At 41.7% G+C, this 115,343-nt stretch carries 98 protein-coding genes and 10 pseudogenes; 59 read left to right on the top strand and 49 right to left on the bottom strand.

Features of this window, described 5'->3' with window-relative positions:
- Nucleotides 1–141 precede the first annotated feature (141 nt).
- Nucleotides 142–1,371: pseudogene (gene nrdJ, locus ANSO36C_RS06125) on the bottom strand (ribonucleoside-triphosphate reductase, adenosylcobalamin-dependent); the annotation flags it as partial.
- A 219-nt stretch (nt 1,372–1,590) separates the two neighbouring features.
- Between nrdJ and tilS the strand changes: the two are divergent.
- The gene (gene tilS, locus ANSO36C_RS06120) at nt 1,591–2,601 is read left to right on the top strand and encodes a tRNA lysidine(34) synthetase TilS (RefSeq protein WP_251958816.1); all 1,011 of its coding nucleotides are present in this window, start codon (nt 1,591–1,593) and stop codon (nt 2,599–2,601) included.
- A 275-nt stretch (nt 2,602–2,876) separates the two neighbouring features.
- Nucleotides 2,877–3,128 carry a hypothetical protein gene (locus ANSO36C_RS06115; protein WP_251958815.1) on the top strand — a complete coding sequence of 84 codons (252 nt, stop codon included), beginning with the start codon at nt 2,877–2,879 and terminating at the stop codon, nt 3,126–3,128.
- Between the two features lie 319 nt (nt 3,129–3,447).
- Here ANSO36C_RS06115 and ANSO36C_RS06110 read toward each other — a convergent pair whose 3' ends face one another.
- On the bottom strand, nt 3,448–3,681 hold the full coding sequence (locus tag ANSO36C_RS06110; protein ID WP_251958814.1) for a DUF4327 family protein: 234 nt from the start codon (nt 3,679–3,681) through the stop codon (nt 3,448–3,450).
- A 483-nt stretch (nt 3,682–4,164) separates the two neighbouring features.
- Here ANSO36C_RS06110 and ANSO36C_RS06105 point away from each other — a divergent pair, with 483 nt between their 5' ends.
- Nucleotides 4,165–5,397: a cysteine desulfurase-like protein gene (locus ANSO36C_RS06105; RefSeq protein ID WP_251958813.1), complete on the top strand. Its 1,233-nt coding sequence runs from the start codon at nt 4,165–4,167 to the stop codon at nt 5,395–5,397.
- Between the two features lie 63 nt (nt 5,398–5,460).
- On the opposite strand, the gene ANSO36C_RS06100 is transcribed toward ANSO36C_RS06105, so the two are convergent.
- The gene (locus ANSO36C_RS06100) at nt 5,461–6,744 is read right to left on the bottom strand and encodes a molybdopterin molybdotransferase MoeA (RefSeq protein ID WP_251958812.1); all 1,284 of its coding nucleotides are present in this window, start codon (nt 6,742–6,744) and stop codon (nt 5,461–5,463) included.
- Between the two features lie 49 nt (nt 6,745–6,793).
- Nucleotides 6,794–7,330 carry a PEP-CTERM sorting domain-containing protein gene (locus ANSO36C_RS06095; RefSeq protein WP_251958811.1) on the bottom strand — a complete coding sequence of 179 codons (537 nt, stop codon included), beginning with the start codon at nt 7,328–7,330 and terminating at the stop codon, nt 6,794–6,796.
- 374 nt (nt 7,331–7,704) lie between these two features.
- On the opposite strand from ANSO36C_RS06095, the gene ANSO36C_RS06090 reads away from it, so the two are divergent.
- The 8 genes from ANSO36C_RS06090 to ANSO36C_RS06055 all read left to right on the top strand — a co-directional run bounded on the left by ANSO36C_RS06090 (nt 7,705) and on the right by ANSO36C_RS06055 (nt 13,798).
- Nucleotides 7,705–8,262 (top strand): RDD family protein, encoded by a 558-nt coding sequence (locus ANSO36C_RS06090; protein ID WP_251958810.1) that lies wholly within the window; start codon nt 7,705–7,707, stop codon nt 8,260–8,262.
- A 43-nt stretch (nt 8,263–8,305) separates the two neighbouring features.
- The gene (gene rpmG / locus ANSO36C_RS06085; RefSeq protein WP_094351774.1) at nt 8,306–8,500 is read left to right on the top strand and encodes a 50S ribosomal protein L33; all 195 of its coding nucleotides are present in this window, start codon (nt 8,306–8,308) and stop codon (nt 8,498–8,500) included.
- A gap of 2 nt (nt 8,501–8,502) precedes the next feature.
- Entirely contained in the window at nt 8,503–8,718 is a 216-nt protein-coding gene (gene rpsR, locus ANSO36C_RS06080; RefSeq protein WP_094333177.1) for a 30S ribosomal protein S18, read from the top strand.
- Between the two features lie 246 nt (nt 8,719–8,964).
- Nucleotides 8,965–11,025, top strand: coding sequence for a ribonuclease catalytic domain-containing protein (locus ANSO36C_RS06075; RefSeq protein ID WP_251958809.1), 2,061 nt, complete (start codon nt 8,965–8,967; stop codon nt 11,023–11,025).
- A gap of 124 nt (nt 11,026–11,149) precedes the next feature.
- A complete protein-coding gene (locus tag ANSO36C_RS06070) occupies nt 11,150–11,416 on the top strand; it encodes a type II toxin-antitoxin system ParD family antitoxin (RefSeq protein ID WP_251958808.1) in 267 nt (88 codons plus the stop codon).
- Nucleotides 11,417–11,433: 17 nt separating this feature from the next.
- Nucleotides 11,434–11,739, top strand: coding sequence for a type II toxin-antitoxin system RelE/ParE family toxin (locus ANSO36C_RS06065; RefSeq protein WP_251958807.1), 306 nt, complete (start codon nt 11,434–11,436; stop codon nt 11,737–11,739).
- Nucleotides 11,740–11,778: 39 nt separating this feature from the next.
- Nucleotides 11,779–12,621, top strand: a complete 843-nt coding sequence (locus ANSO36C_RS06060; RefSeq protein ID WP_251958806.1) for a beta/alpha barrel domain-containing protein — start codon at nt 11,779–11,781, stop codon at nt 12,619–12,621.
- 88 nt (nt 12,622–12,709) lie between these two features.
- Nucleotides 12,710–13,798, top strand: coding sequence for a hypothetical protein (locus ANSO36C_RS06055; RefSeq protein WP_251958805.1), 1,089 nt, complete (start codon nt 12,710–12,712; stop codon nt 13,796–13,798).
- A gap of 171 nt (nt 13,799–13,969) precedes the next feature.
- Here ANSO36C_RS06055 and ANSO36C_RS06050 read toward each other — a convergent pair whose 3' ends face one another.
- From ANSO36C_RS06050 to ANSO36C_RS06035, 4 genes are all read right to left on the bottom strand, one after another.
- Entirely contained in the window at nt 13,970–15,568 is a 1,599-nt protein-coding gene (locus ANSO36C_RS06050) for a B12-binding domain-containing radical SAM protein (RefSeq protein ID WP_251958804.1), read from the bottom strand.
- Nucleotides 15,569–15,761: 193 nt separating this feature from the next.
- Nucleotides 15,762–16,721, bottom strand: a complete 960-nt coding sequence (locus tag ANSO36C_RS06045) for an NAD-dependent epimerase/dehydratase family protein (RefSeq protein WP_251958803.1) — start codon at nt 16,719–16,721, stop codon at nt 15,762–15,764.
- A 172-nt stretch (nt 16,722–16,893) separates the two neighbouring features.
- Nucleotides 16,894–17,955: a uroporphyrinogen decarboxylase gene (gene hemE / locus ANSO36C_RS06040; protein ID WP_251958802.1), complete on the bottom strand. Its 1,062-nt coding sequence runs from the start codon at nt 17,953–17,955 to the stop codon at nt 16,894–16,896.
- A 360-nt stretch (nt 17,956–18,315) separates the two neighbouring features.
- Complete coding sequence (locus ANSO36C_RS06035; protein ID WP_251958801.1) at nt 18,316–19,002, bottom strand: Npun_F0296 family exosortase-dependent surface protein; 687 nt, start codon at nt 19,000–19,002, stop codon at nt 18,316–18,318.
- A 669-nt stretch (nt 19,003–19,671) separates the two neighbouring features.
- Here ANSO36C_RS06035 and ANSO36C_RS06030 point away from each other — a divergent pair.
- The 3 genes from ANSO36C_RS06030 to ANSO36C_RS06020 all read left to right on the top strand — a co-directional run bounded on the left by ANSO36C_RS06030 (nt 19,672) and on the right by ANSO36C_RS06020 (nt 21,168).
- On the top strand, nt 19,672–20,409 hold the full coding sequence (locus tag ANSO36C_RS06030; protein ID WP_251958800.1) for a hypothetical protein: 738 nt from the start codon (nt 19,672–19,674) through the stop codon (nt 20,407–20,409).
- 33 nt (nt 20,410–20,442) lie between these two features.
- Nucleotides 20,443–20,589, top strand: a complete 147-nt coding sequence (locus ANSO36C_RS06025) for a hypothetical protein (protein ID WP_251960501.1) — start codon at nt 20,443–20,445, stop codon at nt 20,587–20,589.
- A 120-nt stretch (nt 20,590–20,709) separates the two neighbouring features.
- Nucleotides 20,710–21,168, top strand: coding sequence for a hypothetical protein (locus tag ANSO36C_RS06020; RefSeq protein ID WP_251958799.1), 459 nt, complete (start codon nt 20,710–20,712; stop codon nt 21,166–21,168).
- 78 nt (nt 21,169–21,246) lie between these two features.
- On the opposite strand, the gene ANSO36C_RS06015 is transcribed toward ANSO36C_RS06020, so the two are convergent.
- Entirely contained in the window at nt 21,247–22,560 is a 1,314-nt protein-coding gene (locus ANSO36C_RS06015) for an ABC transporter substrate-binding protein (RefSeq protein WP_251958798.1), read from the bottom strand.
- A 9-nt stretch (nt 22,561–22,569) separates the two neighbouring features.
- Nucleotides 22,570–23,232, bottom strand: coding sequence for a glycosyltransferase family 2 protein (locus tag ANSO36C_RS06010; protein WP_251958797.1), 663 nt, complete (start codon nt 23,230–23,232; stop codon nt 22,570–22,572).
- Nucleotides 23,233–23,599: 367 nt separating this feature from the next.
- Between ANSO36C_RS06010 and ANSO36C_RS06005 the strand changes: the two genes are divergently transcribed.
- From ANSO36C_RS06005 to ANSO36C_RS05995, 3 genes are all read left to right on the top strand, one after another.
- On the top strand, nt 23,600–24,883 hold the full coding sequence (locus ANSO36C_RS06005; RefSeq protein ID WP_251958796.1) for a glycosyltransferase: 1,284 nt from the start codon (nt 23,600–23,602) through the stop codon (nt 24,881–24,883).
- Between the two features lie 64 nt (nt 24,884–24,947).
- Nucleotides 24,948–25,847 (top strand): FkbM family methyltransferase, encoded by a 900-nt coding sequence (locus ANSO36C_RS06000; RefSeq protein WP_251958795.1) that lies wholly within the window; start codon nt 24,948–24,950, stop codon nt 25,845–25,847.
- A gap of 568 nt (nt 25,848–26,415) precedes the next feature.
- Nucleotides 26,416–27,159 carry a class I SAM-dependent methyltransferase gene (locus ANSO36C_RS05995; protein ID WP_251958794.1) on the top strand — a complete coding sequence of 248 codons (744 nt, stop codon included), beginning with the start codon at nt 26,416–26,418 and terminating at the stop codon, nt 27,157–27,159.
- Nucleotides 27,160–27,179: 20 nt separating this feature from the next.
- Here ANSO36C_RS05995 and ANSO36C_RS05990 read toward each other — a convergent pair whose 3' ends face one another.
- Both ANSO36C_RS05990 and dacB read right to left on the bottom strand, forming a co-directional pair.
- Nucleotides 27,180–28,079, bottom strand: a complete 900-nt coding sequence (locus tag ANSO36C_RS05990) for a S66 peptidase family protein (RefSeq protein ID WP_251958793.1) — start codon at nt 28,077–28,079, stop codon at nt 27,180–27,182.
- Nucleotides 28,080–28,328: 249 nt separating this feature from the next.
- Entirely contained in the window at nt 28,329–29,798 is a 1,470-nt protein-coding gene (dacB, locus tag ANSO36C_RS05985; RefSeq protein WP_251958792.1) for a D-alanyl-D-alanine carboxypeptidase/D-alanyl-D-alanine endopeptidase, read from the bottom strand.
- Nucleotides 29,799–30,032: 234 nt separating this feature from the next.
- Here dacB and ANSO36C_RS05980 point away from each other — a divergent pair, with 234 nt between their 5' ends.
- A complete protein-coding gene (locus tag ANSO36C_RS05980; RefSeq protein ID WP_251960258.1) occupies nt 30,033–30,632 on the top strand; it encodes a hypothetical protein in 600 nt (199 codons plus the stop codon).
- Between the two features lie 154 nt (nt 30,633–30,786).
- Here ANSO36C_RS05980 and ANSO36C_RS05975 read toward each other — a convergent pair whose 3' ends face one another.
- Complete coding sequence (locus ANSO36C_RS05975; RefSeq protein WP_251958791.1) at nt 30,787–31,254, bottom strand: tellurite resistance TerB family protein; 468 nt, start codon at nt 31,252–31,254, stop codon at nt 30,787–30,789.
- A gap of 1,122 nt (nt 31,255–32,376) precedes the next feature.
- Between ANSO36C_RS05975 and ANSO36C_RS05970 the strand changes: the two genes are divergently transcribed.
- The 3 genes and pseudogenes from ANSO36C_RS05970 to ANSO36C_RS05960 all read left to right on the top strand — a co-directional run bounded on the left by ANSO36C_RS05970 (nt 32,377) and on the right by ANSO36C_RS05960 (nt 36,726).
- The gene (locus tag ANSO36C_RS05970; RefSeq protein WP_251958790.1) at nt 32,377–33,603 is read left to right on the top strand and encodes a pentapeptide repeat-containing protein; all 1,227 of its coding nucleotides are present in this window, start codon (nt 32,377–32,379) and stop codon (nt 33,601–33,603) included.
- 807 nt (nt 33,604–34,410) lie between these two features.
- On the top strand, nt 34,411–35,304 hold the full coding sequence (locus tag ANSO36C_RS05965) for an N-acetylmuramoyl-L-alanine amidase (protein ID WP_251958789.1): 894 nt from the start codon (nt 34,411–34,413) through the stop codon (nt 35,302–35,304).
- 161 nt (nt 35,305–35,465) lie between these two features.
- Nucleotides 35,466–36,726 (top strand): annotated as a pseudogene (locus ANSO36C_RS05960) (FAD-dependent hydroxylase).
- Between the two features lie 30 nt (nt 36,727–36,756).
- Here ANSO36C_RS05960 and ANSO36C_RS05955 read toward each other — a convergent pair.
- Nucleotides 36,757–37,380: a class I SAM-dependent methyltransferase gene (locus ANSO36C_RS05955; RefSeq protein ID WP_251958788.1), complete on the bottom strand. Its 624-nt coding sequence runs from the start codon at nt 37,378–37,380 to the stop codon at nt 36,757–36,759.
- Nucleotides 37,381–37,473: 93 nt separating this feature from the next.
- On the opposite strand from ANSO36C_RS05955, the gene hemH (ANSO36C_RS05950) reads away from it, so the two are divergent.
- Nucleotides 37,474–37,824 carry a ferrochelatase gene (gene hemH, locus ANSO36C_RS05950; protein ID WP_251958787.1) on the top strand — a complete coding sequence of 117 codons (351 nt, stop codon included), beginning with the start codon at nt 37,474–37,476 and terminating at the stop codon, nt 37,822–37,824.
- Nucleotides 37,773–38,642 (top strand): annotated as a pseudogene (gene hemH, locus ANSO36C_RS05945) (ferrochelatase). Before hemH (ANSO36C_RS05950) ends, hemH (ANSO36C_RS05945) begins: the two are co-directional and overlap by 52 nt.
- A 197-nt stretch (nt 38,643–38,839) precedes the next feature.
- Here hemH (ANSO36C_RS05945) and ANSO36C_RS05940 read toward each other — a convergent pair.
- From ANSO36C_RS05940 to ANSO36C_RS05920, 5 genes and pseudogenes are all read right to left on the bottom strand, one after another.
- Nucleotides 38,840–38,923: pseudogene (locus ANSO36C_RS05940) on the bottom strand (DUF433 domain-containing protein); the annotation flags it as partial.
- Between the two features lie 342 nt (nt 38,924–39,265).
- Nucleotides 39,266–39,826 (bottom strand): DUF4126 domain-containing protein, encoded by a 561-nt coding sequence (locus ANSO36C_RS05935; protein ID WP_251958786.1) that lies wholly within the window; start codon nt 39,824–39,826, stop codon nt 39,266–39,268.
- Nucleotides 39,827–40,047: 221 nt separating this feature from the next.
- Nucleotides 40,048–41,343: an adenylosuccinate lyase gene (gene purB / locus ANSO36C_RS05930; protein WP_251958785.1), complete on the bottom strand. Its 1,296-nt coding sequence runs from the start codon at nt 41,341–41,343 to the stop codon at nt 40,048–40,050.
- A gap of 40 nt (nt 41,344–41,383) precedes the next feature.
- Nucleotides 41,384–41,935, bottom strand: a complete 552-nt coding sequence (locus tag ANSO36C_RS05925) for a DUF421 domain-containing protein (RefSeq protein WP_251958784.1) — start codon at nt 41,933–41,935, stop codon at nt 41,384–41,386.
- 155 nt (nt 41,936–42,090) lie between these two features.
- Nucleotides 42,091–43,109, bottom strand: a pseudogene (locus ANSO36C_RS05920) (YihY/virulence factor BrkB family protein).
- Between the two features lie 207 nt (nt 43,110–43,316).
- On the opposite strand from ANSO36C_RS05920, the pseudogene ANSO36C_RS34745 reads away from it, so the two are divergent.
- A pseudogene (locus ANSO36C_RS34745) lies at nt 43,317–44,043 on the top strand (type I restriction endonuclease subunit R).
- A 194-nt stretch (nt 44,044–44,237) separates the two neighbouring features.
- Here the strand turns inward: ANSO36C_RS34745 and ANSO36C_RS05905 are convergent.
- From ANSO36C_RS05905 to ANSO36C_RS05895, 3 genes and pseudogenes are all read right to left on the bottom strand, one after another.
- Nucleotides 44,238–45,092, bottom strand: coding sequence for a DUF4394 domain-containing protein (locus tag ANSO36C_RS05905; RefSeq protein ID WP_251958783.1), 855 nt, complete (start codon nt 45,090–45,092; stop codon nt 44,238–44,240).
- Between the two features lie 395 nt (nt 45,093–45,487).
- Nucleotides 45,488–47,016: pseudogene (locus ANSO36C_RS05900) on the bottom strand (YifB family Mg chelatase-like AAA ATPase).
- Nucleotides 47,017–47,190: 174 nt separating this feature from the next.
- Complete coding sequence (locus ANSO36C_RS05895) at nt 47,191–50,304, bottom strand: leucine-rich repeat domain-containing protein (RefSeq protein ID WP_251958782.1); 3,114 nt, start codon at nt 50,302–50,304, stop codon at nt 47,191–47,193.
- Nucleotides 50,305–50,478: 174 nt separating this feature from the next.
- On the opposite strand from ANSO36C_RS05895, the gene ANSO36C_RS34740 reads away from it, so the two are divergent.
- Together ANSO36C_RS34740 and ANSO36C_RS05885 are read left to right on the top strand one after the other, a co-directional pair.
- Nucleotides 50,479–50,748: a hypothetical protein gene (locus ANSO36C_RS34740; protein WP_410174708.1), complete on the top strand. Its 270-nt coding sequence runs from the start codon at nt 50,479–50,481 to the stop codon at nt 50,746–50,748.
- A gap of 515 nt (nt 50,749–51,263) precedes the next feature.
- Nucleotides 51,264–53,351 (top strand): di-heme oxidoredictase family protein, encoded by a 2,088-nt coding sequence (locus ANSO36C_RS05885; RefSeq protein WP_323374567.1) that lies wholly within the window; start codon nt 51,264–51,266, stop codon nt 53,349–53,351.
- 174 nt (nt 53,352–53,525) lie between these two features.
- Here the strand turns inward: ANSO36C_RS05885 and ANSO36C_RS05880 are convergent, their stop codons facing one another.
- The gene (locus ANSO36C_RS05880; RefSeq protein ID WP_251958780.1) at nt 53,526–53,711 is read right to left on the bottom strand and encodes a hypothetical protein; all 186 of its coding nucleotides are present in this window, start codon (nt 53,709–53,711) and stop codon (nt 53,526–53,528) included.
- Nucleotides 53,712–53,873: 162 nt separating this feature from the next.
- The gene (locus ANSO36C_RS05875) at nt 53,874–54,488 is read right to left on the bottom strand and encodes a Uma2 family endonuclease (RefSeq protein ID WP_251958779.1); all 615 of its coding nucleotides are present in this window, start codon (nt 54,486–54,488) and stop codon (nt 53,874–53,876) included.
- A 531-nt stretch (nt 54,489–55,019) separates the two neighbouring features.
- Between ANSO36C_RS05875 and metH the strand changes: the two genes are divergently transcribed.
- Entirely contained in the window at nt 55,020–58,547 is a 3,528-nt protein-coding gene (metH, locus tag ANSO36C_RS05870; protein WP_251958778.1) for a methionine synthase, read from the top strand.
- Nucleotides 58,548–59,045: 498 nt separating this feature from the next.
- Here the strand turns inward: metH and ANSO36C_RS05865 are convergent, their stop codons facing one another.
- The 3 genes from ANSO36C_RS05865 to fabI form a co-directional block, all read right to left on the bottom strand.
- Nucleotides 59,046–60,029, bottom strand: a complete 984-nt coding sequence (locus tag ANSO36C_RS05865) for an ABC transporter ATP-binding protein (protein WP_251958777.1) — start codon at nt 60,027–60,029, stop codon at nt 59,046–59,048.
- A 128-nt stretch (nt 60,030–60,157) separates the two neighbouring features.
- On the bottom strand, nt 60,158–60,793 hold the full coding sequence (gene hisB / locus ANSO36C_RS05860) for an imidazoleglycerol-phosphate dehydratase HisB (RefSeq protein ID WP_251958776.1): 636 nt from the start codon (nt 60,791–60,793) through the stop codon (nt 60,158–60,160).
- A gap of 102 nt (nt 60,794–60,895) precedes the next feature.
- Nucleotides 60,896–61,672, bottom strand: a complete 777-nt coding sequence (gene fabI / locus ANSO36C_RS05855; protein ID WP_251958775.1) for an enoyl-ACP reductase FabI — start codon at nt 61,670–61,672, stop codon at nt 60,896–60,898.
- A gap of 379 nt (nt 61,673–62,051) precedes the next feature.
- On the opposite strand from fabI, the gene ntcA reads away from it, so the two are divergent.
- The 3 genes from ntcA (at nt 62,052) to ANSO36C_RS05840 (ending at nt 65,004) form a co-directional block, all read left to right on the top strand.
- On the top strand, nt 62,052–62,723 hold the full coding sequence (gene ntcA, locus ANSO36C_RS05850; RefSeq protein ID WP_017652326.1) for a global nitrogen regulator NtcA: 672 nt from the start codon (nt 62,052–62,054) through the stop codon (nt 62,721–62,723).
- A 168-nt stretch (nt 62,724–62,891) separates the two neighbouring features.
- Nucleotides 62,892–64,382, top strand: a complete 1,491-nt coding sequence (locus ANSO36C_RS05845; protein ID WP_251958774.1) for a DUF3084 domain-containing protein — start codon at nt 62,892–62,894, stop codon at nt 64,380–64,382.
- A gap of 169 nt (nt 64,383–64,551) precedes the next feature.
- On the top strand, nt 64,552–65,004 hold the full coding sequence (locus ANSO36C_RS05840) for a pre-16S rRNA-processing nuclease YqgF (RefSeq protein WP_251958773.1): 453 nt from the start codon (nt 64,552–64,554) through the stop codon (nt 65,002–65,004).
- A 66-nt stretch (nt 65,005–65,070) separates the two neighbouring features.
- Here ANSO36C_RS05840 and ANSO36C_RS05835 read toward each other — a convergent pair whose 3' ends face one another.
- Both ANSO36C_RS05835 and ANSO36C_RS05830 read right to left on the bottom strand, forming a co-directional pair.
- Nucleotides 65,071–65,340: a DUF3146 family protein gene (locus tag ANSO36C_RS05835; protein WP_372726526.1), complete on the bottom strand. Its 270-nt coding sequence runs from the start codon at nt 65,338–65,340 to the stop codon at nt 65,071–65,073.
- Between the two features lie 300 nt (nt 65,341–65,640).
- The gene (locus tag ANSO36C_RS05830) at nt 65,641–66,177 is read right to left on the bottom strand and encodes a hypothetical protein (protein ID WP_251958772.1); all 537 of its coding nucleotides are present in this window, start codon (nt 66,175–66,177) and stop codon (nt 65,641–65,643) included.
- A 386-nt stretch (nt 66,178–66,563) separates the two neighbouring features.
- On the opposite strand from ANSO36C_RS05830, the gene ANSO36C_RS05825 reads away from it, so the two are divergent.
- The 6 genes and pseudogenes from ANSO36C_RS05825 to ANSO36C_RS05800 all read left to right on the top strand — a co-directional run bounded on the left by ANSO36C_RS05825 (nt 66,564) and on the right by ANSO36C_RS05800 (nt 69,889).
- A complete protein-coding gene (locus ANSO36C_RS05825; protein WP_251958771.1) occupies nt 66,564–67,430 on the top strand; it encodes an aldo/keto reductase in 867 nt (288 codons plus the stop codon).
- Nucleotides 67,431–67,537: 107 nt separating this feature from the next.
- Nucleotides 67,538–68,077 carry a GNAT family N-acetyltransferase gene (locus tag ANSO36C_RS05820; protein WP_251958770.1) on the top strand — a complete coding sequence of 180 codons (540 nt, stop codon included), beginning with the start codon at nt 67,538–67,540 and terminating at the stop codon, nt 68,075–68,077.
- Between the two features lie 82 nt (nt 68,078–68,159).
- Complete coding sequence (locus ANSO36C_RS05815) at nt 68,160–68,477, top strand: class I SAM-dependent methyltransferase (protein WP_251958769.1); 318 nt, start codon at nt 68,160–68,162, stop codon at nt 68,475–68,477.
- Entirely contained in the window at nt 68,420–68,935 is a 516-nt protein-coding gene (locus tag ANSO36C_RS05810) for a class I SAM-dependent methyltransferase (protein ID WP_251958768.1), read from the top strand. The genes ANSO36C_RS05815 and ANSO36C_RS05810 overlap by 58 nt, the downstream gene beginning before the upstream one ends.
- A 127-nt stretch (nt 68,936–69,062) precedes the next feature.
- Nucleotides 69,063–69,281 (top strand): annotated as a pseudogene (locus ANSO36C_RS34165) (cupin domain-containing protein); the annotation flags it as partial.
- Between the two features lie 117 nt (nt 69,282–69,398).
- Nucleotides 69,399–69,889: pseudogene (locus ANSO36C_RS05800) on the top strand (hypothetical protein).
- Nucleotides 69,890–69,969: 80 nt separating this feature from the next.
- Here the strand turns inward: ANSO36C_RS05800 and ANSO36C_RS05795 are convergent.
- On the bottom strand, nt 69,970–70,671 hold the full coding sequence (locus ANSO36C_RS05795; RefSeq protein ID WP_251958767.1) for a Crp/Fnr family transcriptional regulator: 702 nt from the start codon (nt 70,669–70,671) through the stop codon (nt 69,970–69,972).
- A 2-nt stretch (nt 70,672–70,673) separates the two neighbouring features.
- A complete protein-coding gene (locus tag ANSO36C_RS05790) occupies nt 70,674–72,077 on the bottom strand; it encodes an amidase (RefSeq protein WP_251958766.1) in 1,404 nt (467 codons plus the stop codon).
- Between the two features lie 427 nt (nt 72,078–72,504).
- Here ANSO36C_RS05790 and ANSO36C_RS05785 point away from each other — a divergent pair, with 427 nt between their 5' ends.
- Nucleotides 72,505–73,764 (top strand): hypothetical protein, encoded by a 1,260-nt coding sequence (locus ANSO36C_RS05785; protein WP_251958765.1) that lies wholly within the window; start codon nt 72,505–72,507, stop codon nt 73,762–73,764.
- 120 nt (nt 73,765–73,884) lie between these two features.
- On the opposite strand, the gene ANSO36C_RS05780 is transcribed toward ANSO36C_RS05785, so the two are convergent.
- The 6 genes from ANSO36C_RS05780 to ANSO36C_RS05755 form a co-directional block, all read right to left on the bottom strand.
- Complete coding sequence (locus ANSO36C_RS05780; RefSeq protein ID WP_251958764.1) at nt 73,885–74,529, bottom strand: hypothetical protein; 645 nt, start codon at nt 74,527–74,529, stop codon at nt 73,885–73,887.
- A gap of 278 nt (nt 74,530–74,807) precedes the next feature.
- A complete protein-coding gene (gene map, locus ANSO36C_RS05775) occupies nt 74,808–75,635 on the bottom strand; it encodes a type I methionyl aminopeptidase (protein ID WP_251958763.1) in 828 nt (275 codons plus the stop codon).
- A gap of 327 nt (nt 75,636–75,962) precedes the next feature.
- On the bottom strand, nt 75,963–76,487 hold the full coding sequence (locus ANSO36C_RS05770) for a cupredoxin domain-containing protein (protein ID WP_251958762.1): 525 nt from the start codon (nt 76,485–76,487) through the stop codon (nt 75,963–75,965).
- A gap of 570 nt (nt 76,488–77,057) precedes the next feature.
- The gene (locus ANSO36C_RS05765) at nt 77,058–79,877 is read right to left on the bottom strand and encodes a M16 family metallopeptidase (RefSeq protein ID WP_251958761.1); all 2,820 of its coding nucleotides are present in this window, start codon (nt 79,875–79,877) and stop codon (nt 77,058–77,060) included.
- A 145-nt stretch (nt 79,878–80,022) separates the two neighbouring features.
- The gene (locus ANSO36C_RS05760) at nt 80,023–80,466 is read right to left on the bottom strand and encodes a VOC family protein (protein WP_251958760.1); all 444 of its coding nucleotides are present in this window, start codon (nt 80,464–80,466) and stop codon (nt 80,023–80,025) included.
- An 80-nt stretch (nt 80,467–80,546) separates the two neighbouring features.
- Nucleotides 80,547–81,056 carry a TIGR02652 family protein gene (locus ANSO36C_RS05755; protein ID WP_458368249.1) on the bottom strand — a complete coding sequence of 170 codons (510 nt, stop codon included), beginning with the start codon at nt 81,054–81,056 and terminating at the stop codon, nt 80,547–80,549.
- Between the two features lie 248 nt (nt 81,057–81,304).
- On the opposite strand from ANSO36C_RS05755, the gene ANSO36C_RS05750 reads away from it, so the two are divergent.
- The 3 genes from ANSO36C_RS05750 (at nt 81,305) to ANSO36C_RS05740 (ending at nt 83,576) form a co-directional block, all read left to right on the top strand.
- Nucleotides 81,305–81,832, top strand: a complete 528-nt coding sequence (locus ANSO36C_RS05750; RefSeq protein ID WP_251958758.1) for a gamma carbonic anhydrase family protein — start codon at nt 81,305–81,307, stop codon at nt 81,830–81,832.
- Nucleotides 81,833–82,049: 217 nt separating this feature from the next.
- Nucleotides 82,050–82,175, top strand: coding sequence for a photosystem II protein Y (locus ANSO36C_RS05745; protein WP_069072075.1), 126 nt, complete (start codon nt 82,050–82,052; stop codon nt 82,173–82,175).
- A gap of 102 nt (nt 82,176–82,277) precedes the next feature.
- Nucleotides 82,278–83,576 carry a bifunctional folylpolyglutamate synthase/dihydrofolate synthase gene (locus tag ANSO36C_RS05740; RefSeq protein WP_251958757.1) on the top strand — a complete coding sequence of 433 codons (1,299 nt, stop codon included), beginning with the start codon at nt 82,278–82,280 and terminating at the stop codon, nt 83,574–83,576.
- A gap of 500 nt (nt 83,577–84,076) precedes the next feature.
- Here ANSO36C_RS05740 and ANSO36C_RS05735 read toward each other — a convergent pair whose 3' ends face one another.
- Nucleotides 84,077–85,381: an ABC transporter substrate-binding protein gene (locus tag ANSO36C_RS05735; RefSeq protein ID WP_251958756.1), complete on the bottom strand. Its 1,305-nt coding sequence runs from the start codon at nt 85,379–85,381 to the stop codon at nt 84,077–84,079.
- 152 nt (nt 85,382–85,533) lie between these two features.
- Here ANSO36C_RS05735 and pilM point away from each other — a divergent pair, with 152 nt between their 5' ends.
- The 6 genes from pilM (at nt 85,534) to ANSO36C_RS05705 (ending at nt 92,250) form a co-directional block, all read left to right on the top strand.
- A complete protein-coding gene (gene pilM / locus ANSO36C_RS05730; protein WP_251958755.1) occupies nt 85,534–86,640 on the top strand; it encodes a type IV pilus assembly protein PilM in 1,107 nt (368 codons plus the stop codon).
- A gap of 4 nt (nt 86,641–86,644) precedes the next feature.
- Complete coding sequence (locus ANSO36C_RS05725; protein ID WP_251958754.1) at nt 86,645–87,421, top strand: PilN domain-containing protein; 777 nt, start codon at nt 86,645–86,647, stop codon at nt 87,419–87,421.
- Entirely contained in the window at nt 87,418–88,188 is a 771-nt protein-coding gene (locus ANSO36C_RS05720; protein WP_251958753.1) for a pilus assembly protein PilO, read from the top strand. The genes ANSO36C_RS05725 and ANSO36C_RS05720 overlap by 4 nt, the downstream gene beginning before the upstream one ends.
- A 260-nt stretch (nt 88,189–88,448) precedes the next feature.
- The gene (locus tag ANSO36C_RS05715; RefSeq protein ID WP_251958752.1) at nt 88,449–90,995 is read left to right on the top strand and encodes an AMIN domain-containing protein; all 2,547 of its coding nucleotides are present in this window, start codon (nt 88,449–88,451) and stop codon (nt 90,993–90,995) included.
- A gap of 161 nt (nt 90,996–91,156) precedes the next feature.
- Nucleotides 91,157–91,348, top strand: a complete 192-nt coding sequence (locus tag ANSO36C_RS05710) for a hypothetical protein (protein WP_251958751.1) — start codon at nt 91,157–91,159, stop codon at nt 91,346–91,348.
- Between the two features lie 326 nt (nt 91,349–91,674).
- Complete coding sequence (locus ANSO36C_RS05705; protein WP_251958750.1) at nt 91,675–92,250, top strand: Uma2 family endonuclease; 576 nt, start codon at nt 91,675–91,677, stop codon at nt 92,248–92,250.
- Nucleotides 92,251–92,314: 64 nt separating this feature from the next.
- On the opposite strand, the gene ANSO36C_RS34160 is transcribed toward ANSO36C_RS05705, so the two are convergent.
- From ANSO36C_RS34160 to ANSO36C_RS05695, 3 genes are all read right to left on the bottom strand, one after another.
- A complete protein-coding gene (locus ANSO36C_RS34160) occupies nt 92,315–92,425 on the bottom strand; it encodes a PIN domain-containing protein (protein WP_323374597.1) in 111 nt (36 codons plus the stop codon).
- 504 nt (nt 92,426–92,929) lie between these two features.
- A complete protein-coding gene (locus tag ANSO36C_RS34155; protein WP_323374566.1) occupies nt 92,930–93,052 on the bottom strand; it encodes a hypothetical protein in 123 nt (40 codons plus the stop codon).
- Nucleotides 93,053–93,110: 58 nt separating this feature from the next.
- The gene (locus tag ANSO36C_RS05695; protein WP_251958749.1) at nt 93,111–93,731 is read right to left on the bottom strand and encodes a Uma2 family endonuclease; all 621 of its coding nucleotides are present in this window, start codon (nt 93,729–93,731) and stop codon (nt 93,111–93,113) included.
- A 111-nt stretch (nt 93,732–93,842) separates the two neighbouring features.
- Between ANSO36C_RS05695 and ANSO36C_RS05690 the strand changes: the two are divergent.
- From ANSO36C_RS05690 to ANSO36C_RS05665, 6 genes and pseudogenes are all read left to right on the top strand, one after another.
- Nucleotides 93,843–94,022: pseudogene (locus tag ANSO36C_RS05690) on the top strand (Uma2 family endonuclease); the annotation flags it as partial.
- Between the two features lie 110 nt (nt 94,023–94,132).
- Nucleotides 94,133–94,363, top strand: coding sequence for a DUF433 domain-containing protein (locus tag ANSO36C_RS05685; protein ID WP_251958748.1), 231 nt, complete (start codon nt 94,133–94,135; stop codon nt 94,361–94,363).
- Nucleotides 94,360–94,719, top strand: coding sequence for a DUF5615 family PIN-like protein (locus ANSO36C_RS05680; RefSeq protein ID WP_251958747.1), 360 nt, complete (start codon nt 94,360–94,362; stop codon nt 94,717–94,719). The genes ANSO36C_RS05685 and ANSO36C_RS05680 overlap by 4 nt, the downstream gene beginning before the upstream one ends.
- Nucleotides 94,720–95,380: 661 nt before the next feature.
- On the top strand, nt 95,381–95,665 hold the full coding sequence (locus ANSO36C_RS05675; protein ID WP_010998076.1) for an HU family DNA-binding protein: 285 nt from the start codon (nt 95,381–95,383) through the stop codon (nt 95,663–95,665).
- A 26-nt stretch (nt 95,666–95,691) separates the two neighbouring features.
- Nucleotides 95,692–96,795 (top strand): threonine-phosphate decarboxylase CobD, encoded by a 1,104-nt coding sequence (gene cobD, locus ANSO36C_RS05670; RefSeq protein WP_251958746.1) that lies wholly within the window; start codon nt 95,692–95,694, stop codon nt 96,793–96,795.
- 149 nt (nt 96,796–96,944) lie between these two features.
- Nucleotides 96,945–98,399, top strand: coding sequence for a dihydrolipoyl dehydrogenase family protein (locus tag ANSO36C_RS05665; RefSeq protein WP_251958745.1), 1,455 nt, complete (start codon nt 96,945–96,947; stop codon nt 98,397–98,399).
- Between the two features lie 463 nt (nt 98,400–98,862).
- On the opposite strand, the gene ANSO36C_RS05660 is transcribed toward ANSO36C_RS05665, so the two are convergent.
- Together ANSO36C_RS05660 and ANSO36C_RS05655 are read right to left on the bottom strand one after the other, a co-directional pair.
- Complete coding sequence (locus ANSO36C_RS05660) at nt 98,863–99,570, bottom strand: diacylglycerol/polyprenol kinase family protein (RefSeq protein WP_251958744.1); 708 nt, start codon at nt 99,568–99,570, stop codon at nt 98,863–98,865.
- Nucleotides 99,571–99,628: 58 nt separating this feature from the next.
- On the bottom strand, nt 99,629–101,392 hold the full coding sequence (locus tag ANSO36C_RS05655) for a DUF3685 domain-containing protein (RefSeq protein WP_251958743.1): 1,764 nt from the start codon (nt 101,390–101,392) through the stop codon (nt 99,629–99,631).
- Nucleotides 101,393–101,534: 142 nt separating this feature from the next.
- Here ANSO36C_RS05655 and ANSO36C_RS05650 point away from each other — a divergent pair, with 142 nt between their 5' ends.
- On the top strand, nt 101,535–104,552 hold the full coding sequence (locus ANSO36C_RS05650; RefSeq protein WP_251958742.1) for a pentapeptide repeat-containing protein: 3,018 nt from the start codon (nt 101,535–101,537) through the stop codon (nt 104,550–104,552).
- Nucleotides 104,553–104,670: 118 nt separating this feature from the next.
- Here the strand turns inward: ANSO36C_RS05650 and ANSO36C_RS05645 are convergent, their stop codons facing one another.
- The gene (locus ANSO36C_RS05645; protein WP_190941871.1) at nt 104,671–105,117 is read right to left on the bottom strand and encodes a Fur family transcriptional regulator; all 447 of its coding nucleotides are present in this window, start codon (nt 105,115–105,117) and stop codon (nt 104,671–104,673) included.
- A 461-nt stretch (nt 105,118–105,578) separates the two neighbouring features.
- On the opposite strand from ANSO36C_RS05645, the gene ANSO36C_RS05640 reads away from it, so the two are divergent.
- The gene (locus ANSO36C_RS05640; RefSeq protein ID WP_251958741.1) at nt 105,579–106,064 is read left to right on the top strand and encodes a CRR6 family NdhI maturation factor; all 486 of its coding nucleotides are present in this window, start codon (nt 105,579–105,581) and stop codon (nt 106,062–106,064) included.
- Between the two features lie 239 nt (nt 106,065–106,303).
- On the opposite strand, the gene ANSO36C_RS05635 is transcribed toward ANSO36C_RS05640, so the two are convergent.
- A complete protein-coding gene (locus ANSO36C_RS05635) occupies nt 106,304–107,263 on the bottom strand; it encodes a glycosyltransferase family 9 protein (RefSeq protein WP_251958740.1) in 960 nt (319 codons plus the stop codon).
- Between the two features lie 69 nt (nt 107,264–107,332).
- On the opposite strand from ANSO36C_RS05635, the gene ispD reads away from it, so the two are divergent.
- The 3 genes from ispD (at nt 107,333) to ANSO36C_RS05620 (ending at nt 109,276) form a co-directional block, all read left to right on the top strand.
- Nucleotides 107,333–108,016, top strand: a complete 684-nt coding sequence (gene ispD, locus ANSO36C_RS05630) for a 2-C-methyl-D-erythritol 4-phosphate cytidylyltransferase (protein ID WP_251958739.1) — start codon at nt 107,333–107,335, stop codon at nt 108,014–108,016.
- Nucleotides 108,017–108,235: 219 nt separating this feature from the next.
- Nucleotides 108,236–108,772 carry an SMC-Scp complex subunit ScpB gene (scpB, locus tag ANSO36C_RS05625; protein ID WP_251958738.1) on the top strand — a complete coding sequence of 179 codons (537 nt, stop codon included), beginning with the start codon at nt 108,236–108,238 and terminating at the stop codon, nt 108,770–108,772.
- Nucleotides 108,773–108,928: 156 nt separating this feature from the next.
- Nucleotides 108,929–109,276 (top strand): DUF760 domain-containing protein, encoded by a 348-nt coding sequence (locus ANSO36C_RS05620; protein WP_094333219.1) that lies wholly within the window; start codon nt 108,929–108,931, stop codon nt 109,274–109,276.
- Between the two features lie 221 nt (nt 109,277–109,497).
- Here ANSO36C_RS05620 and ANSO36C_RS05615 read toward each other — a convergent pair whose 3' ends face one another.
- On the bottom strand, nt 109,498–110,706 hold the full coding sequence (locus ANSO36C_RS05615; protein WP_251958737.1) for an HhoA/HhoB/HtrA family serine endopeptidase: 1,209 nt from the start codon (nt 110,704–110,706) through the stop codon (nt 109,498–109,500).
- Between the two features lie 229 nt (nt 110,707–110,935).
- Between ANSO36C_RS05615 and ANSO36C_RS05610 the strand changes: the two genes are divergently transcribed.
- Nucleotides 110,936–111,829 (top strand): M23 family metallopeptidase, encoded by an 894-nt coding sequence (locus ANSO36C_RS05610; protein WP_251958736.1) that lies wholly within the window; start codon nt 110,936–110,938, stop codon nt 111,827–111,829.
- A gap of 116 nt (nt 111,830–111,945) precedes the next feature.
- Here ANSO36C_RS05610 and ANSO36C_RS05605 read toward each other — a convergent pair whose 3' ends face one another.
- The 3 genes from ANSO36C_RS05605 to ANSO36C_RS05595 are packed head-to-tail and all read right to left on the bottom strand — an operon-like array spanning nt 111,946 to nt 113,542.
- Entirely contained in the window at nt 111,946–112,983 is a 1,038-nt protein-coding gene (locus ANSO36C_RS05605) for a cysteine hydrolase family protein (RefSeq protein ID WP_251958735.1), read from the bottom strand.
- 59 nt (nt 112,984–113,042) lie between these two features.
- Entirely contained in the window at nt 113,043–113,327 is a 285-nt protein-coding gene (locus ANSO36C_RS05600; RefSeq protein WP_251958734.1) for a type II toxin-antitoxin system RelE/ParE family toxin, read from the bottom strand.
- Nucleotides 113,324–113,542 carry a hypothetical protein gene (locus tag ANSO36C_RS05595; RefSeq protein ID WP_251958733.1) on the bottom strand — a complete coding sequence of 73 codons (219 nt, stop codon included), beginning with the start codon at nt 113,540–113,542 and terminating at the stop codon, nt 113,324–113,326. The genes ANSO36C_RS05600 and ANSO36C_RS05595 overlap by 4 nt, the downstream gene beginning before the upstream one ends.
- 458 nt (nt 113,543–114,000) lie before the next feature.
- Here ANSO36C_RS05595 and ispG point away from each other — a divergent pair, with 458 nt between their 5' ends.
- Nucleotides 114,001–115,227: a (E)-4-hydroxy-3-methylbut-2-enyl-diphosphate synthase gene (gene ispG, locus ANSO36C_RS05590; RefSeq protein ID WP_251958732.1), complete on the top strand. Its 1,227-nt coding sequence runs from the start codon at nt 114,001–114,003 to the stop codon at nt 115,225–115,227.
- Nucleotides 115,228–115,343: the final 116 nt, after the last annotated feature.

The following is a 115,343-nucleotide window of genomic DNA, read 5'->3' as shown; positions in this document are numbered from 1 at the left end:
CTAGACAACAATTTTCGATGTAATCTAGTTTCACACTCTACGCTGTACGGTGTCAAAGGCTTTTTACTTCCTTTGATTACCACGGGATTAGCATCTCAGCTTTCCCCGTTTTTGCGAGGTTTTTAACGTGAGGCAAAATCACTTACCACACGGATTTAAAGCATATCGCTGCAAACGATGTTCTAGCTCATTAGCATCAAGATTGAAATGGCGTTCTTTTAACCACTCTTTTGCTGTTCCTTGTTCATAAGCTTGTAAAAACTCAACTTTCAAAGCTTGTGTTGGCAGCAAATCAATGTTTGATCGCGCGACGGCTTCACCAGCCCATTGAATCGCTCCCTCGCCACTATAATATTGTTTGCGGACGGCATCAAGACATTCTTCTAAGGTTGGCTTACGGTGAAAAACTCTGGTATGGTTTGCCATCCTGAGTGCATCACGCTCTGGATCAATTCGCCAGTTGCCATTTTCATCTTGCTGCCATAAATTATCTTTGGCGGTGGCTGCTAGGTTATCGCCAGAATCAAACTGACGCATCCCCGCGCTTCTTCGGATATTGCCTGCAACAATTGTTACAGCAGCTTGATCGATTAACAGACAACATTCAACTGAACTTAATTGTTGTCCTACAGCTTTATTCAGGATGGAAGCACAACGCTGATAGAGTCCGGGCAATTTTACCGGATTAGCAACTCCTCCAAAGCCGTTGAGAGTTTCTCCGGCTTTTCGGACATCGCTGATATCAACTAATACTTCAACTTTTGTTGAAAATTGTTCATCAGTGGAGAGTTCTAATAGCCTTTGATATGATTCAACCCAACCTTCACGGCTATCTCCAACGTGAATAATGACGTTATTGCCTTCTATATGAGTTTGAGTATATTCACGTCGCAGTTGCACAGGAGTGCTGCCAATTTCACCTTGGACAGTGACATTCAGTTGATTACGGATAGTAGGTAATTGGTTAATAAATTGTGGTTCTAGGACGGCTCCAGTACCACACCCCATCATTGCCAAATCCATCATTAATCCGAAGGCACTCCAGTCTTCAAGATTGGTGGAGGTGCAATTATAAGCGCCGGAAAAATTCTTTGGCTTGGTTATCCAGTCTGTACCACCAACCCATAGCCAGCGTCCACTGGGCATAGCTTTCAAGTTGCGCTGCATCTTATCCAGGATGACTGCTTCTTCTTGAGTTAGCTTTCCCAACTCGACTAAGCCGAGTATAGTGCGATCGCATACCTCATCCCATGTTTCCCTTAGTCCCGCCTTTGTCCGGCGGCTATAGGTTCTAAAAAATACAGGATTAGCAGCCGGTGCCGTTTCTGGAAACCTTGCACTCTGGCGTGTTCTTTCGAGATTCTGAACCATATATTAAGTGTCTTGCGTTCTTCTTGCGTGCGGACAGATTATGACTATACGCCAAGTAGTTTTAGTATTAAAGATTGTCAAATTGTCCACTTTACGCTAGCTCTACCCTACACTAATTACAACAAAAATTTATGATGTATAATGTCTCTCGCCCTTGGGTGGAAGATATATACTCGGTTTTAACTAGCACATATTTAATCATGAGTAAATTATTTTTATATGGTATGGACGCCCCTACATGCAAAAATCCATCGCACCATCCGATCGCGCCACTTATTTGAGCGCAACCAGCGTCTATTAATCGCTGTCTCCGGCGGACAGGATTCTCTGTGTTTAATAAAATTACTTTTAGATTTACAATCTAAATGGGGATGGCATTTAGGTATCGCTCACTGCGATCATCGCTGGCGTTCTGACTCCGAAGCTAATGCTAAACACGTCGAAAATTTAGCTAAAACTTGGGGTATATTTTTTTATTTAGAAACAGCGAACAAAGCAATAAATAGTGAAGCTACTGCACGCGATTGGCGATATCAAGCTTTATGTGCGATCGCCCAAGCAAATAATTATCAATATATAGTTACAGGACACACTGCAAGCGATCGCGCCGAAACTCTCCTCTACAATTTAATTCGCGGTACTGGTGCTGATGGTTTGCAGGCACTGACTTGGCAACGTCCCCTGACTACAGGCATTATGTTAGTGCGTCCACTTTTAGAAATCACTCGCTCACAAACAGAACAATTTTGTCAAGAATTTAAATTGCCAATTTGGGAAGATTCCACCAATCAAGATTTGCAATATGCCCGTAACCGCATTCGTCAAGAATTATTACCATATTTGCGAGATAATTTCAACCCTCAAGTAGAATCAGCCTTAGCCCAAACAGCAGAACTGCTGCAAGCAGAAGTAGAATATTTAGAAAAAGCTGCCCAGCAATTGCGGGAAGAGGCATTGGGCATGGGTGAGAATGAAAAATTACCTCTTTCTCCCCTGCTCCCCTTACGCTTAAATCGTCGGGTATTACAGAAAGCACCACTGGCGTTGCAACGTCGGGTGATGCGTCAGGTATTGCAGCAAATACTGACTGATGCCCCCAGTTTTGAACATATCGAAAAATTAACGGCTCTAATTATAGCGCCCAACCGATCGCAAACCGATCCATTTCCTGGTGGTGCGATCGCTCAAGTAGAAGGTGACTGGATCTGTATAAGGGGTAATGGAGACTAGGCAATTTGTAGTAATTGTTAACTTTTTGCTTACTGGTAATTTTTCTATACCTTACTTAACTGTGCGGAAACCACTATAAATAAGTTTCAATTCGTTACTTAACTAAATATGTATAAATTATACAATATTGTTAAGTATTTTGACTTTACTCACAAGTTCCTCATATTTGAAGATTATAGTCAAAATATAGACAGCTAGTTTTAAATATTTACGGGCTTCTCAACTGGTTGCCCTGATTGGCGATCACACTTTTATTAACAGGATTTGAGAAAAATATGAATTACTGTCCTTGCTGTTCAAGTTTGCTTTTAGAACATATACGTGGTGCAGAGACTTACTGGTTTTGTCGCCACTGCTGGCAAGAAATGCCTGTTTATAAGTGGAACGAATCTAATTCATTCGCCGATGTTGTTTTGGGTAAACCACCTAGAAAAGCTCAAAAAGAAAAACGTAGGAGTACTACTGTTTATGTAAGTCAATGGCAATCTATTACCGAATGGATTGGGCTAGAAGAGTTGTCTACTTAATACCAATTGACTTGGCATAGGTTAATATAATTATTTTTTCTTAATTTTCAGTAATAAATAGAATTCAGAAGTCAGAATCTAAAATAGATTCTGTACGATTGGCGGATAGCGCAGTGGTAGCAAGTCCCTCTACTCCAGCAAAAAAGCAAGCTACGCAAACCGTCTCCGGCTCCGCCCCAAGTTCTGATTTCTGAATTCTTCAATGCTTACTTTGAATAATCTCTTGTTTATAACCCCCGAATTAATTCGAGGGTTTTAATGGTTAAAGATTAATTTGTAATTTTGATTTTATTGGCATACTGCTAACGAGATTCAGGATCTAAATGCAGCCTAGATCATCTTCCCACGATTCGTGATTCAGTAGATCGATAATTCTATCTCTGAGTAGAAATTCGTTTTTTTCTAACTCAAGCTCAAAATGAACCCAGTCACGAGGAGGAATATATTTACAGAGGGTATAAATTTGCTGTTGACGGTTAACAAGTCGTTTTTTAACCAGTTGAAGTGCTTCTTTCTTGATAACCTCAATCTCGTATTTAACTGTAGTGTTCATAGGTTGTTCCTTCTTTGCAATCAAGGAATTCAGAATCAAAACAATAATTGCTTTGACTCTACCTTAAACTTATCAAAAAAAATGGCGGAAATTGTGAAGAATCAAGACATTAACCCTTGCTGGAAGTTAGAGATGTCAGTAAGATACTCTTCAGCCCCCGATTATACCACATCTAAATAGATTCATGCACAACAAGAAAGCTGCCATGACGAGGTTTCAGGAGGCAGGAGCAGGAAGACAGTTCTTGTAGGAGGAACTTGCGCTTGGCTGTGGACGCTTTGTATCGCACGGTACTTTCTGCTCGATACAATTCTTTTTATACTAATGGACAAGAAATAACTCACAACTAAAGTTGCTGCTAATACTTCTTTCCTTCGGCAATCACTGCTTTTTTGTAACCAGTAAAAGAGGATATAGATGCTCTCTGGGCGCGTTGCCAAAAGGTAAGTTAGGGTAAATAACATTTTTTAAAGGACTGAAGCTATGTTTCTTAATCTTGAAAAAGTTCGTCAATATTTTCCCGCTTTAGCTGGTGAATGGACTTTTTTTGATAATGCTGGCGGGTCACAAACTTTACAAAAAGTAGTAGATAGAATTAGCGAATTTCTCCTGAGTTCTAATGTTCAGTTAGGAGCTTCTTATGGGGTTTCTCAGCTTGCAGGAGAACGAGTAGCTCTAGCAACTAGGGGAATGGCTACTTTCATTAACGCTAATTCTTATAAAGAAGTAGTCATGGGCCCATCTACTACAATGATGTTGAAAGTTCTCTCAATTTGTCTGGGTCAAACTTTTACACCTGGCGATGAGATTATTGTTACTAATTGTGACCATGAGGCTAATATTGGTGCTTGGGTCGCTCTTGAAAAGCAAGGAATGAAGGTTAAAGTATGGCAAGTTCGCTCAGACACCTTGGAACTTCATTTAGAAGATTTAGAAGCATTGATGAGTAAGCGTACCAAACTAGTAGCCTTGACTCATGCTTCTAATGTTCTGGGAACCATCAACCCGATTAAAGAAATTGCTGCATTTGTCCACGATCGCAACGCAATGATTTGTGTAGATGGTGTAGCTTATGCACCCCACAGATTAGTTGATGTGCAAGATTTAAATGTTGATTTCTATGCTTTGAGTTGTTATAAAGTCTATGGGCCACACCATGCCTTACTTTATGGTAAAGAAGAACATTTATTCAGATTGCCTGGTCTTAACCATTATTTTATTGAACAGACAGATATACCTTATAAATTTCAGTTAGGAAATGTCAATTTTGAATTAAGTTATGGAATGTTAGGTTTATGTGATTATTTAAGTGAATTAGCACAATTGCACTACGGAAATGAAACTGCACCTGATTTGCGAAGTCAAATGGTACAGACATTTGATTTAATTAGCAGACATGAAGAACATATTAGCGATCGCCTCCTAAATTATCTCAATAGCAAGTCTAATGTCCGAATAATTGGTCAATCAAAGGCTGACCGTCAATCCCGTGTGCCAACTATATCTTTTGTCGTAGATGGAGTAAATAGCTCAACTATTCCGGCGAAAGTTGACCAACATTATATAGGAATTCGCTACGGTGACTTTTATGCTAAACGGCTGATCGATTACCTGGGGTTAGCCTCCCAAGGTGGAATAGTTCGGGTGAGTATGGTGCATTACAATACCCTTGAGGAAGTTAACAGTTTGATTGAGGCTTTTGAACAAATATTTTAAGATTGGGGATTGAAGATTGGGAAAATTCTTACCTAATCCTCAGTTCTTAGTCCCCATTCCCTATTACCCGTTACTAAGCTGCAAAACTTGCACATCTTCTAGTGGCGAAATTAATGTTTTACCCATCGGTAGAACAGCTAAGGCATTGGTTTGAGCTAAATTAATTAAATTGCCGGAACTGTTACTGCCACTAGCTTTGTGAAATTCATAAACACCATCAATTAAATGTAGCTTACCCCAAAGGTAAGTTTCCCGCTTGCCATCCGATCGCAATTCATCATGCGATCGCACTTTCAAAAATACTGTTTCCCAACCTTCAGCAATTCCCGAAAGTTTCTTGATTGCTGGTAGCACAAATCGCCAAAATGTCACCAATACAGCAGCAGGGTTCCCTGGTAAACCAAAATAAAGTGGGGAGTTTGTAGAGACGCGATTCATCGCCTCTGTAGGATAAATCGCGTCTGTGCTGGGGAAGGTGGCGACGGTGAGGGGTTTTCCTGGCCTCATCTCCACAGCCTGAATGTGAATTTTTGCCTTTAGTGACTCTAGAATTTTGTCAACATAATCATAATCTCCCACTGAGACACCACCCGAAGAGAGAACTATATCAGCGATCGCAATGGCGTGGGCAATGGCTTTCTCCAGAGCAACTGGATCATCTTTCACAATACCTAAAATTAATGGTTCTGCGCCACTTTGTCTCACTAAAGCTGCCAGCGCATACAGATTAGAGTCCACAATTTGCCCTGGTTGCAATGGTTGATCAATTGTCATCAACTCATCACCAGTGGAAAAAATTGCCACCCGTGGACGGCGGTAAACACTTAATTGCGGACACTGTGCTGCTGCTAATACAGCAATTTCTGAGGCATTTAACTTAATTCCTGCTGGTAGTAATTGTGTTCCAGCCTGATAAAAAGATGCTTTGTATCTGACAAATCCTTGCGGTTTTGGCGTATCCAAGATAAATACGCGGTTTTCCTGGCGACTTGTCTTCTCTTGCATGACTACAGTATCCGCACCTGCTGGGATCACCGCACCTGTGAAAATCCGCGCTGCTTGCCCTGGTTGAATCGTAGACTTGGGCTGATACCCAGCCGGAATATCTTCAACGATTTCTAAAACGGTTGGTTTTTCAGTGCTAGAGTGCTGTACATCTTCGTACCGAACTGCGTAACCATCCATTGCCGAATTATCCCAATGGGGAAAATCTAGGGGACTAGTTACAGGCGTTGCCAAAATCCGACTATCTGCTGTGAATAAATCGACAATTTCTGTATCCCGTTGATGATCCAACGGTTGTACTAAATTTAAAATAATTGCTTCTGCATCGCTGACTGATAACATAGCGATCGCTCCCGACTTTTCTTTTATCCCTCTGAACCAATTTTAGATTTTAGATTTTAGATTTTGGATTGAATTTCTCTTTGAGAGTAAATCCCAAACTAGACAATGCTAATAAACCGATAATGATGCTTCCTTCGGGGACTTTGGATACTTGAACCGAATTGTTGCTTAAATCTAGTATTTGCTTTGTGCCTGCGGCATTTCTACTGTTAAAACCAAATTCTTTAGTTAGAGTCTCATCACTAAAACCTTCATCGATGAGTGCGAGATTATTATTAAGCCATGTGTCGCCAGGAAGCTCATCATCCTTGCCAACATCAAAGGGGCCAAAGATTTGCTCTTTAGCGCTATCAAAGTTGAATCTTAAATAGCTGTAGTTAGATATACCACTAAGTACTGGAGTGAAACTATTTATGAGATTACTCAAGGGATCAAAGAAAGAAATTGAGAGAGATTGCAAGTTATTCGTAGCTCCCAAACCTGCTTCAGAAATGACATTTGCAGCAGTTGTTGTATCGTAGTTAAATGAACCTTGAGCTGAATAACCTGTATCTCCCTTTCCAGTTAAAGTTAAACTCAGCAGCATGAGCTATACCGTTAGTGTTAGCGATCGCTAACACTACGCCAGTAGTCGCCACCAGACTAATAGCTGTTTTAGTAAACAGATGTGTCATAGGTACAACTTCCAAATTAATTAAAATTAAGTTTCTACAACAATACAATACATCTGTAAGTAAGTAGGCGAGAATAAATCAAACTAAGTTAAGTAATGTAAAAAATCTGGAGATAAATTATTTAGTGAGCGGCTCCAGCCGTTTATTGCTTAATCCTATTCTTTAGTCGTACAGTTGGCTGGTTCTTGTTCGTTTACAGCGCAGCAACTAGCTAAGTTATCACCTTAATATTAAAAACAGGAGCGATCGTTATTTCCCAACCCCTAAATAAAAATACCTGTTTTGTATGACTATCGAACGACTTCCTCAAAAACACTATCCCAAGGCTGAAATTGGGCGGCGGGGCATGGCATTGGGGCTTGATTTCCTTGGTGTCTGGTTAGTCAGTTCCTTACTGGGAGGCAGCGATATCGGGATTCAATTTGTTGAAATCTTAGTTTTTGTAATACTTTGGCTGATTTTGCGGGTGCTGGTGGTATACAACAATCAAGGGCAAAGTTTGGGGCGTTGGGCATTCGATTTAAAGGTGTTAGAAGTCGAAGACGGGGAAGTAATGGGCAGAATTCCAGATTTGCTCTCACTGGTGAAGCGAGAGGCGATTATTGGCTTAGGTGCGCTTTTAGTGTCAATTGCCCTGAGCAATATTCGAGCCAATCCCACTGCTATACTGCTAGTATTTCCCCTAGCGATTGATTGTGGGACTGCTTTCTCTGATACCCAGATGCGGCAGGCTTTACACGATCGCTATTGTGGAACTTTTATCGTTTCGTCGCGTCGTGGCTACTCGCTCGACATAAAAATCAAAAGATTAGTTGATAATATGCGGCGGAATGTGAGAAGATAGTCATTTGTGTTAATTCTCTTCAGGCTTCACTTTTTGTAAGATTATGGCTAAGAGTAAAGGTGCCCGCATTATTATCACACTAGAGTGTACTGAGTGCCGGACAAATTCAGACAAGCGTTCTGCTGGTGTTAACCGTTATACCAGTACTAAGAATCGCCGCAACACCACTAACAGGCTAGAACTGAAAAAGTTCTGCACCCACTGCAACAAACATACTGTTCACAAGGAAATTAAGTAGAGATGAGTTATTTCCGTCGTCGCCTTTCTCCAATTAAGCCAGGAGACCCAATCGATTATAAAGATGTTGATTTATTACGCAAGTTTGTCACCGAACGGGGTAAAATACTGCCACGTCGGATTACAGGGTTGACATCTCAGCAACAGCGAGAGTTGACATTAGCAATTAAGCGATCGCGGATTGTGGCTTTGTTGCCATTTATCAATGCGGAAGGCTAAAACAATTTTGGATTTGGGATTTTAGATTTTGGATTATATAAGAGAAGCTGTATCTAAAAAAATATTTAGCTTTGTCTGTGTGAGTCCAAAATCTCAAATCTGAATCAGAAAGTGTAAAATAGACTGTTGAATGAAAAACGCTTGGATTTGGGATTTAACACCAGTTATAAAATCCAAAATCCAAATTGCGCTTCCAGCGCACCAAAAGGTGCGACTAAAATCTAAAATTATTAGAGTGCGAGAGTTGTGGAGAAGGGGACGCTAGTTGAATTTAGGGTTCAAGGCGATCGCCGTCTGGGCATCGTAGAACGTCCAGACGGTAAAACCCGCTGGTTTGTGGTAGACGAACGTGGTCAATCCCACAGCCTCGCGCCTAAACAAATAACTTATACAGTTACTGGACAGAGTTATAAGAACTCCGAAATTGCCAGCTTTTTGGAGCAGATAAAGCCTTATTTAGACCCATCTAGCTTGGAAGTAGCTTGGGAATTACTGGTTGAAGATGGGGAAACAGTTACCCCAGACCTTATGGCAAATCTGCTATTTTCGGAGTCAACCGCGCCTCCTTGTTATGCCGCCTATTGCTTGTTATCAGACGATAAACTCTATTTCAAGCAAAAAGGAGACGCTTACGAGCCGAGAACTGCTGCTCAAGTGGCAGAACGCAAGCACCAACTAGAAGTAGAGGCACTAAAAGCTAAGGGACAGCAGGAATTTTTAACTCGTGTAGAGCAGGCACTCAAAGGTGAAGCAGTAGAGTGGGGGCGTCACGATCGCCAACGCCTAGAAGGACTGGAAAAATATGCAGCGCTGCTTGCTGATACCGTGCGGACAGGAGTTAATTATGACTCTTTGGCTCGCGCTTATCCGCCAAGCGCTCCCGTATTAGAAACAATGACCATGCTGGGGCGGCCTACAACACCCCAAGGAGCCTTTCAACTGTTGGTGGATTTGGGTTACTGGAGTCCTTATGAAAACCTGTTCCTACGGCGTTCTTCAATTCCGATTCAATTTCCTCATAAGGTATTAGAAGTGTCGCAACAGCGTTTGGATTTCCCGCCGATTGACTCAGATACAAACCGCCTGGATCTGACTCACCTGAAGGTTTACACCATTGATGATGAAACTACCACAGAAATCGACGATGGTCTGAGTTGGGAAGTACTTCCCGATGGGCGGGAACGAGTGTGGGCGCATATCGCCGATCCCACTCGATGGTTAGTGCCAGAAGATGAATTAGATTTGGAAGCCAGAAAGCGAGGTAGTACAGTCTATTTACCTACAGGGATGATTCCCATGTTTCCAGAAGTATTGGCAACTGGGCCAATGAGTCTGATACAGGGAAAAGTTTGTTGCGCCCTCAGTTTCGGGGTTATTTTAGGTACAAGTGGAGTAGTAGAAGATTACAGTATTCATACCAGCTTGATTAAGCCGACTTATCGCCTCACCTACGAAGATGTAGATGAGATGTTGCAATTACGGGTACAAGCAGAACCAGAAATTGCCGCGATCGCCAGTTGGTCACAACGGCGGAAAGCTTGGCGTTACGCTCAAGGGGCAATTAGCATCACTATGCCGGAAGCGATGATCAAAGTCAAAGGTGATGAGATCAACATTGACATTTTGGACGATTCCCCATCGCGGCAAGTGGTGGCAGAAATGATGATTCTTGCCGGTGAAGTTGCGGCTCGTTATGGTAAAGTTCATAACATACCTTTGCCATTTCGCGGTCAGCCACAACCGGAATTACCCCCAGAAGAGGAATTACTTCAACTTCCGGCTGGATTTGTTCGCGCCTGCGCTATGCGTCGTTGTATGCCCAAAAGTGAGATGAGCATTACGCCTTTGCGTCATGCTGGTTTGGGTTTGGATACTTACACTCAAGCAACCTCTCCCATCCGCCGCTACAGTGACTTGCTTACCCACTTTCAACTTAAAGCTCATTTGCGGGGTGAAGTTCTGCCATTTTCCGCAGAACAACTTAAAGAAGTGATGATGAATGTCACTAGCATCACCCAAGAGTTGACGATGGTGGAACGGCAAACTAATAGATATTACGCTCTAGAGTATTTACGCCGTCATCCAGAGGAAATCTGGGATGTGACAGTGTTGATGTGGCTGCGGGAAGACAGCAACTTGGCGCTAATTTTGTTAGAAGATTTAGGTTTGCAATTACCAATGGTTTTCAAACGTTCCGTGAACCTGGGCGAACAGATAGTAGTGAAAGTTAGCCACGCCGATCCACAAAAAGATATGATTCAGTTTCAAGAAATAATTTATCAAGAAGCACAAACAGCCGCGAATTAACTAATTTGTCATTTGTCATTTGTCATTAGTAATAATCGTCTAGTATTATCAATTACGAATTATTTTAGCCTTGCTCCAATTGCTTTCGGTTACTATATAGAGTAAATGGAATGAGGTAATAGTTGTGAATATATCTTTGACCCCAGAATTGGAGCAGTTGGTTCAGGATAAGGTTAATAGTGGTCGATACCACTCAGTGAGTGAGGTAATGGGTGAAGCATTGAGATTGCTATATGAACGCGATTGCGTTCAAGAACAACGTCTAGCAGAATTGAAAGCTAAAATCCAAGTTGGTATCGAAGAACTCGAACGTGGTGAAGGAATTGATGGTGAAGAGGTATTTGCAGAAATAGAAGAAGACATTCGACGCGCCCAAGCCCAAATGCAATAAGCTGAGGCTGCTAAATAATGAGTAGGTGTATTTTAGCGCCTTCAGCTAGATTAGATTTGAAAGAAATTAGCAGCTATATTGTCCGCTATAATCCTGATGCAGCTCTAAGACTCAACAAAAAAATTATACAGCAGTGTAAACTGTTGGCTGATTTTCCTAATATGGGGCAAAGTTCTGATAATTTTGCCAGTGGTTTACGGAGTTTTCCGGTAGAAGAATATTTAATATTTTATCGTCCCATTAATGATGGTGTCGAAATTGTACGTATTGTCAGTGGTTATCGGGATTTAGAGACAGTTTTCTTAAGTGAAGATATTCCTTAATATTATATTTGATGTAAGCGATCGCTATCTCTAGCCAGTATGTCAAAAAATCATCATAAAGTAATTATTTTTGATACTACCATGCGGGATGGAGAATTAACGCCTGGTGTAAAAATGAATTTGCAGCAAAAAATTACTATTTCCCAATTACTCGAAGAAATGGGAGTAGATATTATTGAAGTTGGTTATCCAGCAAGTTCTCAAAAAGATTTTGATGAAGTCTTTCATATTTCTAAAATAATTAAAAATTCTACTATTTGTGGACTAGCTAGTTCTAATTCCAATGAAATAATCACTCTGGCTGAAGCAATTAAACCAGCGATAAGAGGTAGAATTCACACTTATACTCCAGTAAATCTTAAAAATCAATCTAAATTAAGTAAACAAGAAGTATTAGCAACAATCAAAGATAGTGTTTCTCTAGCACGCAACTACTGTGATGACGTAGAATGGAGTGCTTTTGATGCTCCCAGAAGTGAGCCAGATTTTTTGTGTAAATCTATTGAAACTGCAATCAATAGTGGTGCTACTACTGTTAGCACTCCTGATAGTTTAGGTTTGGCTTCACCAGAAGAGTTTTCGCAACTTCTGCAAATGATTTTTAATCGAGTACCAAATATTGATCAAGCTGTCGTTTCAGTCCACTGTCATGATGATTTAGGTATGGCGGTAGATAATTCACTCATTGCTTTAAGTTGTGGCGTGAGGCAAATTGAATGTGCAATTAATGGTTTGGGTGCGAGGAAAGGTAATGCAGATTTTAGTAAAGTGGTGATGGAGGTTTTAAAACAAGAGAATTATCAACTTGGGATTAACACTTCGTTAATGAGTAAAGCGGCAGAGTTAATTTTTCAAATAACTGGGATTGGAAAAGCAAAATAGCTCATATAAGTAGACATAAAGAAACATAAGTATAATTTTGAAGAAAAATTAGAAAAAAGAGGATAGCATATTAGTTTTCATAAACAGTATGCAAGAGCAAGATTTTTATCGCGCTGATCCTATAGCCCGTTGGTTAATTGACAAATGCAAATTAGCACCTGTCAGTTTAGGAATACTATCAATCGTCATTACATCTGGTCTTTATTTGATTGCTGCTACAGTAACTAAGACGTTGATATTGCATGAAAAACACTTAGGATTGCTACAAGATTGGTTTGCCTGGGTGTGGATCTGCCTACTCAATCCAGTGATATTTGGCTACTACCTGTGGTCATTTAAAGCAATTTATCGGCTAATTGAGTACCTGGAAAAATCAGATATTGTTGAGACTTCCGAAGTAGAAATTAATTTGGTATTACTGCCCTATCAAAAGTCGTGGCGACAGTTTTTAGCGTTAGGAACAGCGATCGCTTTTGGAATCTGGTATTTCTCCGTACAGCAAGATGTTTACAATTGGACAGGATCTGATGGAGGAATTCCTGCCCTGACGGGTGCAATTAACGCTGTTGCAATATTTTACGCAGCAACTATATTGGTGTTGAACCTAACAACTAATGTTTGGTTACTGCATGAACTTTTGGGTAAGGATAATAAGCAACTTAAAATTAATCCACTCCATCCCGATCGCTGTGGCGGGTTGAGTCCGTTGAGCCGATATTCACTGAATACAGCTTACCTAGCGGCTATATTTGGTACGATGATAACGCTGAGTAAGTATCAATTTATTAGTCAAGGAATAGCGCAGGAGTACTGGTATTTTAATTTCGTAATTGTACTTTATATTCCCATATCATTAGTAGGCTTTTTTGGCCCTCTCCTTGCCGCCCGCAAAGGCATGAAAAAAGCTAAAGAAGAATTACTAAGCGAAATTGCAAAGCAGTTTCAAATAGATTATAAGCGTATTCACACAAGCTTGAGTAGCGATGGAAGAACTTTGAAGAAAGAAGCTGTTAAACTTCAAGAGTTACGTTCTATTTACACATTGACTAATGAATTTCCTGTGTGGCCCTTTGATGTTACAACTTTCCGTCAATACTTGCTTTCTGTAGTTACACCACTTCTCCCCCTGCTAATAAAGTTAGGAGAATATTATTTTAAGCGCATGGTTGTAAAGTAATTTAAACTCACATATTAGACATCTCCAAAAAAGTAAAGACGTAGCATTGCTACGTCTCTACAAGGGTTATGGGTAAAGCATATTTAATTTCTGGAGATGTCTATTCCATTCATACAATTTTAATTGAGAACGGGTAATAAGTAATTTATTTACTATTACCCATTACCAGTCTTAACTAACTACCGCTTCAGCTTTTTCTTCAGCTTTTTCTTTCACTAACACATAAGGCGTTTCTGCACCTTGTGCCAAATATTCAGCTAGCTGACTTTCAATTTGATCGCGCACAATTTGGCGATATTCTAGAAAATGCTCGTTGTGGGCGCAAGCAGCAATGTAATGTTCAATAACTCCAGGGTTCCGCTTGAGAATGCTGAACAAATGATGCCAGAATTTCCAGCGAGTTTCGCGTTTGATTCCTTGTCGCCAAATTACAATTAGCAACGCTTTTATAACTAACCACTCTGGCATTTTCGCTGGCGCTTTCCAACTCGGCAAACCCATCATCAAGAAACAGCGATAGGTACGATCCAAATATTGTACTGGGTCGTATAAAGTACAAAAAGCTTCAATATATTCTCTGGCAAGTTCTTCCAGAGGACGAGTGGGGAGGAAGTTCATCAATGTTGTCTGGTTGATGTTCCCATCTTGATTTTCCCGTAAGCGTCCTTCCTTTTTCAGGCGATGCCAAAGCGCTGTATTAGGTAACGCTTGTAACATGGCAAAGGTAGTTGAGGGAATAGCTGCTTGTTCAGCAAAGCGGACAATGCGATCGCCAGCACCTGCTTTTTCGCCATCAAACCCAATAATAAACCCAGCCATTGGGCGCAATCCCGCTTTGATGATGGTTTCCACTGCTTCAGTTAGGGAACTGCGAGTATTTTGAAACTTCTTGGTCATTTGCAAACTATCCTCATCCGGCGTTTCGATTCCCAAAAACACCGCCGAGAAACCAGACTCAACCATCAACTCCAACATTTCTGCATCTTGTGCCAAGTCAATTGAAGCCTCAGTGTCAAATCGGAAAGGATACTTGTGTTCTGCCATCCAGACTTTTAACTCTTTCAGCAACAACTTCACATTGCGTTTGTTGCCAATAAAGTTGTCATCCACCATGAACACGCCCCGCCGCCAACCCAATTCATAAAGGCAATCTAACTCTGCTAACAGTTGTGCTGGAGTTTTGGTGCGCGGTTTGCGCCCGTAGAGAACAATAATGTCGCAAAATTCGCACTGGAAGGGACACCCGCGCGAAAACTGCACCGACATCATATCATAAGCATCTAATTCTAATAAATCAAAGCGGGGTATTGGTGTACCTGTGACATCAGGTTTTTCTGTGGCGCGGAAAGTGCCAGATGTATCTCCCCGTTGAACTGCCTCAATAAACATGGGCAAAGTGATTTCCCCTTCATCCAGAATTAGAAAATCTGCGCCAACATTTTCAACTTCGTGAGGTACAGAGGTTGGGTAAGGGCCGCCAACTGCGACTAACTTGCCACGTTTTTTTGCTTCCTGGATTTGTTCAAGTAAATCTTGTTTCTGGACAATCATTGCGGAGAGGATTACTATGTCTGCCCATGCCCACTCTTCCTCTGTTGCTGGGCGGATGTTGCGATCGACCAGCTTAAATTCCCATTCTTGGGGCAGAATCGCCGCTACTGTTACTAAACCTAGAGGTGGTAATAAAACCTTGCGATTGACTAACTCTAAGATTTTTTCATAAGACCAAAAGGTTTTTGGAAATATCGGATACACTAACAAGATTCGCATGTAGTATCAATCCTCACACTTTGATTGTTATCCCACTCTAACGAAAATAAAGAGTTATTGACTTTTTATTAAAACCTCGTTTCCAGTTTCTACCTAGAAATGCACCTGATTGGGCTGCTGTGGCAAGTCAAAAGTTAGCGACCTTTGATTTGACATTCCCAGTATGACTGAGAACGAGACAAAGAGTTATTGGCTATTTCTCGGCACGTTTAACGCCACTAATTTTTAAAACATCACTCATGGTTGCACAATAATTTGGCAAGCCGAAACTATCAGGATTGATGAATTTTTCATAAGTGAAATGCCGATAGTTCATACAAAATCGATCCCAAGCGGCCATCTGAATACGGAACAAAATAATAATCAAATTAGCCAATGCTATAGATATGGGAATGCGAAAGTAAATCTTTTTGACCAGATAAGCACAAACTTCTTTCACTGCTTGATTAGCAGTTAAAGGTTCTTGACCTAAAACCAGCCGACGTTGTGGATCGTTTTTGGTAGGATGGTCAATTAAATATTGCACTACAGTGGCAATATCTCGTGCGTGGATAAAGTGAAAGCTGCCATCTGCTTTTAAAAAGCGAATTATATTAATATATTTTGTCACTTCTGTAATGCCAGATGTGACAGCAGAATAAGGTTTATTCGCATCACCGCCCAATACTACAGTCGGAAAAACTGTGGTAATTTTGGGTGCGATCGCTAATTGTTCTTTTTTATGTAAACACTCATATTTAGAACGGATATAATCTGTCCCAATTTCCCCAGCTTCTTTTAATGGGTGATTGTTGCGATCCAAAACGCTAGCTGTTGAAAAATAAATTACCTGCTGGCAACGTTCTGGATCAAGCAGTTCCAGCAATTCTATAGTTTTGACGACATTAATATCAAATGTCTCCTCACCGCCCCACGCTGTGGCTGTGAGTACTGCTGTATCAATTGTGGATAGCAAATCGGCAAATTGGCGAATATTTTGCATATCACCTTGCAAAACGTTGATACCCGAACGAGCCTTAATATCAACTTGCAGTTTATTTGGGTTCCTGACTAGCAGATACAGTTCGTGATTTGTTTCCTTAATTAAAGCTTCTGTTAAATAATGACCTACACAACCACTTGCACCAGTCACTAAAATCCGTTTCTGGCTCATAGAGAATTTTTCAAAATTTAGGAGTTAAAAATGAAGAGTTAAAAATGAAGTTAAAAGTTCCGAATCGCAACTGATAGCTTATTACTCTGGAAATTTTAGATTTTGAATTTTGGATTTTGGATTGAAAGAAAAATCTAAAATCTAAAATCTAAAATCTAAAATTGTATGATTCTTAACCCTTAACTCCTGCAAGATTCAATTCCTTTGCGGTTTCAAAGAAGAAAGCGACATTTTCTTCGGGAGTTTCTGGTAAGACACCATGACCGAGATTAAGAATGTGACCCCAATTACCAGCTTTGCGAACGGTATCAAGAATGCGATCGCGGATAAACTGTTTAGAGCCGAATAACACGCCAGGATCAAGATTTCCTTGAACTTTCATTTGTTTGCCTAATCTGGCTCGTGCATCTGCCATATCCACAGCCCAGTCTACACTGACAATATCAGCGCCAGATTGTCCCATTCTTTCCAACACACCCGCACTACCGCTAACTAGCAAAATTAAAGGTGTATCGGGGTGGGTTTCCTTGACTTGCTGGAAAACTCTTTGCTGATAAGGTAGAGCAAAGGTGTCATAATCTTGAGGACTCAATTGACCCGCCCAAGAATCGAACATTTGCACAACTTGAGCGCCAGAGTCAATTTGGTAGCGGGCATAGATGGCGATCGCATCTGCTAATTTAGATAACAATTGATGCAATATCGTCGGGTCTGAGAATGCCATGTTTTTGATGATGGAATAGGTTTTAGAACCTTTTCCTTCCACCGCGTAAGCTGCTAATGTCCACGGCGCGCCCACAAAGCCTAACACCGTTGATTTATCGCCTACTTCAGAGCGCAACGCCTGCAAAATTGTCTTGATAAATGGTAGAGCAGCTTCTGGTTCTAAAGGATGCAGAGCATCGATTTGCTCTTGAGTGCGGAGGGGCGAGTGAATGATTGGCCCTTTACCTTCAGCGATATCCATGTCAATACCCAAACCAGGTAATGGGGTGACAATATCAGAAAATAAAATTACTCCATCTGGTTGGAAGGCTTTCCACGGTTGCAAGGAAACTTCAATTGCTACATCTGGAATTTCCGAGCGATCGCGAAACGAAGGATACTTCTCTCTTAAGTCACGATATGCTTTCATATATCGTCCCGCTTGTCGCATCATCCATACAGGGGGACGATCTACTACTTCACCACGAGCAGCCCGTAAGAGATGAGGAGTCGTTGAATAAACACCCATTTATTACTTCATCCTATTTATGCCACTGTTTAGCTTATCATTCTGGGATTACGCTTTTCCAGCAGGTTTTCAGGAAAAGGTGAATAACAGGGCATAAAGTAATATTTTATAATATTTTGATTAACTTGGATATGAGCGCTCGGTTGCTTTGACTACAGTATTAATACCAGCAAGCGCTACAAGTTATAGTTTTTTTTGGTTTATCTCATGAAATTATTGCTTTGAGTCCGACGTAGAAATGCACCTCTCACTTCTGCGTCAAGGGAACGTATGAGGAAAACTGCATAACAAAATGTGTCACTATGTCATGCATAGAGACACATACATCCTTAAGAATTTTTAACAGGGATCGGGATAAATTTATCCTTTCACTGCCACTTTATATTGTGAGCGTTTGAAGAGTGACATCATACCACAAGCACCTATTGCTAACACACCTAACATCGCATTAGGTTCGGGAACGCTCTGGGCTAGTCTATAGGCGTGGTTATCTGTTTCAAAGGCAACACCATTTGAGCGCATCACAACTCGATCAAATGTTTCTCCTGTATCAGCTACAAGATTGATAAACATATTAGCTTGAGAGCTAGTCCAACTACCATTAGCTATAGCAGTTGGCACATCTGCACCACTAAAAGTCTTTAACAACTGATTACCTTTGTAAATATCAACAAAGTTGTAACTATCCAATGAACCTGCATAAAAACCGAAGTAATTAACAGCTTCTTTGAAGTTAAGATTAACAAAACCACTGTCGCCTGCAACATTACTACCTACTGGAGCAATTGTTAGAAATTTGGTGTTATCCCCATAAGGTGAGGCGTATTCATTAGCTTTACTACCTTGAACAATGTTAGTAGTAATATTAGAGTAAGTAACAAATCCATTAGGATCATTTGCTGTGCCATCGTCAAAGGTGACAGTTTTAGCATCAGCGTAGCTAGAAAATGGGCCAGTGTTTACTTGCAGAGTTATGGCACTAGCTGGATTCGCACTCATTATCACAGCAGTTGTTCCGAGTAAAGCCAAGGAGATTTTTTGAAGCATTCTAATAATAAACCTTGAAGAACACAAAAAGAATTAAGACTGAACTTTTCTTAAAACCTAGCTATGAATAACTGGTTTCATTACTCCAACAACTTAAAAGAAAATCACAAATATGATTAGGTCTTTATATATTGCTGGTGTTGGGTAAAACAAGCTCAAAGATGTAAGTTTATCTTGATGCTTTATAATCATATTTTGCTTTTTATAACTCGCAAAAGATACAGTGTATGTACTAAAATATCTTTAAAGATTAAGTGAAGGTTCTTGTGTAATTGTAGTGGGCAGGACAAAGGCATCAAAATTACTCTTGATCGCAACCAAGGTTAAGAATCAACAAAAAAATCAGCATTTCTTGTTTGGTTTAGTTTCTAAGACTCAAAGCAATGTCTATGATGGACTACCCCTTAACCTTTGGTAATAAGGATAGATTAATGAGATTAGTTGAGATTTTATTGCGAATAGACTGCTATTATTGACATAGTATTCTTGCCTTGGGGAAGTAGCGAGTGGCAAGTGGCGAGTAGGGAATGGAAAATAGGGACTGGCGATTGAGAAATAGGGTAAAACAAGAATCAATATTTAATTGAGGATTGGGCATTGGGCATTAATTATTCTCCACTGCTCCCCTATCTCCCTAATCTCCCTATACCCTCACTCCCCTAACTTCTTATGCAAACTGACTCTAACAGTCCAGAACATCTTGCATCTGCTAATAATGAGCCTAATCCAGGAAAGTTTTTGATTCCGCGATCGCAGCGACAAAGGTTCTTTATTCAGTTTACCTTAATGACACTCATCGGATGGGTTGTGGGTGGCGTTGCCAGTATCGCCTTAGAGAAAATTATTCTCCAAAGTCTTTTACCTAGCGTTGCTATCCAATCACAAACATTAAGCATTTTGGTCAGAAGTCTCAGTAATGTTATATTTGCTGTAATTTTTGCTGCTGACCAAAGCCTTGTCCTTTATCGATATTTACCGGCTTTGCAATGGCTATTCGCAACTAGCGTTGGTTGGTTGATTGCTAACGGCGTTTCTACAGCCTGGATTAACTACATTTCAACCATTGCCTTATCAGCGCCTGAAGAAACTTTTATTTTTGGGTTTCTGTCTGCGATCGCATATATAATTTCTGGTATTTGGCTAGGTATTTGCCAATGGCTGGTATTGAGGCGATATACAGTAGATATTTGGTGGTGGAATTTCTTACCCTCAATCTCTTTCTTCTTAATCACTATTTTGGTTTGGTTGCTTTTTATTTTGCAAAATTTGATTCCAGAAACCTACCGGACTCCCATATTATATTGGAGTGGACAAGGACTAACAGCAATTATTTTAGGAGCTATACCAGCAATTGGTTTATGTACGTTAAAAAGAAATTTACATCACAAAACTGGAATTTCTCCCTGAATTTTATCGATATATTCCCTAATTTTAATATTTATGACTCGCCCGCGCATTCTCCAACCCGGTCAAAGTTATAAATTTAGTAAGTATTTTGAATTACCTTATGCCCCAGCAGACATCTTAGCGGAACTGGGATGTAGTTACAGCACTTCCGGCAGCTATGAGGTACATCCTCAAAGCTAAAAGCTATGTTAGGAGAGAGGCAATAAGAAAAACTGTATTGCATAATAGCGGGAAGCGCTGTATGAACGCACATCGCTACAACTACCACAATATTCAGGCGTAATTGACTATTTAGAGTTTTTGCAGCGTTACTTACGACGCAATATCATGCGCGTCAATCCTATCAGTGAAGCTGCAAAACGTGAAGTTTTAATTGCTCCTATTTTATTAGAAATTTGCGATCAAACAGAAACTCAACTGAACATTGAGTACCCCATTAATGTTAGCGAACAACTGAAAGGGAGTTTTGATTACTATATTTCCTCCTCAAATTCACTATTAGTAGTTGAAGCCAAGCAATCAGATTTAAGCCGTGGGTTTACTCAACTTGCAATTGAGTTGATAGCGCTCGACCAATGGATAGATTCTCAAACTCCAACTTTATATGGTGCTGTGACAAATGGAGAAGATTGGCGATTTGGGATATTTTATCGCCAAGATAAACGGGTTATGCAAGATATCAAACTTTATCGTGTTCCAGAAGGTTTGGAAGAATTAATACGAGTACTTGTAGGAATTCTTACTAATGCTAATAGTTAATTATCGCGTTGCATTGCGGCATGATTTAGCAACTTCTAAATTCCTCCCTACTTGCCCTAATTCATCCCACAGTCCCATTTAATTGCTATCCCAAATAGTTTCTAAATGCTCTTGTGCCATCTTGAGCGCTTTTTCAGCAGACTCTCCTAGCAATGTCGCCTCAATAGCTCGACCAAGACTGTCAGAAAGATGGCTATATCCAGCAATAATTGGTCGAGGATGTGCTAGATAAACCTGTTCCATGAATACTTTTAATACAGGTTTTTCACTGATGAATTGCTGAAAATCTTTACTTTGAGCAGCTTTGATATTAATTGGCAAAAAACCCGTCCCGATACTCCATTCTTTTTGGAATTCTTCACTCAAAACATACTCCAAAAACTTGAGTGCTGCTTGCTCTCTTGCTGGCGTTGTTTTCATCACATACAAAATTCCCGTACCTGTCACCGTAGCACGCCCAACACTTGCAGGGATAGGAAACACGTCATAATCAACGTTAGACTTCATGATGTAAGTCCAAGGCCCTGTAATTTGCATAGCAACCCGGCCTGAAAGAAAAGCGTCTTCTTCATAACCACGTTCTGGAGATGAAAGGGTTGCTGAACCATCTTTTATTAAATCTTGCCAGAATTTTAAAGCACTAATAGCTCCCTGATTCGTCAAGTTCGGACGGTTATTTGTCACTACCTCACCCCCAGCACTTAATAAAAAGGGGAACCAACTAAAAACAGTCCATTCTCCCTTTCCTAAAGGTAGTAATATTCCATACTGTTCGGGTCGGTGGTCGCCATTGCGGTCAATTGTCAACTTTTTAGCAACTAACCTTAATTCTTCCCAAGTCTTAGGTGTTTCTGTGATTCCCGCAGCTTGGAAAAGCTTCGGCCGATAAAAAATGCCGATATTGCTGGTGTACAGGGGAACTGACCAAATGTGACCATCTAATCTAGATTCTTCAAGTAGATTGGGGATAATTTCTGACTTCAAGGGCAATTTTTCTAACCAATCTTCTAAAGGTCGAATTGCCCCTAATTCTACAAACTGACCTGTACTTTGCGGGCTGAATGACAGGATATCTGGAGGCGCATTACCCACAACTGCCGTTAACACTTTCGGCAGTCCTTCGGCGTAAATAGATTCTACTTGGATATCAGCATGAGTGTGATTAAATCTATCTACCAGTTTCTGAAAAACATCTCGATTGGCAGGGGGATTAATTGATTGCCATAATGTCAAATGAATGACTTTATCGTTATTTTGTATTTGACCCTGACAACTAGATAAAAATATGAGACATGCACTCAGCAGAATTCTCAGAAGTAAAAACTGCCAAGCAGAACTGAGGAAATAGCAAAAGAAATTTCTGATTTGGGATGGGCGAAAATTAATGTTCATACCAAAGAGTTAGCTAGGCGAAGTAACATTTTCTGAAAAAGCTTTACTGACACTAGTTTCGGCTCTGGTATAAAGATAGGTTTGTGGTTCTGTTATTTGTTGAGTATTGAAGATTTTTTCTGCCCGTTCCCACAGGTCTGTATCCTCTCCATAAGCCATGTGATTAAATCCCTGCAATTCAAAAAATACGTGTCTCTTCCCCAAAAAAGTTGGGCCTAAAACGCATTCTCGAAGATTAATTTTTTTATCAGGTTGATAATAATCAGCTACCCAAATTTCTTCTTCAGTGGCAAACCCGCCTTGAATCAAATCAACTTCTGGATGGAGTTTCATATATTCAATGCGTGACTCCAGATGATTTGGTTGGTAAGCATCATCGCTGTCGAGAAATGTGATGTATTTACCAAATGATGCCTGAATTCCGGCATTTTTAGCGTAACATTGTTTTTTATTTTGATGTTTCAAGTACCTAATATTATTGAATTTTTTTACATAATTATTGACAACTTCAAAAGTATCGTCTTGGCTACCATCATCAACAATGATGAGTTCCCAATCTTTGAAAGTTTGATTTATAACACTATTAATTCCATTATCTAAATATTTTTCTCTATTGTAAGTACATATAACAATTGATATTTCTGGAATTAAGTCAAAAATTACACTAAACATAATTAAATTTAATTATTTTACGTAAAAAATTATACTTTGGCTTTTTGGTTTTTAAGCATGAAAAACTACCCATAAATAGTAAATACAAGCTGAAAATAATTTTCCAAAGTCATAGCTGCAAAGGTAAAGCTCTATTTTAGTAGAATAACATCGTTTGCATAGTATCATAATGAAGTTTGATCTAGTTTAGACAAAAGTGCTTGTGGTAACATTAGTTACCTTGTCTTTTTTAGGCAGTTGTATGCAGAATTCATTGAGCTTTAAGCAACATCTACAAGAATTTTTCCATTTCAGAGTCAGAAGTGCTGGTGGCGTGGTTAGCCCAGAAATATACCAGAAATATAATTTATGGAGCTTGTAGATTATAATGACTCATTTCGGTACTATCTGCCCTACCGCAACTGGACACCTCAATACAATGACAGCTTTAGGGCGTGAACTATTGAACCGTGGTCATCGCGTCACAGTTTTGGGGATGCCTGATGCTGAATCTAATGCCAAGGCTGCTGGCTTAGAATTTCGCTCTATATCTGCTTTTGAATATCCTACAGGATCAATGGCAAAATTACATGAGCGCTTAGGAGAACTCAATGGGTTAGCAGCATTGCATTACACTATCAATTTATCTCTAAAAACAACAGCTTTATTTCTGCAAGATGCGCCACTAGTTATTAAAGAAGCTGGTATTGAAGCGCTAATATTCGATGAATGTATATTTGGAGGAAGCACTTTAGCAGACTTTCTTCACATTCCATTTGTTACAGTTTGCTCTGCATTAGTAAACGGTTTTGAAGATTCTATTCCTCCATTCTTTACAACCTGGAAATATAACCCACACTCTTGGGCGCAGCTACGTAACCGTGCTGGTTATGCTGTTCTAATGGCGTTCTCGAAATCCATCCGAGATATAATCTCGCAATATCGCCGTCAGTGGAATTTGCCTCCTTGCTCTAATATCAATGACTATTACTCTCTTTCCAAGTTAGCGATTATTAGTCAACAACCCGCAGAGTTTGAGTACCCAAGACGCGAATTGTCTAATTTACTTCACTTTACAGGCCCTCACTCAGACTCGTCAGGCAGGAAACCAGTGGATTTTCCTTTTGATAAGTTGAATGGTCAACCCCTAATTTATGCTTCATTGGGGACGTTACAAAATCGACTACGGCATATTTTCTATCACATTGCTGAGGCTTGTGTTGGTTTAGATGCCCAATTGGTTATTTCTCTTGGTGGTGGACTTGAACCCGATGCACTACCCAACTTGCGAGGAGAACCCTTGGTTGTCAAATATGCGCCACAACTAGAATTGCTGCAAAAAGCTAGCCTGACTATTAGCCATGCTGGAGTAAATACTGTGTTGGAATCACTATCTAATGGTGTACCTTCAGTTGCTATTCCCATAGCCAATGACCATCCCGGAGTAGCAACACGTATTGCTTGGACTGGTGTGGGTGAATTTATTCCATTATCACGTTTGAGTACTACTAAGTTACGTAAAATGATTCAAAAAGTACTGACGGAAGAATCTTACAAACAAAATGCCCTAAAGTTAAAAACTGCAATTGACCAAGCAGGAGGAGTTCCCCGTGCCGTTGATATTATTGAGCAGGCAATATCGACAAATAAGCCGGTGATTAATCAGCTTTAGCATGAGTCAAAAATGCGATTAATCTTCTTACTTAGCCACACACCCCAGAAACAGAGGAATGTCAATGAACAAACTTTACGATACGCCAAAGTGCAAAGACCTGATCTATGACATTGGGATGCACAAGGGAGAAGACAGCATATTTTACCTGCAAAAAGGATTCCGCGTGACAGCATTTGAGGCAGACCCTGACCTAGCAAGGCTTTGTCGAAACCGACTTAAGGAATATATCGATCGCGGAGAAGTAACGATCGTAGAAGGTGCTATAACGAACCTAGATTCGATAGAGACAGGGCAAAAAGTCCAATTCTATAAAAATCTCGATGACTCTGTTTGGGGAACTATTTGTGTTGATTGGGCTGAACGCAATACCCGACTTTGTACTTCAAGCAAGCTGCTCGAAGTCAACGTAATTGATTTTGTGAGCATACTGCAACAGCATGGCATCCCATACTATATGAAGATTGACATTGAAGGTGTTGATATGGTTTGTGTGAATGTGCTGAAGCTATTTCGAGAGAGGCCAGACTATATCTCTATCGAATCAAGTAAGACTCGCTTCACGAATATTAAGCGTGAAATCGATGCACTTGTTGAACTGGGCTACGACTCTTTTCAGGCTGTAGAACAGTCATCTATACCTTATTCTCAATCTCCGCCTTATCCAGCAAAAGAAGGCAGCTACGTAGATCAGGCTTTTGAGTTCGGATCGTCAGGATTATTTGGCTCAGAAATTGGCGGTAGATGGAAGTCGAAACGTGAAATTCTCCGCCAATACCGTGTTATTTTCCTCGCATACTATCTGATAGGTGATGACGGAATAATGAATCAATGGAAGTTTCGAGGATCTTCTACGATACGAGCGTTAACTAATAGTTTCTTGAAGCTGTTAACAAAGACGACCGTTCCCGGCTGGTATGACACTCACGCACGTCATTCAAGTGTCGATGCTGGAAAGGTCTAGTAGCTTTCAAATTTATCAATATAGTCAATATCCTGATTGGATATTTGGTACAACATGGAAGAGTGCTTTGAATAATATATTTTTTACTGTTTGATTCAACCTTAGAGGATGTTTGAAAAGTCCTGCTGTTGGTAGCAAAAAGTTTTAGATCCCCCTAAATCCACGCCAGTTGCTCATGGGGAAAACCCCCAAGACCGCACTGGCTCCCCTTAAAAAGGGGGACTTTGACTCCGGTTCCCCCTCTTTTTAAGAGGGGCTAGGGGGGATCAAGAGGTGCTGAAAATCACAGCTAACCACTTTTCAAACAACCTCTTAGCGTACAGTGCTTAGTATTATTGGTATGAAACGTTGGGTTTTGAAATTAATCGACTTTATGAATTATTTTCGTGCTTCTCTTACTACTAGTCGAATAACTTATTGCTTCTTTTATTCTTAAAGTAACAAGAATTAATTACTCATGCATAGTTATGAAAGAAAACAGTTGTCTTAATTATTAATTGATTGCAAATTTCAAGTAAATTTGGTATTTTTTATAATATCGACTTATGAATGAAAATAGAGCAATTTTATGACTAAAATATCAGTACCGTCTTTTTTAAGTGGTTATTGGGCAGATTCATTTAATTTAAAGCAGCATCTACAAGGATTTTTAAATATAGATGCAGAAACGCTAGATTTAAAGCTAGAAGCGGGTGGGCAACAGATGGCCAAGTTGGGTCATAAAGATTTTGATTGGGAACAAGCAACAGCTTTTTATCGTGAGAAGGTAGGAGAGTTTTACTTATTTGATTTAGGAGCGTGGCATTTAGCAAGTTATGACTATATTGAAAACACGTTGTTGTTGATTGTGGATCATGCTCAAGGTCGGGTTTTAGATTTTGGTGGTGGGATTGGAACTCATACAATTGCTGCTGCTCTTTGCCCTAAAGTTGAGCAAGTGTTCTACTGTGATATTAATCCTATTAGTCGTGATTTTGTTCGTTATAGAACTGAACAGTTAGGACTGAAGAATAAAATTACTTTTTCTGATGAAATACCTGCTGAAGAAACTCTTGATACAATCATTTGTTTTGATGTTTTAGAACATTTGCCAGACCCCAGTCAGCAAATTCTACAGTTCCATAAATTAATGGAACCTGAAGGTAAAGTGATTCTTAACTGGTGTTTCTTTAAAGGTGTTAATCAAGAGCATCCCTTTCACATAGATGATCCTCAAGTAGTAGACACCTTCTTTAAAACAATTCAAAGCAACTTTTTAGAAATTTTTCATCCTTACAATATGACAGCTCGTTGCTACCGTAAATGGAGTTAGATGAATTTGTGTCTCTGTGTTTATTGGTTAATAGCTAATATTCCCGCATCTCCATCTAAAGTTACCTCTACACCCACTGGTAATGCTGCATTGGGATTATCATGGCCAAAAGGTAAGCCAGAGACAATGGGAATACCCAAATCACCCAAGCGATCGCGCAATACTTCTTCTACACTAAAACTAGATATAGTTGGCGGCGCTTCACAGCGAGTAAAACCGCCTAAAGCAATACCGCAAACTTGAGACAAAGCACCGCTCAAACGCCACTGTGTCAGCATCCTATCGATGCGGTAAGGTGCTTCTGTGACATCCTCAAAGGCCAGAATTACACCATCCAGATGTGGCAGGATTGGTGTACCTAAAAGGTGAGTTGCAACTGTAAGATTACCTGGTAGTAAAGTGCCAGTTACCACGCCGCCACCCCACCCGCAACCTTTGAGAGGCGCGAGAGGACGACCTTCTACTGAATCGAATAATCGCTCAACTGACCAATCTGGCTCATCTGCCAAAGTCGTCAGCACGGGAGCGTGAATGCCGGAAATTCCTGCTATGTAAAGGCTCCACAATAAAGCTGTGATATCAGAAAAGCCTATAAGCCACTTGGGAAGGGTTGAGTTTTGTTGCCAATTCCAATTTTCTAAAATGCGGGTGCTGCCAAAACCGCCTCTGGTACAAAGAATACCACGACAATCAGGATCTTGCCATGCTGCCGCTAATTGGTGACGACGGGCTTCATCTGTTCCAGCTAGATAGCCCCATTTATCATCTATCTGAGGACTGATTTCTACTTGGTAGCCGCGCGATCGCCAAATTTCTATACTCCGTTCAAATGCCTCAAATTCACGCAAAGCACCACTAGGGGCAATTACTCGTATTAAGTCTCCAGGTTTCAGGGGCGGTGGTAAGATTTTGGCTGGCATGAAAAAACTTAAAAGTGAAAAGTCAGAAGTTAAGCATAAAGACTATAACTCATAACCCCCATGAAATTTTGTTGAATACTTTTTTCAAGTTTTAAACATATTGGGCGAATAGAATTCGCTACTACACAAGCAAAGTCCACGGAGGTGGACTAATACAAAATAAAAGGTTTGCTAACCCACGGAGGTGGGTTTTGTCTGTATAGCCGCGACTTATAGTCGCCAGGATACTCTAATTTGCTGGCAATAATATTAACAACGCTGCAACTGTGTTAACAACACAACAACTTCATCAATTGCCTGCCGCACAACTGTTGCAGGTTGTTCCGATTGATTCACGATAATACTAAAAACTAACGGTTCATACTTAGGTGCATTCATATATCCAGATAGAGAAATTGCACCCGTTAACGTACCTGTTTTTGCTTGCACAATGCCCTCAGCAGATGTACCTTGAAAGCGACCTTTTAGAGTTCCACTTTTACCAGCCACGGGTAAAGATGCGCGATATATATATGCTGCTGGTGTTTTTGCTATTGATCGCAAAGTTTGTACAAAAGCTTCTGGTGTCACTAAGTTACGCCGTGACAAACCTGAGCCATCCACTAAAATGTAATTTGCTGGATCAACTCCCAATTGAGTTAAACTCGCCTTGACAACTTCTAAACCGACATCAGCGCTAGTTTGAGTTTTCAGTCTAGGTTTTTTCACAGCTAATGCTCTCAGTAGTGCCTCAGCATAAAGATTATTACTATTTAGATTTGTCTCTGCTAATAACTCAGCTAAAGGTGGTGACTCTACATAAGCTATTTCTTCTTGATTAACGCTACCGTTTACTACTAATGTTTGTCCCAAGGTAATTTTTTCTGTTGCCAAAGCAGAACGGAAGCGCCGTAAGAAGTAATAATTAGGATCAACTACAGGCAAATCTATTAAAGACGGTTCAGAATTTGTTGTTAGTTGTCCTTGAATTCGTAATACTGTTCCTGATAATTCGCGGGTAACGTTAATGTAGCTTGGTTGATTTTGGGCAACGGTTACTGACTGATTAATTGTCCGCCACTGTTTCGCCTCGCCAGGATCAATCCACACTACTTGTAAAGATTTACCTACAGCCTGGGGTACAAGTTTTAAGCTAAAAATATTTTGATTCAGAATAAAGCTGTTGACTGGTGCGCCATAGTCTGATTGCACATCTTCCCATTGCCAGGTTGGGTTAACAATATCTCCTTGAATATAACTATCATCAGCTATCAATTGCTGAATTTGAGTAATACCTTTCTGTTTTAGCTGCTGTGCCAATGTTTGCAGTTGAGTTTCACTTAAGCTGGGATCTCCCCTACCGACAACCCGTAAAACACCATTGCCATTCTGATAAATAGAAGTGCGAATCCGAAAATTAGCGCCCAATTGCTGCAATGCAGCTGCTGTTGTCAGCAATTTGAGGTTAGACGCGGGAGTAAAATATTTTTGAGCATCTCGACTGTAAAGAATTGGCCCCGTTGACAGAGGTTGCACTAAAATTCCCCAGCGTACCCGACTAAATAAGGGACGATTGATTACAGCATCTATAGCTGTTCCCAGTTGGGTAGAGCAAATTGATTTTGTAGTGGTTGTTGGCGGGACTTGGGTTTGTGCTTTCGCAATAGAACTAAATCCTATCTGGCTAGTCAAAAATATTAACAAAACACCCACTGGTTGATTGAAAGTCTTAAGTCTCACCGATTTTCCTTATTCCAAAGATAGATATTTTGACCTTGCCAAAAATTTCTTTCCGGAGAGAGAAGAATTGGCTCAGTAAAGTTACTTAATCAGTATAGGGAAGATGTTCATACGTTTCATACATGGGTGATGTCTACGACGGGCTACGCCTACGCACAAACATAATTTATGGGACTACAAAATAGAAACATAAGTCAACCTGCACATACAGAAATACGAAATCGAGGCAATGGTGTGAGTACATTTTTATCTGGTGTAGCTGTATTACTCTCTACTTTGGCTTTGGGCTGTAGTGGCTATGTAGCTTATGAAGTTTTCACGTTACGGCAGACACTAAATGTTAGTAATACAGTTAGCAGCACCATTCCCACTCAAGTGCCAAGTCCTACAGCTACAACTTCTCCACAAGCAACAGTCTCACCATCTCCAGCTAGTGCTACAACTTCAGCAATCAGCGCTGGTCAATTTGTGCAGCCTGCTTTTGGCAAAAAGGCAGAAGTTGAGTTGCTTTCAGCAAAACGAATTAAAGATCCAGAAACTGGAAACCGTGATGTGGTGAATCTGCAAATGCGTATTCGTCGCCTTGCCACAGATGGAGTTGTTGATGGTGATATTATATCGGTTGCTAGTACAACAGCCCGTAATCCTGAGACTAGCGTAACTTACAAAGGAGTTGCTATTAATCGCTCAACAGGAAGCGTTTCTTTGTTTCAAGTACGTCCACAAGCCTCCGCAGATGCTTATATCTGGCTAAGAGTTCCCGATGGTGTTAATAACTTGGACATTTTTGTGCCAGATACAGCCGCATTTAAAAATGTACCAATTTCTAACTAGCCCTCTATCGGATTAATTCTGATCATGTGTAATGATTCCCAACTTCTTCATGAAGTCGGGAATCTCCACAACTTAACTCAAACAAAATTATTTCATCCTCTAAATTAGCAACCCCTAATGATGGTAGATGATTGAGGTTGCAATTTAAAAAAGATTACTCCTCCTCTTCCTCTTCTTCTTCTTCCTCTCCGAACACTGCGTCTATAAGTTCTTGTGCGCGTTCGTCTGAAATATTTAAGGCTTCTTGAAGTTCAGAGATATAATCTTGTTCAACTTCGGGTACTTCTTCATCAATCCCCACGACTAAGATAGCTGTGATGTATGCAGCTTCACGATAACTTCTATTGGGTAAGGATTCGATGGACTGGGCGATTAAATCTTCTGGTTCTTCTTCTTCAATCAAGCTGACGACTTTTTCGGTCAATTCTTCAAAGTCTTCTTCAGAGTAATCTTCAAATAAGTCAACCCGACCGAGAAATTCACTCAAAGCATATTCTTCTGTGGAAGAAATACCTTCACCATCAGCCGCAGCAGAAAATAACCCAAGAATGGCGATCGCTACTTCTGGTTCTAGAGCAACTGAACTAACACTACGGCCTTTGGGCAACTTGCGTTTAGACATAATTATCCTCTAAAAGTTACGTGATATTTCAGGAAGTCATATTTTGCGGTTTATCATGCTTCCTCGATTTATGATTCCCAAAATAATGCAGAAATATACATTGGGATGAATCTTTTTTTCCTAAAAAATACGTAGAGAATATATTTAGACATCTCCATAAATTAAATATGCGTTACCCAGAACCCTTGTAGAGACGTAGCACTGCTACGTCTCTACATTCTTTTTCGGAGATGTCTATTCATCTGCATATAAAAACGGTTAAGTTGCCTGTGCGGTTTTCTCCCTACAGCCCTTCGGGCATCCTACGGCAGGCGCTAGCCTCTCCCTTTGAAGCTACGGTGTACACACAAGTCGGAAAAACTTCATCTACCAAATATTTGCAGTTCGTTACGCTGGCGTGACAAAGCTAAATTCTTGCAATCGTGGCGTTCGCATTTGCTATTTCGGGGTACGCATTTGCTATTTCGGGGTACGCATTTGCTATTTCGGGGTACTCATTTGTTATTTCGGGGTACTCATTTGTTATTTCGAGGTACTCATTTGTTATTTCGGGGTACTCATTTGTTATTTCGGGGTACTCATTTGTTATTTCGGCATACGCATTTGTTATTTCGGGGTACTCATTTGTTATTTCGGCATACGCATTTGTTATTTGGGCGTGTCCATAACGCATCCTACGAAACTACTAGAAGAGTTGAAACCTATGCGGGTCATACTTGTGTGTACACCGTAACCCTTTGAAGGGGGGACGCTAAAAGCGTTAACGAGCCTGTGAGCGTCTGGGGATTTCTCCCATGAGCAACTGGCGTAGATTTAGGGACATCTAAACTTTGGTCGAAATGGTTATACTTCGATCACAATTGCCCAAAGATTTATCTCTCATGAGATTGACAAACTTCTTTACCTTGTGAAATGAAACAGCCCTGCTTTTTAAGGGGGATCAATAAGTACCTAAAATCACAGCCAACCACTTTTTAAACAATCTCTTAGATTACTTAATATGTATTAGATTTAAGTACTAGTCAGTTTTATCCGTGTTTATACTCTATCATAACTTTACGGATGCTCTTAGAATCAACCTAAATTTATTTCCGTAAGGAGTTGGATATGAAGACTTATAATATGTCTTTCATAAAGACCAATGGACTCACGAGTTTGTTGATATTTATCTCAATTCTATTTATTGTATCATTTATTCTAATTTTTTCATTTTTTGCAACAATTCAAGGGTTTTCTACTCAAGATAAAATCGAATACATCACCCAAGCATTAACAACTATTGCCATAATAATTGGGGGATTGGCATTAATTATTAATGCTTACTATACTTCAAAAGTCTCTCTGGATGAGAGTCAGAGCCTGTTAACGCAACTCTTAGCTGGAACACTAGCTTGGGATAAGAATATTGAAAATGGAATCAATTGCACACAAATAAATCCACAAGAAATTGTTCCAGAACGCTTTTCTCAAGCAATTGAACAACTGGGAAGTGAAAAGATTGAAACGCGATTTGCCGCAATTTATGCTTTAGAAAGAATTGCTAAGGATTCTTCAAAAGACCATTGGACAATTATGGAAATTCTCGCTGCTTTTATCCGCGAAAATGCCTCAGTGAATCAGGAATATGAGGGCGAGCCACGGGAATCATCAAAACTTCCTACAGATATTCAAACAGCTTTAACTGTAATTGGACGACGCGATTCATATAAAGATCCTGTTAATCAAAAACTTGATTTACGCAATACAGACCTGAGTAATGCAGACTTAACGGAAGCTAACCTCTCTAGAGCAATCCTTGGAGGAGCTAACTTGCAATGGGTCAATTTTACACGAGCAAATCTTTCTGAGGCAGATTTATCAGTAACTTATCTTTGTGGATCAATCCTTTATCAAGCCAACCTCTCGAAAGCAATCCTCGCAGAAGCGAATCTCCAAGGCGTAGTCCTGAGAAAAGCGAACCTCTCTGAGGCAATCCTTTATGATGCCAACTTAGAAGGGGCAGTTCTTTGTGATGCTAACTTGCAAGGGGCAGTTCTTTGTGATGCCAACTTGGAAGGGGCAGTTCTCTGTGATGCTAACTTGGAAGAAGCCAACTTCGAGGGTAGCAATCTCCAAGATGCAAACCTGATTGGCAGTAATTTGCAAAGGGCAAAACTCACTGTCGCTAATCTAGAAAATGCATTACTTAGTACAGCTAATCTGCAACAAGCTAACCTCCAAGAAGCTAACCTGTGTGGAGCAAACTTAAGCGGCTCAGAAAATCTAGAATCACAGCAGATTGAGCAAGCAATTGGCGATCGCACCACAATCCTACCGGAAAATCTGAAAATACCCCAACATTGGCGGTAATAACAGGCTAAAGTTTCAGCATCTAAAACTTGATCTTACAGTAGGGGCGCATACTTATACGCCCCTACTGCGTTTAACAAACTTTGGGGGTTTAAGTCCCCTGCCTCTATAGGCAGCGCGTTTTGTGTCGGGGTCTAAATCTCCGTCACAAAACGTAATTGCGAATTGCGAGTTGCGAATTGCGAATTGGTTTAATTTAGTACCCAAAACTAAAAAATTGCCAAAAACCTGATAAATATTCTCTATCAGGCTAAATTTTCTGCAATTTAAATCACGAACAATTATGAAACGCCGAGAGATTTTTAACACAGCTGCGATCGCTACTGCAACTGCTGCTACTCCAAGGTATAAACGCTAACTATCTTAAATTTAAGATTGCAATCTTGAATTGTAGAGACACAATTCACTAAACCAGCAGCAATGGTTTTGAGAGCATTTAAATAGCTCCCTAGATAGAGTGAGCATCTAAAACAATTACTTAGGATTTCAACATATACTAGTAACGTATATTTAACTAGAATTAAGGTATTATAGCGATTTTCGTTGGAATACCATCGACGGTAGGGCAGCACATCTATCATTGGTGTCAACTTAACGTGAAAGCAATCCTAGAACCAGCTTTTAGATTGTCTCGTTCCCAGTCTCCTATTGGGAATGCCTCCCTTGCTAGCGGCAGAGCCGCCAAGAGCAGCATTTCCAGCCCAGAGGCTGGAAACGAGGTTTTAAAGGGATTTAAGCTTAAGTTAATACCAATGCACATCTATGCGCCCCTACGAAGGATATTACCGTTTTACGCGTATTAGAAAAATGAGATTTAAAGACTGGGCGACTAGGGTGCTACTAATCTCGCTAATGTTCATGGCTTTAATTGTAGTGCTGCTAATTGGACGAGCGACAAAATTACAAAATAATCTGACAACATCCCGTATATCCAATCCACAGGTTACAGCCTGGAGTCAATATCCCCAGGCGCAATTCCAATCAGCGAAAGAGCCAGAGAAGAAATCTCAAAATGTTATCAAGTCGCCGGTCAAGACTAACAGTCCTGTAGCTAACAAATCTTTAGCAAAGTACGTAACCACTCAAGCTTTTGCACAGTACAGACCTAATTATCAAGTTGTCGCAGTTAACCCAACTAACTATGGAGAACGGTACGCCCAAGATGTTAACGGCATTCCTCTCACCAACCAACCGATTATCGTCCTCCATGAAACTGGTTATTCTGCTTCCAGCGCCATCAATTTCTTTCAAGTAGCCCATGATGATGAAAGTGTGCAAGCAAGCTACCACGCTTTAATCAAGTTAGACGGAACGGTTGTTTATCTAGTACCGCCAGACAAGCGGGCTTTTGGTGCAGCTAACTCAGTCTTTGAGACTCCACAGGGAGTAGAAACTGTGCAGACTAATCCAAATTTACCTGCGTCTGTGAATAATTTTGCTTATCACGTTTCTTTGGAAACACCGCCAGATGGTTATGACGGTAGTAGCCAGCAAACTCATAGCGGCTATACGGAAGCTCAATATAATTCTCTTGCTTGGTTAATTGCTCAAAGTCAAGTCCCGGACGATCGCATCACTACGCACCATCTAGTAGACCGTTCTGGTAAAAAAGTTGACCCGATAAATTTTGATGGGAATAAATTTCTCAGTTTACTCAATACTTATCGTCAGGTTAGACCAATTTATCGAGTTAGCAAATAATTCAGGAGTCAGAATGGGCTAAACGCCCCGCTACCGCTAACAGAATTCAGGAGTAAAACAGGCTGTATACCTAGCTTATAGATAGAATTTTGAATTGTGAACTTGCTCAAGAAGGCGCGATCGCGTCAAAATAAGAGTTAACGCTGTAATCTAACTTAACAATGGCCATAACGCAGCTTGAGCAAATTTCCCCTCAACCAACACCGCCAAATGAGCGGGGATATGAATATGATTTGGTAATTGTCGGCGGTGGGATTATTGGCTTAACTCTAGCCTCTGCTTTAAAAGATTCTGGTTTGAGTGTCTTGCTGATTGAGGCAAAAGTGGCATCAGCGGCGGTAGCCAAGGGACAAGCTTATGCAGTTCATCAGCTTTCGTCGCTAATTTATGAAGGAATTGGCGTCTGGGACAAAATGTTGCCTCAAATCGCCAAATATTGCCGAGTTCGTCTTTCTGATGCCGATTATCCGAATGTGGTGGAATTTACCACAGATGATATAAATACGCCAGAATTGGGTTATGTGGCGGAACACCAAGCCTTATTGCAGCCGTTGCAAGAGTTTATCCAAGATTGCCCAAATGTGACTTATCTGTGTCCGGCGGAAGTGGTAAATACGCAGTACCAGCAGAATATAGTCGCCATCGATATAAAAGTTGCCGATCAGCTAAGGACAGTTCGCAGCAAATTAGTTGTAGCAGCAGATGGATCGCGATCGCCAATTCGCCAAGCTGCTGGAATCAAAACTTCGGGCTGGAAATATTGGCAATCTTGCATCGTGGCATTTGTCAAACCAGAAAAACCCCACAATAACACCGCTTACGAAAGATTTTGGTCTAGTGGGCCATTTGCGATTTTACCTTTACCGGGGAACCGTTGCCGCATTGTCTGGACAGCCCCTCACGAAGAAGCAAAAGCTTTGTGTGCTTTAAATGATGAGCAATTTTTGGCAGAACTAAGCCGTCGCTATGGCGATCAGATGGGAAAATTGGAATTACTAGAGGCGAATCGCATTTGTTTTTCAAGTACAACTCATGCAAAGCGATCGCTACGTTCTCCCCCGACTAGCATTAATTGGTGATGCGGCGCACAATTGCCATCCCGTCGGCGGACAAGGTTTAAATCTGGGTATTCGGGATGCAGCAGCTTTGGCACAAGTAATTCAAGCAGCGCACAAAGCGGGTAAAGATATTGGCCATATTCAGATTCTCAAAGGTTATGAACGCTGGCGCAAACTAGAGAATCTGACGATTTTAGGTTTCACCGATTTGTTAGATCGGATGTTTTCTAATAATTTCTTCCCTGTAGTAGTGGTTCGTCGCCTGGGTTTGTGGCTTTTGCAACGAGTACCTATATTAAAGGTATTTATGCTCAAACTGATGATTGGCTTGAAGGGGCGGACTCCAGAATTAGCAAAACGATAAGAAACAGGAGGCAGAAAGCCTCCTGAACTTTCATTTCTTCGCTTGTATCACTTGCAAACTACCACCTGCATATAAAGTTTGCTTACTCACTTCAAAGCCAGTTTCAGTTAATAATTCAGGTAAATCAGTTTTTAATAATTGCCAAGCTGTTTCCGTCTCAAACAACAGCAAAAAGACTGATACACCAGGCCAAAATAGCGGATTTGTCGGAGCGTGAAAATCCACGAACGTAAATACCCCTCCTGGCTTCAACACGCGATGAACTTCATTAATAATTTTTCGTAATTGCTCAGGTTGCATCTCGTGTAATGCAACGCTGGTATGTACCACATCAAACAGATTATCTGTAAATGGCATCTTTTCAGCAAAAGCTTCTATGTATGAAGCTTCGGGTACATTTTGCCGCGCCCGTTGCAAAGACTTGGGTGAGGCATCTAGCCCCGTTACATTTTGTGAAATTTTTACTAAAAATTCCGTTGTTTGACCGCTGCCACAACATAAATCTAAAATTTGAGTATCTGAGTGAATTGTTAAGCCTTGCAAAGCAAGTTGTCGAAAACGCGCTTCACCACCTACACTTAAGGCTGCTAAACGCGAAATACCATCATATAGCCATTGATAGCGGTAACTCCAATCCCTTAAAATTGTTGCCATTGCATATTTCCTTGCTATTAAGCTTTATATTTAATAAAGATATATGGTTAACATTAGTAAAAAAACTGAAAAGATTGGGGGAAAGTAACTGCTATGGGTCGTGTAGGCGTCTTATTACTCAATCTCGGTGGCCCCGATAAGCTAGAGGATGTCGGGCCGTTTTTGTACAACCTATTTTCCGATCCGGAAATTATTCGCCTACCATTTCGTTGGTTGCAAAAGCCCTTAGCTTGGTTTATTGCCACGCGGCGAACCAGAACATCTCAAGAAAATTATAAGCAAATCGGTGGTGGTTCTCCATTGCGGCAGATTACAGAAGCGCAAGGGGAAGCTTTAAAAGAACAGTTGGGTCATTTGGGGCAAGAAGTTAATATTTACGTGGGAATGCGTTATTGGCATCCCTATACAGAAGAAGCGATCGCCCAAGTTACCCAGATAATATAGAACACCTAGTAATATTACCGCTATATCCCCAGTTCTCTATCAGTACCAGTGGTTCCAGCTTCCGACTTTTAGACAAGCTCTGGCAAGAAGATCCAAAACTTCAACCGATTGATTACACTGTCATTCCTTCTTGGTACAAACAACCAGGCTATCTCCAAGCAATGGCGCAACTCATAGCCCAAGAGCTTGAGCAGTTTCCTAACCCGGATGAGGTTCATATATTCTTCAGCGCCCACGGCGTTTCCTAAAAGCTACGTTGAAAGAAGCAGGCGACCCTTACCAACAAGAAATTGAGGAATGGCACTGCGTTGATTATGCAGACCCTCAATCGACCCAATCCCCACACCTTAGCTTACCAAAGTCGTGTCGGCCCAGTAGAATGGCTCCAACCCTATACTGAAGATGCTCTCAAAGAACTAGGCGCACAAGGCGTGAAAGATTTGGTTGTCGTGCCTATCAGTTTTGTCTCAGAGCATATTGAGACACTACAAGAAATTGATATTGAGTATCGGGAAGTAGCTGAGGAATCAGGAATTCACAACTTCCGCCGTGTACCTGCTCCTAATACCAATCCAGTATTTATTAATGCACTAGCAGAATTAGTAATTGATGCGCTAAAAAACCCCAGTTTCAAGCTTTCGCAAGCTGCCCAAATCAAAAAAATGGTAAAAATGTACCCTCAAGAACGATGGGAGTGGGGTTTGACAACTAGTGCTGAAGTATGGAATGGTCGGATTGCTATGCTAGGTTGTATTGCCTTAATCATAGAGTTGATTACCGGTCACGGCTTCTTGCACATGATTGGAATTTTGCAGTAAAGGCTATTGGAGAAGAGGTAAAGGGGCAGGGGGAGATGAAGGGACAAAGAGATAAACACAACTCTTCACTCTTAAGGAACGTAGATTAAGGGACTTCCAGATTAAAAAATATCCAATTGTAGAGGCGTCAGTCCTTGCGCCCTACAAATCTAGAAATAATTTGGGATAATTTATTTTTTGCAAGTCCCTAAATAAAACAACATTTCTAAAATGTCACTAACTCTAATTCTCATACCTCGAATGGAAGGACGACCCCCACATTGACCAGGAATTTGCGTAATACGATTCTAATAATTCATTTAGTTAAGTAGCTAGGCATGATTAAATTAGGACTTACGCACACTCTACGAATTCTCGGCGCTCTTGGCGTCTTCTCTGCGAGACGCTTCGCGTTCGCGTAGCGTTCCGAAGGAAAGGCGGTTCTATAAATTAAGCTTTTTAGCAATTTTTGCGTAAGTCCTATAAATATGTAAGATGTCATTGCGAGTGAAGCGAAGCAATCGCAAAGTCTCTGGGATTGCTTCGCTTCACTCGCAATGACGGAACATATTATATTTATTTACGCCCATTTAGTTAACTCACCACGGGCGAAACGTCCTGCTATCGCTAACAGCACTCAATATTCAGTACTTTTTTGCCCTATCTCTATTCCCTAAGTGATACCAGTCATACCACTGCTTCGCGCTACGAAGTGCAAACCAAAGCAGTATTAAAGCAATTAATCCTCCTTGCCAGGGAGCATCAAAGGCAAAAAGTACTAGAGCAACGCACAAAGTGTCTTGAAGAAAGACTGCCCACAATGGTAAGCCACGTAAGCGATAAAACCAACCAACCTGCACTAACTGGAGTACCAAAGCTAATAAACCTCCAATTATGGCAACCAGCCAGTTTGGTGTTGCTGTTGCTGTCGCTACTGCTAACCCCATAATTGCACCTGCTAGGGGAGACATGAATAATTGAACTAGTTGTAGCAATCTTTGCCCCCACAGCTTTTTTGAGGCTAATAATTCAACTAAAGACCAACAGCTGAGGCAACCTAATAATATTGGTGGAGAAATATAAGATAAAATTGGAACTTGTGACCACAAGTTAGTGCCCTGCAATAGTCCAATAATCAGCAGAGGTGTACCTATTCTCATTCCTGCTGCCGCCGATGCTGAAAGTGTGGCTAGGATTTCAATCATCAAAGCACTCGTAACACTAATAAACAAGTAAGTATTTGTTTGTATATACTACCCAGTGCGTGCAATAATTCCAGCATCAAACAGAAACTATTCAGGAATACAATATTAGTTATTTTTGGTATCTTTATATATTTTTTTTTGATATCTATCTGCGTATTTTTTGGGTAACAGGTAACAGGTTCGTAGTAAGCGCTCAAGCGCTCACTACAAGCAAATTAATCTTAAATTCCCAATCTTTGGTAAACTTCTTCTAAATGCCGCAGATGTTGCTGGGGGTCGAAACAAATCTCAAGTTCAGCTGGAGATAACTTTTGGGTAACACGCGGATCTTTGCTAATCAAGTCTTGGAAGTTGCCTTCTGGCTGATTCCAAGCGGCGTGAGCGCTTTCTTGAACGATCGCATAAGCCTCTTCTCGGCTACTTCCCTTGTCTATCAAAGCCAGTAGCACTTTTTGGCTGAACACAACGCCGCCGTAGCAGTTGAGATTCCGTTTCATGTTCTCAGGATAGACCAACAGGTTTTTCACTAAGTCGGTTATTTCTGACAACATAAAATGCGTTAAGGTGCAAGCATCTGGCAAAATTACCCGTTCTACAGAACTGTGGGAAATGTCCCGCTCATGCCATAAAGCAACGTTTTCTAAAGCTGCACCGGCATGACTTCTGACGAGTCGCGCCATTCCTGTCAGACGTTCCGAACGGATGGGGTTGCGCTTGTGTGGCATCGCTGAGGAGCCTTTTTGACCTTTGGCGAAGAATTCTTCAACTTCCAAAACGTCTGTTTTTTGCAGATTGCGAATTTCTACAGCGAAGCGATCAATGGTTGCGGCTACCAAAGCTAATTGTTGCACGTAGTCGGCGTGGCGATCGCGGGAAATAACTTGGGTTGAGGCCGTATCGGGTTGGAGTCCGAGTTTTCGGCAAGCGATCGCTTCTACACGCGGTTCAATATTGGCATAGGTTCCCACTGCACCAGAAATCTTACCGACAGCGATCGTTTTGCGGAGTATTCTTAGGCGTTCTTGGTGTCGCAACACTTCTGCTAACCAGCCAGCTAGCTTAAAACCAAAAGTGATCGGTTCAGCGTGAATACCGTGCGATCGGCCAGCCATTACTGTATGACGATGTTCCCCTGCTTTTTGGCGAATTACATGAATCAAATCTTCCAGACGTTGCAATAATATATCCAGGCTGGCAACTAATTGCAGTGCTAAAGCTGTATCCAAAACATCCGAACTAGTTAAACCCAGATGAATGTAGCGCCCAGCATCACCAACATATTCATTGACATTTGTCAAGAAAGCAATGACATCGTGGCGGACTACAGCCTCAATTTCTAGCACCCGCTTTGGGTCAAAATCTGCCTTGGCTTTAATTTCTTCAACCGCCTCAGATGGAATGTAACCAAGTTCAGCTTGAGCCTCGCAAACAGCAATTTCCACTTGCAGCCAAGTTTTTAGTTTATGGGCTTCACTCCACAGATTAGCCATTTCGGGCAAAGTATAGCGCTCAATCACAGTTCGGCATAGAATACAACCGTCATATTTTACAGTTTAATTAATGTAGATCGCTTTTTAACGCTATTTTTTGCTCAGGGACGGTACTAGTTTTGGAGTCGAAGGTGATGATACTAATGCTGCCGTCAGCCTCCATATATGCAAACTTCACATCTGCTAAAAATTCCACACCTTGCTGGCGTAACTTGCTCATCAACTCATCGTCTGTAATTAACTCTCGTTGTAAATGACGCTCAATCATCCGGCCATTTTTTACTAGTAGCAGTGGTGGCTGATTCAGAAAACGTTGAAACTGGGGGATTCTGTAACCTAACCAGTTCAATAAGTAACTCCAAAAAATCACAGTTCCTACCAGGATAGCGCCTTCAGTAATCGATGTATAATTACTCGCCATAGCGTTTTGGGCAGCTTCAGCAAATAGCACAACTACGAGTAAATCAGTAATTCCTAGTGTTCCTAGTTGTCGGCTAGGAAGAAAACGTAGCACTGAGAATAGTGCTAAATAAACCAGCGATCCACGAATAATTAACTCAAAGATGCTGATGCTAGGAATAAAGATTGCCTGCCAATTGATAAAAAACCATTTTTCCATTATCGCTGATTTTCTTCCTTTTTCAATAGACTTCTGGAAACAATCCAGTATCAGGTTATTTATCTGTAGTCTTTTTGATAAAACTGACTTTTATTAGAGATTAAATACTTCAATATCTATCAGAGTTATAAACGTATAATCCCACTATTCAGAGATTAAAATCGCTGATTTTTTCTTCTCTGTTTTAAGCGCTTGGGCTTCTTGAAAGACCGGAACAAGCGATTAATAAAGTTAGAAGAGGGCTTTTTCTTAGTCGATGTTTGTTTTGTTGGAGCCTTGCCATTCGATTGCGTGTTATCAGATAAAGGTATAGCATGTTTACTTGGGGTTATGCCGCTGCCGTACCTTCTGGCATAAACTTGGGTAAACTCCGCACCGAAGAAAAGAATCTGCGCGGCATAGTTAACCCAAGCTAAGATTACCACCAGTGAACCTGCTGCACCATAGGCTGAACCAAAACTGCCATTACCTAAATATTGTCCTAACAAAAATCTACCGATAGAGAACAAGAAGGAGGTAAGCATGGCTCCAATTAAAACATCACTCCAACCAATTTCGACATCTGGTAGAACTTTAAAAATGAGTCCGAACAGGAATGTAGTGATGGCAAAAGAGAGGATGAAATTGAGAATCTGCCAGAGAAAATCTACACCAGGCACCAAGTTACTAAAGTATGTTGCTAATGCTGCTAATGCCGTACTAATTACCAGAGAAACTAAAAGTAAAAAGCCAATACCGATCACCAATGCCAAAGGATAAAACGCGTAGGCGAATCATGTTAGTTACGCCGCGTCCAGGTTTCGGTTTCACTTCCCAAATCGTGTTGAGGGAATCTTGCAACTCGGTAAATAAGCCAGTAGCACCCACTAGGAGAATTACGATACTTATGATAGAAGCGATCGCTCCTGTTTGTGGTTTGTTAGCATTCTGAATCGCTGTTTGGATAAATTCTGCCCCGTCTCGGCCGACTAAACCTTGAATTTGTCCAACGATTTGCCCCGTCGCCGCCTCTTCGCCAAAGACTGCCCCAGCGATCGCAATTACAATAATTAGCAATGGTGCAATGGAAAAAATTGTGTAATAAGCTAACGCCGCCGTCTAACCGTGAGGCTTTATCCTCACTCCATTCTTTGAATGTCTCTTGTAATAATTTCCAAATCGCCTGCAAATTCATTCAATCAGTCTCCTTTAGGGATGTCGCTTACTTCCTGATATATTGGATACTGATTTCATAAGTAAAGGCATCCCTCCAAGGGAGTTTGTGCAGCGTTCTTGAGGAGGAATTTAGAATTTTATAGTGAGATGACCGATTGCGCCAATTAGCAATAATAAAGATGCGCTGATGTTGAGAATGTAGCAAAGCAATTTTTACCTAGAAGCAATGACAGAAGCGATTACCACTCTTCAGTATACAGAAAATCGATTCGGTCTCGTTCGTGTTGAAGACGAGAATTTGTTCTCACAGTGGTATGAGGGATTGCCTGAAATTACAGAAGCAGAAAAAAGCCTCTGTGGATGTCGTGCGGCGCAGGTATCTTTATCACCGTGCCGGAGGTGATTTACTAAAAGGGACAGTTATATTGTTGTTAGTGTCACCAATACTTGCACTCTCTGGATTTTACGATCCTCCTTTCAAAATTAAGGCTGAATCATCCGTAGAACTAACACTGGATGATGGCGAGGAAATACTGCGCGGACGGATTGATGTTTTAGTGTTACAAGATCAGTTGTGGGTGATGGTGTTGGAGTCGAAAAAAACCACGTTATCAGTTTGGTCAGCTGTACCGCAAGCCTTAGCTTATATGATGGCTAACCCCAACCCCAGTAAAGCTGTGTTTGGGATGGTGACAAATGGAGACGATCTTTTACAGCACTTCCGGCAGCTATGAGGTACATCCTCAAAGCTAAAAGCTATGTTAGGAGAGAGGCAATAAGAAAAACTGTATTGCATAATAGCGGGAAGCGCTGTATTTGTCAAAGTGACGCAAATAAATACACCACAGTACGATTTGTCAAGGGTTTTTGCTCCCTTTGTATCCGCCAGAGAACTGTACGCTGTTTTGCAAATTTTCAAGCGTATTGGTCAGTTGATTTCTCCTACGTCTTAGAGCTTGTTTGAAAAGTCTAATTTATTATTAGTCTTGGCGACTAGAAGTCGGGGCTACACAGACAAAGTTCGCCTTCGCTGACTAAGAAAAATCTAAAGCGCCTGCTCTGCTCTCGATTGAATATCTTAACAATCAAGAGCAGAGCATACGTGTTTACACTTTTAACAAATAGATCAAGTCGAGCTTGCGGATGCCTACTTTGATATAACTGCTAAACCAATGAAGTTACCTTTAGGTACATCGGCGATTTTAGTTGCAGTGCCAGTAGATAGGTTAATAGTGTAAAGAACTGAACCAGACAGTGCATAGGCAGTATTTTGACCTTGTGCATTTGTAAAGATGTCGAACCCGCTTATCGGTGCAAAGTTAACACCAAGCTTGCCAATCGTTCTGAGAGTGCCATCATTGGGTGGGTTTTGCAGTACTAAAACGTCAAGATCGTAATCAATGCCATAAAGTTGAGTTGATGTGGCTCCAGCAACCGAATTTATGTAAGCGACAGCGGTAATGTTGGGGTCAACTGTGGCGTTGACATCATCAGTAGCATACGCTAGGTTTTTATCGGCAGTGACTGCACCAGTGTCTACATTAGTACGGAAATTTTGATCATTGCTACCTACTATCCGTAAGCGGTCTGGTACAGGATTAAAATCAAACCCTGACTGAAATCCTCCATTAAAGCTGCTAGATAGTTTGCTCACAAACGTAGCCCGACCAGTTCTAGGGTTGATCGTGTATATGTTGTCAGTATCTGTGACACCATAAAGCAGACCATTTGCTGGACGGAAGTCAATACCTTGTAAGTTGCCGTCAATTCCTTTGACTTTAACTGCTTTAGCAAATCCACTCGGATCTATATTTACAAGAGTATTCTTTGAGGTTAAGCCAATGAATCTTAAAGGAGACCATTTGCCTGTAACATTAATTTGAAGGATATCAGCTGATTTGGTGATATTAACGTCAGCTAAAATTTTGTTAGCACTCAAGCCAAGACTTGCAGTGGCTAGAGTAACGACAAGGGCAATTTTTCGTGTGATAAAACCTTTCATCTTCCACTCCAAGATAAAATTTCTTGATTTTGATTCAGCAATAATTAATCCTTTCCTAAAAGGATTAATTGTTAAAATTTACTGATAACTACAGATTACACTGAAATCATTTTTGACAGGTTAAGACAAAATTAATTCTGTCAATAGTAGTTATGCTTAATCTGTCAAGAATACACTTAAATAAGAGTTTATTTAATGTTTGAGAAAAAATATCCTACTTTTCCTACTTAACACACTTTCAAGTATTAGGTTCAACATGATACCGTGGAAGTTCCAAAATAGATGCGATCGCCCGATCCTATTCTCTAGTTTCCAGCCAAATATTGACTCTTAAATTAGCCTTGTTGTTCTAGTTGCTGGTAACACGAACTATCTGAGCGATAATAACAAGATTGCTACTGCATCCTATCTATCGTGCGATATTGAATTGCTTCCGCTACATGATTGGTTTTTAACTCATCTTCTCCTGCTAAATCTGCAATAGTTCGTGCTACTTTGAGAATGCGATCGCTAGCTCTTGCTGATAAGCCTAATTTTCTAATTGCTGCTTCTAATAAATTGCGGCTAGCATCATCTAACTTGCACCATTTTTGGAGATGGCGACTTTGCAAATGGGCATTGCAACGCAGATTTGCTTCTCCTTGGAAACGGGTAATTGCGCGATCGCTGGCTTGTTGGACTCGTTCGCGTACTGATATTGATGTTTCTCCCGTCGGTTGTTGGGTAATTTCTTCTGGTTTTAAGCGATTCACTGCAACTTGTAAATCAATGCGATCCATTAAAGGCCCAGAAAGTTTTGCCCAATATTGCTCACGTTGGCGGGGAGAACAAGTACATTGTTGGATGGTATCGCCATAGTAACCGCAAGGACAGGGATTAGTACTTGCAACTAAAGTAAACTGCGCGGGAAACATTACCGATAGTTTAGTACGGGAAATCGTCACATAGCCATCTTCTAAAGGTTGGCGCAGAAATTCCAATACATCACGTTTAAACTCAGTTAATTCGTCTAGGAACAGCACACCTCTGTGAGATAATGAGATTTCCCCAGGACGAGGGAAGCTACCACCGCCAACTAGAGAAGGCCCGGATGCTGAGTGGTGGGGACTGCGGAAAGGGCGATCGCGTACTAATGAACCACGATTTTTCAATAAACCAGCTACCGAATGAATCCGAGTCACTTCTAAAGATTCGGCAAAACTCAACGGCGGTAATATTCCCGGTAATCGCCTTGCTAACATTGTCTTCCCACTACCAGGCGGCCCGACAAAAATTAAATTATGCCCACCAGCCGCAGCAATTTCTAAAGCACGACGCGCATGAGCTTGTCCTTTCACATCATGCAAATCTGTGCCAGGGTAGGATGCTGTTGTTGTCTGTGTTGTACTATCTATCTGCACAGGTTTGTAACGCCCGGATTATTTAAAAAATCCACCACCTCAGATAAATGTTTGCACCCGTAAACAGCCAAATCTTCAACCACTGCCGCTTCTTGGGCATTATCAGCAGGGAGAACTAAACCTGCAATTCCCATCTTTTGGGCTGCTGCTGCGATCGGTAAGACACCAGCCACGGGACGTAAACTGCCATCTAAAGAGACTTCGCCTAAAAATAGATAATCCCCCAACAAATCAGCGCTAACTTGCTCAGAAGCTGCCAAAATTCCTACACTAATAGGCAAATCGAAACAGGGGCCTTCTTTGCGTAAATCTGCCGGAGTTAAATTAATGACTATTTTACGCATCGGAAAGGCAAAACCAGTATTTTTTAGAGTTGCTTTGACTCTTTCTCTTGATTCTTGAATCGCTGAATCTGGCAGTCCCAAGACAACAATTCCCGGTAATCCTCCTGACACATCGACTTCCACGCCGACTTTGACGGCATCGATGCCTACAATTGATGCACTCCAGACTCTAGCAAGCATTGCTTATATAACGGTAAACCTTTAAAATCTCTAGCAGATGAGTTGGTAGATTGGCATTAGTGAAACCACTTACTGCTCCCTCTCTTTCTTTGAGATGCCTAAGCCCAAAAATACCATTGCGATCGCAACCCTTACAATAATATTCACTCATTCACGAGTATAAATCTAAAATACTTAGCGTTTATACTCTGCTGCGTGGTGTTCGCATAGCCACAGGTAATGTCCCTCTGGAGTCAAGACGTTCTTTAAGCCACCCCAGTGCTGCTGGGGATCTTCTTCTTCTAAAAGTTGACGCAAGGCACGCAAAGCAGCACCATCGACGCGTTCTGGATCTAAATCTTCACCTCTAGCAATTTTGTCTGCTGGTTCTAAATATTCAGATTCTTTGAGTTCAGGTAATTTTGCTGCTAGTTCTTTAAATAGTTCTAAGTCATTTTTAAATAGCGTTTCATATTCTTTGGGGTCTAGCACACCCAACCAAGGGCCAATTATCGGTGCAGCATATTTTAAGACTTTGAATAAGTTACCAATATAAGGTGCAGTTACTCTCAACCATTTGGCAGGTTCATTTATTTCATATAAACCGCCTTCTTGGGTGGGATGCCAACAGCCCGGTGCTTGGCAATAGAGTTGTAAATCTAATTTCTGTCCAGTTAGATTCTTTTGCCAAGCTTTATCGCCACGGGGACGCAGAACAAAGACATTGGGACAACGAGAATCTATGATTGCTTGTTCGCGGCGGAATGCATTGGTAAATCCACGTTGCGTCAGTTCTCGGAGATTTTTAAATTCATCGAGAATTACTGCTTGTCCGCCAACAACTTTTTTTTCTAACTGGTCAATGCGTTCTAGCACAGCATTTTGAGTATTCCAGTTTAAGCCATATAAGAGTTTTGATACTGATACATCTTCCATCGCTTCTGGGCATTCAATTGTTCCTTTCTTTTTTTCCCAGCGTTGCGATAGTTGTTTATAGTCAAATTCGTGGGTACATGGTTGACCATTATGACCAAAACATGGAATTGTGCGTTGAATGTCTAATCCGGGAAATCTGGCGAGGGTGAGTTCGATGCCATCTCGAAGCAGGACAAAGAAATTTAGGGGGTTAGAGCCTCGCACTGTTAATTTAATATAGCGATCGCTTTTAACAGCTTCCACCAATGCTAAATGTTCTTGCTCATAAGCAAATAAGACACCGTTACGCCAATGAATGCCAGTTGTGAAGCGGTGTTGACGCGCAATAAACCAAGTGGGAATACCCGCAGGAATGGTATTGAGTTGAAATTTCATCGAAATTTCGTTGCACTCGCCTGTTTGTTTAATTTGCTGCCATTTGTGTTCATAATTAGGCGCGTCGAAGGGCAAACGTTCCACAACCAGACTGAGATCCTGGCTTTCGGGAATGGGGTAGGAAAGGTCAAAACGCTCCATCAGGCGCAGGAAGTGGTCGCGCATATATCGCTCTAAGTCGTGCCATAGTCGATCCATTTCCTGACGGCTAAAAATACCACAACGCTTGATTACGTTTTCGCTTTCCAAAACTTTGCTGATATATTCAGTTACCCACTGGGGCTTGAGGATAACGATATCGTTAAGTTCTTCGTTGTCTTGGAAGTAGAGAATTTCGCCTAATTCATGCAGCCATCGCGCCAGCACTTCCTTGCTTATATCAGCAACTTGGAACTCAGCCATGATGTCCCACAATTGTTGCGGTGTGATTTGTTTTTTTGGCTGAGTGCGGATGGCATTGGCAGCATTTAGCCAGGTGGTAGGCCAGATTTCACCCATCAAGGGCAAATTAGCGGCTGATTCTGCGATTCCTTGCCGAAGTTTTTCAATGCCATTGCTGCTTTTAGAGCTAATTTTACAATGTTCGATAATCTGGGGGTATTTGCGGCGTAACTCAGTTAGGGGAAGATCGGCATCTCGCTCATCGATGTGGGTGGCGACGAGTAAAATCGGAGATTCGGGGGCTAAGGCTTTGATAGTATCTAGCCAGTAGTAGAGTTTACCTTGCTCAAATCCCAGTCGGGCATTCCAGGCGAGTAAAAATAGAGAGCGGTTGGTGAGGAAGAATTGATGGGTAGCGTGATAGATTTCCTGTCCCCCAAAGTCCCAGGTGTTCAGCTGCATGGTGACAGCTTGCGTGGGATGGGTTAATTCCAGGGATTTAATTTCAATACCGTGAGTGGTGGATTCCTGGGTGTCGAACTCTTCACCGCGCAATGCTCTTAATAAGGATGTTTTACCCACACCTCCTTCACCGACGACTAGCAGTTTAGAAATCCACTGCCGTTGACTGCCCTCTAACCTTTCTTGCAGATATGTTAAAACCGCCTGTGTTCCCTGCTCGACAATTTCAGGTGGTGGCGAGGTTAATGGATTGTTATCGAGGTATAGCCTTCTCAGGCTGGAGAGTTGGCTGATTTCTGGCGGCAGGCTGCTGAGTTGATTGTTATGGAGGTCTAGCGTTGTCAGGCTGGAGAGTTGGCTGATTTCTGGCGGCATGCTGCTGAGTTGATTGTTATGGAGGTCTAGCTCAGTCAGGCTGGAGAGTTGGCTGATTTCTGGCGGCAGGCTGCTGAGTTGATTGTTATGGAGGTATAGCCTTGTCAGGCTGGAGAGTTGGCTGATTTCTGGCGGCAGGCTGCTGAGTTGATTGTTATGGAGGTATAGCCTTGTCAGGCTGGAGAGTTGGCTGATTTCTGGCGGCAGGCTGCTGAGTTGATTGTTAGAGAGGAATAGCTCAGTCAGGCTGGAGAGTTGGCTGATTTCTGGCGGCAGGCTGCTGAGTTGATTGTTAGAGAGGGATAGCTCAGTCAGGTTGGAGAGTTGGCTGATTTCTGGCGGCAGGCTGCTGAGTTGATTGTTAGAGAGGTATAGCGTTGTCAGGCTGGAGAGTTGGCTGATTTCTGGCGGCAGGCTGCTGAGTTGATTGTTATGGAGGTATAGCGTTGTCAGGCTGGAGAGTTGGCTGATTTCTGGCGGCAGGCTGCTGAGTTGATTGTTATGGAGGTATAGCGTTGTCAGGCTGGAGAGTTGGCTGATTTCTGGCGGCAGGCTGCTGAGTTGATTGTTATGGAGGTATAGCGTTGTCAGGCTGAAGAGTTGGCTGATTTCTGGCGGCAGGCTGCTGAGTTGATTGTCATTGAGGTATAGCTCAGTCAGGCTGGAGAGTTGGCTGATTTCTGGCGGCAGGCTGCTGAGTTGATTGTTAGAGAGGTCTAGCTCCGTTGCCTTTTCGCTGGCAGCTTGTTCAATAACTTGTAACAGTTCTTCGTTTGTCACCTGCAAACCTCACCAACTCTGTAGCGATATTTACTAAAGCAGTATATCGCAACTAAGCATTAGAGACTGGATTAGTGTGTTCATGTGCATAAAAACGGCTGTAATGTTTAAATTAGCAGGGTGCGTAGGCATAGCACGTCATAGATATTGCTAATCTTGCAATAACATTCACTCATTCACGAGTATCAAAGACTCGTCAACGGAGCTAAAAGACTCATTCACGGAGCTAAAAGACTCGTTAACGGAGCTAAAAGACTCGTTAACGGAGCTAAAAGACTCGTTAACGGAGTTCAAAGACTCGTTAACGGAGTTCAAAGACTCGTGAACGGAGCTAAAAGACTCGTGAACGGAGCTAAAAGACTCATTCACGAGTATAAAAGGCTCATCCACGAGTATAAAAGACTCATTCACGGAGTTCAAAGGTGCGTTACGCTTTCGTGCTAACACACCGGAAGACTGCGATCGCTTTATAATTGCGATGTCTACGATGGTCACTGAGCGGCTGGCGATCGCAGTCAAACCATGCCGTACTGCCGTACCCCTCTGGGGAAGTAAGCTACGCAAAGCGTCTCGTAGAGAAGTGCGGGCTACCGCTACGGATGACCAACGCAACAGGATTGTCTTCCAGGATACATAGTTAATAGCCAGCAATTTCATGAGTGTTAATCAATAACTTTTAATTGTGATTAAACAACTGAATAATGAGCAGTTATTAGAATTGCTATATTTAGCTCTTTTTTTATTTACAAGTGTATGGCTTAGTTTCCCTGTTCCCTTTTAAGAGTTCCTTTTCATAACTACTCTTCAATTCCTTATCAATTCTTAAATTAATAATTGTTGAGGCTGGTATAAGAAACTAAACTAGCCATCAAATTGATAAAAAACTTAAACACACTATTACATATATTTACATAAGAGTGTGATATATCTACTGATAGATTTTTATTTAATATCTCACTGTGAAACAACAAAAGAACAACCCTAAGACTCGTGTCGTTAGGATGTTGTATGGTTCAAAAACCAAAATTTTCTTATTAATGTGCGTTTTTCTCATTAGTGTTTTTGGTATCTTGTTATCAAATTGGTTGACAACAAGCCAAACAGCTTTTGCTACGATTAACCTTTTACAACCTGCTCCTACTCAACCACTAGGCTATTACGACTATTTCGGTAAATTACTTAGCCCTCAAGAAGCAGCAAGAGTAGTTGCAAATAAGGGATTCAATTCTAATGACCCCATTTCTTATCAACGGGTAGGGGCAGTTAAAATTACTCAGAAATTAATAGCCCAAGGTGAAAATATATTCTTTAACCGTAAGATTGGAGACACACTTGGTTTCCAAGGAGTATTTGGTTTTGGGCAGGGATTAAATACAATATCTGATGAAATAGGTGTAGCGATCGCTAGTTTGCAAGGTCAGCCAACGACAAACCTAAAAATTACTCTCCAGAAGAATTTAACCTTAGGTAGCCGAACTTTTCCTAAAGGAACTGTAGTTAATACAGGTTTAAAAGTTCCAGCGAGACAGAGTGCAGCACTAGGATTAAAAGCTAACGGCGAGATTACCTGTCTGCTTTGTCATGCAACCCTTTCCAATAATAAAATCATTCCAGGAACATCTAATGGGGAACTCGCAATCCCTTTATTGATTGCCTTAGCACCAAATACAGCCGCAGGGTTTGCGCGGTTAAACTTCAACCCATTAGACCCACAATACAAAGGCAATGGTAAGACTATTATTGACAGCAAAGGCAATAAAGTAGAACTCCCCGATCCAAAGAAGTTAGAAGATGCCTTTGATGATGCAGTATTAGATGTACCTTTCGGTAATTTCGAGAGTTCGCCAGATGGTATTAGAGACAGTACTAAAATTCCTAGTATCTTCGCCTTTAAAAATCATCCTTACGGAGCATCAGGAGAAGCAGCCGTTGGCCCGTTTGCTGGACTCAGCGCTCTCAACAACGGTGTTCACTCTTCAGAAGTCAATCTGTTCGCAGCCGCTCAAATCAGTGCAGATACTCTTGGTATTGATCCAGAAGTTTATATTGGTACATTACTGCAAAACGCTGCCGATCCCAGCCTACGTTTACCAAAAGGAGTGATAGTAAAACCCTCAGAATGGCTGCGGAAAATCGTACCGAATCCTATACAAGCAGAATTAGAAGACCAAATTCCTGCTCCTGGCACAGGAACTTACCCAAACCTGCGTCCCAGTTTGTTTACTTACAACGGTTTAGTTTTCAGTCCAAATACTGGAAACCCCGAAGATATTGCTAGCGGCACTTTCTTGTTTGCTAATAATGCTATGTCTGCTTTCCAAAACAGCTTAGTGCCACCCGCCAACCAGACTTCAGAAAACTGGCAAGCACTAACCAATAATTCTGTTAAACGTGGCGCAAAAGTTTTTCAGAAAGCTAATTGTGCAACTTGCCATATTCCACCCTTCTTCACCGACAACAAAATTCATCCAATTGATCAAATTCGTACTAACCCCGCTCGTGCCCAATCTCGCTTGGGGCTGAATAAATTGTTAGTAGCACCCAAGCTATATACTTTTAATACTCCAGTTCCCATACCTGCTAATGCTGAAGTGCTTGATGTACCAACGCAGGGTATATCTGATACTCCTACAACTTTACCCAAAGGTGTATTGCCCAAAGGCGGTTACAAAACTAGTACCTTACGTGGTCTTTATGTAAACGCACCATATTTGCACGATGGTGGTGTAGCGGTACGGGCAGGAAGCTTGAAAGTTGACTCAAATGGTAGTTTTACGGTAGTTGACAAGACTGGCTTAGGGTTATCTGGCACTCTCAGCCTTAGTATACCTGCCGATCCAGCTAGCAGCTTGCGTGCCTTGGTTGATCGCGATCTTCGTGCAAAAGTTATAAAAGCCAACAAAGCTAACCCTGGTTTAGTGCGTAGTAACCTTGATGGCACAGGTCATTACTTCTACGTAGATAGACAGTCTGGCTTTAATTCCCACCAGCAAACAGACCTGATTAATTTCTTGCTAGCACTTGATGACAATCCAGGAAGCTTTTAATTTTAGTTACAGTTGATATCCTATGTTAATACCAAGTCGTCTAGTGAGATATCATAACCGCGACTTGGTATTACTGTAAAAGTAGGATAGCAAGGACATTTTTTTAATGCAATCTAGATTGCGATGTCTACGATGGGCTACGCTTACGCAGTTATGGAACAAATCCATAACTACTTATCCCAATTCTTTTGATGGAGAGACGGTTTCAGTAGTTTGAGAAGATGGTTTATTGAAGAAGAAACTCCAGATTCTTTGAATAGCTACTATTAGAAAACCAATCACAATCACTCCTGCTACCACTGGGAAAGCTAGCGCCAGCACAGACAGCGCGATCGCAACGACCAACTCAATGGTTGACACAACTGGATTGGTTAATCCACCTGAAATGCCTGTAGTATTCTTTCCATCTTTGAGCTGAACGGAGTAACAACTCTAAGCTGTGATCCCAAGATAAGAAACTTGGCGAAAATATTTCATCTGACTATATGTAGAATCAGTCAAACTCTACGTTCAAACCTAAACTTACAAAGCAGAATCAAAAATTTGTTGTGCTGTAAAGTTGAGTTTGGGGAATAAAGGCGATGCAATAAAATTATTTCCTCTAAACACAGTCATTTGATAATCTCCCTCAACTAATTCGCAAATTGTAATAGTTTTTTGTTTAGGATTACCAGTAAATCTTTTGCCGCCGATCGCGGCATAGTCTACAATCCAATACTCAGTAATCCCCATCTCCTCATAATCCCTGAACTTGTCATAGTAGTCGTCTCGCCAGTTGGTGCTAACAACTTCAACAGCTAATGGGATAGATGCAGCTTGAATAACAGTCGATTGCTTACTCCACAGAGGTTCATTCACGAGATTGTCATGATTTAATAGCAAAATGTCAGGAGAATAGGTTGAGTTATTGCTCTGAATTTTGACAAAGGCAGTTTTGGGAATGCGAAACGGAAGTCCCATTTGCAAGAACTGGAAGGTTATCTGTGCCGCCAAAAATCCAACAACATTTTCGTGTTCACCAGTTGGGGGTGGCATTTCTACAATGACTCCTTTATGTAGTTCATATCGCGCCCCGTTTGAGGGGTACCACTCGATAAATTGTTCAAAGGTTATTAACTTGGGTAGGGTTTGAGTCATAGTTCCCATCTCCACATATATTTGACTTTACCATCGCTGCCCCTAGATTGTGCCGCAAGATAAGAGATATACCTTTAACAGAAGTTGAAGAGATGGAAAAAAACTTGAAGCAGCTTTCTGAGAAAAGAGCGTGCCGTAGGCAAGTGATATTACCGTCACAGCCCTTTGTAGACATCGCTAATATCCAAGCTGTCCATCAACTCATAAGCGCAAGAGGGTAAAACCTTGGTTAATCAGCTATTTCAGACTTGCGTGTAAACCGTAGGCTTGCGGGGAGGCAATACAAAGCCTAGCTTTGGCGGGGTGGGGTTCTTCGAGTTTAATAAGCAATCAAGCGCACATGATATAAGGAAGCTTTTGCATAATTCTGCGATCGCTAACCTTGAGAAATCAGGTCAAAATGAGCCAATGGCGAGTTTCAGCAAAACAGACTTTATTAAAAGATGCCGCAAATATCACAATCTTGGAAAATAATAAAGTAAGTCGAGTATCACAAGACTCACTTGATATCCTCATTTATTCTAGGAAAATATGACTCATTCTTTCCTTGAACGCTTGCGTAGTCCTGATAGCCCAGTCCTCGTCTTCGACGGGGCGATGGGAACCAACTTACAAACCCAAAACCTGACTGCTGAAGACTTCGGCGGCCCGCAGTATGAAGGTTGTAACGAATACTTAGTCCACACGAAACCCGAAGCTGTCGCTAAGGTTCACCGCGACTTTCTCGCTGCTGGGGCAGATGTGATTGAAACCGATACCTTTGGCAGTACCTCCCTGGTACTGGCAGAATATGACTTGGCAGACCAAGCCTATTACCTCAGCAAGACAGCCGCAGAATTAGCCAAGCGTGTGGCTGCGGAATTTTCCACGCCAGAAAAACCCCGGTTTGTGGCAGGTTCCATCGGCCCCACAACGAAACTCCCAACCTTGGGACATATTGACTTTGACACCATGAAAGCTACTTTTGCTGAACAAGCAGAGGCGCTATGGGATGGTGGTGTCGATTTATTTCTGGTGGAAACTTGCCAAGATGTGCTGCAAATTAAAGCGGCGCTGAATGCCATTGAAGAAGTATTTGCGAAGAAAGGCGATCGCAGACCATTAATGGTTTCTGTGACAATGGAAAGCATGGGCACAATGTTGGTTGGTTCCGAAATCAGTGCTGTGCTGACAATTTTGGCACCTTACCCAATTGACATTCTCGGTCTAAACTGTGCCACTGGCCCAGACTTGATGAAGCCACATATCAAGTATCTGGCAGAACATTCACCTTTCATCGTTTCCTGTATTCCCAACGCGGGTTTACCTGAGAACGTCGGCGGTCAAGCGCACTACCGCCTGACACCGTTAGAATTACGGATGTCATTGATGCATTTTGTTGAAGATTTGGGTGTCCAAGTGATCGGGGGTTGCTGTGGGACACGTCCAGAACACATTCAACAATTGGCAGAACTCGCTAAAGACCTAAAGGCAAAAGTTAGACATCCTAGCTTAGAACCAGCAGCAGCATCAATTTACACCACTCAGCCTTACGACCAAGATAATTCCTTCTTGATAGTTGGCGAACGTCTCAACGCCAGTGGTTCCAAAAAGTGCCGCGATTTGCTAAATGCCGAAGATTGGGATGGACTCGTTTCAATGGCGAGGGCGCAAGTTAAAGAAGGCGCACACATCCTCGATGTCAACGTCGATTATGTGGGACGCGACGGTGTGCGGGATATGCACGAATTAGTTTCGCGCATTGTTAACAATGTCACATTGCCTTTAATGCTTGACTCCACCGAATGGGAAAAGATGGAGGCGGGTTTAAAAGTTGCCGGTGGTAAGTGTTTGCTGAACTCCACCAACTACGAAGACGGGGAACCGCGCTTTTTGAAGGTGCTAGAGATAGCGAAGAAATACGGTGCTGGTGTAATCATTGGTACTATCGATGAAGACGGGATGGCACGAACAGCAGACAAAAAGTTTGCGATCGCCCAACGTGCATACCGCCAAGCTGTAGAATATGGCATACCTCCCACAGAAATATTTTTTGATACCCTAGCGTTACCCATTTCTACCGGGATTGAAGAAGACCGAGAAAATGGTAAAGCCACAATTGAATCTATCCGGCGGATTCGTGAAGGATTGCCTGGATGTCATGTGATTTTGGGTGTTTCCAATATTTCCTTTGGTTTGACTCCAGCCTCGCGGATGGTGCTGAACTCGGTGTTTTTGCACGAAGCGACGACGGCGGGAATGGATGCAGCCATTGTCAGCGCTAACAAAATTTTACCGCTATCGAAGATTGACGCCCGCCATCAAGAAATTTGTCGGCAGTTGATTTATGATGAGCGGAAATTTGAGGGTAATGTTTGCGTATACGATCCCTTGGGAGAGCTTACCACAGCCTTTGCCGGGGTGACAACTAAGCGCGATCGCTCCTTAGATGAAAGTCTCCCCATCCCAGAACGCCTCACACGCCACATCATCGACGGCGAACGCATTGGCTTAGAAGAACATCTGAAAAAAGCCTTAGAAGAACATCCCCCGTTGGAAATTATCAACACCTTCTTGCTAGATGGGATGAAAGTTGTCGGGGAATTGTTCGGTTCTGGACAAATGCAGCTACCCTTCGTCTTGCAATCTGCGGAAACCATGAAAGCGGCGGTGGCATTTCTAGAACCATTCATGGAAAAATCAGAATCAGGCAACAACGCCAAGGGAACCTTTATCATTGCCACAGTTAAAGGCGATGTCCACGACATTGGTAAAAACTTAGTGGATATCATCTTGTCCAACAATGGCTACAAGGTGATTAATCTGGGAATTAAGCAGCCAGTGGAAAACATCATCAACGCTTACGAACAGCACAAACCTGATTGTATTGCCATGAGTGGTTTGCTGGTAAAATCCACCGCCTTCATGAAAGAGAACTTGGAGGTATTCAACGAAAAAGGAATTAGTGTACCCGTAATTTTAGGAGGTGCGGCACTGACTCCCAAGTTTGTGTATGAAGATTGCCAAAATACCTACAAAGGTAAAGTTGTTTATGGCAAAGATGCCTTTTCTGACTTGCACTTCATGGATAAATTAATGCCAGCAAAGGCAACTAATAACTGGGAAGATTTGCAAGGATTTTTAAACGAAGTCGAAACGGCTGAAGTTTCGACAAATGGTAACAAAGAACCAAAAGCTACAACTGCTGAAGAAACATCTGCTGAACCAAAAGTAGTAGATACAAGACGTTCCGAAGCTGTGGCGATAGATATTGAACGTCCAACACCGCCTTTCTGGGGAACGAAGTTATTGCAGCCTAGTGATATTCCCATCGAGGAAATATTCTGGCACTTGGATTTACAAGCTTTGGTTGCTGGACAGTGGCAATTCCGCAAACCAAAGGAACAATCTAAGGAAGAATATCAGGCTTTTTTAGCGGAGAAAGTTTACCCAGTTTTAGAAAGTTGGAAACAGCGAATCATTGAAGAAAATCTGTTACATCCCCAAGTGATTTATGGGTATTTCCCTTGTCAAGCCGAGGGGAATTCTCTACATATATATGACTCAGAGAACCAATCACAGCAGGTTACAACTTTTGAGTTTCCCAGGCAGAAGTCTTTAAGGCGGCTATGCATAGCAGATTTCTTTGCACCGAAGGAGTCGGGAATTATTGATGTCTTCCCCATGCAAGCGGTGACTGTAGGGGAGATTGCCACAGAGTTCGCCCAAAAGCTGTTTGCTGCCAATCAATACACAGATTACCTGTATTTCCACGGTATGGCGGTGCAGGTGGCAGAGGCTGTAGCTGAATGGACACACGCCAGAATTCGCCGGGAGTTAGGTTTTACTGCTGAAGAACCCGACAACATTCGGGATATATTAGCACAACGCTATCGTGGCTCACGGTATAGTTTTGGGTATCCAGCTTGTCCAAATATTCAGGATCAATACAAGCAACTGGAGTTATTGCAGACTGACAGGATTAACTTGTATATGGATGAAAGTGAACAACTTTATCCAGAACAGTCTACCACTGCAATTATTACCTATCACCCAGTAGCAAAATACTTTAGCGCGTAGAATCCTACTCGTTAACCCAATACGCTTGGTGTTAGTGATATTGTGCCTCACAAGATCCCCCCAACCCCCCTTAAAAAGGGGGGCTTACCTATAGCACTTTGCAATTAAACCAGTTATCAGTTATGGGACTTACGCAAAATATCTCTCAAACTCTGATTTCTCCGTGTACTCTGCGCCTCTGTGGTTCGTTATTCCGTAACTCTTGCGTAAGTCCTAAGTTATCGGTTATCAGTTATCAGTTATCAGGCGTATGGTGGGGGATTTCAACCCGCCACCAACGCATTCCACCTGTACGGCGTAGGCTTAAACCCAGGGATAAATAGATCACTGATAACTGTTTACTGTTCACTGTTCACTGTTAAATGAGGTACAGAATCAAGGATTCACAAATCAAATTATTCCTCTTCCTCCTGCCTCAAAACCAGTGACTTTGTACCTCATGCAAAAGAAAACTGCTGTATGTGCAGCCAATCCACAATTTGCTATTTGGTTACAAGACTAATTAAGCGAATTATTTTTTATTTCGATTTGTTGAATAAAAAATTCTTCTAAAGATTGACGCGACAAGTTCATGGCGATAATTTTACCCTCCATGAGGCGAAGACTAGCGAGAAAATCATAGTAATCATCTTGTAATGTACCTTGCCAAGAGCCATCAGGCTCAAATCTGAGAGTGGATATCCATTTTTTGAGGATTTCCCAGTCCCCACCTTGACCTTTGACGTGATATGTGTTTTTTCCGCCTAAGAGTTCATTAAGGGAACCAGAGCAAATTAATTCACCTTGAGCGAGAATGGCAATGCGATCGCAAATCTGTTCTACTTCACTAAGAACATGGCTATTGAAAAAAATCGTTTTCCCAGCAGCTTTTAGGGCCAGAATAATTTCCCGCATTTGGTAGCGTCCTACCGGATCAAGACCAGACATCGGTTCATCCAGAAAAACTAAATCTGGCTCGTTAATTAGCGCCTGTGCCATACAAACACGCTGTAGCATTCCTTTAGAGTAGCGACGCAGGAGCTTTTTACGAGCATCAGCTTGGGATAAACCCACTAATTCCAGCAGTTGGGGAATGCGTTGGCGTTGGACACTTTGGGGAATTTGGAATAGTCCAGCAGCAAGCTGTAAAAATTCCCAGCCAGTGAGATAGTCATACAAATAGGGATTTTCTGGCAGATAGCCGATATGTTGCCTGATAGTGCGATCGCCTATTGGCTTACCCAATAATAATCCCCGTCCAGAGGTGGGATGAATAATTCCCAATAACAATTTTAAAAGAGTGGTTTTACCAGCACCATTTGGCCCTAGCAACCCAAAGGTTTCTCCTTTGTAAACCGTTAAAGAACAGTTTTTCAGAGATACGACTTTTTGATTTAGCCAAAAACCAGTGCGATAGACTTTTCGCAACTCAGAAGTTAGGACTACTGGCGGAGTGTCTGCCGTATTAAGTTGAGAATTAGAGTCATCTGCAACAGACTTCATCTCGGTTGAATCACTATTTACCTGGTAGGCTGATAATAACCATCAGAAACTAGTGTGTCAATTATCAAAAACTGGGGACTGGGAAGACAAGGATAGAGTTTTCCCAATGCCCAATACCCTGACTGCTTTCATAAAACGCCCTTAGAACTGGGAATAACGCCAGCACGACGGGGGTCGATTTCCACCGCCAACCGCGTTGCTCTTGCAAACGCCTTAAATGTTGCTTCAATGATGTGATGGGAATTAATGCCATCCAGTTGCCGAATGTGCAATGTCATTTGGCTATGGTTTACCAAAGCCACAAAAAATTCTCGCACCAGTTGGGTGTCATAGGTTCCTACCCTCTGGGTAGGAATTTGTAAGCCGTAGCTGAGGTGAGGACGTCCAGAAAAGTCTAGTGCTACCTGAACTAAAGCTTCATCCAATGGTGCAAGAAAATTACCAAAGCGGACAATACCTTTTCTGTTGCCTAGTGCTTGGTTAAAAGCTTGCCCTAAAGTAATGCCTACATCTTCGTTGGTGTGATGGTCATCAATTTCCCAGTCTCCCTTGGCTTGGACATCTATATCAATCAGCCCGTGGGAGGCAATTTGATGCAACATGTGATCCAAAAACGGAACACCTGTTGCTGCTGTGCAAGTTCCTCTACCATCCAGGTTGATCGTAACTTGCACATCAGTTTCACCAGTGGTGCGGTGAACAGTCGCAATCCGAGAGGTTTCAGTTAAGCGATCGTAGTTTGAATTAATTTTGCTGATTTGCATGGGAAATAGGGCATGGAGAATAGGGCATAGGGCATGGGGAATGAAAAATGGACAAGAATTATTACTAATACTCAATTCCCAATGCCCCATGCCCCAATTATCTTACATTCCCATAATTTCATATCCTGCATCTACATACAGAATTTGTCCGGTAATGCCGCTAGACAAATCACTACACAAGAAAGCCGCAGCATTGCCTACTTCTAACTGAGTGACGGTGCGTCGTAGGGGAGCTACTTCTTCTACATGATGAATTGCATCCAAAATCCCACCTACTGCTGAAGATGCCAAAGTGCGGATGGGGCCTGCGGAGATGGCATTGACGCGGATATTTTGCGCCCCTAGTTCGGCAGCTAGATAACGCACACTCATTTCTAAGCCCGCCTTGGCAACTCCCATAACGTTGTAATTAGGGATTGCTCTGACACCGCCTAAATATGTCAAAGTGACGATACTACCTCCCTCTGTCATCAAAGGTTTAGCTGCACCACTTAACTGCACCAGCGAGTAGGTACTAATTTCTAAGGCGGTGTTGAAGCCAGAACGGGAGGTTTGGCTAAAATCTCCGCTCAAGTCGTCTTTGCTAGCAAAGGCCAGACAATGGATAAGGATGTCTAGCTTTCCCCACTGTTCGCGGATTGTCTCAAAGGTAGATTTAATTTGGTCTTCATTTTGGACATTACAGGGAAGAAATAAACTGGGGTTGAGGGGTTCTACCAACTCCGCGACTTTTTTCTCCATTTTGCCGCGTTCATCCGGCAGGTAAGTAATACCCAGGTTTGCTCCGGCTTTATGCAGCTGTTGGGCGATGCCCCAGGCGATCGAGCGGTTATTGGCAATACCTGTAACAAGGGCATTTTTTCCAGTCAGATTTAGCATATAAATTGTTAATGCGATCGATCATTTAGGAGCATACTAGAATCTGAGGCTAATTTATCTTTGTTTTATACAGGATTTGCAAAAATGAATATTGGTAAGAGTGTTTGCTGTGACAAAATTATTGATTTTTCCTAAAGATTTTCTCAAGATATCTTTATTTGTTCTTCAAAAAACCTTTTAAATACAGCTATTGGAACTACTTATCAACAATTAATAGCTGAAAGGATCAACAATTATGTATCATAATAAACAAAGAGTTATGAAGAGATTAGTTTGAGTATAGGAAAGTACAGAAAGGTTGACGGTGCTATATTCATTTTTCGGGTGTATTCTTAGGTAATCAGTTTTTGTTTTTCCGGCATTGGGTAGGGGAAGGGAGATGATCGTGACACAAGATAAAGCCCTAGCAAATGTTTTTCGTCAGATGGCGACCGGGGCGTTTCCGCCAGTTGTAGAAACGTTTGAACGCAATAAAACGATCTTTTTTCCTGGCGATCCTGCCGAACGAGTTTATTTTCTTTTGAAAGGTGCTGTTAAACTTTCCAGGGTGTACGAGGCAGGAGAGGAAATAACGGTAGCGTTGCTGCGGGAAAACAGTGTTTTTGGTGTATTGTCATTGCTGACAGGAAATAAGTCGGATCGCTTTTACCATGCGGTTGCATTTACGCCTGCGGAATTACTGTCAGCACCAATTGAACAAGTGGAACAAGCACTCAAGGAAAATCCAGAATTATCAATGTTAATGCTGCGAGGTCTGTCTTCGCGCATTTTACAGACGGAGATGATGATTGAAACTCTTGCTCACCGAGACATGGGTTCTCGCTTGGTGAGTTTTTTGTTAATTCTTTGTCGGGATTTTGGCGTTCCTTGTGCAGATGGGATCACTATTGATTTGAAGTTATCTCATCAAGCGATCGCAGAAGCAATTGGTTCAACTCGTGTTACCGTTACTAGGCTACTAGGGGATTTGCGTGAGAAAAAGATGATTTCTATTCACAAAAAGAAGATTACTGTGCATAAACCTGTTACCTTAAGTAGGCAATTCACATAAAATCAATTGAAGAAAGGGGAATCGGCGCGTGTTGTATTTTGAAAGATGACACTAATAGCTAGAGGTAAATCAAAAATTGAGTAATTTCAGCTATTGCCAATTTCCACTTCTTTCCAGACAATGCTTAAAAGTAGTAGGCTGTATCTGGAAGGATTTCGGTAGCTAAAGATGACCACCGGATACATCCTCATCGCAGCAATTTTGATTCTGGGAGGCGTAATTGCCACCGTGGGCGATCGCATCGGCACACGAGTTGGCAAAGCCCGCCTCTCACTTTTTAAGCTTCGTCCGAAAAATACTGCTGTAGTAGTAACTATTTTTACGGGCGGTTTGATTTCCGCATCAACTTTAGGGATTTTATTCGCTGCCGACGAAGGCTTGCGAAAGGGAGTCTTTGAGTTAGAGGATATTCAAACAGACCTCAGACAGAAGCGGGAACAGCTAAAAACCGCAGAAACTCAAAAAAGTCAGGTAGAGAGTGAGCTAAACCAAGCAAGAATTGCCCAAGCAAAAGCACAACAAGACTTACAGACAATTAATAAATCTTTGCAGGCGGCGAATGCCAAACAACTGCAAACACAAGCTCAGTTGAACCGCACCATTAGTCAACAAGCCCAAACTCAAACTCAACTTCAGCGCACTCAAGGTCAGCTAGGACAAGTTGTAACTCAGTACCAAAAAGCTATAGCTGAATTGCAAAGTGTTTACAATCAGAGAAAGGAGTTACAGGCAGCAGTTGAACTACTAAAGACAGAGCGTCAACGGCTGTATGCTGAAGCGAAAAAAGCCATTGACGAAGCCAAAACAGCCATTGAAAAACGCGATCGCGAACTCGCTAACCGTCAAGAAGCCATAAAACAACGCGATCAAAAAATTGCCCAACTGGATCAACTAATTCAAAAGCGTAATTTAGAAGTTGCAGCGCGAGAGCAAGTGATTGCCACACGGGAATCGCGCCTTAAAGAATTGGAAGGACAACAGGAGCAACTAGAACTAGAAGTTGCAAGGCTGGAAAAATATTATCAGTCTTACCGCGACCTGCGTTTGGGTAAACTAGCCATAGTTCGTGGTCAAGTTCTATCTGCTGGTGTAGTTCGCGTTACTCAACCTGCTGCTGCTCGCCAAGTAGTAGTACAACTTTTGCAACAAGCTAATCGCAACGCTAATGTTGAATTAAGTGAGCCGGGTGCAAATCCAGCCAATGTAGAGCTACTGCGTGTAACTCAAGATAGGGTTGAGCAATTGAGCAAGCAGATTAGCGATGGTCAAGAATATGTGGTGCGAATTTTCTCGGCTGGTAATTACGTTAGAGGAGAAAAGCAGATAGAGTTTTTCGCCGATACAGCGCGAAATCAATTGGTTTTTTCGGGAGGTGCAGTGCTAGCTACAACTAGTGCTGATTCCAAAACTATGACATCCTATCAGTTACAGCAAAGGCTGGAAATACTAATTTCTGCTTCGCAATTTCGGGCCCGTAACGCCGGAATTGTCGAAGATGTGCAAGTAGAGGGGACTTTCTTACGCTTTGTTAGCCAGTTAAGACAATACAATCAACCATTGGAGATTAAAGCGATCGCAGCAGAGGACACTTATACAGCTGGGCCATTGAGAGTAAAATTAGTGGCAATAGTCAACGGACAAATTATTTTTAGTACTTAAAAGAGAAGTCAGAATTCAGAAGTTCAGAGAGTCAGAATACAATTAGTGGGAGATGGGCGCGGAAAGTCACAAGCGGCGGCTGACGCCGTAGACATCATAACTTTCCAAGACAGACTCGCCACCAATTGATCCTGAATTCTGAATCCTGAATTCTTATTTTTAATTTCTTATGAATTTTCGTGAATTTTCACCAACGCAACCAGTGATTTTGGGGTTTGATCCAGGTCGAGATAAGTGTGGTTTGGCGGTGATGGGACTGGATCGGCAACTATATTACCATGAGGTTGTGCTAGCAAAAGAGGCGATCGCTGCCATTGAGACACTGCGTCAAAAATTTCCCATTTCCTTAATGGTGATGGGCGACCAAACTACAGCCAAGCAGTGGAGACAGAAGTTATATCAGGAATTAATAGAACCACTGAGTATTATTTTAGTGGATGAGCGTTACACAACCTTAGAAGCACGCGATCGCTATTGGCAAATGTTCCCACCCAAGGGGCTAACAAAGCTATTGCCACAAGGTCTGCGACAGCCTCCAAGACCGATAGATGACATTGTTGCCATCCTCCTAATCGAAAGATACTTAAACCGCCTCACAGAATCAACACTAAAGAAATTTTAGATTTTGGATTTTGGATTTTGGATTCAATCTAAAATCTAAAATCCAAAATTGAATGGCTTCTAACTTTTAAAGTTCCGCCCGAATAGTAAAAGCATAATCTCCTCCAGGCTCTAGCTGATAATCTTGTTGCTCCAAAAATCGACCGAGGGGTTCTTTGATTAAAGCGCGGCCTTGGGAAGGCTTGACGGCAAGTTCTCCCCGGCGAAAATGCCACTGGAAATGCCACTCAAACTCACCTGCACTCACTTCACCCTCAAGGAAGCCGTGTTGCCAAGATTGGCGGGTGATTCTGACATGGGCAATAGTTTCTGGCAGTCGTCTTTTAGCACTCACAATGCTTTATGTCAAGTGTAGAATAACAGCCGCTCATATTAGGCTAGCTTCTTATTTTATGTACCAAACATAGTCTAAATAGACAAACTGACAAAGTGAGTACTTTTTAGTTGAGTAAGAATGGTACTAATGGAGAATGCTGGATGTCGAAAGTGACTCAAACTTGCTTAATCTAAGCGTTTTGTATCTATATAGCAAATCCTAAATCATTTGTGATAGACAATATCCCCAGCTTCCTAGATAAGTCAGCGATCTATGACTTCAGTCTATGGGCACAGTGGTAAGTAGTGGAGATAGTTTTTGTTAAAGTTTTAGAAATAAGAGTATCCTAGATACTGCATATCTAACGCTTCTTTCATCAGTGTATTGTGGATTGATTGGGATTTCTTTGAAAGATTTCAGCACAATTACAGCCCGATAAAGCTTAGAGTATTTAAATTGCTTTTCTTGGATGTCAAAACGCAGAATATTTTCTAGTGGATGTTCAATAACTTGATTGCCACGCAAACTTTTACGTTCGATAAATACCTTATTGATACTCTTATAAAAGGTGCAAGTGGTTACAGGTGATGTTGCTAAAAAAGCAGCGATCACTATTATAATTAATATAAATAAAATTAAGAAAAATAGATAATGCCGTTGATTTTGGTGTACTAAGAAAGATGTTTTTCCAGAGTTAAGAAAATCGTTAATTTTAAAAACAACTTCCTGATTCTCTTGATAGCTAACATGAGATAAAAGAGCAAAGTCTCCAAAAGGAGTTACAATAACCACTTCATAAGTTTTCGCTCCTTTGCTACCAGTCTTTGTAAGAATGTATGCTTCTTGGAGATCAAACATTTTAAGTTTCTCCATGCTTCCCAGCAAAGTGAACCGCCTCAATTCACAATTAACTTGGTTTGATGAGAAGCGATAGCAAGTTATCTTAACTGAAGCAGACTCAAAAAATAAGCAGTAAATCAAAAAGCTTAAGCATAAAGTCAGAATGAACCACCCAGTTAGCCAATCTCTGAGTGGTAGATGCTTTAGCTGTAATCTGGTACGGGTTTCCTCGACAATTTTCATCGGTGCTTGTGTATAGAATACTTAACCCCTGAGTTGAGTATTCCCTTACTAACTCATTCACTTATCAGCAAATCTAAGTACTAGGGAGGATTTATCAGAAATCGCTAAAAAAGCTTTGACTAGCTAGTAGATAATTAGGGCAGAAAGCTATAGCTAGAAGCATGGAAACCAAACAGCTAGGAAAAACTGGTATATCTGTAAGTGCGATTGGTTTGGGTGGTATGCCTATGTCAATCTCTAATCGCCCTCCCGAATCTGAATCAATCGAAGTTATTCATCATGCTCTGGATTTGGGTATTACATTTATTGACACTGCCGATTCTTACTGCAAAGATGAGTCAGAAAAACACCACAACGAGCGACTAATTCACAAGGCACTTACTAGTTACAAAGGCGATGTTAGCCAAGTAATTGTGGCAACTAAGGGCGGTTTGATGCGTCCTGATGGAAATTGGACAAGCAACGGCAACCCAGAACATTTACGCGAAACAATTCGAGTTAGCTTTGAGGCTTTGGGTGGTGCTAAACCCATCGATGTTTGGCAATATCATGCGCCCGATAGTAATTACACCATTGCAGAATCCCTTGCGCCAGTGAAAGAAGCAGTGGAGGCAGGTTTAATTCGGTTTATGGGAGTTTCTAACTTTTCCGTTGAACAAATTAAGCAAGCGCAGGATTTGGTGGATATTGTCTCGGTGCAGAATCAATACAGTCCTTGGCAACGACAACCAGAAAAAGACGGCGTGTTGAAGTATTGCGAACAGCAAGGCTTGACATTTTTGCCTTGGAGTCCCTTTGGTGGTAGACGTCGCCATCAGGATTTGCAAGATATTCCGGCGATCGCTAACTTAGCCAAAGAAAAAGGCGTATCAGTATATAATATCGTCTTAGCGTGGTTGCGTTCCAAATCGCCCGCTATTTTGCCGATTCCCGGCGCTAGTAAGGTTTCCAGTATTGAAGACTCAGCACAAGCTATCAATGTAAAACTATCTGATGAAGAAGTGCAAAAAATTGATCGGGCAACTTAATTATTCAACAACTTAAGGTAGATGTGGTAGAAGTTTCCTAAGATTTTTATGCCTTGTTTAGTTGCATAAACTCTTTGATTGCCTGCACTCAGCACATTAACAAAGCCATGATTTTAGAAACAAACCGTTTGCTAATGCGTGACTTTATAGAAACAGATTGGCAGGCAGTTTTTGCCTATCAATCTGATCCTTTGTACTTACGTTACAGCTATTGGACGCACCGTACACAGAAGGATGTTTGTAAGTTTATCCAGATATTTATTGATCAGCAAAAAGAGCAACCACGAACAAAGTTTCAATTAGCTATTATCCTCAAAGAAGAAAATCGGCTTATTGGCACTTGTGGTATCCGTGTAAATGACTCGGAAATGCAGGAAGCAGATATTGGCTATGAACTAAATAGTCAATATTGGGGACAAGGTTATGCAACAGAAGCAGCACAAGCCATTTTAAAGTTCGGCTTTGAAGAACTAGGAATGCATCGTATCTGGTCTTGGTGTGTTGCAGAGAATCTTGCTTCTGTTAGGGTATTAGAAAAAATTGGTATGCGTCGTGAGGATCATCTGCCGGAAAAAGAGTTAATCAAAAGCAGATGGTATGACAATTTTCTTTATGCTATCCTTGAGCGTGAGTGGAAAGGAAAGTAATACTGCTTCTATGAGCTACCTCAGAGACAATATCATAAATTCCTGAGAAATTGAGGATAAGACAAGTTCAGAGGTCGCAGCAATGACCAACACTATCCTCAATTTCCAAACAGCTACCGGACACGAAGTATTAGCAGCAGCAGGTAAAAAATATCTGCGCCCAGGTGGACGAATAGCTACAGATAAATTATTTCAGTTGGCAAACTTTCAGCCTGGAGAGACAGTTTTAGAGCTAGGTTCTAGCTTTGGATATAGTGCGATCGCTTTAGCAAAAAGCTACGATGTCAAAGTAGTAGGTGTTGAAAAAAATCCTGATAGTGTGGCTCGTGCGCGAGCTAATATTTGCGCTGCTGGGTTAGAAATCAAGTCGAAATCATTGAAGGTAATATTTTCAACCTAGAGGCAATCTCAGGAAAGTTTGATTATGTATTGGCAGAAGCCATTCTCACAATGCAATCCCCATTGGGAAAAGCCAAAATTTTAGCTGAAATTCATCATCTACTCAAACAGGGAGGTAAATTTCTCTCCCATGAACTGTTAGCGACTGACAAAGAAGAACAAATTCGTGTTGACTTAGCACGAGTAATTCTAGTTAATTCTACACCGCTATCAGAAACCAACTGGATTACGGCTTTTTTAACAGCCGGATTGCAAGTAGAGAAATGCCAAACTGAGTCAATGAATTTATTGAATTTAAGGCGGATATTTCAAGATGAAGGTATTTTTAACACAATTCGGATTTTTTGGAATGTGTTGACGCAGAAAGATATCCGCAAGCGGGTTTTAGAAATTCACCAAGTTTTTCATAAATACCAACAGGAATTAGGCTACATCATTTTGTGTGCTGTTGCCCAATAAGATAATTTATTCCCAAATCCATCGCCTGATAAATACTCGATAATCCTTGAATGATTATCAGCCTTTGTTTACAGTTAATAATCCTAAAATACTATGACAAGTTCAATCACCAGCCAGCCCATCTTTCATTACTCAACTACGAGAACAAATTGAATACCCCAGCGCGGGAGTTCTCAGTAAAGTACTGCTGAAAGATAAAGCTTGTCAATACACTCTATTTTGCCTAGCAGCTAATACTGATATTTCCGAGCATACCTCCACTCGTAATGCCACCATCAACGTCATCGAAGGCAGAGGTTTACTTACTTTATCTGGAGAAGATATTGCACTTAGACCCGGTGTTTTTGTCTTTATGCCTGCTAATGCACCTCATGCCTTAAAAGCAGAAGAAAACCTGACATTTCTGCTCATCCTCTCCGAGAAAGTTGCAGAAAATAATTAGTTATTTATGGAGTCTGAAAAAATGCGATCGCTACTTTTAACTTTTGCCGAAAATTTAAGTTTTTCAGAAATTCGGTGGAAAAAATATTATCACAACCTCTAACTAAAGTTCTCAATTCACCTGAATTACAACAAGAATTACACAGCTTAGATACCAATTTGCTTAAGGAAACTTTACTTACAGCAGGAGGAGTTTTTAGCTAAGGATTACCACCTTTTTACAACTGGCTAAAAAATGAATTGGGAGTTAAGCGGGTTCCTGATAGTCCCGATCACACCACAACATGGGTAATTGGTTTCCTCCATAATCAAGAAAGTCTAACTCATTTAGTTGAGTTACATCGTCCAGTACCTCGTTTGGCTTTAGAAGCTTCTGTTCCTCGCTTGGTAGAGATGTTTGAAGGTGTTAAGGACGCGCAAGTTCGGCAAGAATGGCAAAAAGCGATCGCGGCTCTATGTTTAGTTTTAGTTGTCGCTGCACGCGAACAAGATAGAGTTGCTGTAGCAGTCTGAATTGATTGCTACATCCCGCGTTCTGTAGCGGTTCTCAATTGGATAAAATTAAGTAGGGATGCATAACTAACTGTGTGCCCCTACAAATCTATATCTCCAGAGGCGATCGCATCTAATTTATTAGCATTAAGTATCATAATTGTCCCACCACGGCTATAGGCAATTACTGTTTTAAGACTTTTAATTAACCGTACACATTCTTCGTAAGTAATGCCGCTACTCCGAGCCATACGATAATAAGATAATTTAACTTTTAAACACTCACCTTTTGGAGTAGATTCAGTTCCAGATTCAGCATAAAAATATTGAATTAATCTGGCAAGGCGAACAATAGCTCTTTCAGAAACTAATCCATGAACTGTTTCATGTAATTGCTGAATCCGACTATTAAAAACCATCAGCATTCGTAATGCGATTTCCGGATTTTCGCCAATAGCTTTTAATAAAGCATCTCGCTCTACGGTAAGAACTTCACAATCAGATTCAGCAGTGACAGTTGCCGGAGAAATCCCATTTCCTAACAAAGCAGGAGCCGCAAAAATTTCTCCAGCAGCTAAGGCGCGGAGAATCGTTTCTTTACCAGTTGTTGCTGTTTTGGTAACTTGAATTGCTCCACTGACAACAGCATAGAGTTTTGCTGGTAAGCGATCGCCTTCATGGAGAATAATCTCTCCTTTACTATGGCGTTGCACCTGAGTGTCAGATTGCAAACTTATCTTCTCTGCTGTTTCTAAACCTGCAAACACAATAATTTGCGAAAGTTGTTCCAGGGATGCCTGCATGATTAGCCCGATATTGCAAAGGCTGGACGATGATGAATCCAAGGGTTAGCCGCTTCTAATTGTGCTGCTAGGCTGATGAGTGTCGCTTCAGCCGCAGGTTTACCAATTAGCTGCACACTCATGGGTAAACCATTACTATCAAAGCCTACAGGAATTGCGATCGCAGGTTGTCCAGTTGCATTCGCAGCCGGACAAGGGGCAACCCACTCAATAATATTTTGGAATATCTCTTCTGGACTCAGTGCAGCCCATTCCCCGACGCGGATGGGTGAATGTAGATAAACTGGCAATACCAGCACATCGACAGTATCGAAAAACGCCACAATCTGACGTGCCACAATCTGCATTTGAGAAACTGCTTGCAGGTACTGGGCAACAGAACCTGTGCGGGCAAATAGCCAACGATTCAATGGCTGCAAGGCTTCAACCGGAAGCCCTGATGCAGCCACCCCAGCTTGCCAGACGATTTGAAACGGTTCAACTAAACCGCTAAAATCTGGAGATTTCTGTTCAACTTGGTGGCCGAGTTGTTCTAATAACTGGACGGTTTGGCGGACAGCTTGCTGACAGTTAGCGTCAGCTTCTCCCAAAGGAGAAATGCTAGTGTCAAAGGCAATTCGCAAAGCACCGAGTTTTGTTTGAGTAGCAGCGAGAAATGATGGTTCGGGATCTGGCAACCAGTAAGGATCGCCTGTAACATAGCCAGATATGGCATCCAAAAGGGCAGCAGCATCAGCGACAGTCCGGGCGATCGGGCCGTTGACGGCAATACCTGCAAGGCGTTCACCGACTGGCGCTTTACTCACTCTGCCTCTAGATGGCTTAATTCCTACCAAACCACAACAAGCCGCAGGCCCCCGAATTGAACCACCGCCATCAGAACCTTGAGCGATCGCACACAATCCCGCAGCTACCGCCGCCGCCGCGCCACCACTAGAACCGCCAGGGGTATATTCTAAATTCCACGGATTTCTAGCTGGGGGAAAACCCGTAGGTTCAGTGTATGGGCATGAACCTAATTCGGAAGTGGCTGTTTTACCCAAAATAGTAAATCCAGCTTGCTTAATCTTTGCCACAAACCCATCATCATAGTTAGGGATATTATTTAATAATGCCGGATTTCCAAAAGTACAGGTAACATCTGCTACGGCATTGAGGTCTTTAATAGAAATCGGTACTCCAAAAAATGGTGGTAGTTCTGAGGTAGTTGTCAATAATTCTGTTTTGGCTTTGGCATCTGCGATCGCTTCTTCTGCCGTCACCGTAAAATAACTTCCTAATTGGGGATTCAATTGCCCTATTCGTTCTAAATATATTTCCACTAACTCTAGCGGTGATACTTCCCGGCGACGAATTAACTGCGCCAACTCTAGTGCTGGGGTAAATGCTAAATCAACTTCATTCATAGGTTAGTGAATGGGTAGTTTTGGCTTTCTCTGGGATTTTGAAACTTAAATTGTTACTTTAGCAGGATTTATGGGAATTATACATTTTATAGCTCCTGAGATTTGTGACTCAACTAGGATGCTCAGATGCAACAGACGTGGTTAAGTTCTTACTCAAGCCATTTTAATTGTTTCGCATAAACTTTCGACAAATCCCTAAGGGGTATTTATGGCTGATCTAGAAATACTTGTTAGTGAATTGCCAACACTGATTCAGAGTCTAAAACTAATCATTGGCGATTCTAACGAAATTATGGGACAAATTATTCTGATCAATAATGCTCAGGAAAAACTACGGAACATTAAACAATTAATTGTTAAAGAATTGAAATTTGAGAACGCAAAAAATTCTGCGATCGCAACACTTCCTAGATTAGCAACTATCCCGATGATGGGATTAGTAGATCCAGCGATCGCAGATAAATTTGGCAATTCCAAAACTAAAATTACCTTAGCTGATTTACAATCAAAAATTGATACCTGGATTGAATGGGGTTATTTTTTACAAGCAATAGCTACGGATATTCTTAGTGATATTCAATTAGTCAATCAATTAAATTCTGATATTAATCATCCAAGCATACCCAATGCTTTTAAAGCACTTGCTGACAATTTAAAAATTAACTTAGATGGCGACTCTAATATTTTACAACGTCAAGTTCAAAAAATCAGCAATTATCAAAAAGAGCTATTACAATTCCAGCAAAAATTAAATCATATTTTTAATACTATTAAAACTAGTCGTAGTTTATTAAATATTTTATTAGGAGTATCTGCTTTTTATGGTAAATCTAGCTTTGCTTTAGAGTGGTTAGATGATGATCACGAGTTAATTATATCGAGTGAGGGAAATTTTCAAGAATTGACAAATATCCTGAATGATTGTGATTTCTTTCAAGAACAAAGTTCAGCTTTAATTATTCAGAGTGGCATTTTAAAGGAACAAGCAGAACAAGCCTTAAAAAAGATTGAACAAAAAATTAGTAATGACGCAACTATTAGTCAGCAAATAAAAGTAGTACCAAAGTTTTCGACACAAAAAATAGTACGTTCGGCTTTGGCTATAACCTCAACTTTATTAATCTTAGGTTTTTGTGTTTGGAAAATTAAAGATCGAAGTCCACAATTGCAACAGATAAATCTAAGTTTAACTCAAGAAGGAAGTGCGTTCGTCCCAGACGCTGGCGCAGCCATCGCTAAATTTAAATCTGCTCAAAAACTCGGTATGGTGGCTGCTTCTCTAGTTCAAAAGCCACCGCATCCTCTAAAAGTCTGGCAACAAGCACAAAACAAATGGCATCAGGCAATAATTTTGTTAGATAGTATCCCTCATGAAACATCAGTTTCTGACCAAGCAAAGAAGAAATTGGCTTACTATCAAATGAACTATAAATCTATCAGTCAAAGAGTATTAATTGAAAAGAACGCTGTAGCAAACTTAGAATCAGCAAAAAAACTAGCAATAGAAGCTAATTTGATGCTTCACAATCCACCTAATTCGCTACTAGTTCGGCAGCAAGTACAAGGTAAATGGCAACAAGCAATTCATTTATTAGAAGCTATTCCAAAGAGTACCTTTGTCTATATACAAGCTAAAGAGTTACTTCCTATTTATAAAAATAATTATGCAGATACTGGTCAAATATAGAGGTATGTCCTCAAATTTTATAAGTAAAAATTTGGGAGTCAGAATTCAGAATAGATAAATATCCTAATCATACTGTATTCCTTTTAAATTCTGACTTCTGGGTGCTGAATTCTTACTATTTTACGGATAATTTATTGCATCATTGCTTTGGTTACTATAGCAATCTATATATTGAGAACTAATCCACCCTTCTCTTCCCATAACTCTGGTGTTTGAAGTATTAGTTACACGCACGTTAACCCAAGGTGTTGGGGGATCTTGAAGTGATACAATATGAGGCTGAAGTAATGTGACATTATTCCCATTATCTAAACCTGCTGTTGACTTTCCACCAGCTGTAATACGTAAAGCTAATTGCCCCGATTTCAACCCTGTTACTTGGCACGTTGCAGGCTTAACCTGAGCTACATTACTAGTACATTTTAGGCTATTACTAACCATCCAACCTTCTAAGTCTTTTTCCGCAAGACTATTTGTATCAATAACCCTAACGTAAATCCAATTTTCACTACCTTTAGCTAGTACTTTTAACTTTGCGTCTTCATATAAAGTAATTATGCCTCCACCTTGAATTTGTCCTTGCGGTTTTTGTAGGTATAAAAAAAGTGCTTCTTCATATCCTAGTTTCTTAGCTTGACAAGTCACTTGTCTGTTAGCATTTTTTGGGGTAGCAGCGTTTGCTATTGGCAACAAATTAAGAGTAGAAAGCCACAGATAAAATGCAGCAAAAGAAATGCGAGGTAGAGATTTAAGAAAACTTGCCATTTTTGAGTAAAGTAAGTACAAGTGTTTTTTCCTAGCTTATACGTGATAAATTTCATCGTCCAGCATAATTTTACCTAAACCGATAAGGCAAAGAAGACAGGATTTAAACCTGCGTTGATATTAATATTCTCTGCAATATTCTATTCTCTGCGTTCTTCTACGTTTACCTATCTGAAGCGCATCTACTTTCATAAAAATAAAGATTTAAAAAAAAAAGAGGCAAATCGCCCTCTTTTGACGCTTTACCTCTCTCAACAACAGATAATTGCAACTAACAATTACAACTTAGAACGGTCAGTCAAAATCTCATAACCTGTCTCTGTCACTAATACTGTATGCTCAAACTGAGCCGACAGAGAATTATCTACAGTCACTGCTGTCCAACGGTCAGATAATGTTCGCGTGTGTCTAGAACCCGCATTTAAAATTGGCTCAATTGCCAGCGTCATCCCCGCACGGAGTTTAACATTTGGCATTTCGCGGGTACGGTAGTTGAATACTGAAGGTTCTTCATGTAAATTTCGACCGACACCGTGTCCAGTGAACTCTTCGACTATACTAAAGCCGTTAACTTTCACATGGTCTTCAATTGCTCCAGCTAAGTCAAGTAGGTATGCACCCGCCTTAACTTGTTCAATGCCCTTATATAAAGCTTCTTCTGCTACGCAAATTAGTTTAGCAGCTTCTTGGGTTACTTCACCGACAGCAATTGAAATGCAAGAATCACCATGAAAGCCTTGATAATAAGCACCAGTATCTACTTTTAATACATCTCCCACCCGAATCACTTTCTTGGGACTAGGTATGCCATGCACTGCTTCATTGTTAATACTGGAACAGATAGAACCAGGAAAACCGTGATATCCTTTAAAACTTGGTGTAGCTCCCATTTCGCGGATGCGTTTTTCTGCATAAGCATCCAAATCAGCTGTGGTCATTCCTGGCTTTACTAGCTCAGAAATTTCTTTTAAAACAGTTGCCACAATTGTCGCTGATTGCCGCATGATTTCAATTTCACGCGGCGATTTAATTTCAATTCCTCGGCGCTGTTTTTTTGCGGGTGCAGGCTGAGTAGCTTGAGAAAGTAAGTTACTGAAAATGTTCATGGGATATTAATAATTACTGGTGGCTCTGCCTCTGAACTATCAATGCTTTCTCTAGATTACTTGAGAAATAATATCTATAATTTAAGTTATTTTAATCTCTGATAGGGATTTTTCGGATCTAGCCGCTAACGTATATACAATAACACATTAGCAGTATGCAAATGTGTTGGGCTTGAATCAAAATCGCCTTAACTTCTTTTTGGCTCTCTACTATGTGACTTAGTACAGCTTTGCGTAAAATCGTGGCGAATTGAGGGTTGAAATTTAAACGCTCCAGGGGCGTAGAAGTACGCAAATGTTGTATTTTAGCTGAATAGTCTTTAGTTTTTAACTCTTGATGGCAATTTCTCCTGTCATACCGGCTTCTGTATGTCCCGGTATTGGACAACGTAAACTATAAGTACCAGATTTCAGGGGTACAAATACCCATTCTGCCTCAGCACCCGGTTTTAGTTCCAGTTCGTGAATGGCTCCTTTGATTTCTACTTTTCCTGCTTGGACTTTTTGTGTCCAGATGCCATCGGCAAAATCTTTAGCAGTAAAATAATGCTTCAGTTGGCTGGGATTAGTAAGCCGCAGTTGATAACGTTTGCCAGCCAGCAATTCTAAATGATTTGGCTCAAACTTGAGTTCGTTAGCTGCATTACCCAAGTTAACTGTAATTTCTATAGCTGGTTGCTTGAGCAAATCGTTAGACAAATTCGCCGCCATTGCTGGAGTAGCAGCGATGAAATTTAAGCTTAGAAACAACGTTAATATCACGTAGTTCCGCCGTAAAATTTGCAGCCAAACAGAAGTTGAGAAAGTAAGAGATTTAATTACAATTTTGTAAAAATGGTTGTAAATTTTCATCACTAGTTATCAAAAGGCAATGTTATTAATAGGTAGCGGGAAAAACCACTTACCCATTCTTTATATTATCCATGTCTAATGCCCATCTCTACTAGTGTGTCAAAACTAGTGTGTCAAATTTAAATTGATGGATAAGCAAATTTGTAGTAAGGATTTTAACCCTTGTTTTTTACAGCAGATTGCGCTCTAATCGAATACACGTAAAGACGTAGCAGTGCTAAGTCTATACAAGGTTTTGGGTTTTATATATGTACTCCATTTACCTGAAAAGTGCTGTAAGCACTAAAGTCCTTACTAAGTAAATGGGCGTAAATAAATATAAATATAATATTTTCCGTCATTGCGAGTGAAACGAAGCAATCCCAGAGACTTTGGGATTGCTTCGTTTCACTCGCAATGACATCTTATATTTAATGATGCCTACCTACTTATAAACCCTCAAGCAAGGACTCATATTTGATTTTTGAAAAAACTCCGTACACTCAAAAAGTCTTTTTTCCTACTCCCCACTCCCAGCCTACGCAAATAATTTCAGTAATCAAACCGGATTCCTATAGTTTGGACATTGCACTACCTAATGCTTCTCCCTGCCAACACAGATGGCCCAGCAGTAACGACTACGATTTGATCTGGATGGAGTAACTCACGAGCTGCTTGATTAACTTGGTCAAGAGTGACTTTCTGTATTTTGTCAGTCAAGGAGTGCAATTCTCCTTTATCTAGTCCATACACCTCATTCATCAGAATTCTATCTGTTAATTCTTCTGGGTTTGCCAGAGAAACGTTGTAGCTGCTGATGAGGGTGCGTTTAGCTGTTTCTACTTCTAGTGCAGTGACGCCTTGTTGATGGATTTGTTGTAAGATTTCGCGGGTGCTAGCGATCGCTTTTCTGCTATCTTCAGGACTAGTTTGCATTTCTATCAAAAATGTGCCTGCATTCTTCCCGGCTTGGAAGGAGCTATAAATTCCATAGCTTAAACCTTGGCGATCGCGCACTTCTGCACCCAGTTTACTAGATAAGGTATCGCCTCCCAATATCTGATTCAATATTAAGGCTGCATGAAACCGATGATCATAACGGTTTATACCTGTGTAACCCATATATGTCACAGCTTGGGCTTTACCTGGTAAAACTGGGTTGACACTGACTATTTTTTGTGGCATTGACACCGGAGGATATTTTAATGTCGGTGCTTGTCCGCTAACTTCCCAATTACCAAACTCATTTTTAATCAGCGATCGCACTTTGTCTAGATCAAAATCTCCCACCAGCGCCAACACTGTCGTATCTGGACGATAATGTTTAGCTTTAAAATCAATCACATCCCGGCGCTGAATCTGCTGTAAACTCTCCTCTGTGGGAAAAGTATGTAAGGGATGTTTTTTCGGGTAAATTGACTGAACAAATACTCTTCTGGCTACTTCTGATGGCTCATCTAATTCCTGTTGTAAATCAGTTAAAGTTTGTTGGCGATGCAATTCCAATTCTTTGAGTGGAAAGGTACTGTTTTTAACAACATCTGCCAATACCTCCAGGAGTACGGGCAAATCTTCTGCTAAACTATCACCTTCAATATGCACACCTTCTCGGTTAGCGTGAAAGTCTAAACTCGCCCCTCGTTCTGCTAAGACTTTGGCAATAGTTAAGTCGTCTTTGCTTTTAGTGCCACTTAGCAAATTTTCTGCCACAAAAGCAGCCAATCCAGCTTTATCTTCTGGATCAAATTCCGTTCCAGCTTGAATGTGGCCGCTCAGAGTAACGGTGGGAGTACTATGATCTGGTAACAGTAATATCCGCAGTCCATTAGTAAATTTAAATTCCTGTGGTAACACTTGGGCAATTGCATCTGTAGCCAAATCCACAGGCGGTAAGTACTTCATCACCTCAGAAAGAAGCACAGGTGCGCCAGGAGAAAAATTCTCTGTAGTTTGGGCTGAGTCTGGTTTATCACCAACTTCTGTTATCTGCTTCTGGGTTGGTTCAAAAAAGCCTACTGTCCCGGCTCCTTTTTTCAGGTATTTGTTAATCACAGCGACAACATCCGTCGGCTTTACCAGACGAACAGCAGCCAAATAACGGTCTGTGTAGCGATAATCACCAACTGTTGTCTCATCAGTGCCCAAGCGCATTGCTTGAGAGGTGATATCACGGTTACTCAAAATTACATCTGCTGTTAATTGGGTTTTGGCTCGTTCTACTTCTTCAGAGGTCACGCCTTTTTCTGCTACATTAGCGATCGCACTACTCAAGGCTGAGTCAATTTTTTTCAAATCTTGTTTAGAACCAGCCGTCACCAACACTTCATACCAGCCAGATTCTCGCAAACTGGTAACGGAGGCTGTTAATTCACTAGCTAAACCTGATTCCACCAATGCCTGATAAAGTCTAGAATTCCGTCCCTCTGTCAAAATGTAATCCATTACATCCAGCGCAGGCACATCCGGTTGATTTGCATCCGGTAGCGGATACACAACTTGTAATAGCCGCCCTGCTCCCGGTTCTCGTAATACTATTGGAGATGAGAGAGATGGGGAAGAAATAACTCCTGCCCCCTGCCCCCTGCCCCCTGCATCCTGCCCCCTGCCCAGTTTGCCAAATGTCTCTTTAACTATTTCCAGGGTGTTTGCAGTTTGAAAATCTCCAACTACTACTAAGACGGCATTATCGGGACTATAAAAATTGCGGTAATATTTCTCTACCTGCTCAACGTCAAATTTCTCAACATCAGCTTTAGTACCACCCACGGGCAACCCATAAGCATGATTGGGAAACACCGCCTGCATGACAGCACGATTGAGGCGATATTCTGGACTATTTTCGTAACCCTGCAACTCAGAAATTACTACCCGCTTTTCACTCGCCAGTTGTTCTGGCTCAATCTGGGAATTTTGCATCCTGTCTGCTTCCAGCACTAAGAGCGCTTTCAGCTTGTTTCGTTCTACAGTGCCGTAATATGCAGTTTGATCATAGCTGGTGAAAGCATTGGAATCACTACCCAAAGCACTAAACAAACGGCCAAATTGAATTGGACGGTTTGAAGTACCTTTAAACATCATGTGTTCCAACTGGTGGGCAATGCCATTCACCCCCGGTTCTTCGTTGCGTGAGCCAACCTTGTACCATACCTGCACCGTCACTACTGGCGCAGTATGCACTTCCTTTGTCAGGATAGTTAGACCATTCTCCAGCACTGTTTTACGGACATTTTGTGTCAGTGTTGAGGGCATTATTCTTTTTGCTAGCAAGGTTGATTGATATTTTTCTTTGTTTAATATGGCTGAATCTTGGCTATGAGCAGGTTTATTGTTTAACAAAAAAACTGCTACTAGCCATAAGCTTAAAAATAATAACGGCAAAGGATATTTATAAAATCTCGAAAATCCATACATATATTATTTAGCAGATATATCTGTAAATTAAATTACATAGTTTTTTGGGGAAGTGACGATAGTTTAATCTGTCGAAAAAATCTGTTACCTCAGTAACAATACAGAAAAACAATATATTAGCAATAAAGGTAATTAAAAAGCTAAATTATGGAAGTTTTGCTAAAACCCGAATGAATTCGAGAGGTAAGCCATCGGTATCGGCAATAAAAGCCACTTCGTAAATGCGATCGCCTATTTGCTGTTGTGTCGGTTCTAAAAGTACCTTCAACGGTTGTAATTCTTCAGTTTGACTCTCACCCGCCAGCAATACACGTTCTTGTAAGCTTGTCAACCAACTAGGTAAATCTGGTGTAATCTCAGTTAAATCGAACGAGAGATGATAATACCCCACATAATGCTCATCAGCAAAGGCATCTGGGGCTGGTTTTGGTTCGGGAATTTGGATCAGTTCAATTCTGCCGCCCAATCCTTCCATCCAGCAAGCTAGGGTATAGCCTGTGGTAAAGCGTTCTGAGATTGTAAACCCTAAATGTTCGTAGAAAGCGATCGCTCGATGAATATTCGCAGTCCGAATAGAAGCGTGGTGCATAATTAGTCCTTAGTCCTTAGTCCTTAGCCATTTGTCCTTTGTTATTCACTAATGACAAATGACTAATGACAAATGACCATTTACTCAAACAACCTGAAATAGGGGTAGCGCACAGGGACGCCAGGCTCTTTTTCCAAGTCAAAATTAATCACTTCCCAACAGGGATCATCTGAGGTATCGGGGCTAAACTCCACGGGTAAGCCGTACAAACGCGCAGCAGTAGCTTCTGTTTGTCCAGAACGCCAAGGTGTGCTGCGTTCCAAGTAGCCACTCATCAATTCCTGATAACGTCGAGCAATAACTACTCGTGTTGCTCGAAAACCTTGGGTATACAGCTTGTCTAATGCTTCATGAATCTCAAACCGAATACCATCGGGATGAGTATGCTGTCTATACCACTCATTATTCCACCTCCGCCAATGACGCCCCGATTGCAAATGGATTAACTCTCCATTTTTAGGATTAGCTTCAAACGCGCCATGACGCGGACACAAATAGGTATCTGTGAGTGTCAACGCCGGAATAGTCTGGCGACAATGGGGACACTGTATTTCCGGCCCAAACATCGGGTACTGCAAGCCTGGATTCATCATGAAGTGCGTACAAACATAATTTTGTCTTCACCAGCATTAGTGTATTTTATTACACACTTTGGCTCCACCACTTTCGCTTTCGGTTACTTGCTCACTGCTGCACAGACACAAAGTTGCGGCAGGAACATTGTTCACTAGTGTTTTCCTCACTGTAGAGGCTTGACGCTGTGATATCCTAGTTGTGCAACCAGCCTCAAAGGTTGGAGTTTCTCCAGTGTTCCTGGGTACCATATTCATATTCTATCGTGTCTACCGCTTCTTACTGGACATCTCCTGATTTTTCTCAAGCTGCCTTCATCGCAGCTAATGCTGTTGTTATGGGTTCAGTAAATATAGCAGCAGGAGTGAGCATTTGGTATGGAGCAGTGGTTAGGGGAGATGTAGAACGGATTGAAATTGGTGAATACACAAATATTCAGGATGGTGCAATTTTACATGGCGATCCTGGTTTTCCCACAATTTTAGAAGATCATGTCACTGTAGGACATCGCGCTGTGATACATTCCGCTTACATTGAGCGTGGAAGTTTGATTGGCATAGGCGCAGTGATTTTAGACGGGGTAAGAGTGGGTGCTGGCAGCATTATCGGTGCTGGCGCAGTGGTGACAAAAAATGTACCTCCTTTGTCTCTAGTTGTGGGCATTCCTGGCAAAGTGTTACGCCAAGTAACAGATGTTGAAGCCACAGAACTGATTGAACACGCCCAACGTTACCAAAAATTAGCTTTAGTTCATGCTGGTAAGGCTACTGATATTGGGTTTAAAAAGGCTTAGGGAGTGGGGAGTAAGAATTTTAGATTTTAGATTTTGGATTTTAGATTGAAATTTAATCCAAAATCGTCAATCCAAAATCCAAAATTGAATTGTCCAATGCCTAATAATTTAAACATTCTTTACATATCTACTTGGAAAAGTTGCCCACTTCAGCTAAAAATAAAAATGAGAGCAGTTGACAAAACTTTAATTTCTACTTAAGAGAGGGGTTCTAGATATGGATATCGATTACCGTATAGCGATCGTTTTAGCACCAGTTGCGATCGCCGCTAGCTGGGCAGTGTTTAATATTGGCGCTGCGGCTTTAAGACAAATTCAAGGCTTTTTGGATAGAGAAGCTTAAATTCATTAATCGGGGATTGGGCATGGGGCATTGGGCATTGCTTATTTCTCCCTTATCTCCCTCATTCCCCCATTCCCCACTCCCCACTCCCCACTCCCTTCCTTGAATATCGACTCTGTAATCCAACCCCTGCAACGCTTTGGTGTCCATCTGGGACTCGATCGCATCCTCAATCTTTTAGCAAATCTTGGTAATCCTCATCACCAAGTCCCAGTAATTCATGTTGCTGGAACTAATGGCAAAGGTTCAGTTTGTGCCTATATTTCCTCCGTACTTACTGAGGCTGGTTATCGTACAGGACGCTACATTTCCCCCCATTTAGTCGATTGGACGGAACGTATTTGTCTGAATGAACAGCAAATTTCTTCTGAGGAATTGAGTCAATTATTAGAAAAAGTACAAGGGGTTATTCTTGGTGGTGACGACGAATCGGCAACTCAGTTTGAAGTAATTACGGCGGCTGCTTGGTTATATTTTGCCCAGCAGCAAGTTGATGTGGCTGTGATAGAAGTTGGACTAGGAGGGCGCTTAGATGCTACCAATGTCTGCTTAGAACCTTTGGTTACGCTCATCACTTCCATTAGCCGCGAACACTGGCAGCAACTTGGCCCTACTATCGCTGATATTGCTAGAGAAAAAGCTGGTATTCTCAAACCTGGATGTGCTGTTGTGGTTGGGACATTGCCACCAGAGGCAGAGAAAGTGGTGCGATCGCGTGCTTTAGAATTACAATGCCCGATTTTTACGCCTCAACCCTCCCGTCAAATCGCTACAGGATGGGCAGAATATCAAACAATTGAAAATTCAAGATTAATTAAATACCCATTACCATTAGCGGGACAAATTCAATTAAGTAATTCAGCTTTGGCAATAGCCGCTTTAGAAATTCTCCAACAACAGGATTGGCAGATTTCTGATGAAGCTATAACTAACGGCATGGCAAAAACTCAATGGCCGGGGCGGATGCAATGGGCTACTTGGAACCACCATAAATTATTAGTTGATGGCGCTCATAATACCGCCGCAGCCCAAGTTCTTCGCCAGTATATTGATAGCTTAGATGCAGTTAATCACAAACCCGTGAATTGGGTTATGGGAATGTTTGCCGATAAGGATCATGCTGATATTTTTACCGCCTTACTGCGCCCAGGCGATCGCCTTTTTTTAGTGCCAATCCCAGTAGAACCTTGGCCGGGTAGAACTTCTGCTGATTTAGACTGCCTATCAAACCTAGCTTACAGCCTCTGTCCCGAATTAAGCGATCGCCAAATACATCCAGATTTATTCACAGCACTAGAAACCGCAACCTCAACCACAGAAGACTTAATCGTTTTATGCGGTTCCCTTTATCTAGTAGGCGATTTTTTAGCAAAAGCTATATTTATAAGTTCACTACAATGATTGTTGCAAGTGCTTAAGCCTTTCTTATACATGGAAGAGTATTTGTTACAAAGGTTAAAGTAATTGCAGCAAATAATTATACATTTCTTGCAAATACTTAAGCCTTTCTTATATATGAAAGAGTATTTGTTACAAAGGTTGAAGTAATTGCAGCAAATGATTATACATTTCTTGCAAATACTTAAGCCTTTCTTATACATGGAATAACATTTGCTGCAAAGGTTAAAGTATTTGCTGCAAATGTTCAAAGTTGAGATATCAATACCATTTATTTTTGAAGATGCGCCTACAGGATTTAGGCAAAACTACAAGCTGTAGCGGCAATTCATCTAGACGCATTCGCAAAGCGTCTGGTAGAGAAGCGGCTTAAGGCAGGTGTTGGTCATCACGTAGAGTGCGTTAGCCGAAGGCATAATGCACCGTCCAAAGGCTTTGGTGCGTTACGCTATGCGATAACACACCCTACAGATACTATATTTAGCTGTTTTTTCGTTTGTCTCCTAACTCCTAGTACTGTTCCACTCTTGCGCCGCATCTTCTACGGCTTTATCAACAGTTTTTTGGTCTAACATTGCTGCTTGCAAGTTTTCGTAAACTGCCTTTTGTAGTTTGTTAAAATCCTTCAAAGTAGGGGTTAATATTTCTGCTTGTTGCAGTTGCTCGGCAGTGACAACCCGTGCTTTTTCTATTGTTGAAGCATTAGCTGGAACATCTTTAAAGTAACTATTAGACAATGCTTTGATTGTAGAAGGTAGGACATTTGCAGCTTTAGCAAAGGCTAACTGATTTTCGTCATTAGTAACAAATAAAGCAAACTTGACAGCCCCATCTGGTTGTTTGCTATCGCGGGGAATAACTATGTTCATCACCGCGACATTTTTCTTACCTGTGTCACCAGTGAGTTGAGGTGCTATTTCTGAAGCTTGAGCAATTTTCGGGGCATTATTTGCGATCGTTTTCAGAAACTCTGGCCCAGAAGCGAGAAACGCAGTCTCTCCAGATTGGTATAAATCGATCGCGTGGCGATGTCCTTGGGTTAAAGCTTCTTTCGGAAGCAACCCTTTTTTATACAAGTCTACCCAGTATTGAAACGCTGCTTTACCTGGTGCTGAATTAAACGCCGCTTTTCCTTCAGCATCTATTAGGGTGACTCCCATTTGCACGAAAGATTCCAGCACTTCACCGGAATCTTGCGGTACGAAAGTCACAAAAAAGGCATATTTCCCCGTCTTATCTTTAATTTGTTGCGCCGCTTGTGCCAATTCTGCGTAGGTCGCAGGGACTTTATTGATACCTGCCTGTTTTAATAAATCAGTGTTATAAATGGTTAGCCGTGTGGTGAGATACCAGGGAATCCCAAAACTCTTGCCATTAAGTATGCTTGCTTTCCAGATATTCGGTAGATAGGAGGAACGTACATCGTTTGGGACTTTTGCATCTAAATCTAACCAGGCATTTCGCCCGGCAAGTTGGGAAGCAAAACCCGGATTCAAGTTAACTACATCAGGTGGCGTTTTTGCGGAGACAGCTGTTAATATTTTGTTCTCCATTGCTGCCCAAGGTACATCAACCCAGTTAATCTTTATACCTGGATTTTCCGATTCAAAATTCGCAATTAGGCTTTTGAAGTAGTCGTTAAATTGAGGTTGGAGTTGCATCGTCCAAAATTCAACAGTTGCCGCTCCTGAATTAGCTTGTTTTGTAGTTGTACTAACATTCCCTGTGCTGCAACTTACAATCCAACTGGTTAATAAGCCCACCAGTGTAAAAGCAATAAGTTGTTTAAATTTTCGTAATTGAATCATGTTCCCAGTATTTTTACGCTTGCTGAGTGTGAAAAGCTTAGACAGAATTGTCGAGATTATAGGCTAAATAAATTACCTGTAAAGACGTAACATATTACGTCTCTACCGCAACAAAATTAAATTTCCAATTTAGCAGTCCAGCGGGCACAACTGTGGTAAAAAGCTTCAAAAGTCTGTTTGGCAAATCAAATAAAGGGGTCGGCATTGAACTTGCTCCCGAACGGGTAAATGTAGTTCAGCTACGCAAACAGCGTCAAGGCTTGAAACTAGAAACCTTTACATCGGTAGCAGTTCCCGAAGGCATTGTTACCGATGGTCAAATCACCGACCCCGCAGCAATGGCGCAATTAATCCAGCAGGCGCTAGCTGAGAGCAAAATCAAAACTTCTCGCGTTGCCACTGGTGTCCCAGGGCGAGATTCCATCGTTCGGATCATACCAGTGCCAGCAGAGTTGGATGACAAAGAACTGCGAGAAATGGTGCTGAACCACGAAGCAGGTTTGTATTTACCCTATCCTCGTGAAGAGGCTGATGTAGATTATCAAAAACTTGGGTATTTTGTAGATGAAGATGGCATTGAAAAGGTACACGTACTTTTAGTAGCCACCCGCAAGGAGATAACGGATACCTATATAAGTACTTTCGAGCAGGCAGGATTACAAATTGATGTTTTAGAAATTAACAGTTTTGCTTTAATTCGGAATATTCGTGAACAATTACGACAATTTGGCCCGCAAGAAGCAGCAGTACTCGTTGATATCGAGTTCGATAGTACAGAAATTGCCATCATCGTTAACGGAGTGCCGCAATTTTCGCGCACAGTTCCAATCGGGACTTATCAAATGCAAACTGCCTTAGCTAGGGCAATGAGCTTACCCACATCACGAGATATGGAACTGTTACACGGCATGGTCATTCCCCAAACTCCCTTAGACGGCGGGAAAACTGGTGTTACCGAAATTGATCCTGGTATGGCTGCCATATTGAGAGTATTGGCAGAATTAACAGATGAACTGCGCCGTTCCATCGATTTTTACCTCAATCAAAGTGAAAATTTGGAGGTAGCGCAAATTATATTAGCTGGGCCTGGAGGTGGACTCCAACAGCTAGATGAGTTTTTTACCCAACGACTGAGTTTACCAACTACCCAAATAGATCCAATCGTAGCTCTGGCTTTGGAAGTTGACACTGATAAATTTCCACAGGTACAACGCTCTAGTTTAGCGATCGTACTCGGTCTAGGAATGCGGGAGGTGTAAAAAAATGTATAGCCTAGATGTTAACTTTCTAAAAGATCGCCCAGCATATAAGACCAAGCCTGAGAGAGGAAAAGGAATATCCCTAAAGTTTCCTACGGGGGATTTGACACTACTGTATGCGGGAGTTGCAGTAGGTGTAGTTCTTCCAGCTTTATTGGGAATTGGTTGGTGGTTGTTGCAAGGGAAGATTGTGGAATTAGATGGTCAGATTGCACAACTAGACCAAGAAAGCAAGAGGTTAGATACAGAAATTGGAAATTTGAACAAAATTAAAGCCGAGACGAAGGCAGTTCAAGGGGAAACTCAAGCTTTAGTCACTGTATTTGATCAGATTCGTCCTTGGTCGGCAATGCTGCAAGATTTGCGCGATCGCATCCCTGCGGCAGTGCAAATTGAGAATATTAAGCAAGTTCCACCTGTTGTACCAACAGCAGGTCAGCCAGCAACCAATCCCGCCGGGGGATTAGAAATTACCGGATTGGCTCGGTCTTTTAACGATGTCAATGATTTCTTATTGAGTTTACAACAATCTCGGTTTTTGAAGCCCACAGAAAGCAGAATTGTGACAGCTACGTTAATTGATCTTCCCTTACCGCCAGGTGCGGATAGGCCTGTTAATGGTGTAGTAATTAAGCCACCCCAAGTAGTTCAATACACTATTCAATCGGGCATGAGCGATGTTCCGGCTTCAGAATTAATTCGGGAGTTAGAAAAAAAAGGCACAGTGGGGTTAGTGACTCGAATTCGTAATATGCAACAAACAGGAGTCATTTCAAAATGACGCTGAGTGATGATTTAAATTTTGCCGAACATGGTGGGGAATTCGATGAGGCAACGCCAGCATCCCCCGTGCTATTTGGTATTGCCTTCACACCAAAAATCATTGGGATATTGGTGGGAGTAATTGGTTTAGCGGGAGCAGGTTATATATTCTTAAACCTGTTGATGCCAGCTTGGGAAAGCTATCAGCAGCAGCAAGCTAAAAGCTCTGAATTGCAAGGGCAAATTAACGAAAAAAAAGCCAATATCAAACAGATTGACAAAGTTAAAGACGAGCTAGCACAGGCAAAGCAGCAAAAAGTTCAGGTTTTAGGTTTATTTGCTAACGAAAAAAGCTTAGATACATTGCTGTTGGATATGAACCGCTTAGTTGAGTCTGGCAATATTCCAACTTCTGTTAATGCAGTGAGAGCCAAATTGAAGAAATTTGTGCCAGTTTCCCAAAAACCAGAACCAGTTAACGATGGAACTCTCGGAGTATTAGTTGACGGCAAGCTGCAACGCAGCAGTATCAATGCCGAAATTACAGGAACTTATGAACAAACACAATCGATAATTCGTAACATTGAGCGTTTGCAGCCTTTGTTAATAGTTAAAGATTATCAATCAACTTTAGCTCCAGTAGAGTCAAGATCCGCATTGGATAAAACGCCTGTGCAGGTAGGGCCAGCAGCGATTAATACATCATTCCAATTACAGGTATTGATGCCACTTAGTTCAGAAGAAATAGCCGCAGCCGCAGCTGCTAAAGCTGCCGTGAAAAAGTAGTGAACTTAGAGCCAGGGCGAATAACCAAGGGCGAATAGAATTCGCGGCTACACAGGCAAAGTCCGCCTCCGCGGACTAAGGGAAAATTGAGGGTTTGATGAAACCTACGGAGGTGGGTTTTGTTTGTGTAGACGAGCCAGTGCCTTGGGCGGGCAATGCCCGACTCGTTCCCGCAGAGTAGCACCTGGCGTGCGGTTCTTAACCGTCGGAACTACTCAAAATTGTTTGTAAACAAGGTTTTATAAGGTGAGGAATGAACTGTGAAACAGCTTCACGGTAATAGTTTTATTTTAGGTAGTGCCGCTTTTGTATTTCTGGCAGCTCAACCAGTTTGGGCACAACTTAGTCAAGTTACTAATGTCCAGTTAAATCCAGTTAATGGTGGAATTAGCGTTGCGTTGAAAACTTCTTCTGGGTCGCGTCCCCAAGTTTTCACTACAAAAAGAGGTAAGGCTTTAGTCGCAGATATTATCAATACTCAATTACGATTACCACAAGGTAATAGCTTTCGGCAAGATAGCCCAGCACCAGGAATTGCATCTGTTGAGATTAATCAGCTTGATGCCAATAGTATCCGAGTAACGGTAACTGGCAATAACAACGTACCTAGCAGTCAACCTGTGGTGCGATCGCAAAATGGAATTACACTCAGCTTTAGCCCATCTGCTGGCACTATAGCATCAGCACCAACGCCAACAGCGCCAACATCCACAGCACCGCCTGTTACGACTCCAGCCCAATCTGGTCAAAATTCAGGGGTTCTCGTTCCTAACCCGGAAATCACCATTAACGGGCAACCTGCACAAGCTGCGGGGCCAGGTCAACCTGTGAGTCAGGCTCCAGCTTTCTTACCTAGAGCCGTCGCGCCACCAGTGGGAGATATTGCCATCTCTAATACTGATGCTTCTCCTAGCACCATTGACTTAGGAAGTCAGGAACGTGTACCCCGTTTAGTGCTGCGAGATGCGCCGGTGCGTGAGGTTTTGTCACTGCTTGCCCGTGCTGCTAATTTGAATCTGGCTTATATCGGAGGTGAGCAAGCTACTGGAGATAAGCAAGGTGGAGCTGCTAACGCACAAGGAACCTCTCAAACAATCTCCCTAGATATAGAAAACGAGCCAGTACAAGATGTGTTTAACTACGTCTTGCGCCTAAGTGGTTTGGAAGCTAACCGCAGTAATCGCACAGTTTTTGTTGGGCCAAAATTACCTAATTCCACCCGTGACATGGTTATGCGTAGCCTGCGACTTAATCAGGTAACGGTGGGAGTCGCCCTGAATTTTTTGGTCGGCTTAGGGGCAGAAAGTGCCGTCAGCCGTGAACGACAAGTTACCAGTGTTAATGCTGTGCCTGTTGGGGCTGGAGCTACGCCTATCACCCAAACTCAGACTACTACAGAAACCAGAGTTGAAACTCAACGTGTTAATTTTACAGACTCTAACCCACTACTGAGAGGTTTACAGGCATTAGGGGATGAGCGCACAAATGCTCTAACCTTAATAGGCCCTCCCCGCCTAGTTGAGATGGCGATGGCTCAACTAACTCAGCTTGATATCCGCCGTCGTCAAGTGGTAGTTAACGTTAAGATTATCGATGTTAACCTCTTGAACACCCAAGACTACAACACTAGCTTTTCCTTTGGGGTTGGTAACAACTACTTTACAAATGATGGCGGTGCTGCATCTCTGAATTTTGGTGGTTCCAGACCAGCTACAAGAGCTGAAGTAGCAAACAATCTAAGTGGTGGTACACCTGTTACTGCTAATCCTTATAGTGGTGGTAATACCTTCCTAGATTTAAATAACTCCACTCCTATTCCAGGAACTGGGGTAGGCAATAGAACAATTGTGGACGGGCAGTTAGTAACTGATGTACCAGGAGGGACTGAATCATTCTTTAACCGTCAAGCGGGGGTTTCACAAAATCCGTTCCAAGGGGGTTTCACAGACATTACCCAGGGGACACCAAATGTAACTACTATTACAAATACTCCTGCCGTTCCTGGTACTGCTGCTGTTCCTGCTGTTCTTGATGCACAAGGTAATGTGCTTGTTCCTGCCGTTCCTGCTACTCCTGGTACTCCAGCCACTAGAGTTACTACGTTCGCACCAGGAATTCTCGGAACAGCAACAGCTGCTCTACCATCTCTGTACCAGTTCCCCAAACGTCTTCTCGCTAATTTGCAAGCTCAGATTACAAATGGCAACGCCAAGATTTTGACTGACCCGACCTTAATTGTCCAAGAAGGTCAAACCGCTAATGTCAACCTGACTCAGGAAGTGGTAGGCAATATTAAAAGGGAAATAGTTCGCGATGCGAATCTTGCTACAGAAACGATTTCAGCAGAAAAAGATAGAGTAGGTTTAACCTTAGCTGTCAAAGTTGAGCGGATTGATGATAACGGTTTTGTCTCTCTATCGGTAGCTCCTGTTGTCAAAGCACCCCAAGCTCCAGCTACTATCAACGTTGGAGGAGGCGGTAGCCAACAAATATTCTTGGTATCGGAGCGCTCTCTTAATTCTGGCTCGATTCGCTTGAGAGATGGTCAAACGCTGATTCTCTCAGGTATTATCCAAGATTCAGACAGGACAACTGTCTCTAAAATTCCTATCTTAGGCGATCTTCCGCTAATTGGTTCGCTGTTTAGAAGTACAAACAGACAGAACCAGCGCAATGAGGTGATTGTGTTACTCACACCTCAAATTATGGATGATACAGAGAACTCCTCCTATGGTTATAACTACAATCCCAGCCCAGAAGTGCGGCAAATCCTTGAACGTCGGGGGCTGAAGACTCCTGGCAGGTAATAAGGATAATGAGCAGGTAAGTTACCTTTGGCAACGGCTTAGACCCCCGACTTCTTAAAGAAGTCGGGGGTCTTCTTGTTCACAAGTAGAATTAATTTAAATGTCATTCTACAATAAAAATATCCAATCACAATAGAAGTAATAATACTGGGTAAATACTAATGACTTCAGAACAAGAATTATTAACAAAGTGGCGTTCTCTTCCACAAGACAAACAAGAGGAAGTTTTATATTTTGTTGAATTTCTTGGTTTGAAAAACTCTGCAAATAAAATCCCATTGGGAGAACGTTTGCAGCAAATTCGTACTAGAATTGTTGCTTCCGGTAAACATTTATTAGGGACTTCCAAATAAAAAAATATACAACTATTTATTGTGGGGTGGGCTACAGGGTAGAGAAGAGTGAAAATAACTTATATTAGGCGATGTGCAACTTTACTCTCAAACCTAACCCCCAACCCCTTCCCTGGTAGGGAAGGGGAGCAAGAATCAAAGCCTCTCTCCGTTTCGGGGAGAGGTTTGGAGAGGGGTTTTAAGAATAAGTTGCACATCGCTTTATCTTCATTCTGGGGTGTTACTAAGCGCAACAGATGGTGTTGGTATAATTGCCGAGAAAGCCCTTGGAATATATAGATATAGATTTGTAGCCCAATCAGCTAACAAAAACGGTAAATAGTCTTATGACAGCACTTACATTAAACCTCAATTCTATAATTAAACTGACAAGAGAACAGTTTTATGAATTGTGTAAAGAAAACCCCGATTTAAAATTAGAACGCAATGCCCAAGGAGAGTTGATTATAATGCCACCTACGGGAGGAGAAACAGGAAAAAGTAATTCTACTATTAACGCTCAAATATGGTTCTGGAACGACCAAAATCAATTGGGCGAAGTTTTTGATTCATCAACTGGATTTACTTTACCTTCAGGGGCTGACCGTTCTCCAGATGTTTCTTGGGTGGAAAAATCTCGTTGGGATGCTTTGACTAAAGAACAAAAAGAAAAATTTATTCCCTTATGTCCTGATTTTGTAATTGAGATACTTTCGCCTAATGACAGCTTGAAAAAAACTCAGAATAAGATGCAAGAGTATATCGAAAATGGTTGTCGTCTAGGTTGGTTGATTAACCGGAAAAAACAGGAAGTAGAAATTTATCGTCCAGGACAAGATGTAGAAGTTTTAAAATTTCCTCAAACTATTTCTGGGGAAAATATTTTACTTGGTTTTGTACTCAACATACAACGAATTTGGTAAAACATTTGGTGTGTGAATTTCAGTTCTAATATCCTAATAAAAAGATTTAAAAAAATATGAGTTTTCAGATTGTCAGCCAAGATTCAACAGATAATGTTGTGACTTGTTGAATACGCTGAAAGTCGCTATCGGCTGAGACAATGGTGAGATTCTGTTGCAGAGCAATAGAAGCAATCCATAAGTCATTTTCACCAAAACCTAAATCAGTTATTTTAGTTCTTCTGCGCTTGCTTTTTTCTTTTGGTGCAAATTGATTGAATAAAGCAGCTTTTAGTTGACCATAAGTATTAGCAGTTTGCTAATCAATATTGTAAATATAAATACCTCTAATAAAATTTTGTACTAATGTTAAATTACTTTGTTGCCTTTGAGAACGTGTTGCCATATCTATTAATTCTCCCTGCACAATGACACAAGTTGAAACTAGACTGTTTTCAACCTCAACAAGGCGATTTAATATATTGAGATTACCTAAAATAGCTAGACTACAGTGATTTGTATCGATTAGGTACATTATTCAAAAGGATTATCTTCATTAAACTCTGCTTGACCACGGCTAGCAATTACTAGCTTCAGACACTCCTCTAAGTCATCACCTTCCCAAGTACCTATAGTTTTCAAATGTTCTAGAAGTGAGTTTCCTGTGGAATTAACAGTAGTCTGACTAGCAAACTCTACTTTATGTTGTGTGTTGCACTTGGTTTTGCTTTGTTTTCAAAAAACGTAAAAAATTAAGTGTTTCAGTCAAAAGTGCATCTGGTGCTGATTCGATTTCTTCGATAAGTTGTTCTTTAATTTTCATACTTACGCCTCTTTAACTGAGATTATTTAATAGTGTAAAACAGCAACTATGGTTGTAGTTATGTTGGTATACCTCCAGCTTGAAAAATCTGTTCGGCTGTTAAATTCAATTCTGGAAAAGTAGGCGAGACGATGCGCTCAGTGCCTCTAAATTGAGTAACTTGGTATTCACCATCGATTAATTGATAAATCGATATAGTAGGCTGTTTAGGGTTGCCAGTGAACTTTTTAGCGCCTAGACCGAGATAATCTACAACCCAGTATTCAGGAATTCCAATACCCTCATACTTACCCTGTTTTGTGTAATAGTCATCATCCCAGTTGGTACTAACTACCTCAACTACTAAGGGAATTGATGCTGCAAGGCTTACAGTTGATTCTTTTTTCCATAACGGCTCATTTATTAAATTAGGGCGATTGAGTAATAGCACATCTGGGGAGTAACCAGATTCCGAATTAGTTGGTTTTATCAGCGCAGTTTTGGGGATTGTATAAGGTAGACCATTACGAACGTACTCAACAGCAATTTTTTCAACCAAAAACCCAACAACATCCTCATGGTCTCCTACTGGTTGTGCCATTTCAACAATCACTCCATCATGTAATTCATATCTTCCACCTTCGGGTCGCCACGCTGCAAAATCTTCAAAGGTTACTAGTTTTGGTATGGCTTGAGTCATAATCTATCACCCCTAGTAGTTGTTTCGATCATATCGCTTTCTTACGTTCAGCCTTAACAGTAATATTAAGGGGTACAGTACTCGAAAAAGTTTGTTGCGGAGAACTGAACTATGGTGGCAACAACATCCGCAGAAAACAGGGTTTTACTCCACAACATCAGCTGGCAGACATTTAAAACCATGCTGGCTGAAATGGGTTCAGAACGTAATTCCCGATTTGCTTATGACAATGGAACGATAGAAATTATGACCCCACAAATGCCACACGAAAACTCAAACCGTGTTAGTGAAGGAGATTCCTCGATTTATCCAAGAAGCGAAGAAAAATGGGGAAATTGCTACTACCTGTGCTTTTCGGGCTTGGGTGCAACAAAAAATTTCTGGTGGTAAACAGTAAAACCATGAATAAAGCTAGCCTAATGAGTCGAATTACGCAAAATACTGGGCAATGCGGAGGTCGCCCCTGTATTAGAGGAATGCGAATCCGTGTAAGTGATATTTTAGAGATGCTGGCTGAAAATGTGAGTTCAGCCGAAATTTTAGAGGATTTTCCTGATTTAGAACCAGAAGACATCCAAGCCTGTCTGTTATTTGCAGCGCGGCGCACAGACTTTCCTCGATTGACTGCATGAATATCTGGATAGATGCTCAACTACCTCCAACCTTGGCAGTTTGGCTAACCAGCACCTTTGGAGTCAGTGCTACATCTTTAAAAGATTTGGGCTTGCGAGATGCTCAAGATGTAGAAATCTTTGTTTGTGCCCGTGAGGCTTTGGCAGTGATTATGACAAAAGATAGTGATTTTGTTGATTTGGCTTGTCGGTTAGGGACACCTCCACAAATCCTTTGGATAACTTGTGGCAACGTCACAAATCGTAACCTCCGGCAGATTCTTACGGCTACATTTCCAGATGCTTTAGAACACCTGCGACAAGGTGAAGCGATTGTAGAAATTAGCCCAGACGTTGAATATGCTGCCATTTCTTAATAATCTTCTTTTTTACATTTTTCAAGTCTAGGATATTTGTGGCTGGTTTAATCTCAAATTGCTGTAAGCTGAAAACCTTTTCAAATCTCGTTTCCAGCCTCTGGGCTGGAAATGCACTTCAATTGCGGCTCTGCCGCCAGCAAGGGAGGCGGCAGCCCCAAGGACAGCATTCCCAGTCGGAGGCTGGGAACGAGACAAAACCCCCGACTTTTTAGATAAATCGGGAATCTGAGGCTTCGATTTCCATAAAAATTGCTTAATATCAGCAATAATTCTTCAACATCGGTAATTAATCCCAACAAATGCTAACCATCTCTCACCTCCCTACTCCCCTGTTTTCTTAGCGATGCCTGCGGCGGCCACGCCTACGCGGGATTTACTAAGTATTATTTCCTACTTTTGGGGTGGTTTTTAGTGGAATAATTACCCTAATATTACAAAACATCCTGAAATCTATATAAATTAATGGTTTCATCTATCCACATCAGGCTACAACGCCTTAGAATGATTCATTGAAAAGTCGAGCCGATGGGATGTACAGCCGTTTTGAGTAAAAATACTCCCAAAGGATGATTTTTGTATTTCCGCGAACAGAGATTTCAGTACAAATGCACTAAAACGCATCCGTAAAAAATCTCAAGTAAACCTTCAGGAGTTTGACATGAACAAAGGTGAATTAGTTGATGCCGTAGCTGAAAAGGCTAGTGTTACCAAGAAACAAGCGGATGCAGTTTTAACTGCCGCTTTGGAAACGATTATTGAAGCAGTTTCCTCTGGTGATAAGGTAACGTTGGTAGGATTTGGCTCTTTTGAATCACGGGAACGTAAAGCCCGCGAAGGTCGCAACCCGAAAACAAATGAAAAAATGGAAATTCCAGCTACGAGGGTTCCTGCCTTCTCGGCAGGAAAACTGTTTAGAGAAAAGGTAGCACCCCCAAAAGCATAGGTTCTGTCTTCGGGAACCCTTTTTCAATGCGGCAACCTGCACACGGGGGAAATTTAGCCTGGGCAGCAGCACTGGCTGGCTGTCCCCCTGACGCTATTCTGGATTTTTCTGCTAGCATCAGTCCATTGGGGCCTCCTAATAGCGCGATCGCTGCTATACTGTCCCAAATTGGTAATCTTAAGCACTATCCAGACCCAAATTATAGTGAACTGAGACTAGCTCTCAGTCACTTCCATCAATTGCCTCCTGAGTGGATTCTGCCGGGTAACGGCTCCGCAGAATTACTCACTTTGATAGGTAGGGAATTAGCTCAATTAGCCGCGACAATTTTAATCACTCCAGCCTTTGGCGATTACTACCGAACCTTGGCAGCGTACAACGCTAAAGTGCTGGAGTGTCCTTTGTCATTAGTCACTGGTCATTGGTCACTTGTACTGAGCCAAGCCGTTGGCACAGCCTCTCGTAGAGAAGTATTAGTAAACGACAAAGGACAAAGGACAAAGGACAAAGGACTATTGCTGAATAATCCCCATAACCCAACCGGAAAACTATTTTCGCGGGAGTCTATTTTGCCTTACCTGGAGCAATATGCTTTGGTGGTGGTGGATGAAGCATTTATGGATTTTGTGCCACCCAATGAGGAACAAAGCCTGATTCCGGTGGTACAGGAATATGCAAATTTAGTAGTATTGCGATCGCTAACCAAATTTTACAGTCTCCCAGGACTGCGATTAGGATATGCGATCGCACACCCGGATTGTCTAGCTAAATGGCAGTTATGGCGTGACCCCTGGCCTGTAAACACCCTCGCGGCAGCAGCGGCAATTGCTGCACTCCAGGATACAGAGTTTCAACAGCAAACCTGGGCATGGCTACCACCTGCACGAAACCAACTCTTTCAGGGTTTGGCTGAAATACCAGGATTGCAACCCCATGCAAGTGCTGCTAACTTTTTACTGGTTGAGTCTCAAAAATCAACTTCGCAGTTACAGCAACAATTACTCAAGCATCACCAGATTTTAATCCGCGATTGCCTCAGCTTTCAAGAACTAGGCGATCGCTTTTTCCGGGTTGCTGTACGTGAAGAGTTTGATAACCAACGCTTACTAACAGCGCTGAGTGGGGAGTAGGGGAGGCAGGGGGAGCAGAGGAGGCAGGGGGGGCAGAGGAGGCAGAGGGAGCAGGGGAAGAAGAACTATTTATTGATTCTTCAGCCATGCCCAATGCCCCATGCCCCATTCCCCATGCCCAATGCCCAATGAAAAATGACAAATGACAAATGACTATTGACTACGATGTCGTAATTATTGGCGGCAGTCTTGCTGGATACCACGCTGCTCTTGCTGCAACCCAACTAAATGCTACAGTTGCCCTGGTGGAACCTAAAGTAGACTATGGGTTTACTCATCACCATGCTCTTGCCGAAATCGGTAAACTGGCGCAGAAGTTGAATGATGCCTCTGGTTTTGGTATTCATGCCAGACACACTGATACCTCAGAAGAATGCCACATATCGATGGCATGGCAAGAAGCGATGCTGTATGCTCAATGCGTCGCCTCAAATCTCAAAGAACAGCATTCCCCGGCTATCCTAGCCGCGCAGGGAGTCGATGTCATCGTTGGCAGTGGTCAATTTCAATCTTCACCCCAACTGGCTTTTGCCATTAACAATCGCCTACTACGCGCCCGTACTTATTTGCTAGCTAGTGGTTCGCGTCCAGAAATTCCAGAGATTGAAGGATTGCAAGCCACTGGCTATTTAACCCTTTCTAATATTTGGCAATCCTTAAAAAGAGAGATATTACCGAAAAATTGGGTAATTATCGGCGGAATTCCCCAAAGTATTGAAATCGCTCAAATTTTAGCGCGGCTTGGTTGCAGTGTAACGCTAGTAGTTAAGCATCCATATCTTCTACCCCATCTTGACTTTGAGATAGCCATACTGCTTCAGGCACAGTTGGAAGTCGAAGGTGTACGCGTCCTCACCGAAAAATCGGTGACTCAGGTAAGGCTAATTGAGGATAAAAAGTGGATTCAAGCGGGAGATAAGGCTATTGAAACTGATGAAATTTTAGTAGCGACTGGACAACAGCCAAGTATTGAATCCCTAAATTTGGCAACGGTAGGTGTGAAATGGCATCGGCGTAGCTTAGTAGTGAATGATAAATTGCAAACCACTAATCACCGTATTTACGCTTGTGGTGATGTAATTGGTGGTTACGACTTTGCCAATATCGCTAATTATGAAGCAAAAATTGCCCTGAATAATGCCATCTTTTTCCCCAGGTTAAAAGTAGATTATCGCTCTATTCCTTGGGCGATGTTTTCTGTGCCGATGCTGGCGCAAGTGGGCTTGACAGAGGCTCAGGCAAAACGCCAATTTGGTCGAAAAGAAGTTTTAGTTTTGCGGCAGTATTTTAAAACAGTGGCAGCAGCCCAGCTTCGGGATGAAACCACTGGTATCTGTAAAATCATTGTGCTAGGCAACGGTGAAATTTTGGGAGCTTCGATATTAGGGGCTGAAGCTGGAGAATTAATTAATTTGATTGCCTTAGCAATGTCACAAAAAATTAAAATCAAAGATTTAGCAAATTTATCTCCTGTCTATCCTAGTTTTTCAGAAATTCTGGAACAAACTGCAACAGAGTGGAGTAAACAAAAGTTAAATAGCAATATTGCTTTACAAGAGTTTTTGGAAGGCTTTTTCCATTTCCGCCGCAATTGGAATTTGTGAATGGGGAGTCAGAGCTATTTCATTGTTATCTAGCCCACCTCAGAATAAATTCTGAGGCTAATAGCAAAAGTCGTCTAAAGACGACTAGAAAGGCTTTTAGTCCACTTTAGTGGACTTGGGCTATTAGCCTGGAACTTTAGTTCTGGGCGGTTTATTTCTAGAACGAAATAGCCCTGGGTGGAGACTGGGGAGTTAAAAGTTTGGAATTGAGCCTCTGAACTCGGACGTTGAGCCTTTTAACTCGGACGTTGAACCTTTTAACTCGGACGTTGAGCCTCTGAACTCGGACGTTGAGCCTTTTAACTCGGACGTTGAGCCTTTTAACTCGGACGTTGAGCCTTTTAACTCGGACGTTGAACCTTTTAACTCGGACGTTGAACCTTTTAACTCGGACGTTGAACCTTTTAACTCGGACGTTGAGCCTCTGAACTCGAACGTTGAACCTTTTAACTTGAAAGTTGGTTTAAAAGCCCTGCATCAAAACCCATACCACTCCTGCCGCTACTAAAGGCACGCTGAGGTTATCTGTACCGTGGGGTGAGACTGCCTCTGCTAAGGTGGCGAAAGTAGCAGTTACTACCGCCGTCAACAATGCCGACTCTAAATTTAAGGGTGTTCCTAGGGGACTTAGGGATGAACCAGGTAGCAGCAACAGCACCAAGAAAATCACCACTGTACTCGCCACAAACATTGCAGCCGAACCTTCCCAAGAACGCACAGAGTTTCCCACTTGGTATTTATGCTGCCCAAAGCGCCTACCGATTAATGCTGCTAGTGCATCACCCCAAGTCATTGCCATTATCCCAGCTACTGCGATCGCAACGCTATCTACTGGCCCATTTGGTCGCCACAGTAGCCCAAAAAGCAGCGTCACTGAGATAGCGAAATAAACTGTTCCAGGTGAGCTATCCTGGGTATCCATTGCGCCAACAACTCGGTAGCGGTAAAACAAGTAGTTAAGCCCGATAAAGGTCGCAAAAGGTATAATTCCGATTTCCCAGTGTTTAAACAGCAGCAGGACACCAAAAACCCACATCCCTGCACCAATATGAATTACTTTGCGGGTCAAATCTGGCTTTACACCAAACAGCCTACGCAGCCCCTCGCCTATGACAAGCAAACTAGTTGCGTAAACATAAGAAATTGCTAGCCCTATAAAATCATTTGTCATTTGTCATTTGTCATTGGGCATTAATCAATAATTCTTCTTCCCCTGCTCCTCTACTTCTTCACTTGAATCGATCGCTATTTCGTCTAAAATTCTTTTCTATTAACGAAGCACTACCAATCCCTTGAAGAATACCACGACCGATTAAACCTAAACCTTTACCAATTATTTGGGTAAGAATGAAGACTATACCACTACCTACAACAGCTAATAATGATTTTAAACGTGGTGCGATCGCATCACTAAATTCTAAGATTAATGTCACTATTAAAGGAATATTGGAAAGTTTGACTAATTCCTGGTTTCGAGGGGCATAAACTAAAGTATTGGCAATGCCACGAGGCGCAATTACAAATAGCTCATACCGACTTTCAAAAACTGCTTTTGGCTCATTTATATAATTATTTAACCGATATTTCCACGATAAATCATTTCTAAATCTTTCAATTTCTCTTGTGGAAATTAATTGTTGTCCATAAAAATTTTGTTTAATCGCTTCTACATCTGCTAAATAATTGAGCAGTGGTTGCACTACCCCATTCGCTACCTGAATCAACAAGTTCTCGACAATCATTAATGCTTGAAACTTCGATTCAGCACTCACTACTGGATATGAAGTATTATCAATATTTAATTGTGTTTGAAATATTAGATAAGAATACAGCTCACAAACTAGCGGTATTTTATTGAGAATATCTCTTTGCACAACTTCTGCATTTTGCAGTAACAGATTAACAATTTCTATATTCTTATTTCCTATTTGTATTCGATTAAATTTTCCAAAAAACTCTGTAATTCCTGCTTGCCATAAGTCGCGTATTAAAGTATTTTTTACTTCATATAATTGATTTGCCTCTATTTGAGAAGCACGCAGTTCATCTAACTGTTCAGCCAATTTTTGCAGAATAATATAAAGTAATTCCCGTTTTTTATCCTCACGAAATATATCAATTTCTAAAGGTATATCTGTGACATTTCGTAAAGAAAATTGAAGTTTAGTAACACAATCTGCAAACAAGGCAGATTGTAGTGTTCCTGGACTAAGCAAAGGTGACACAGTTGGTCTTTGTCGAATGGCACTACTTAATGAAGAAGTCAGAGGCAACTCATCAGCAATGGGGGTATGTTCGTCTTGCTTTTCTTGTGATGAAACTAGCAACCGATTTAGCAACCAACGAGCCGCTAGCAGTTCTCGCCTTTGTCCAGCTAAAATTGCTCGATCTAGTACTGGTAGTCCGGGGACTTTTAATTGTGCTGTTACTGCGGTTAAGGTAACGTCAATGTTAGCAATTCCTGACAAACGTAAATTATTTCGTAGTTTAGAAAAAGGGACTGAGGAATAGGGAGAGACGCGATTAATTGCGTCTGTACTGTTAGGAGTGATTATTGCTTCTGTGTTCTGGAACCAATAGGAACCACCATCGGCAACTTCTTGTATGGCGACGACTAACTCAGGAAGTGGTGTACCCTTGGGGCAGTAGCCATTAATACCAACAGATTTGGCAGCTAATAGTAATCCTTGTTCTTGCACAGAACTGAGGAGCAAAATCGGCAGGTTTGGATATAAGGCTCTGAGTTGCCGACAGAATTGTAAACCTAGCTGTTGACTGGTGATGGAGCGACCATTACCAAATTCCAAAACCACCAAATTTAACTGATTAGGGTCTTCTTGGGCAATTTCTGCTAAAATTTGCAAGGCAGCAGTGTCAGTTTCTACTGCTGCGATCGCTTCCAGATTAGGAATTGCTTCCAAAGCTACCCGTAATCCCAGACGAAAAATCGGGTCTTGGTCGATTAACAATAATTTTAGAGGGCGATCGCTCATAGTCTACTCAATTACACAAGCAATGTTTTGACCAATCAGAAAACAGCTTTGATACAAAAGTTTGTTTTCCCCATTGTCGCCTGTTTTCGCCAACTGATAAATCGATCATAATTGCCATAAACAGCAGTCACTGTGTAATTAAATGAACTTGAGTATTCGGCACTGGTTGGCAGAACGCTATATTGCAATCAATCAAATCAAAGAATTTTCGGCGGGGCAATTGGCAGGTATTGCCTACCGGATTGTTCAGGATATGGAAGTCAAAAGCCTCATACCTTTTGATATCTGTACCTTAGTAGAGGTTTTAGAACTGCCTTTAGGCATTGTTTGGGAAGAAATCAGTGTGATTTCAGAGTTGACAGAAAACCTATTGCGTAGCCTCAGCCAAAAAAAACCATTAAAACGCAACGAAGGTACATGGCTAGCGTTTCAAATTGCCTATCTCCAAGCTTTGCAAGCAATTCTAGAGCAGGAAGGAAGGCTGCAAAAACCGTGGTTAGATCGGGCAAGTATACCCATTCAACCACACATACTTAAAGAGGAAGTGGGTAAACTCACTCTCCAAGATCCGCAACTGCAAGGATTGCTGAAAACTCTCAGTCCAGGTAAATTGACTGACACTCAAGCTGAACAAGCACTATCTTTGGTTGCAGATTCTTTACTGGTACAACAAATCAATAACGCTGCGATCGCTTGGTTTGTTGCCAATGGTGCAGAGGAACCTGAAGCTAAACTCTTAACACAGCGTTTGCTTAACTCGCTTCCTGGCTACTTACTGGTAGTCGTTACCGAGAATGCTGCACCTCTAGCCCAACTGCAAAAATTCTTCCGTTTGGGGATTTCATTATCTCCCAGTTTGAGCGCCCCCGAAGTTGGTTCTACAGTCGGTGAGAAAATTGATTTGCACCGTGAACATTATCGTGCAAGTTTGATTCAAAATCTTAGTCTGCCTTTGCTGATGGAATCCTTTGCCCTTAAGGATATCTATGTGCCACAAAAAGGCTTACCAATGGAGGAAACTATTTCTCAGCTTGATAAAAAAACTCTTAAACCAGTTGATTTAAAGACATGGGCGCAGCAACAGCTAACTGATTTAGAAACGATCGCTGTGATTGAGTCGGAACCTGGTTATGGAAAAACTAGTTTTTGCCAACTTTGGGCAGCACAGATAGCACAAGAATTCTACCCTACTTGGATGCCTATATTAATTAGGCTGCGAGATGTAAAATACGGTAAAACTTTAATCGAAACCCTAAATTCTGCCTTTCCTGTTAATCTTGCAACTTGGTTAGAGCAAGAAAATCTCCCTTGTCTATTGCTGCTAGATGGTTTAGATGAACTACCCCGTTCTCATCAGGGTACAAGGGCACAAGCAATTTTTATTCAGCAGTTGCTCAACTTTCAATCTCAGCAGCGACACAAAATTGTATTGACAAGTCGCTCAACGACATTACCAGAAATCGCCCCAGAACTACCGCTATTGTTGAAACGAATTAATATTCAGCCGTTAGATGTAGACGAATTCAAACAATGGTTTCAGCAATGGGCAAAAGTGCAATCGTTGGCGATCGCTCAAAATTTATTTACATTGTTAAAACAGGCAGGGTTATTTGCCAGCCACTCAAAGTTAAAAGAATTATCTGTCCTTGTCCGTCAACCCCTAATGCTGCATTTATTGGGCATTTTGCACCGCGACGGATTGCTGGATGATGAACTATTGCAGTTAGCTACTAATACCCAAAATTCCTCTCTGTTATGGGAAATTCACTATCGCCTGAGTCGATGGTTATTGGGCTATCCGCTAATTGGTGGAATCAAGACGATGCTACTGCGTTCAGGATCGGCTCATATCCACCGAAGTCCAGAAGCGATCGCTAATTTACTTGCTGGGCATCATCCCCAAGATTTACTTGAGCAGATGCAAGCGATCGCTCTCAAAATTTTACACTCACAACGTCATCAAATTAATTTGGTTGGCGAATTTAATACTCTACCAGGGTTTTACTTTAAAATTCGGGATTTAGAAAGCTCAAGCAAAAGCGCTGCAAAAAGTAGTTTAATTGAGTTTTCCTATATCAAATTAGGAGAATTTCTTTGTGCAGATGCTATTGCTGCCCAACTTAAAATTCTGACTCAGTACCAAGATGAGGCTTACGGCACTTCCGCTTTTTTGCTTGATTCTCCCAGTAGCGTAGCCCAACATATTTATAATTTACTAGGTTACGGGATACTGAGCCAAGAACTTGAAGAACTGGCAATTGCAGGATTACGCCGCCAGCAAAAGCACAAATTTTCCTTTGAAGTTTTATTTCAACGTCTTTTGTCTTTCTGGCGTGCTTACTGTCAAGGACGTTGGTTAGATGAAGGGATAGCACACAACGCTTTAACTCATTTTCATGCACTGCAAAACCCAGTGAATGTTGAACAGGTGAATGCTGCGGTGGGATTGAATGTGTTTTTATTGCTTTGTGCTTGCTATAGAGAAACAAAAGTTCCTTTTTGTCCTTGTGGGAATCCAGCGAATTTAACAGAATTCAATCCAGAGGCGCTGAGTATGCTAATTGCTAAGACAACGGTTTTGCATAAAAATGCCTTCGCAACCCGAATTAAATCTTTGGCTGGACTCAATTTATCGGGAACATCTTTATCGCAAGTGGTGTTAACTGGGGTAAATCTTGAGCAAACAAACTTATCCAATGCGGAGTTAACAGGGGCGAATTTAGCTGGAGCCAATTTACAACAGGTGAACCTCGCAGATGCAAACCTCGCAGGCGCAAATCTCGCAGGTGCAAACCTTCAACAGGCAAACTTTACAGGCGCAAACCTCCAACAGGCAAACCTTATGGGGATAAATCTAAACTCTGTCAATTTTACCAACGCCTGTTTATTTGATGCCATCCTGGTTGAGGCTGACAAAAAATTAGCCAACGATAATGGTGGCTTGTTCTCCAAAGAGTCGTTTCAAAAGCTGAAACATTTGCGCTCGCAACAGCCCTTTTTAAACACCGTAATAATCACACCAAATATAGATGTTAATGGAAACAAGACCCCTGCGATCGGACTAATTGAAAGCTGCGAAGGCGGAAATTTACAAATAGATTTATATGATGATGAGTCCGATGATGAAACAGTTTTTGGCAATAATTCTATTGTGGAATAGGGAATAGGGAATAGGGAATAGGGAATAGGGAATAGGGAATAGGGAATAGGGAATAGGGAAGTGTATGTATATAGGAGCAGAATTTTCCCCTCTGCCCCCTGCCCCCTGCCTCCTACTCCTAACCCTCTGGCGGATTACGATAGCCAAAAAAGTTAATACTGTAGTCAGTAATCCGCACTCCTGTTTCTTCTTCAATTTTGCGGATCAAATCTTCTGGTAGTTCTACATGAACATCAAGAATTTGATTTGTATCCACACAATTTATATGACTGTGAGAGTCACTAATATTGCCGTATAAACGCCCATCACAGCGTTCAATACATTCAATAATGCCTTGACTTGATAATGCTTCTAAATTTTGATAAACAGAAGTATGACCGATTTCTTTGCCTTGTTGGTTCAAGCGATCGTAAATCTCTCTTGCAGCAAGGTGTTCATTTGCTTGCCAAAGTAGTTCCAGAATAAAGCGACGCTGACGACTAACGCGCATACCAAGTATTTGACACCGATCTAACGCATCTTCTAAAGAACGAATTGGTTTTGTAGAAATTGTTTGTTTTTGCATATTACAGCTTCTTAACTGTTGGGGGAATTTTCCCACTTCAATTTTTATTGGTTATTTAATATATGCAATAATATTGCATACCATTGTTCTACCTGTACTTATGTTTTGGCTTGTGATGCTGCGGAAGTAACAGGTGAGGATAAATAATGACCTATTTCTTGCTTGTTGATGGCTACTTTGTCAGACCTTAATCTAAAACAAACTCATTACAACTTTAACTTAAAATTGCTGTAAATGTCCACTTTGGGGCAGGCATTGCCTTTCCTAAGTAGTGTGATGCTCATGGCATACTATTTAAATCGGATGAAGAGTAAGTATAAAATGCAAACTTAGGAAGAATTAGTATCACTAAATACTAATTGCTTAGTAAAAAAAACTTTGTGCTAGTAAGGGTCAATCTAGCGTCAAGCCCTGAAAGCTGCTACTGTAGATTGTCGATCCTAAAGTTGAGCAAAAAGAAAGTGGCTGCTGAGTCAAAGACAATTGCGATCGCACTCAATAATGACCTGATTAACAATCTGGATATATCTCCTGCGTCAACGGTGATTGAACAAATGCTGCAAGAGGGAGTCGAATCCCATGAACAGCAGCTACGCTTTGATATCAATTACGATCTCGAAGCTGGCGATCCACGGGAACTCTCAGAAATTCCAGAAGTGCGCCTGTGGTTTGTGCGCCTAGATGCTAAATATCCTTGGTTGCCATTTTTACTAGATTGGAAAGCTGGGGAATTCGCTCGTTATGCCGCCATGCTTGTACCACATCAGTTTAGTTCCCAAGAAGGCATTCAATACAATCCTGAAGCCTTAGAAATATTTTTGATGCACAAAATCTTTATTTTAGGTGATTGGCTTAAACAGCAAGACATCCCCAGTCTATCGCGGCTAAAGTCTATGGCCCAAATGCTGGGTTATGAATTAGATGATGCTTTTTTTGGGATATTTTAAGAAGAAAGAATTCAGGAGTCAGGAGCCAGAATTCATACTGAATTCTGGGCGACTGGTAGATAGAGCAGTGTCTTGTAGAGAGTGTCTGAATTCTGAATTCTGACTTTTGTATTCTTCTTTAAATACTGAATAACCGCAAAATCTAGCTGTCACATCCAGGTTTTGCGGTCATTCAACAAACGCATAACTATATTGGATATCCAATAGGTTGATTGGAGAAATTGAGGCAAACTGCTAGTTTAGCCACCCCAAATTTTCTCTAAAACTGCGTTTGGTGAAATATCCGCCGTTTTTCCCGTAGGGGATTCAATGGCTAAGAATTTATCGTATTTTGGCAACAACTTAACTGGATCAGTAGGCCCAAATAGGGCAATGGTATAAGTTTGGACTGCAACACTTAGTTGTAGTGCCGCACTATCAGTAGACAACATCAAATTTGCCCCGGCAATTATGGCAGTTAACTTACCAATATCGCTTGGCGCAGTTACCTTGATATCTGGAGAAGACCCCAGAAGCGATCGCACAAACTGTTCATCGCCAAATCCCTTAATGACTACCACAGGCAGATCGGGTTGCTTATCTTGGAAGTTTTGAATAATTTGATGCCATTTCTCGACAGGGTAGATTTTATCCAGTTCTTTAGCTTGGGATAACTGGCCAGAACCGCCATTAATCAAGATATAGCCTGTTTCATTCACCCCTAAGCGTTTTTGTTCGTTTTCTGCCCAGTCAATATCTGTTTTTGGCACATTTACTGCTAATTCTGGGACAGGGGTTTTTATGGTTAATGGTTGCAACAAGTCGTGGTATAATGCTGCCGCATACTGAGATGGTTTGAACGGCACAGCATGGGTAAGAAAACCCGCTCCTTTGCCTTGGTAGCCAATGCGTGTGGTAATTCCTGTCAACCAGAGAAAAAGACCCATCAACCAATTTTGCTTAACAGCAATGGCAACATCGTATTCGCGATCGCGAATGTTGCCGACCAAATTCCCCCAATCCGCCAGACTGTTACGGTCATTAAAATCAAAGGCTAGTACCTCGTGAACTGACTTGCTCACTCGGTAGGCAGCCTTTGACCCTGGTTCAACAACAACATCTATCTGAGCGTTAGGGTAATGGCGCTTCAGGTCATCTAGAGTCGGAAAGAAGAGAATTTGGTCGCCAATTCCGCCAGGTACAAGGGCTACTACTCGCATAATATTTATTGACGCTTACTCGCTCCCTATTTTAGGGGAAAATATATAGCTTAAAGATTGAGGAATTCTGTGTATTTACTAATTCCAGCTGCGGGAATCGGAAAAAGAATGGGGAGTAACCGCAATAAACTCCTGCTGAAGGTGCGATCGCAACCAATTATTGCCTGGACTTTATTAGCCGCAGAAGCCGCCAGTACAATCAGTTGGATCGGGATTATTTCTCAACCTATCGATTGGCCAGACTTCAAGAAAATTCTCGCCGATCTGAAGCTGACTAAACCAGTCGAATTGATTCAAGGTGGCTCCACCCGCCAAGAATCTGTTTACAATGGCTTGCAATCCCTGCCAGTAGCCGCAGAGCAAGTATTGATTCACGATGGCGCTAGATGCCTAGCCACACCAAATTTATTTAATTCTTGTGCCGAAGCCATTCGCCACTGTCCCGGTTTAATTGCTGGTGTACCGGTCAAAGACACCATCAAAGTTGTCGATGAACAAGGCATAATTCAACAAACACCCGACAGACGACAACTATGGGCGGCACAAACTCCCCAAGGATTTGATGTCAAGTTGTTGAAACAGTGCCACGCTGAAGGTGTTCGTCAAGGTTGGGAAGTAACTGACGACGCCGCTTTATTTGAAAGGTGTGGCATTGAAGTGCGAATTGTCGAGGGAGAAGAGACAAATTTAAAAGTAACCACTCCCCAAGATTTAGCGATCGCAGAATTTATTCTCACGAGTAGAGGCTTTTGAGAAAGTGGGGAGTAAGAATTTTAGATTTTAGATTTTGGATTTTGGATTGAAATTTAATCTAAAATCCAAAATCTAAAAGCCAAAATTGAATTGCCCAATCCCCAATTTGAGAATTTTAAAGAATATTTTGACAATTTACGATATAATCCCACACACTTGTTAATTGTTAGTTGTCATGTACTAATGACTAATGACAAATGACCAATGACTAATAATTAAATGATTACAGTTACAGCGACCAAGATAGAAGCAATTCTCTATTTAAAGGGTAAACCCTTGTCGCTCGGCGAAATCGCCGAGTATGCCGCGTGCGATCGCGCCACTGTCAAAGAAGGCATAATTGAACTCATGGACAACTATGCCCACCGAGATAGTGCCCTAGAAGTAATAGAAACCCCAGATGGTTACAGTTTGCAACTACGGTCTGACTTTCATGATTTAGTGCAAACTATGATACCAGTAGAATTGGGTGTAGGTGCATTGCGGACTTTGGCTGCGATCGCCCTTAATAGTCCCATACTCCAAAGCGACTTGATTAACCTGCGCGGCTCAGGAGTATATCAGCACGTTCCAGAACTAGTCGAACTTGGTTTCATCCGCAAGCGCCGAGACAGCGATTCTCGCTCCTACTCACTCCAAGTAACCCCAAAATTCCATCAATATTTCCAAATCGAACAACTCCCGCAAATACTTTCCACCAGTCAGAAGGAAGAACAACTAGAACTAGAACTGGAGGGAGTGGGGAGTGGGGAGTAGGGAGTGGGAGGCAGGGGAGAATAATTAATTAACCAATGCCCAATGCCCCATGCCCAATGCCCAATGCCCTCTTTACGACTTATACCTGTGGTGAATGCGCTACCCTTGTACTATGGTTTAGAGTAGAGTTAGCAATTAAGCTAAATAAAACTGCCAATGGTGTTTAATCCTGACTTTTTGAATGACAACTCTGAGGAACACCCTAATCAACTTCTTTCCGACCACTCTGAGGAATACCCCAATCAGTTACTCAAATATCTACAGCATCAGTCTCCTGATGTTTTAGCGAGGATTGCTCAGTCCGCCAGCCCCGAAATTAAACAAATCATCTCGCAAAATGTCCAAGGGCTTGTGGGAATGCTCCCGGCAGAAAATTTCAACGTGCAAATCACAACAGATCGGGACAACTTAGCTGGGCTTCTAGCGTCGGCCATGATGACAGGGTATTTTCTGCGCCAGATGGAACAAAGAATGCAGTTAGAGCATTTGTCTAATGGTCAATAATTAATAGTTAGTAGTCAAATATTCTGGGACTATTGAGCAAATAATTACTAATTCGTAATTCGTAATTCGTAATTAAAAAGGGTATAGCAGCCCACACTAAATTAAAAATTCAGTGGTAAACAAGACTTATGTGGAAAGTTCAAGCTTCCACGGATAGCGACGTGCAAAGCAAGTCCGCCAGTGTCTGGCAACTACGAATTACGAATTATCAATTATTTTGACTACTTCCTTTCAGGGTAAGCTGCTGATTGTACTTTGAAAGTTTGAATTTTGCCGCTACGGTTGACTTCGATAGCTAAAATGTCCCCAACTTTGCTAGACTCCACCAGTTTCTGAACTTGGGCTGAGGTTTTAACTGGTTTACCGTTAACTTTTTGAATCACATCTCCAGAAAGCAGTCCTCCACGCTTGGCTGGGGAATCATGTGTGACTCCTTTAATCACAATCCCTGCATCCTGTTGAATATTTAGCTGATTTTCTTGATTAATCTGCTCTTTTCTGGTGGGAGAAAGGTCTGCCATTTCAATACCTAAGAAGGGATGTTCTACACGCCCTTTGGTAAAAAGTTCGTTGGCGATGCGGGCGGCGGTTTCAATGGGAATGGCGAAACCAAGTCCTTGAGCATCAGCGCGGATGGCGGTGTTAACACCAATCACTTCACCTTGGGCATTTAACAACGGGCCACCAGAGTTTCCAGGGTTAATTGCGGCATCAGTTTGGATAAAGCTGACTCGCTTATCTGGGACACCCACTTGAGTGCTGGTGCGATCAGTAGCGCTGATGATGCCGATAGTGACAGTATTATCTAAACCTAGAGGATTGCCAATAGCGATCGCCCATTGTCCTGGTATCAAGTTTTGCGAATTGCCCAGCTTCACCGTCGGTAAATTATTCGCTTTGATTTTCACCACTGCCACATCTGTCACAGAATCAACACCTACCACCTTCCCCTCTAGAGTCCGACCATCCTTGAGGGTAACTTGTACTGTATCTGTATCTGCTACCACATGAGCGTTGGTGAGTAATTCTCCATCTTCGCTCAAAATAAATCCCGATCCTGTACCGCGCTCAATACGTTCTTGGGGAATTGGTTGCTCATCCTCTCCAAAAAATCGCCGCAAGAGGGGATTTTTTAATGCGTCAGAGATAGGATTGGCGACTTTGCGAGTAGCATTAATTCGCACCACAGCCGGGCCAACTTTTTGCACTGCCGTCGCAATAAAATTTACATTATCGCTCCCATTAGCCCCAATGGTTCCGTTAGAAGAATTAGGAACTACGGATTCTGGAGGCAAAGCCATTGTTACATTTTTTAACTGTTGGAACGAGCGATTTTGTGGCAGGAGATAGCGACTGCCTAACAAACCTGCACCACCGCCGATCACCAGTAAAAACACATAAACCGCCAGTTGCTTTAAGGATAACTTCATAATCATTTTGCTTAAGGATAGCAATGCAGTTGCTAATTTCTAAGTGTAGTCAAGCTAACGGCAAGTGGACAGATCAATTTACGAGGAATTGGGGAATGGGGAATGGGGCATTGGGGATGGGGCATTGGGCATTGCTTATTCTCTTTGTCCTCTTGTCAGCTAGCCCCTAGTCCCAATTCCCACTCTTCCCATCTAAAATCTAAAGTTAGTGCGCTCTTGACCTGAAGACATGATTTTACCCTTTCGTCAACTGTTTCTCTGTAGCTTAATTAGCGCCTTGGGCCTAGTAAGCATACTGCTAAACTCGAACAGCGCTAATGCTGCTGTCGATGATTGCCCAATTCCAGCCTTATCTCGCTTCCAACGCCATAAAGTTGTTCGTGGTGAAACTTTGGAGAGCATAGCGCAGCGCTACAATCTCATACCTACAACTATTATTGGCATGAATCCAACTTTGCAGAGCGGTGCAGTTGCCACAGTTGGTAGTGTGCTTCAAATTCCTCCCTACAATGGGATTGTAGTTGAAGTGCCTAGCGGTCAAACTTGGCGACAAGTAGCGGCACAATACAAAGTTCGTGCGGATAGCCTTTTTGAGATCAATGGCTGCCAACAAAACCCTAGAATCGTGTTTGTTCCAGGGGTAAATTGGTCGCCTAATGGTGTTGTAACTAAGTCCCCTTTATCTACTGAGACAAAAACGCCAAACCGTGAATCCTTGTCTGGATACCCTTTAGCACAAGCCGCAAATGTGGGATTAGCTTACGGTTGGCAAATTAATCCTGCGACAGGTCAAGTTTTCTTCCATAGCGGTATTGACTTATTAGCACCAGTTGGTTCTAATGTACAAGCGATCGCGCCTGGAACCGTAGCCTTTGCCAGCGACCAAGGTAGTTATGGCAAATTGGTCATCATTAACCACAGTGGCGGACTCCAAAGCCGCTACGCCCAACTTGACACCATTAAAGTTACTGTCGGTCAGCAAGTTAAAAAAGGCGACTTACTTGGAACAGTAGGCACTAGCGGACAACCAACCTCCAATCAACCGCACCTCCATTTTGAAGTGCGTTCTAGCTCATCTCTGGGTTGGGTGGCGCAAGATCCCAAAGGTTATTTGAAGAAATGAGGTTTGTTTTTAAACGCAGAGGAACGCCGAGGAAGCGCAAAGGAATGCAAAGGAAATCTCTGTGTTCCTCTGCGAAACCTTCTCTACCAGACGCTTTGCGAATGCGATCCTTTGTGTTAAAAAAATGATGCTATATTTCCGCTAGATTTTACGATACGCATTCCTGCTTCTGCAAACCTTTTAAATGCCGCATCTGCCTGTTCTGTGTAGTCTACAACACCGGGGACAACAACAGGGGAAGTGGAATCTTCTAGCAGATAGATTTTTTTAGCAAGGGTAGCATCTACCTGTTTAATTTCTGTTAATAAATCGTCAATTGTCCAGGCGACGCAATGACTTTTAGCTTGACCACCAATAATTACTGCATCATATTCTAAAAGTTGTTTAATTAGGCGCGTGTTTTTTTGAGCAAGTGGACGTTGTTCAAAATCTTCCAACACCTCTGGACGTAAAATTGAATAATTTTCTGTTAAAGGATTTTCACCTTTGATTTCAAATTGCGTTTGGGTCTGACGCGCAATGCCGTGGAAAAATATCGCTTCTTCTACCGATGAAACTAGAGCATGACCGATACCACCTAACATAGAATGATAAGGCCAAACAGTGAGGGGATATTTTCCGTCTTGACTGAGTTGCTTAACATAATGGTAAGTATGTTTTTCTAATGATTCATAATTGCCATTAGTAACAGTGTCTGCAACTGCTGGGTTGACTTTCCAAATACCTTGTTCAATATCTGCTGGGGTAATGCTAGTCGCAGCTGGAGTGGGATGTTCTCCGGCGGCGTTTACCCAAAAGATGGGATGAAAAATTTGCGTTGCTGTGTGGGTATCTAAGGTAGGTACAATTTTTGTAATTACTGCCAAGTTGTGATAGATAAACTCACACAATCTGACGTTATCATCCACCGCCGCATTACCAGATTTTCCACCTACAAATAATTCAAATTCTGGGATGCAAAAGGTGTTTTGAACATCAATTAATAGTAGGCAAATACGGGTTTTATCTAAAGATGCTGGTTTTATATTGTGTTGTTTTGACCAGATTTCAGCTTCGGCGGCACGTTCTTGGTAAGGTACGCGCCAGACTTTTCCTACCTTATTGGAGTTAAAATGCCAGGGAATTGGTACTTGAGTTGTTGTTTGGGTATTCATATAATTCTGCATTTATGTTGTAATTATTAAGCTTGCCTCAGTTAAACATAATGCCTTATTTAGTAAACCTCATCATGGGAACCTAAAGTTAGCAACAAAATTTCTTCCTCTCCTGATTCAGGATTTGTCACAAATTTAAATAAAATCCTATTATGATAATCAATTGAAGATGAGTATCTACCCGATGAATCACCTTTTAGCTTGTGACTACGTAAACTGGCTTGAAATGGGTCTTCAGCTATTTGTTGTAATACTTGCTCAATTTGAGAACGTAACTCAGGATTTTTCTTGACTAGACGCTTAAAAGCACGAACAAAAGTCGGACTCCAAACCAAATTTTTCATTCGTCTAACTCCGCCATCAAATCTGCAACTGAACCACGCCGGACATTCCCTTGAGCATAATCATTCTCTGCTTGCGCGATTTCTTTTAATAAGTCATTCTGTCGCTGTTGTTTGAGGCGCTTTTGGATAATATCTACAAGAATAGCCTGAGCTTCTGGATCTAATGCTTCTACCGCCTCTATAGCTTTCTGGAATGTGGATGCTTTTTCTAGCATGGGTGTCAAACAATTTAGTGATAAGTCTAATGTAACTGGTGGTGGCAAATGTCTGTATACACTTATGACACTCTCAGATCATCACTACCAAAGAATGCTGTGTTACTCACATTTAACTAATTGTCGTGGTAAGCGATAAATGAAGCTGTAGCATTGGTATTGCATTGGCGGTATAGAAGAAAATTTTTACTACAATATTCCTCGTCCTTCTTTACTGTGCAAAAATGCAGCAATTTGCGCGAGCCAATACACGACCAGAAAAAGTCATTTAACATAAATAAACTGCCGTCAGGGCTATTTTTATGTTGTAAAAACATTGGCTTGCCGCACCCGCACCGTTTTTCAAGGACAACTTTTTTCTATCTAATCACCAAAAGAGCCACCACCTGTGGCAATCTGGGAAACAGAGATTTATCAAATCTGATATTTTAACGACAGCAAATTTACCTAATCAGGTTATGCAAACTCTGCCCATAGTAGATACTTCAAATACTACATCCAGCCAACCTACCTTTGATACAACCATCAAGCGGCGTAAAACCCGTCCCGTAAAGGTGGGAAATGTCACCATTGGCGGTGGCTACCCCGTTGTAGTGCAGTCAATGATTAACGAAGACACCCTTGATATTGATGGTTCCGTGGCTGGTATTCGTCGTCTGCACGAAATTGGCTGCGAAATTGTCCGTGTCACGGTGCCAAGTATGGCTCATGCTAAAGCTTTAGCAGAAATTAAACAAAAATTAATTAAAACTTACCAAGATGTGCCCATTGTGGCTGATGTCCATCACAATGGGCTAAAAATCGCTGTGGAAGTTGCCAAGCACATAGAAAAAGTGCGGATTAATCCAGGATTATATGTCTTTGAAAAACCCAACGTCAATCGAACTGAGTATACTAAAGCCGAATTTGACGAAATTGGCGAAAAAATCCGCGAAACCCTAGAACCTCTGGTAGTTTCTTTGCGCGATCAAGGAAAATCGATGCGAATTGGCGTAAATCACGGTTCCCTCGCCGAGAGAATGCTATTTACTTACGGTGACACCCCAGAAGGAATGGTGGAATCCGCCATAGAATTCATCCGCATCTGTGAATCTTTAGATTTCCGCAACTTGGTAATTTCTATGAAAGCCTCACGAGTCCCGGTGATGCTAGCCGCTTATCGCCTCATTGCCAAGCGCATGGATGACTTGGGTATGGATTACCCATTACATTTAGGCGTTACGGAAGCTGGTGATGGCGAATACGGGCGAATAAAATCCACAGCAGGTATTGCCACATTACTAGCTGATGGCATTGGTGATACAATTCGCGTCTCACTTACAGAAGCACCAGAAAAAGAAATTCCCGTCTGCTATAGCATTCTCCAAGCTTTGGGATTGCGAAAAACGATGGTGGAATACGTCGCTTGTCCTTCCTGTGGACGTACTTTGTTTAACCTAGAGGAAGTTCTGCACAAAGTCCGGGAAGCCACTAAACACCTAACTGGGTTAGATATTGCAGTTATGGGTTGCATTGTCAATGGCCCCGGAGAAATGGCAGATGCCGACTATGGCTATGTTGGCAAAACACCTGGTTACATTTCTTTGTATCGTGGGCGAGAAGAAATTAAAAAAGTCCCAGAAGATAAAGGTGTAGAGGAATTAATTAACCTCATTAAGGCAGATGAACGCTGGGTAGAGCCGTAAAGGGGCAGGGGAGGTAGGGGAAGCAGGGGAAGACAAGAAGAATAAATAACCAATGCCCCATGCCCCATGCCCAATCCCCAAAAACTTTGTATCTTTTAACCAATAAGGTAGCCGGA

Source organism: Nostoc cf. commune SO-36 (genome assembly GCF_023734775.1).
Classification (GTDB): Bacteria; Cyanobacteriota; Cyanobacteriia; order Cyanobacteriales; family Nostocaceae; genus Nostoc; species Nostoc commune_A.
Note: the sequence above shows the minus strand (reverse complement) of the source record. Positions and strands in the feature narration are given on the sequence as shown.

Excerpts from the sequence above, each read along its gene's own strand:
- ANSO36C_RS06090 (WP_251958810.1), top strand. The coding sequence starts at position 7,705 with ATGACTATCGAACGACTTCCTCAAAAACACTATCCCAAGGCTGAAATT.
- ANSO36C_RS05660 (WP_251958744.1), bottom strand. The coding sequence starts at position 99,570 with ATGACAAATGATTTTATAGGGCTAGCAATTTCTTATGTTTACGCAACT.
- hisB (WP_251958776.1), bottom strand. The coding sequence starts at position 60,793 with ATGCAAATCAGCAAAATTAATTCAAACTACGATCGCTTAACTGAAACC.
- ANSO36C_RS05830 (WP_251958772.1), bottom strand. The coding sequence starts at position 66,177 with ATGTTTGATCTCCAAGAAGCATACATTCTTACAAAGACTGGTAGCAAA.
- ANSO36C_RS06005 (WP_251958796.1), top strand. The coding sequence starts at position 23,600 with ATGACTCATTTCGGTACTATCTGCCCTACCGCAACTGGACACCTCAAT.
- ANSO36C_RS05675 (WP_010998076.1), top strand. The coding sequence starts at position 95,381 with ATGAACAAAGGTGAATTAGTTGATGCCGTAGCTGAAAAGGCTAGTGTT.
- ANSO36C_RS06105 (WP_251958813.1), top strand. The coding sequence starts at position 4,165 with ATGTTTCTTAATCTTGAAAAAGTTCGTCAATATTTTCCCGCTTTAGCT.
- ANSO36C_RS06045 (WP_251958803.1), bottom strand. The coding sequence starts at position 16,721 with ATGAGCCAGAAACGGATTTTAGTGACTGGTGCAAGTGGTTGTGTAGGT.
- ANSO36C_RS06015 (WP_251958798.1), bottom strand. The coding sequence starts at position 22,560 with ATGAACATTAATTTTCGCCCATCCCAAATCAGAAATTTCTTTTGCTAT.
- ANSO36C_RS05975 (WP_251958791.1), bottom strand. The coding sequence starts at position 31,254 with ATGTCTAAACGCAAGTTGCCCAAAGGCCGTAGTGTTAGTTCAGTTGCT.
- ANSO36C_RS05755 (WP_458368249.1), bottom strand. The coding sequence starts at position 81,056 with ATGAATCCAGGCTTGCAGTACCCGATGTTTGGGCCGGAAATACAGTGT.
- ANSO36C_RS06035 (WP_251958801.1), bottom strand. The coding sequence starts at position 19,002 with ATGCTTCAAAAAATCTCCTTGGCTTTACTCGGAACAACTGCTGTGATA.
- ANSO36C_RS05620 (WP_094333219.1), top strand. The coding sequence starts at position 108,929 with ATGGTGTTTAATCCTGACTTTTTGAATGACAACTCTGAGGAACACCCT.
- ANSO36C_RS05765 (WP_251958761.1), bottom strand. The coding sequence starts at position 79,877 with ATGTATGGATTTTCGAGATTTTATAAATATCCTTTGCCGTTATTATTT.
- ANSO36C_RS06030 (WP_251958800.1), top strand. The coding sequence starts at position 19,672 with ATGCAAACTGACTCTAACAGTCCAGAACATCTTGCATCTGCTAATAAT.
- map (WP_251958763.1), bottom strand. The coding sequence starts at position 75,635 with ATGAACATTTTCAGTAACTTACTTTCTCAAGCTACTCAGCCTGCACCC.
- ANSO36C_RS05820 (WP_251958770.1), top strand. The coding sequence starts at position 67,538 with ATGATTTTAGAAACAAACCGTTTGCTAATGCGTGACTTTATAGAAACA.
- ANSO36C_RS05680 (WP_251958747.1), top strand. The coding sequence starts at position 94,360 with ATGAATATCTGGATAGATGCTCAACTACCTCCAACCTTGGCAGTTTGG.
- fabI (WP_251958775.1), bottom strand. The coding sequence starts at position 61,672 with ATGCTAAATCTGACTGGAAAAAATGCCCTTGTTACAGGTATTGCCAAT.
- ANSO36C_RS05815 (WP_251958769.1), top strand. The coding sequence starts at position 68,160 with ATGACCAACACTATCCTCAATTTCCAAACAGCTACCGGACACGAAGTA.
- ANSO36C_RS05875 (WP_251958779.1), bottom strand. The coding sequence starts at position 54,488 with ATGACTCAAACCCTACCCAAGTTAATAACCTTTGAACAATTTATCGAG.
- ANSO36C_RS05705 (WP_251958750.1), top strand. The coding sequence starts at position 91,675 with ATGACAGCACTTACATTAAACCTCAATTCTATAATTAAACTGACAAGA.
- ANSO36C_RS06110 (WP_251958814.1), bottom strand. The coding sequence starts at position 3,681 with ATGAACACTACAGTTAAATACGAGATTGAGGTTATCAAGAAAGAAGCA.
- ANSO36C_RS05840 (WP_251958773.1), top strand. The coding sequence starts at position 64,552 with ATGAATTTTCGTGAATTTTCACCAACGCAACCAGTGATTTTGGGGTTT.
- ANSO36C_RS05995 (WP_251958794.1), top strand. The coding sequence starts at position 26,416 with ATGACTAAAATATCAGTACCGTCTTTTTTAAGTGGTTATTGGGCAGAT.
- ANSO36C_RS05845 (WP_251958774.1), top strand. The coding sequence starts at position 62,892 with ATGACCACCGGATACATCCTCATCGCAGCAATTTTGATTCTGGGAGGC.
- ANSO36C_RS34155 (WP_323374566.1), bottom strand. The coding sequence starts at position 93,052 with ATGAAAATTAAAGAACAACTTATCGAAGAAATCGAATCAGCACCAGAT.
- rpsR (WP_094333177.1), top strand. The coding sequence starts at position 8,503 with ATGAGTTATTTCCGTCGTCGCCTTTCTCCAATTAAGCCAGGAGACCCA.
- ANSO36C_RS06025 (WP_251960501.1), top strand. The coding sequence starts at position 20,443 with ATGACTCGCCCGCGCATTCTCCAACCCGGTCAAAGTTATAAATTTAGT.
- ANSO36C_RS05935 (WP_251958786.1), bottom strand. The coding sequence starts at position 39,826 with ATGATTGAAATCCTAGCCACACTTTCAGCATCGGCGGCAGCAGGAATG.
- rpmG (WP_094351774.1), top strand. The coding sequence starts at position 8,306 with ATGGCTAAGAGTAAAGGTGCCCGCATTATTATCACACTAGAGTGTACT.
- ispG (WP_251958732.1), top strand. The coding sequence starts at position 114,001 with ATGCAAACTCTGCCCATAGTAGATACTTCAAATACTACATCCAGCCAA.
- ANSO36C_RS05655 (WP_251958743.1), bottom strand. The coding sequence starts at position 101,392 with ATGAGCGATCGCCCTCTAAAATTATTGTTAATCGACCAAGACCCGATT.
- ANSO36C_RS05645 (WP_190941871.1), bottom strand. The coding sequence starts at position 105,117 with ATGCAAAAACAAACAATTTCTACAAAACCAATTCGTTCTTTAGAAGAT.
- ANSO36C_RS06055 (WP_251958805.1), top strand. The coding sequence starts at position 12,710 with ATGCAAGAGCAAGATTTTTATCGCGCTGATCCTATAGCCCGTTGGTTA.
- ANSO36C_RS05865 (WP_251958777.1), bottom strand. The coding sequence starts at position 60,029 with ATGAAGTCTGTTGCAGATGACTCTAATTCTCAACTTAATACGGCAGAC.
- ANSO36C_RS05685 (WP_251958748.1), top strand. The coding sequence starts at position 94,133 with ATGAATAAAGCTAGCCTAATGAGTCGAATTACGCAAAATACTGGGCAA.
- ANSO36C_RS05650 (WP_251958742.1), top strand. The coding sequence starts at position 101,535 with ATGAACTTGAGTATTCGGCACTGGTTGGCAGAACGCTATATTGCAATC.
- ANSO36C_RS05905 (WP_251958783.1), bottom strand. The coding sequence starts at position 45,092 with ATGAAAGGTTTTATCACACGAAAAATTGCCCTTGTCGTTACTCTAGCC.
- ANSO36C_RS05795 (WP_251958767.1), bottom strand. The coding sequence starts at position 70,671 with ATGCAGGCATCCCTGGAACAACTTTCGCAAATTATTGTGTTTGCAGGT.
- ANSO36C_RS05710 (WP_251958751.1), top strand. The coding sequence starts at position 91,157 with ATGACTTCAGAACAAGAATTATTAACAAAGTGGCGTTCTCTTCCACAA.
- cobD (WP_251958746.1), top strand. The coding sequence starts at position 95,692 with ATGCGGCAACCTGCACACGGGGGAAATTTAGCCTGGGCAGCAGCACTG.
- ANSO36C_RS05665 (WP_251958745.1), top strand. The coding sequence starts at position 96,945 with ATGACTATTGACTACGATGTCGTAATTATTGGCGGCAGTCTTGCTGGA.
- ANSO36C_RS05695 (WP_251958749.1), bottom strand. The coding sequence starts at position 93,731 with ATGACTCAAGCCATACCAAAACTAGTAACCTTTGAAGATTTTGCAGCG.
- ANSO36C_RS05745 (WP_069072075.1), top strand. The coding sequence starts at position 82,050 with ATGGATATCGATTACCGTATAGCGATCGTTTTAGCACCAGTTGCGATC.
- ANSO36C_RS05595 (WP_251958733.1), bottom strand. The coding sequence starts at position 113,542 with ATGCTAGAAAAAGCATCCACATTCCAGAAAGCTATAGAGGCGGTAGAA.
- ntcA (WP_017652326.1), top strand. The coding sequence starts at position 62,052 with ATGATCGTGACACAAGATAAAGCCCTAGCAAATGTTTTTCGTCAGATG.
- ANSO36C_RS05790 (WP_251958766.1), bottom strand. The coding sequence starts at position 72,077 with ATGAATGAAGTTGATTTAGCATTTACCCCAGCACTAGAGTTGGCGCAG.
- ANSO36C_RS05825 (WP_251958771.1), top strand. The coding sequence starts at position 66,564 with ATGGAAACCAAACAGCTAGGAAAAACTGGTATATCTGTAAGTGCGATT.
- ANSO36C_RS05785 (WP_251958765.1), top strand. The coding sequence starts at position 72,505 with ATGATGGGATTAGTAGATCCAGCGATCGCAGATAAATTTGGCAATTCC.
- metH (WP_251958778.1), top strand. The coding sequence starts at position 55,020 with ATGACTCATTCTTTCCTTGAACGCTTGCGTAGTCCTGATAGCCCAGTC.
- hemH (WP_251958787.1), top strand. The coding sequence starts at position 37,474 with ATGGGTCGTGTAGGCGTCTTATTACTCAATCTCGGTGGCCCCGATAAG.
- ANSO36C_RS05600 (WP_251958734.1), bottom strand. The coding sequence starts at position 113,327 with ATGAAAAATTTGGTTTGGAGTCCGACTTTTGTTCGTGCTTTTAAGCGT.
- ANSO36C_RS05770 (WP_251958762.1), bottom strand. The coding sequence starts at position 76,487 with ATGAAAATTTACAACCATTTTTACAAAATTGTAATTAAATCTCTTACT.
- ANSO36C_RS06060 (WP_251958806.1), top strand. The coding sequence starts at position 11,779 with ATGTCAAAAAATCATCATAAAGTAATTATTTTTGATACTACCATGCGG.
- hemE (WP_251958802.1), bottom strand. The coding sequence starts at position 17,955 with ATGGGTGTTTATTCAACGACTCCTCATCTCTTACGGGCTGCTCGTGGT.
- ANSO36C_RS05610 (WP_251958736.1), top strand. The coding sequence starts at position 110,936 with ATGATTTTACCCTTTCGTCAACTGTTTCTCTGTAGCTTAATTAGCGCC.
- ANSO36C_RS05925 (WP_251958784.1), bottom strand. The coding sequence starts at position 41,935 with ATGGAAAAATGGTTTTTTATCAATTGGCAGGCAATCTTTATTCCTAGC.
- ANSO36C_RS06095 (WP_251958811.1), bottom strand. The coding sequence starts at position 7,330 with ATGCTGCTGAGTTTAACTTTAACTGGAAAGGGAGATACAGGTTATTCA.
- ANSO36C_RS05760 (WP_251958760.1), bottom strand. The coding sequence starts at position 80,466 with ATGCACCACGCTTCTATTCGGACTGCGAATATTCATCGAGCGATCGCT.
- ANSO36C_RS05735 (WP_251958756.1), bottom strand. The coding sequence starts at position 85,381 with ATGATTCAATTACGAAAATTTAAACAACTTATTGCTTTTACACTGGTG.
- tilS (WP_251958816.1), top strand. The coding sequence starts at position 1,591 with ATGGTATGGACGCCCCTACATGCAAAAATCCATCGCACCATCCGATCG.
- ANSO36C_RS05635 (WP_251958740.1), bottom strand. The coding sequence starts at position 107,263 with ATGCGAGTAGTAGCCCTTGTACCTGGCGGAATTGGCGACCAAATTCTC.
- ANSO36C_RS06065 (WP_251958807.1), top strand. The coding sequence starts at position 11,434 with ATGAGTAGGTGTATTTTAGCGCCTTCAGCTAGATTAGATTTGAAAGAA.
- ANSO36C_RS05615 (WP_251958737.1), bottom strand. The coding sequence starts at position 110,706 with ATGAAGTTATCCTTAAAGCAACTGGCGGTTTATGTGTTTTTACTGGTG.
- scpB (WP_251958738.1), top strand. The coding sequence starts at position 108,236 with ATGATTACAGTTACAGCGACCAAGATAGAAGCAATTCTCTATTTAAAG.
- ANSO36C_RS05965 (WP_251958789.1), top strand. The coding sequence starts at position 34,411 with ATGAGATTTAAAGACTGGGCGACTAGGGTGCTACTAATCTCGCTAATG.
- ANSO36C_RS05780 (WP_251958764.1), bottom strand. The coding sequence starts at position 74,529 with ATGGCAAGTTTTCTTAAATCTCTACCTCGCATTTCTTTTGCTGCATTT.
- ANSO36C_RS06100 (WP_251958812.1), bottom strand. The coding sequence starts at position 6,744 with ATGTTATCAGTCAGCGATGCAGAAGCAATTATTTTAAATTTAGTACAA.
- ANSO36C_RS06000 (WP_251958795.1), top strand. The coding sequence starts at position 24,948 with ATGAACAAACTTTACGATACGCCAAAGTGCAAAGACCTGATCTATGAC.
- ANSO36C_RS05720 (WP_251958753.1), top strand. The coding sequence starts at position 87,418 with ATGACGCTGAGTGATGATTTAAATTTTGCCGAACATGGTGGGGAATTC.
- ANSO36C_RS05955 (WP_251958788.1), bottom strand. The coding sequence starts at position 37,380 with ATGGCAACAATTTTAAGGGATTGGAGTTACCGCTATCAATGGCTATAT.
- ANSO36C_RS05605 (WP_251958735.1), bottom strand. The coding sequence starts at position 112,983 with ATGAATACCCAAACAACAACTCAAGTACCAATTCCCTGGCATTTTAAC.
- ANSO36C_RS05970 (WP_251958790.1), top strand. The coding sequence starts at position 32,377 with ATGTCTTTCATAAAGACCAATGGACTCACGAGTTTGTTGATATTTATC.
- ANSO36C_RS06050 (WP_251958804.1), bottom strand. The coding sequence starts at position 15,568 with ATGCGAATCTTGTTAGTGTATCCGATATTTCCAAAAACCTTTTGGTCT.
- ANSO36C_RS06115 (WP_251958815.1), top strand. The coding sequence starts at position 2,877 with ATGAATTACTGTCCTTGCTGTTCAAGTTTGCTTTTAGAACATATACGT.
- ANSO36C_RS05725 (WP_251958754.1), top strand. The coding sequence starts at position 86,645 with ATGTATAGCCTAGATGTTAACTTTCTAAAAGATCGCCCAGCATATAAG.
- ANSO36C_RS05990 (WP_251958793.1), bottom strand. The coding sequence starts at position 28,079 with ATGCCAGCCAAAATCTTACCACCGCCCCTGAAACCTGGAGACTTAATA.
- ANSO36C_RS06010 (WP_251958797.1), bottom strand. The coding sequence starts at position 23,232 with ATGTTTAGTGTAATTTTTGACTTAATTCCAGAAATATCAATTGTTATA.